This is a genomic window from Exiguobacterium sp. s138, assembly GCF_018618775.1.
Taxonomy (GTDB): Bacteria; Bacillota; Bacilli; order Exiguobacteriales; family Exiguobacteriaceae; genus Exiguobacterium_A; species Exiguobacterium_A artemiae.
The window spans coordinates 114,646-229,988 of sequence record NZ_JACSMW010000002.1 but is presented as its reverse complement, the minus strand read 5'-3'; the positions used below and the strand labels follow the sequence as shown (position 1 = coordinate 229,988).

Below are 115,343 nucleotides of genomic sequence, written 5' to 3'. Positions count from 1 at the left end.
AAACTGCCAAACTCTTTTCGTATGTTTAGCATCTCAATGACGTATTCCAAGAAAATCCACTCCCATGTTTAGTTTAAAAGGGGAGGCCGCAGTACTAGCGACCCCCGCTTCCATTTTATTTCAGTGACGCTTCGTATTCTTTGTACTCGTCGTCAGTAGACGGAACTTTGATGTCACCAGCGATGATTTGTTTTTTGTAGTCTTCCACTTTCGTCAAGACGTCTTTCGCAATATTGTCTTGTGATGGCGCGATATCAACTCCGCCGTCTTTAAGACCGAACTCAACAACTTTACCAGCCGGGAAGTTACCGTCTTTTGTATCTTTTGCTACTTGTTCAACTGCTGTATCAACACGTTTGACCATCGAAGTCAATGTAACGTTTTCCGGCATACCTTCTTCTACTTGGTCACGGTCAACACCGATTACCCAAACATCTTCGCCGTTTTTCTTACGGTTTTTCGCTTCCGTGAAGACACCTTGTCCTGTTCCACCGGCAGCGTGATAGATGACGTCAACTTTTTTACCGTACATACCTGAAGCAATTGCTTGTCCTTTTTCAGCAGCGTTGAAATCTTCTGCGTATTGAACTTGGATATCCGCTTTTGGATTGACGGCTTTAACGCCGGCTTTAAATCCACTTTCGAACTTTTTGATCAAGTCTGAGTTAACACCACCGACGAAACCAACTTTGTCTGATTTCGTTGTCAAACCGGCAACAACACCAACGAGGAATGATCCTTCGTTTTCTTTGAAGACGATTGACGCAACGTTTGGTTTGTCAACGACCATATCAACAAGTGCAAAGTTGTTGTCTTTGAATTGATCAGCAACTTTACCGATATCTTCTGCCATCAAGAATCCGATACCTAGAATCAAGTCATATTTCGCACGCGCCAATTGCTGAAGGTTCGGTTGGTAATCCGATTGTTTTGCCGACTGAAGATACTTGTAGCCAGTACCTTCTTTTAAGTCGTTGTCTTTACCGAATTTTTGAATTCCTTCCCACGCTGATTGGTTGAACGATTTATCGTCAACACCGCCTGTATCTGTAACCATACCTACTTTGAAGCCTTCTTTTTTGTCTCCGCCGCTTGAATCTTTCGAATCATCGTTACCACCACATGCTGCGAGTACCGAACTCATTGCTAAACCTGTTGCTGCTAATGCGAGAAGTGACTTCTTTTTCATCTGAAATAATCCCCTTTCGAATATGGTCATACAAAGTTCCTGACTACGTCAAGCACCTGAGGCTGGTGATGAGGAGCGTTACGTAGGTAGGCGGAAAGCGCTTTCAGTAAAACCCCTAAAACGAGTGGTTAAACACGCTTACGGATGACATGGAAATCAAACTTGTCCGCACGGAAATAGTTCGCTGAATAAAGAACGGATCGGTCAAGCTCATCATAATGCGTCTGGCGCAGTACGAGTAACGGTTGGTCCGTATGTAATTGTTCAGCGATCTTTGGATCAATCCGCGGCTCGATATGCGTAACCGCATGAGTGACACGGCGTCCTAATTCTTTTTCTAGTGCGTCAAACAGTGACGTCGAGGACGTAAACTGTTCTTCGTTTTTAATATAATGGCTCGGAATCTTATCGACACAATAGACGACAGGAACATCTCCCGCAAGTCGGATTCGTTCGATTCGATAAACCAGTTCATCCGGTCCTAACTGAAAACGTTCTCGATCACGTTCAGTTGGTTGCACCATTTCTGATGACAATACTTCTGAGGTCGGAATCATACCTGCACGTGCAATCATCTCTGTAACACTGTAAAGCTCCTCAATCCCTGAAGTAAACGGTGGTCTTGCATTGATAAACGTACCGACACCGTGTTTACGGATGACGATGTTCTCATCTTCAAGAATTCGTAAAGCCTCTCGAAGAGTCGCTCGACTAACGCCAAGTTGCTTTGAAAGTTCAAACTCTGAAGGTAGCTTTTCGCCTTCCTTGTAAACGCCGTCATCGATGTCAGACTTGATTTTTTCAATCACACGTAAATAAAGCAAACGATGATCTAATTTAATCGACATGACGCATCTCCATCCTCTATCTAGTTGTAACCAGTGCTCAGACTTCTGACGTATGAGAACTCCAGCCAAGATAAGTATATGATGCCGGACTCAATCCTGCAATCATTTTGTAACAGGTTAGAAGTCTGACTTCTGGCGCTTTTGTAACCCTTTTCATAACGTAAATAAGTTTGGAAGAAAATAGGGCATTCTACCTAAGAACACCCTCTTTTCTCTTACCGCTTATTGTTCAGGGACAACTGTTTCCCCTTTAATGACAGCTTTTTTCGCTTGTTCAACTTTTTTCAACGTCTCTTTTGACAACTTGTCTGACTCCATTAAATCGACACCTTGTTCTTTTAAACCGTAACGGATTGTTTTTCCACCCGTTAATTTTCCGTCTTTGGCTGCATTCGCTGTATCTTCCACTGCACGGTCCACGCGTTTGATAACCGATGTCAACGTTACGTCTTCCGGCATACCTTCTTCTTTTTGGTCCCGGTCGACTCCGATGACTGAAACGTCTTCCCCGTTTTTCTTACGGTTTTTCGCTTCCGTGAAGACACCGTTCCCTGTTCCGCCGGCTGCCGGGAAGATAATGTCTGCGCCTTTTCCATACATTCCGGCTGCGATCGCCTGTCCTTTTTCCGGAGCTGCAAAGTCTTCTGCGTATTGTACATCGACTTTGATTTTCGGATTCACAGATTTTGCACCTGCCTCAAATCCGGCACGGAACCGTTCAATGACATCCATCTTCATGCCGCCGACAAAACCGATATGATCCGTTTTCGTCTGCATTGCGGCGACGATTCCCGCAAGATACGCGCCTTCATTCTCTTTGAATGTAATCGATGTGACGTTTTTACCCGGAACGACATTATCCACGATGGCAAACTGTGTGTCTTTGAATTGTTTTGATACCGTTTCGATGTCTTCGTTAAAGGTATTCCCGATTCCGAACACTAAGTCTTCCCCGCTTCGTGCAAGTCGAGACAAGTTCGGTTGGTAGTCTTGTTGGGATTTCGATTGAAGATAAGAGTAGCCTTCATTTTTCTTGAGCTGATTTTCTTTTCCATATGCCTGAAGACCTTCCCATGCTGATTGGTTAAACGACTTGTCGTCGATTCCGCCTTTATCGGCAACCATTGCTACAGAAAATTCATCCTTTTTACTCGAATCTTTGTCTGCTGAACCTCCACATGCTGCTAATCCGACTGTCGCAACAGTCATCATTGATACGAATGCATACTGTTTTTTCATCATCGCCAACTCCTCTTCCTATTATGTGAGCGCTTTCATTATCTATTTGTGAAAAAGTCGCTCACGTACCTTTTATCGGGTACGCCAACTCATATGACTGAGTATGACAAATATTTCGCGCAAAATCAACAGACGTCTGACAACTATTTTCATGAAAACGGTTTAAGTTTTCTTTTTTTGGTTTTCACCGTCAAAAAGAGGATAAAGCACCCGGCTTTATCCTCTTTCCGATTATTAGTGACCCATGACGCGACGTGGTTTTGAGCCTTCCGACGGACCGATTAAACCATTCTCTTCTAGTGCATCAATCAGACGGGCGGCCCGGTTGTAACCAATCCGGTATTTCCGTTGGATCATCGAAGTTGACGCTGTTTCTTGCGTCAAAATGAACTGGACGACTTCATCATATAGCGGATCGTCGACTTCCGTCTCCCCTTCCGGAAGATCCTTTGGAATCATCGCTTCAACATATTGGGCTTTTTGCTGGGAGATGACATGGTTGACGATTGTTTCGACTTCTTCATCCGACAAGAACGCCCCTTGGACACGGACCGGTTTATTCATGCCGTTTCCAAGCAACAGCATATCTCCTCGTCCAAGTAGTTTGTCTGCCCCGCTCGTATCAAGAATCGTCCGGGAATCCGTCCCGCTCGAGACACTGAAGGCAATCCTCGATGGGATGTTTGCCTTGATGACACCGGTAATGATGTCAACGCTCGGTCGTTGCGTCGCGATGACCATATGAATTCCGGCTGCCCGTGCCATCTGGGCAAGACGCATGATGGCATCTTCGACTTCGTTTGAGGCAACCATCATCAAATCGGCTAACTCATCGACGATGACGACGATGTACGGCAGACGTTGATGGACTTTTTCTTCCGCGTTCATCTTATCAATCAAGGCATTGTATCCTTCGATATTCCGCGCCCCGTTCTGACTGAAGATTTCATAACGCCGTTCCATCTCCGATACGACCTGTTTTAACGCTTGAGCCGCTTTCTTCGGATCGGTCACGACCGGTGCCAGCAGATGGGGAATACCGTTGTAGACATTCAATTCAACCATCTTCGGATCGATCATCATCAACCGGACTTCATCCGGGCGGGCCCGCATCAAAATTGAGACAATCATCCCGTTGATGCAGACGGATTTTCCCGATCCGGTTGAGCCGGCGACTAAGACGTGCGGCATCTTATTCAGTTTCGCCGTGACCGTCTCACCGGAAATACTTCGACCAAGTGCCACGAGCAAGCGGTCCGGATCGGCCTGGACACTCTCTGCACCTAAGACCTCCCGTAGGGAAACCATAGCGACCTCCCGGTTCGGAACTTCGATTCCGACGGCAGCCTTACCGGGAATCGGTGCTTCGATCCGGATATCTTTTGCGGCGAGCGCAAGCGCCAAATCATCGGCTAGTCCGGTAATTCGACTCAGTTTGATGCCTTGATCCGGTTCAATCTCATATTTCGTCACACTGGGACCGAGATGAATTTTCAAGACTTTTGCTCCGATTCCGAAAGATTTTAACGTCGCAATCAATTTTGTCGCATTGTCTTTTAATCGTTTATTTTCTCCTGATAAATCTTTTGTGACAGGTTCTGCCAGTAAATCAAGCGACGGCAACTGATAGCCGTCCGGCGTCTCCGTCATCGTCAATGGTCCTTGTGTCTCTTTTGCCTGTGGTTCGACATGATCTGCAAAGCCGATAATCGGGACGTCCTGAAGATTGACAGGAGCTTCTTCCGCCACAATTTCTTCAATGGCCTGTCTTTTCAGTGTCTTCTTATCATTGACCGGTTGCACCACCGCTTCTGACCGGTCTGGTTTCTTTTTCTCAGGACGTTCTTTGACGACAGTCTGCCGTTCACGTTGCTGGAATTCTTGAATCCGTTCTCTGATTCCTAAAGCCAGTTCACTGAAAAACGTCGGTTGCAGCAAATGAATCCCTGCCACAATCAGAAATAAACCGATCATGAATGCGCCAAAACTCGAAATATAATAGGACGAACCTTGATACAACCACGCATTCATGGCTCCGCGCGGTTGACCAAGCAGCAAGTCAATCCAGATTAATCCGCCGAGAATCAAAAACGACCAGGCCCATTTGTTTAACCGTGGTTGATTCGACAAAATCAGCAACAGCAGTCCGCCAATCAATCCGTACAGGAGTGAACCAAACTGTCCGACCTGATCTTTCGCAAACTCGGCCAGTACTTCTCCGACACGTCCAAACTGTCCAAGTGCCAATACATACGAAAGCAGCGATAAGACCGCAATGATGGCTGCATATGTACGGTATTGAATCGGCTGACGTTGCTTTTTCGCTGGTGGCCGTTTTTTAGCCGGTGTACGTTTTCGCGGCGGGGTTTTCCGGACCGGTCCTTTTTTTGTCGTTGCCATCTTTTTCTGACCTCCTGATAAAAAAACGACTCAGCTGACCATCCATCGGCCTCCCTGAGTCGCTCCTTTTTGTTAGATTTCCATGATGATCGGTAAAATCATCGGACGACGTTTCGTTTGTTCATAAAGATACGAACTTAACTTGTCACGAATCAATGACTTCATTTCCGTCCAGTCAAGCTCACCTGTTAATTTACCTTGCAGTTGCTTGGCAACAATCCGGTTCGCTTCGTTGATCATATCTTCTGATTCACGCATGTAGACGAATCCACGTGAAATGATTTCTGGTCCGGAGACGATCGTTTTGTTTTTACGGCTGATCGTGATGACACAAAGGACGACACCGTCTTGCGACAGAAGACGACGATCGCGTAACACGATGTTTCCGACATCACCGACACCGATTCCGTCAATCAAGACGTTTCCGGCATTCACTTTACGTGACATCCGGGCTTTACGTTTCTCGAACTCGACGACATCCCCATTTTCAATGATGAAGATGTTATTTGCATTGACACCAACTGTTTGTGCTAAACGGCTGTGTGCCTTCTGCATCCGGAATTCCCCGTGGATCGGGACGAAGAATTTTGGTTTGATCAAGTTCAGCATCAACTTCAAATCTTCGGCATGTCCGTGACCGGATACATGCACTTTCCGCTGGTTATAGATGACGTTTGCACCGGCGCGGAACAACAAATCAATCGTTTTCGAAACGGATTTTTCGTTTCCGGGAATCGGAGACGCCGCGACGACGACTGTATCATTTAAACGGATGTTGACCTGCTTGTGTGCATTCCGTGCCATGCGTGTGAGTGCTGCCATCGGTTCGCCTTGCGAGCCCGTTGTTAAAATCACGACTTGATTGTCATCGAGTCGATTGATATCCGACAGTTCGACCAACGTCTTTTGTTTGAAACGCAAGTAGTTCAGGCGTTGTGCCACTTCGACGATATTGACCATACTGCGACCGACAACGGCCACTTTACGGTTGTTCGCTTCTGCCGCTGCAAAGACTTGTTGCAGACGATGGACGTTTGATGCGAATGACGCAACGATCACGCGACCCGGTGCCTCGTAGATGACGTCGTTGAGTTCCGACCCGACCGTTGATTCCGATCCGGACATTCCGGGACGTTCAGCGTTAGTTGAGTCTGATAAGAGACAAAGGACTCCCCGCTGACCAATTGCGGCAATTTTTCCGAAATCAGCTTGTTTTCCATCAACCGGTGTGTAATCAAATTTAAAATCTCCCGTGTGTACGATTGCCCCTTGCGATGTTTGGATACATACCCCGACTGCATCCGGAATCGAGTGATTGACACGGAAAAATGTAATGAAATGACCTGCTACGGTTAATTTCGTCTTGGCATCAATTGGACGAAGATCTGCCTTTTTCAATAAACCGGCTTCTTTTAATTTAATTTCAATTAAACCCAGTGTTAAGCGTGTTCCATACACCGGCACTTTTAAGTCCCGTAAGACATAACTGAGGGCACCAATATGGTCCTCGTGTCCATGCGTGATGAAAATCCCTTGGATCCGCTCTTTGTTTTCTTTTAAATAACTAATGTCTGGAATGACTTTATCAATTCCAAGCATCTCATCTCCTGGGAACATTAATCCGGCATCGATTACGAAGATGTCCTCGTCGAGTTCGACGACGTACATGTTCTTACCGATTTCACCGGCGCCACCAAGAGCAAAGACGCTTACCTTTTCCGTCTTTTTCTTTGACACGATATGACCTCCTATTTGTATTCACTTTTCGTGAGCCGTCCACTTATCACTATCACTATTCTAGCCGAACTTTGCCATTCTGCCAACAACAGGGATGGTGAAAACGAAAAAAAACATCGCGCGGACCTTCTTTCGGTCCACACGATGTTCGTTTTACGGATTCAACAGCTTCTCGATTTCTTCTGTTCGGTTCGCTTTTTCCTGCCTGCCCGGTTTTTCACCTGCTTGAAGTTCATTCAAGGAATAGCCGAATGTCATCTCGAAGTGCGGATAGTCAACAAAACGTTTCCAATCCCCTCCCCATTCAAAGCCAAGCGCCTTTCCGACAGCAACGACCTCACGCCAGTCACTTTTACCGGATTGATTTCCGTCATACTCTAAATCGTAAGAAATGTCCCCGTCTATCATTTGAACGAAGTCAATCGCTAAACCATAGTTATGCATCGATTCCCCGCCCCGGGCGTTCGTCACGACTTCTCCGGCTTGCGAGCGTCCTTGTTCATACAATGCGTCCTGCTGTTTTTTCGTCCGGTATCCTTGGGTGATCCGGATGTCGATGTTGTAGCAGGAATGACTGAGACGAATCAAATCCTTGGCACCTGCACGGACTGCCGGATGAAGTTGCTTTAACTGATCCGAACTGTCGTTGATGAGACGGTTCTCACCAGCGCGGTCGCGGGGACAACTCTCCAGTCCCAGCTCCGGCTGATCGATTAAAATGCTTGGCATGCGATTAGTCGACGCTGCCAGAAAGGAGCCGATGGCAAACATGACCAGCAGGAACAAAATCCAAATGAAGATTGTTCCCCGCTTCATTAGCGGCGTAACTTCTTCCGGATTTTTTGAAGAATCGGTAATCCTGTTTCAAGCAACAGATACAACGGCTTGTTCAGGACATAGTCAAACTCTCCGATTTTTTCAATCATTTCACTGCCCCAACCGGACTTAAAGGCATACAATCCGGCATAGTGGTCATCCGGATCCGTTGACCCGCTGACACCACCAAAGTCGTATGAGAGGGCGCCGTGCGCTTTTGCATGACGCATCATGGTCCACTGCATTAAATGGTTCGGCATGAACTCACGGTATTCGTTTGACGACGCACCATACAGGTAATACGACCGTCGACCGGCTAACGTCAACAAACCGCCCGACAGAATCACTCCGTTCGGGTGTTTTGCCGCAATCGCCATCAATTCAGTTTTCGACTTCTCTGCTTTTTCAATCTGAGCAGTCGTTTGTTCCAGTCGATTATTCAAACTGTTGATTTTTTTCTCGACCGTTTCTTTTTCAAGTTGACGATGAATCTTCACCAATTCCTTCTCTGCTTGTAATAAGGCCGCTTCCGTATTTTCAAGCGCCCGGACGACATCCAATTTCGTCAAAAACAATGCCGCGTCTCCGGTTGGACGAAGATGGTCGTATAGATTTTCAAAGTAATCAAGACCGCGGATGGAGAACCCGTCGCGTTCACCCGTTTCGACCATCAGGTTGGCGAATATTTTCAACTCTTCCCGTGATGCTTCGTAACACACGATTCCTTTTCGTTCGGCCAAACGGACATTGTAACGGAACTTCGAATGGAAGCGGTCAAAGATTTCTTTTTCCGACCCTTCAAGACTTGTCTCCATCGTAAAACGCGGTTGCGCATAATCAAATCCGCCTCCGAATCCGTTGTGCTTAAACCCTAACGCCTTCATTTCTTGAAGTAAATTCGGATATTCCGTCCGATCAACGTTTGGATCGAGTTTAATTGTGATTGCTTTTCGCTTTTTCGCGACTTGGATCGCTGCATCCCGTAATGCGGCAACAGCTGCCTGATCTGTATAATCGACGACAAATCCGCGCGGAGCATAACATAACGTAAACGGTAATTTCGGAACTTTTTTAAACAATAACAGTGCGACCCCGACCAGTTGACCACTCGCTGTCCCGACCGCAATCCGTTCATGTGTCCAGCCGGTCGCTGCCTTGACGGATCCCCAAGCCGGTAACTGCAAGAGGTCTCCTTTAGGATGGGTTTTTACAAACTGTTCAAACTGAGCCTGTTCAATTTCAAGTTGTTGATAAGTCACTTCTTTTCCTCCAATTGGCGTATCATCTCTTTGACGAGTGCTTCTTCGTCGAGGGGTGTTTTCTCATCCCCAATGATTTGATATTTTTCATGCCCTTTTCCTGCCAGGATGACGATGTTATCCGGACGGGCGAGGCTCGCTGCATAGCGGACCGCTTCTTCCCGGTCTCCGATTTCAACGAATTGATCGTGAAGCATTCCGGAGGCGATACCGGATGTAATCGACTCATACGATTCAAAACGGGGATCGTCCGTCGTGATGACGACAGTTCCCGCATACGTCGATGCAAGTTGACCCATCATCGGCCGTTTCGTCACATCGCGATTACCGCCTGTTCCAATCAAGAAGATAATGTTTTCTTTCGGAACATCGACCAGTGCTTTCAGACATTGTTCAATGCCGTCCGGCGTATGGGCATAATCCACATAAATGTTGTACCCGTCAATCGGCAATCGTTGCATCCGGCCTTTTGCCGGCTGTATCTGAGTGATCGCATTCGAAATCTCAGTTAAACTGTAGCCGATTGACAGCAGGATACCCGTTGCAAGCAGTAAATTATAGACATTGAATCGACCGATGAACTGAACGGTCAATTCGACTGCCTGCTCTTGATAGACCATCGTAAAGGTCGTTTCCTGAAGGGTTTGTGTAATATTTTTAGCCTGTAAGTCGGCCGGCTGCTCAATGCCATATGTCAGTACGCGGGCACCCGTCATCATCTCAAATAAATGGCTGATCTCATCATCTGCATTCAAGACTGCTACTTTCTTATCCGACAGCCGTTGTCCGAGTTGCGCAAAGAGCAGACCTTTTGCTCGTGCATAGTTCTCGAACGTCTTATGGAAATCCAGGTGGTCGTGCGTCAAATTCGTAAACCCAGCAACATCAAAATCCGTTCCGGTCACACGACCGAGCTCTAATCCATGCGAAGAAACTTCCATGATGACGTCTTCGACGCCCTCTTGATGCATCTGATGGAAAAAGGCCTGTAATTCCGAACTTTGAGGTGTCGTGTTGCGACTCGGGACGACCCGGTCCCCAATTTTGACTTCAACGGTACCAATGATTCCCGTTTTCCGCCCCAGCTGAGCCAAGACGTCACGTACGATGGTCGTCGTCGTTGTTTTTCCGTTCGTTCCAGTGATTCCGATCATCCGCATCTTTTCAGAAGGATAATCATAAAACTTCCCGGCAAGTTCTGCCATCGCTCGGGTTGTACTCCGGACAAGAATGACAGGAATCGTCACATCGAGCAACCGTTCTGACACGATGGCGACAGCCCCCTGTGCTTCGGCCTGTTTGGCATAATCGTGTCCATCCACTGTATAACCTTTAATGGCGACAAATAACGTTCCCGGCTTCACATCACGTGAATCGGTTGTTAAGGAGGTCACGACTGCCTCTACCATACGTTCCGTTTTTTGAGTCTGAATGACTTCGATTAGTTCAGCTAAATTCAAGGGTATTCCTTCTTTCTCAACAACTTGTTTTTCAATTACATGCTATTTCAGTGTAGGGTAAGCCTCACTCGGTTTCAAGGTCTGCCTCATCGATTTCCGGCAAGATGTATGCTTTCGCCGGCGGTTCACTAAAGATATACGCAATCATTTCCTGAACGTCAGCAGGCGTAATCTGCTCCACTTCCGTAAGAACATCTTCTAATGTCGGATGCATGCCAAGATGGAGTTCATTCCGGGCATTACGGTTCATGTGACTCGATATACTCTCATTTCCTAAAATCAATGATCCTTTTAACTGCTCGATGCCGTCTTCCAGCTCTTTCGTTGTCAGACCATGTTCGAGCAACTGTTTGATTTCCGCCGAAAGAACCGTCTCGACTTCTTCCAACGTTTCTTTTGATGTCCCGACATAAATCGTAAACGTTCCATGATCATCAAACGTCGTATAGTACGAAAAAACGGAATAGGCCAATCCGCGGTCTTCACGAATCGATTGGAACAGACGGCTCGACATCGTCGCCCCAAATGCATTATTGAGTAAGGCAAGCGTCGGTAAACGGTCGTCAGCAGACGGAATCGCCCGGAAATTATAACAGACATGCACTTGTTCCGTGTCTTTTTCTTTCCGTAACGCGTCACTTTTTAAGACAGGTTCAGTAATTTGTCGGATCTTGCCACTTGACTGCAACGAACCGAATCGATTTTTAATTTGTGTAATCAGTTCATCTGTCACATGTCCTGCAACGGAAATAACGATTTGTTCCGGTGCATAGGCTTCTTGCAGGTATTCGACAATCATTTGCCGGCTGAGTTGTTTGACGCTCTCCTCTGTACCGAGAATCGGGCGTGCCATCACGTCTTCTCCGTAAGCCGCAACGGCTAACAGTTCATGTACAAGGTCGTCCGGTGTATCTTCATACATTTTAATTTCTTCAATCACGACACGTTTTTCTTTTTCGAGTTCCTCTTCATTAAAGGTTGACTCCAAAAACATGTCTGCCAAAACATCAAACGCCGTAATGGCATGTTCGTCCAATGTCTTCACATAATAGCAGGTCTGATCTTTACTCGTGAATGCATTAATATTACCACCCAAGCGGTCAAAATAAACGGCAATTTCTTTTGCCGATTGTTTTTTTGTTCCTTTAAACATCATATGTTCAATCAAATGGCTGATTCCATGCTCTTCTTTTGTTTCCGTCCGTGAACCAGCTTTAATGAAAATTCCGGTTGCCACACTTCGGGCGTTCTCAATCCGTTCACTGACAATTCGAACGCCGTTCTCTAATACGAGTCTTTCGACCATCGTTCATTCCTCCTTGAAATATGAAACAAGGTGGCCCGCGGTGCACGTATTCGCACCGTTGAGCCACCTTTGTTTTCATTAGTTACGACGTGGTGGACGTTGTCCGTCACGTGGTGGGCGAGATCCAGTATCCCGACGCGGCGGGCGGCTGTCACGCTCTGTTTTTTTCTTTTCATCATATGCGGCACGATCTTCTGGACTCATACCTTCCACGAGAAGGACTTTATGCGACGCATTGACACGTCCTTTATCATCGACTTCCGTGACACGTACTTTCAATTTATCGCCTAATTTGACGACATCTTCGGTTTGACCAACACGTTCAAGCGCCAGTTCCGAGATATGCACGAGGGCATCTTTCCCTTTGAACAATTCGACGAAAGCTCCGAATTTTTCGACGCGGCGAACCGTACCGTCAAATTCTTCTCCGATGACGACTTCACGAACGATATCTTCAATCAACTGACGCGCACGGTTGATACCGTCTTGATCCGTTGACGCGATAAAGACTGTGCCGTCTTGATCGATATCGATTTTGACACCTGTCTCATCGATGATACCGTTGATGACTTTACCGCCGGGCCCAATCACATCACGGATTTTATCAGGATTGATTTTCAATGTGACGATTTTTGGTGCATATTTAGACAACTCGACACGTGGTTCAGCAATGACTGAATTCATGTGTTCCAGGATGTGTAAACGACCAAGACGTGCTTGTTCAAGCGCCTCTTCTAAAATCTGACGCGTGATTCCGCCAATCTTCATATCCATTTGCAAAGCCGTCACACCATCTTTTGTTCCAGCAACTTTAAAGTCCATATCGCCGAGGTGATCTTCCATTCCTTGGATATCTGTCAAGATTGAGTAATTTTCGCCTTCTTTGATCAAGCCCATTGCAATTCCGGCAACCGGTGCTTTCAACGGCACACCCGCATCCATCATCGCAAGAATTGATCCACAAATTGACGCCTGTGAAGACGAACCGTTTGATTCGAGGACTTCCGAAACGAGACGAATCGTGTACGGGAAATCTGTTTCTGACGGAAGAACCGGTAACAAGGCACGTTCACCGAGTGCTCCGTGACCAATTTCACGACGACCTGGTGCGCGCATCGGACGAGCTTCCCCGACAGAGAACGGCGGGAAGTTATAATGGTGCATAAAACGTTTCTCTGCTTTAAGTCCAAGACCGTCAATGATTTGTGCATCTCCAGCAACACCAAGCGTTGCGACGGACAAGACTTGTGTTTGACCGCGTGTGAACAGACCTGAACCGTGTGCCCGTGGCAACAGTCCGATTTCCGAATCAAGCGGACGGATTTCAGCAAGACCACGACCATCTGGACGGACTTTATCTTCTGTGATCAAGCGGCGGACTTCTGTCTTAACGAATTTATTTAAGACACCGGATACTTCAGCTAATTGAGCTTCCGTAATTGAGTCATCCGCTGCGTACTGATCGATATATTTCGAAATGACTTCATTGATAGCAAGATCACGTGCTTGTTTTTCTTCGACTTGAACGGCTGTCGTGACTTCTGCAAGCGCCTCTGCTTTCAAGCGGTTGACGAGTGTTTCGTCAAACGAAGCAACCGTGTAAGCGAACTTTTCTTGTCCGACTGCTGCGACGATTTCTTCTTGGAACGCAATCAATTCCTTAATGACGTCATGTCCGAGGAGAATCGCTTCAAGCATTGCTTGTTCCGAAACTTCTTTTGCTCCGGCTTCTACCATGTTGACCGCATGTTTCGTTCCGGCAACTTGAAGGTCGATATCACTTTCAGATGCTTGACTCATCGTCGGATTGATGATGAACTCACCGTTCACACGACCAATCGTCACGCCGGCAATCGGACCGTCAAATGGAATGTCTGAAATCGACAAAGCAATCGATGCCCCAATCATTGCTGCCACTTCCGGTGAATTATCTTCGTCAGAAGACAAAACTGTCGTTGCGACTTGGATATCATGACGGAAACCGTCTGGGAACAACGGACGGATCGGACGGTCAATCAAACGTGATGTCAAAATCGCATTTTCACCCGGACGTCCTTCACGTTTTAGGAAACCACCTGGAATCTTACCTGCTGCATATAGTTTTTCTTCATAGTTCACAGTTAATGGGAAGAAATCTAAGTCTTTTGGTTGTTTGGATGCGACGACCGTCGCAAGGACTGCTGTCTCACCGTAACGGATCAATGCTGCTCCGTTTGCTTGTTTGGCCAGTTGACCGATTTCAATTGTTAATGGACGTCCACCGAGTTCGGTCGAAAACGTCTGCTTTGTTTGTGACATGCACAAATCCCCTCTCACTTCTATCCGTTTTTTCATTCAAATCTAATTATGGATGTTCTTGCGCCAAATGTCCATGAATCGGCAAAAAAAAGAAGCAGGAGACGATGCTCCTGCTTCCTTGTTGGTCTGTTCGGATTAGCGACGAAGACCAAGACGCTCGATCAATGAACGGTAACGTGAAACATCCTTGTTACGAAGGTATGTGAGCAAGTTACGGCGACGACCAACCATTTTCAAGAGACCACGACGTGAGTGGTGATCCTTTTTGTGTGTACGTAAGTGATCGTTTAAAGTTGTGATCTGTTCAGTTAAAACAGCAACTTGTACTTCCGGCGAACCAGTATCGCCTTGTTTCGTAGCATAAGCTTCGATAATTTCGTTTTTACGTTCTTTAGTGAGTGCCATTGTCACTCCACCTCCATCTTTTGAATGACCGTATTGCCGAGCATCGGATGGTGAGACCTGATGCCAAGCCAACCGGCTGTACGTATTCGTACTGACTCATCATAACGAACCCGTCATCGTCTGTCAAACCGTTAATGCTTGCATCGCATGAATTTTATCTTGGGCAAGCTGTGTTTTTAAGCTTTCAATCCCGTCAAACGCACGTTCATCGCGTAAGTATGCCATCCACTCGAGTTTCAGTTCTTGTCCATATAAATCCTCGTCAAAGGCAAGCAAGTGGGTTTCGATGCTGACTTCTCCCGTCTCATAAAACGTCGGTCTCCGTCCGATATTCGTCATCGCCGGAAACTTGCGCCCGTCTTCAAGATGGACGAACGTCGCATAGACCCCAAGTTTCGGAATGACATAGGCAAATTCCGGACGGATGTTGGCCGTCGGAAAACCAATCTGCCGACCTCGGGCGTCACCGTGAATGACAATCCCTTTCGTTTGATACGGTTCCCCTAATAACAGAGCTGCTTCCGCGACCGCTCCATCCGCAAGCAAACGACGAATCCGTGTCGAACTGACCTTTTCATCGTCTGCCTGATGTTCGGAAACCGTCGTATGATCAAATCGTCCACGGCTGTGGAAATCAAGCGTCGCCATCTTGCCTGCCCCGAACCGTCCATACGAATAATCAAATCCGGCCACAATGTGGCGTGCTCCGGCAGCAATTAAATAATGATCGACGAAATCTTGCGGAGACAGTTCGGAAAAAGCGACTGTAAATTCGATGACATATACCCGGTCAATGCCGAGTTGTGCCATTTTTTCGAGTTTCCGGTCAAGTGGCGTAATGTAGAGAATCTGTTCCGTCCCGTTGCCAAGAACTTGTTTCGGATGAGGATCAAACGTCATCACTGCTACTGGCAGATTGAGCTCACGGCTTTTTTCAATTGCGGTTTGTAAAACACGTTGGTGTCCAAGATGAACACCGTCAAAAAATCCGAGTGCGATGACCGCCGGATCTTCTGTTGGTTGTTCTGGGTATGTTAAGTGAATGATGTCCATTCCTGATCGCTCCGATCCTAATCGATTTGTAACATGACTTCAACGCGTCCCATATTGATCTCGGAATCAAGCCGGTAGATCGCTAAAGGAATGCCCTCTTCATTATAGACAGTAAATCGTTCAAATTCGACCGGAATGCCTGGTAATTTTGCCCCATTCAATACACGAGCCGCCGTCTCGGCATTTACAGTCAACCGCGGCCACTTTTGAATGACTTGTTCAATCGGTAAGACGTACTGCATCCGCTCTTCGACAGTCTCACAGGCTTCAAGCGTAGCTAGCGTCACTGCTTCTGTTTCAGACATCATTCCTGAACTCGTCCGGCGCAACTCACTCATATGAGCCGCATAACCCAACCGTTCACCGATTTCAACGGCAAGCGTCCGAATATAGGTTCCTTTTCCGCAAGTAATCTCGATTTGAAACCGGCAGAGTCCGTCTGCAAAGGTCAGCCCGGATGTCCGTTCCAACGTATCAATTTGAACTGTTCGGGTCGGACGTTCCACTTCGATGCCTTTACGGGCATATTCATACAATTTTTTCCCGTTCACTTTGACCGCCGAATAATATGGTGGAGTCTGTTCAATCTGTCCGGTCAATTGCTGTAGAATTTCATCTACTTGTTGCTCCGTAATTGACGCGGGCGTGACCGGTGTTTCGCGGACGGTTTCACCGTGGGCGTCTTCGGTCGTCGTCGCATATCCGATTGTCACTTCTGCCACATATCTCTTTCCTTCGTCTGTAATGAAACGTGCAAGTTTTGTAGCACGTCCGAGACAGATCGGTAAGACACCTGTCACTTCCGGGTCAAGTGTTCCGGTATGCCCGACTTTTTTTGTCTGAAAGAGCCGGCGCAGTCGAAAGACACAGTCGTGACTGGTCATGCCTGCCGGTTTGTCCAGCGGTAATACTCCTATGGGTTCCATCTTTTTCCCTCCTAAAAAAGGGCAACCACACCTGTGGTTGCCCTCGTCTTGTTAATCCTTGTTCAAGTTCCGGAGCAACTCATCAATCCGTGATCCATACTCGACAGATGTATCGATCTCAAACAGCAATTCAGGTGTCTTGCGTAAACGGATGCGTGATCCGATTTCTTTGCGCATGAACCCTTTTGACTTTTCAAGACCAACGCGCGCTTCTTCGCGCACTGTTTCATCACCGAGCACCGAATAAAAGATCGTTGCTTGTTGTAAGTCGCCTGTGACTTCAACACCAGTTACCGTAACCGCCTTGACACGCGGATCGTTCACATCTTTGATCAACATTTGCGTAATTTCTTTACGCACCTGTTCTGCTACACGATTGGAACGTACGCTCATTCTATATCCCTCCAGTTCGGATTCTGATCCGTTCTGTTACTTACGTTTTACTTCTTCCATGATGAACGCTTCGATGACATCGTCGACTTTGATGTCGTCGTACCGTTCAATCTTAATTCCACACTCGTAACCGGCTGCGACTTCTTTAACGTCGTCTTTGAAGCGGCGCAACGTATCGAGTTTTCCTTCGTAAATAACGATGCTGTCACGGACGACACGAACACCTGCAGCACGTGTTAACTTACCTTCTGTGACATAACCACCTGCGATCGTTCCGACTTTCGAGACTTTGATGACGTCACGAACTTCAGCTTGACCGATAATTTTCTCAACGAATTCAGGATCAAGAAGACCTTTCATCGCTTGTTCGATTTCTTCGATGGCATTGTAGATGATTTTGTGAAGGCGAATCTCAACCTTCTCTTGGTCTGCCATCGATTTAGCGTTACCATCCGGACGGACGTTAAAGCCGATGATGATCGCGTTGGCTGCTGAAGCCAAGATGACGTCACCTTCTGTAATCGCACCAACACCTGAGTGGACGATGTTGATTTTCGCGCCTTCGACATCGATTTTCTTGAGTGAACCGGCAAGTGCTTCGACAGAACCTTGAACGTCACCTTTGATGATGATGTTAAGATCTTTGACTTCGCCTTCTTTGATCCGGTCGAAGAGATCTTCTAAGCTGACTTTCGCTGAATCGCGGCGTTGTGCCTCGATTTCGCGTTGGTAACGTGCTTCCCCGATTTGACGGGCTTTTTTCTCATCTTCAAACGCAAAGAATTGATCGCCGGCTTTTGGCACGTCGTTTAATCCTGTGATTTCGATTGGTGTCGATGGACCGACTTCTTTGACACGACGACCGATATCGTTGACCATGGCCCGGATACGACCGAACGTATGACCGACAACGATTGGATCGCCGACACGAAGTGTTCCGTGTTGGACAAGCAATGTCGCGACTGGTCCGCGTCCTTTGTCGAGTTTCGCTTCGATGACTGTTCCGCGTCCGTGCATATCCGGTGTTGATTTGTATTCTTGGACTTCCGAAACAAGCAGAATCATTTCGAGTAACTCGTCGATTCCGTCTCCCTTAAGTGCTGAAACCGGTACGAAGATCGTGTCGCCGCCCCAGTCCTCGGCAACGAGTTCGAATTCCGTCAATTCTTGTTTGACACGGTCCGGGTTAGCGCCTTCTTTATCCATCTTGTTGACTGCAACGATGATTGGAACACCGGCTGCCTTCGCATGGCTGATGGCTTCTTCCGTTTGCGGCATGACACCGTCATCCGCTGCGACGACGATGATTGCGATGTCTGTGACATCTGCTCCACGTGCCCGCATCGTTGTAAACGCGGCGTGACCTGGTGTATCGAGGAATGTGATTTTTTTCCCTTCGATTTCAACTTGGTAAGCCCCGATGTGCTGTGTGATTCCGCCGGCTTCGCCTGCTGTGACTTTCGTGTTTCGGATCGAGTCCAGCAATGTCGTTTTACCGTGGTCGACGTGTCCCATGATCGTAACGACCGGTGGACGTTCTGACAATTCGTAGTTATCGAGATTCAATTCGTATGCATCGAAGTCTGTTTCATCGACTTGAACCGTTTTCTCGACTTCAAATCCGAAGTCAGAAGCAAGCAATTCAACTGTCTCATCATCGAGATCTTGGTTAATGGTCGCCATAACGCCCATTCCCATCAATTTCATGATGAGTTCGTTTGGTTTTTTATCCATTTTTTCAGCCAATTCGCCGACTGTTAAGTTGTCTGCATATTGAACGACGTTCGCCATTGCTTCTTCTTGCGCCCGACGTGCTGCTTTTCGTTGGCTTGATTTTGAATTTGGATCTGCTACTTCCAATTTACGTGGTTCTACTTTCTTCTGGGGACGACGTTTTCCACCGCGGTTATTACGGTTTCCGAATTCTGGACGTCCGCCTTTTGAATTGCGTGATTGGTTCCCTGCTGGTTTGTTAGTTGTTCCTGGTCTGTTCGGTTTATTGTCTGATTTCACTTGTTTTGGAGCCTCCGTTTTTTGGACCCGATGTTTCTCGGGATTAAATACTTTGTCGAGTTGCTGTACTGTCTGTTCATCTAAAACCGCCATGTGATTCTTGACCGGTTTTTCCAGTTTTTCGAGCTGGGCGATGACCTGCTTACTCGTTACATTCTGTTCTTTCGCGAATTCGTATACACGTTTACCCAAAAGATCCACCTCCAGTTAATCGTTCGAGAGGAGTTCTGTTAGCTTTTTCGCAAATCCGGCTTCGTTGACTGATACGACTACACGCGCATCTTTCCCAAGTGCATGTCCAAGAATGTTTCGATCTCCGACTTCGATGTACGGAACACGATAACTTGTACATTTATCCGTCACTTTCTTACGCGTGGCAGCCCCCGCATCTGCTGCTAAGAGGACGAGTTTGGCTTGTCCTCCCCGTACTTCTTTCAGTACGAGTTCTTCTCCAGTCGTCACTTTCCGCGCTCGGTTCGCGAGACCAAGGAGCGATTCCCATTTACTCATGTGTACCTCCCGCGATCGCAAGCAATTGATCATATAACTCATCTGTTGTCTTGACTTTCAGATGATGATCGAGTGTGCGCTTCTTTTTGGCTGTCGCAATGACAGTTGCATCTTTCGTCAAATAGGCGCCTCGCCCATTCATTTTACCATTAAGATCGACGACAACCTCACTGTCAGGTGTCCGGACGACCCGAATTAACTCTTTTTTAGGACGCATTTCTTGTGTGATGACACATTTGCGTAATGGTACCTTTTTTTGCACGAATTATTCCTCGCCTTCGACTTGGACCGTTTCCACGTCAACTGCTTCTGCTGTCGCAGGTTCGACTTTCATGAAGACATCCTTCAATTCCATCGATTCTGCTTCTGATTCGCTCTTGATGTCGATTTTCCATCCTGTCAACTTGGCAGCCAGACGGGCATTTTGACCGCGTTTTCCGATTGCGAGTGACAATTGGAAGTCAGGGACGACGACGATTGTTGCTTTAGCCGGTTCGTTGACGTATACAGCAACAACTTGTGCCGGGCTTAAAGCATTGGCAACGTATTCTTTCGGATCATCTGAATAACGGACGATATCAATCTTTTCACCGTTCAATTCGTTGACGATGCGTTGAACACGTGCGCCTTTTTGACCTACACATGCGCCGACAGGATCGATTTCGTCAGAAGCAACGGCAATTTTCGAACGGTCGCCGGCTTCACGTGCCACCGACTTCACTTCGACTTCGCCGCTCGCGATTTCCGGTACTTCGATTTCAAACAGTCGTTTTAATAAGCCCGGGTGCGTCCGCGATACGAGAATCGATGCGCCTGATCCTTTGACCATCGGATCGACTTTCGTCACGTATACTTTGATGTATTCCCGAATTCCAAAACGTTCATTCGGCATCTGTTCGTGTGTCGTCAAGACCGCTTCAATACCTTCGAGGTTAACGTATAGATTACGCGCATCTTGACGTTCGACCATCCCCGTCATGATTTCATCTTCCCGGTCGGCGAAATGATTGTAAATGCGTTCCCGTTCTGCTTCGCGCATCTTTTGTGTGACGATTTGTTTGGCCGTTTGTGCTGCAACACGTCCAAAATCACCTGGTGTCACTTCAACTTTGTGGAAATCACCGAGTTCATACGTCGGATCGATTTCGTGTGCTTCCTCGAGTGAAAGCTGTTCTTCCGGCTGCGTCAAGCGTTCAACGACCTCTTTCAAGGCGAAGACACGGATATCTCCTGTCTGTTGATCAAACTCGACTTTTACTGCCTCCGACTCTTTTCCAAAGTTGCGACGGTAAGCGGAAATCAATGCCTGTTCGAGCGCATCGATGATGATATTCTTATCAATCTCTTTTTCTTTAGCGATTTGTTCGATTGCTTCAAGTAACTGTGGTCCCATCGTTCTCTTCCTTTCCTTAGAACACTACCGCAAGCCGCGCCATCGCGATCTTGTTCACCGGTATTTCAATTTTCAATTTACGTGTCTTCACACGGACTTCGAGTTCCAGCATTTCTTCAGAATAAGTCAGTAATGTGCCTTCGAATTCTGTTGCGTCTTTAACCGGGTCATGGGTTTTGATATAGACATGTTTCCCGATTGCCTTCTCGAAATCCTCAGTTTTTTTGAGTGGTCGTTCGGCACCTGGACTCGCAACATCTAAATAGTAGGGTTCGTCGATCGGATCATCCTGGTTCAATGCTTCCGACAACTTTTCATTGATGTTGACACAGTCTTCCAGGTCAACGCCACCGTCTTTATCGATGGAGACACGTAGGAACCAATCCGCCCCCTCTTTGACGAATTCGACGTCGACAAGCTCCATCCCCTCACGTTCTACGATCGGTTTTGCGAGTTGTTCGACCTTCTCAGTTACGTTCGTCATCTTCATCCTCCTTCAAAAAACCAACAAGAAAGGAGCAGGTCCCCCTACTCCTTCCAAGTCGTAGTATAAAAAACATTTCCTTACTCAATATAGCATAATGCACCGTCTTAAGCAAGCATTCACAAGGCTTTAGAGGTCAAATAACGAGAGCTGGTTCTCATCCGGAAGACCTTCGAGGCACCCGAGATTATCGAGTGTTTCGATGATCGATTTGGATAACTTCGCCCGTTTTTGAAGATCCTCTTTCGATAAGAACTCGCCACCTTTTCGGGCTTCGACAATCTGTTTCGCTGCATTCGTCCCGAGTCCGGTGACGGCATCAAATGGCGGTAGCAACGCGTCTCCGTCAATCAGAAATTCGGATGCGCTCGATTTATACAAATCAACTTTGCTGAAGGTGAAACCACGTTCGATCATTTCAAGCGCAATTTCAAGGACGGTGTAGAGTCCTTTGTCTTTCGCTGTCGCTTCAAATCCTTTGTCCTTGATGTCCTGCAACACTTTCCGGACCGCGGCCGACCCTTTATTCATCGCACCGATATCAAAATCACCGGCCCGGACCGTGAAGTAAGAAGCATAGTAGTACATCGGATGATGGACTTTATAATAGGCAATCCGGACAGCCATCAATACATAGGCTGCGGCGTGGGCTTTCGGGAACATGTACTTGATTTTTTTACACGAATCGATGTACCAGAGCGGGACATGGTTCTCAATCATCGCTTCTTCCATCTCAATCGACAGACCCTTCCCTTTACGGACCGACTCCATGATTTTAAAGGCCAGCGACGGTTCAAGACCGGCGTAAATCAAGTAGACCATGATATCATCCCGGCACCCGATGACGTCTTTTAGTTCACATGTTCCGTTATAAATCAGTTCACTGGCATTACCGAGCCAGACATCCGTTCCGTGGGACAGACCGGAAATCTGGACGAGCTCTGAAAACGTCGTCGGTTTTGTTTCTTCGAGCATCTGCCGGACGAATTTAGTTCCGAACTCGGGAATTCCGAGTGTTCCGGTTTTCGAATCGATCTGTTCCGGCGTCACGCCGATTGATTCTGTCGAACTGAAGATCTTCATGACTTCGGCATCGTCGACCGGAATCGTTTTCGGATCACGTCCCGATAAATCCTGTAGCATCCGGATCATCGTCGGATCATCATGTCCGAGAATATCGAGTTTCAACAGGTTATCGTGAATCGAATGGAAGTCAAAGTGAGTTGTCTTCCACTCGGATCCCATATCATCCGCCGGGAACTGGATCGGACTGATATCATAAATGTCCATATAGTCCGGAACAACGATGATTCCCCCTGGGTGCTGTCCGGTCGTCCGTTTGACACCGGTCACTCCGCTGACGAGCCGGTCGACTTCGGCATTCCGGTAATTGAGGTCATTTTCCGACTGATAACCTTTGACATACCCATATGCCGTTTTCTCAGCAATTGTACCAATCGTTCCTGCACGGTAAACATAATCATCCCCGAACAAAACTTTTGTATAGGCGTGGGCTTTCGGCTGGTATTCTCCGCTGAAGTTCAAATCGATATCCGGGACTTTATCCCCTTTGAATCCGAGGAAGGTCTCAAACGGAATGTCATGCCCGTCTTTAATTAACGGCACATCACACGTCTTACACGTTTTATCCGGTAAGTCGAATCCGGAACCAACCGATCCGTCATCAAAGAATTCCGATTCCTTACAATTCGGACAGACATAATGCGGCGGCAACGGGTTGACTTCCGTAATCTCCGTCATCGTCGCGACAAGACTTGACCCGACTGACCCCCGCGAACCGACAAGGTATCCGTCATCAAGTGATTTCTTGACAAGTTTGTGCGAAATCAGATAGATGACGGCAAATCCATGTCCGATAATCGACTTGAGTTCTTTTTCCAATCGGGCCTCGACGATTTCCGGCAACACATCACCGTAAATCTGATGCGCCATATCATACGACAGTGAGCGGACTTCTTCATCGGCCCCTTCGATTTTCGGAGTGAACAGATCTTTTGGGATGATATCGATATTTTCAAACCAGTCGGCGACTTGCTGACTGTTTGTAATGACGAGTCGTTCCGATACATCCGGTCCTAAAAACTTAAAGTCGCTCATCATTTCCTGCGTCGTTCGGAAATGAGCCGGCGGCAGTTGTTTTCGCATATTAAGCATATTGGCGCCACCTTGGGTCCGAATCAAGACTTCCCGGTATGTTGCGTCATGTCTGTCGAGATAATGGACGTTTCCTGTCGCAACCGGCAAGATATCATTTTCTTCCGCCACGCGGATAACTTTTTTAATCAGTTCCCGTAGCTCCAGTTCATTTTGAACGATTTCCCGTTCAATCAAATGACCGTACATCGCCGGCGGCTGAATTTCGATAAAATCATAAAAACGCATGACCTTCGCTAAATCTTCGTCCGACTTGTTAAGGGCAGCATCAAACACTTCCCCGTTATCACAAGCGGAACCGATAATTAATCCGTCCCGGTGTGCAACCAGTTGCGAACGCGGCGTCCGGACGACCCGGTGAACGTGCTTCGTATGCGCAAGCGAAATCAATTGATACAGATTTTTGAGCCCGGTCCGGTTTTTCGCATAGACCGTCGCATGATACGGACGAGCCCGCGAGATGTCTTTCCCCATTTCCCGGTTCAGCGAAAGGTGCGTTTTCATATTAAACATCTCATCTGCCATCTGTAGCAGTTTGAGCATCAAGTAGCCGGTTGCTTCCGCATCGTAAATCGCCCGGTGATGCTGGGTCAATTCGATGTCAAAGCGTTTCGCGAGCGTATTCAGCCGGTGATTCTTGAGACTCGGCATCAAGACACGTGCCAGTTCCAGCGTATCGATGACCGGTAACGTGGATTCTTCATGGTTACCGGACCGCAGTGTCGCATTCAAGAAGCCGATATCAAAGGACGCATTATGGGCAACGAGAATCGAGTCGCCGGCCCAGTCCATGAATTCCTTGACGACTTGTTCCGGATCCGGTTTTCCGCGGACCATTTCATCGGTAATTCCCGTTAAGTCAATCGTCGTCGCCGACAATAAATGTTTCGGATCAGCAAAAGCTTCAAACTTGTCAATGACGTCACCATCATAAATCTTGACGGCAGCGAGCTCGATGATTTTGTTATACATGGCAGACAATCCGGTCGTCTCAACGTCAAAGACGACGAATGTTGCTTTTTCTAATTCTTGATCCACCGGATGATAAGCGACTTGTACCCCGTCGTTGACGACGTTCGCTTCAATTCCGTATAAAATCTTGATATCATTTTTCTTTCCGGCATAATACGCGTCCGGAAAACTCTGAGCACCGGCATGATCCGTGATGGCAACTGCCGGATGTCCCCAGGCAGCCGCCCGTTCGACGTACTTCGTCACGTTCATGACGGCATCCATCTGACTCATTTGGGAATGAGCATGCAACTCGACCCGTTTTTCACCGGCCCAAGGATCAGCCGGCAATTCCATTTTGACTTCGGACAATTGGGCAATCATCATACATAAGTCACGTAAGAACGTATCAAACTCGACACGACCCGCCACTTGAATCCACATGCCTTTTTTGATCGCCGACAAGATTTTGACATCCGTCTCGTCCCGGGCAAACATTTTGACGACAAGTGAATCCGTATAGTCGGTCAGTTTAAAGGTAAAAATTGTTTTCCCGCTGCGGAGTTCACGGCTTTCCGCCGCAAAAACAAGTCCGCGGATGGCAATCCGGCGCTCTTCATCTTGAATCGTCTTGATCGGTACGACTTCGTCCTGAATCGGTTTTCCAATCCGGATATCAATCGGACCTTCATCATCGTCACGGGATTGTTCCCGTTTGAATTGCAGTTCAAGCATCCGTTTTGCTTCATCAATATCTTCCTGCTTCACCTGGTTCCGCAACTCTTCCTGCTCGGTCTGGTCCATCTGGACGACCGGTTCACACACGAATTTCGGGAAACCATATGCCCCGTATAACAATTGCATTTCACTGCACAGATCGTTTTTCAAAAATCCGGCTTCCGGTTCACTGCGGACTGGAATAAACAATTTATTGTCCCGGTATTCTGGTAGAACCCGACTCAGGTGACTCCGCATCGCTGACGAAGCATCGGCCAGGTCTTCGACGATATACGGCCAATAATCAATAAACAGTTTGGCATCGGGACGTTGCTCGGATTCAAGCAGCAGTTTGACCTCTGCAAACTGTTGATAACGGCTCTTCAACCGACTGTTAAACATTTGATAGACGTTCTGAGGTAAAATTTGTGTCAACCGAATATGGAAAGTCCACGTTGCAGTTGCTTTTTGGACCCGTAATTTTTCAAGGGAAGCATCTGTAAAAAACTCTTCGACGATGCCGGTCGGTAATTCTAAATCGCTCATCAAGAGCGCCATGCGTTGTTGTGTATCCACTCGCATTTGTGCTGTCGTTGTTGCTTCACACCATGACAGCCACTCCTCCTCCTCTTGCAGATTGCCCAAGGGGCGAATGGGTGTGAGACAAGAAAACAGTCACTTTACGAAAAGTGACCGTTCCCATTACTTATTGTAAACCTTCATAAAGCGAACGAACAGCTTCAAGAAGATCTGCTTGTTGAATTTCCTCTGCTTCACCACCGCGTCGTGCTTTCAGTTCCACGATACCGTCCGGTGCTTTTTTACCAACATTGATTCGGACAGGCAGTCCGATCAAGTCTGCGTCGGCAAATTTGACACCGGCGCGTTCTTTACGATCATCAAAGAGGACCGAGAATCCGGCAGCCGTCAGTTCACGGTAAACCGTTTCTGCCACTTCCAACTGTTCTGCATTTTTACCGTTAACGGCAATCAAATGAACATCAAATGGTGCGATCGCTTTCGGCCAGATGATTCCCCGCTCGTCGTAATGTTGTTCGACGACGGCAGACATCGTTCGCGAAACGCCGATTCCGTAGCAACCCATGATCAACGGTTGGGCTTTTCCGCCTTCATCGAGGAAGGTCGCATTCATGCCTTCTGAATAACGAGTTCCGAGTTTAAAGACTTGTCCGACTTCGATTCCGCGGGCGAACTTCACGTGCCCTTGTCCGTCTGGCGACACGTCCCCTTCTTCGACGAATCGTAAATCCGTATACTCCGCTTCAAAATCACGGCTTGGATCGACATGCACGTAATGTGTTTCCGACTTGTTTGCGCCGCAAACCGAATTCGTCAATGCCCGAACTGCATAATCCGCTACAATCTTCATGTCGGCTCCAATCGGTCCGAGCGTGCCCGGCGTCGAATGGAGGGCCTGTTCGATTTCTTCATCCGTCGCCATCATGATATCGAGTGCTCCGAGATAGTTTTTCAGCTTAATGTCGTTGACTTCATGATCACCGCGAACAAGTGCCATCACGAGACCCTGTTCTGTCTTGAAGACAACGGTCTTAATGGACTCCTGTTCCGGTAATCCAAGCACTGCACTGACTGCTTCAATTGTTTTGGCGTCTTCTGTGTGGACTTCTGCGAGCGCTTCCGGTGTTTTATCCTGTTTCGTATACTGATCGACTGATTCTGCCATTTCCAAGTTCGCGGCATAATCCGACTGATCGGAGTAGACAATCGTATCTTCTCCGATTGCAGCTAACGCATGGAACTCATGTGTGCCACTTCCACCGATTGCACCGGAATCTGCAACGACCGGACGGAATTCAAGCCCGACACGCGTGAAGATTTTTGTATAGGCGTCAAACATGTTTTGATACTCTTCTTCCAAACTCTCTTGCGTTGAATGGAATGAATACGCATCTTTCATGATGAACTCACGGCCACGGAGTAATCCGAACCGTGGACGGCGCTCATCCCGGTACTTCATTTGAATCTGGAACAAGTTGACCGGTAATTTTTTATAGGAGTTCAGCTCATCACGGACGATGGACGTAATCAACTCTTCATGTGTCGCACCCAGCGCAAACCGTCGATCGTGACGGTCAGTCAAACGCATCAGTTCAGGACCGTAAATATCCCAGCGTCCGGTTTCTTCCCATAGTTCTGCCGGTTGAATGGCTGGCATCAACAATTCCTGCGCACCAGCGCCCTCCATTTCTTGACGAATGATCGTCTCGATTTTTGACAGAACACGTTTTGCCAGTGGAAGGTAAGAATAGATTCCAGCTGCATTTTGGCGCATGAACCCTGCCCGTAACAAAAGCTGATGACTGATGGCTTCTGCATCGGATGGTACTTCACGTAAAGTTGGCATAAATAATTTGGATTGTTTCATGTGAGTCGTGAACCCCTTTGACTAATAATTTAAAAGAACTTCTGGATATCGTTCCATGTGACGACTAACATCAAAAGCATCAACAGTGCAAATCCGACAAAATGGACGAGTCCTTCTTTTTGTGGATCGACAGGTTTCCCGCGCAACGCTTCTAAAAATAGGAATAATAATCGACCGCCGTCTAAAGCAGGTAGTGGTAACAAGTTGAATACTGCTAAGTTGACTGAAAGTAATGCAGTCCACGTCAGCAACATAGAAAATCCGCTGTCTGCGACTTGATCCGTCATTTTGACAATCCCGACCGGACCGGATAATTGATCGACGCCGACGACACCTGTTACGAGATCTCCGACCGCTCCGACGATTAAGGTCGACATCCGCCATGTTTCAGAAACCCCTGTCTGTAAAGCAGTTCCGAATGATTTTTCTGTTTCATTCGTCACACCGATGATTCCGACTTTTTGATCACCTTGCTGTTGGACTTTCGGTGTGATGGACGTCGTTTGTTCCTGACCGTCTCGTTCATAGACGACCGTCGTCTTTTTTCCGGCCTGATCTTGGAAACCTGCCCGTAAATCCGTCCATTTATCCGTTTCTGTCCCATTGACGGAAACGATCCGGTCTCCTTCGACAAGACCTGCCTTGTCGGCCGGAGAACCTTTTTGAACCGTTCCGATGACACTGTCCCCAGTCGGTGAACCGTTATACAATGCCAAGCCGAACAGAATGACAAACGCGAGGACGAAGTTCATTGCCGGACCCGCAGCAATGGCTAAGACACGCTTGAACACGGATTTTGATCCAAACGTCCGATCGTAAGGCGCAATCTGTGTTTTCGTTTGTCCCTCGACAAGAAAAGCAGTCTTCGAGACAGGATAACGTGTCGACACTTCATCTTGTAACGCAATGACTTCTAACTTGTGCAGCAAGTCAATTTTTTCAACGGTGACGACTTGATCTGCTTCCGGACGCGAAGCATCCAGATACATCGTTTCGACGACACCGTCACGAAGTCCCAATCCGATTGTCTGACCGGGCTTGACTTCGACGAATTCCGGTTCTTCACCAGCCATTTTGACATATCCGCCGATTGGTAACAGGCGGACCGTATACAGTGTCTCATTTTTGAAAAAAGAAAAAATTTTCGGACCAAATCCGATGGCAAATTCACGGCAGAGAATTCCTGCCCGTTTGGCCATAACGAGATGACCCCATTCATGTACGGCAACAAGTACACCGAACATCAATACGATTGATATAAAGGTCGTCATTGTTATCCCATCCTTAGTTAGCGAGTGAGAGAGAAGCAACAAACGCACGGGCCCAACGATCCGACTCCAAAATCTGGTCCAAAGACGGATCTTCGATGTTTTCATGTGCTTGAAGAGCCGCCTCGACGCTCGCTTCAATTTCTAAAAAGCTGATTTCCCCTTTTAAAAAACGGTCGACAGCTTGTTCGTTCGCAGCATTGAGCACGGAAGGCATCGATCCGCCGGCACGTCCTGCCTCAAACGCAAGACGAAGCAGTGGATACCGTTCAAATGAAGCTTCCGCAAAATTCAGGCGTCCGATTTGTTTTAAGTTTAACCGTTCTCCCCCTTTGATTTCAAGGCGGGACGGATATGTAAGGGCATATTGAATCGGTTCACGCATGTCCGGCATTCCGAGTTGAGCCATCACTGCACCGTCATTGAATTCGACCATCGAGTGGATGATGGATTCTCGGTGGAGGACCACATCAATTTCGTCATACGTCACATCAAATAACCAGTGCGCTTCGATGACTTCAAACCCTTTGTTCATCATCGTCGCCGAGTCAATCGTGATTTTTGCACCCATCGACCAGTTCGGATGATTCAGCGCTTGTTCCACCGTCACGTTTGCCAACTGTTCCCGTGCTTGGTCACGGAAACTGCCGCCCGATGCAGTTAAAATGATTTGTCGAACATCCTGACGCCGTTCACCATTCAAGCACTGGAAGATGGCAGCATGTTCACTGTCGACCGGAAGAATCGCGACACCTTTTTCGCGTGCTTTTTTCATGACGAGGTGTCCGGCAGTCACCAATGTCTCTTTGTTTGCCAATCCAATTGATTTTCCCGCTTCGATTGCGGCCAATGTCGGTCGAAGACCTACTGCACCGACGACGGCTGTAATGACGATATCCGCTTGTTCAGCTGTCGCAACAGCAATCAATCCGTCCTCCCCGACAAGTACTGTCGGCGAATAGTCAAGTACTGCTTCCAATTGCTCTTTTACAGTCTCGTCTAAGACCGCTACCAGCTCCGGACGTAAACGATTCAGCCAGGGTAAAGCAACCTCGATGTTTTTCCCGAACGCAAAGCTGACCAGTTGGAAACGGTCCGGATTTGCTGCGATGACATCTAACGTCTGGGTGCCGATCGATCCGGTTCCCCCAATGATACTAACCTGTTTCATCATTTTTCCTCCTTATCCGAATATACCGAGTACGATCAGAACGGTAAACACAATGATCATACTGTCGAACCGGTCAAGAATCCCACCGTGTCCGGGTAATAATGCTCCGGAATCTTTTACGCCGTAATGACGTTTGTACGCGGACTGAACTAAATCCCCAAGTTGGCCGACTACGGCAACGATCAGTGCCAATAATACAACTGTTCCCATGCCAACTGTTGGATGAATCAGCTCAAAGACTACTCCGAGCAGAATGGCAAGAACAACACCGCCAAGTGCCCCTTCAACCGTCTTATTGGGGCTGATTGCCGGCCACAGTTTTGTTTTCCCGAGACTTTTTCCGACGAAGTAAGCACCCGAATCCGTAAACCAGATCAGCAGAATAATCAGTAAAGAAAAGATTAATCCGTTCTCAAGCAGACGAATGTACGTAAACGATGCAAATCCTACACCGACATACACAGCAGTCAGCAACAGGAAGGCGACATCGTCAAAAGTGAACACGTTCTTTGAGAATACTGTCCAAAATAACCCGATCAAGACAATCAACATTCCCCAAGCAATCGGTGTCAGTCCCAGTGACAGCAACTGGTCGCTTGCCTGTTCGTACAAACTGATGAACGGAAGTAATGTACCTGCTCCAAACAACAGGACCGGAATCGACTTGAACGACAATTGCCGCATTTTAACCAGTTCGGTATACCCGATGAGTGTCAAGATTGCCATAAAAGCAAGGAATGGGAGTCCTCCTAGATAAAGCAAACCTAAAAAGATGGCACCTGCCCAGATTCCTGTAATAATTCGTGTTTTCATAAGAAATGTCCTCGTTTAGTCAGACTCCGCCAAAACGACGGGTCCGTTGATTATAGTCTTCAATTGCCGCTAAGAACTGGTCACGCCGGAACTCGGGCCATAAGACATCGGTAAAGTAAAATTCGGCATAGGCAGCTTGCCATAATAAAAAGTTTGAAAGTCGTTGTTCCCCACTCGTCCGGATGACGAGATCAACATCCGTCATCGAACCTGTCATCAATTCCTGTTCAATGATTTCATTTGTAATCATGTCGGGTTGCAACAAACCGGCCTGGACTTTTTCAGCAATTTTCTGCATGACTTGGACGATTTCATCCCGTCCTCCGTAATTGAGGGCGAAAATCAGCCGAAGTCCTGTATTGTTTGCTGTATCTGTTTTCGCTTGTTGAACGGCTTCCCGCGTATAAATCGGCAGACGTGATACTTCTCCCGCCACTTCGACTTTGACATTACGTTCATTTAAGTCCTTTAAATCGGATTCTAAAAACTGGGCCGGCAGTTTCATCAGGAAACTGACTTCTTCTTCAGGACGCGTCCAATTTTCGGTCGAAAAAGCATATAACGTCAAACTTTTCACACCTAATTCATTTGCCGTCCGAACAACTTCCCGGACAGATTTCATCCCTTCACGATGCCCCATGATCCGGGGAAGGCCTCGTTTTTTTGCCCAACGTCCGTTTCCATCCATAATAATCGCAATGTGTTCAGGAACTTGTTGTTCAATTACTTCTTTAGTCTGATTTAACCATTGAAACATTTACTTCTTCCTCCCCTCGTTTAGTTTAAGAAGAAAGGGACTCTTCGTGTGACAAAGAGTCCCCAACCTGACGATATAGCGTGTCATACTTCCATAATTTCTTGTTCTTTATCCGCGGCAGTTTGATCAAGTACTTTAACGAATTTATCCGTCAAAGTTTGAACATCTTCCGTGTAACCGCGCAGATCGTCTTCCGTCAATACGCCATCTTTTTCTTGCTTTTTCAATTGTTCGTTCGTATCACGACGGATGTTCCGAAGTGCAACTTTTCCTTCTTCCGTGTACTTCTTGACAAGTTTCACGAGTTCTTTCCGACGATCTTCTGTCAGTGGCGGAATCGCCAAACGAATGACTGTTCCGTCTGAAGAAGGAGCCAGTCCGAGGTCTGCACGTTGAATCGCTTTTTCGATTTCTGTCACCATCGATTTATCCCATGGTGTAATCAAAATCAAACGCGCTTCCGGCGTATTGACGTTTGCGACTTGATTGAGCGGTGTCGGTGAACCGTAGTAGTCCACTTGAACCGGATCAAGGATTGAGACGTTTGCACGTCCTGCACGTAATGTTGCAAGTTCTTTTTTTAATGACAGATGTGCTTTCTCCATCCGCTCTTCTGCTTGTTTCATGATTGCTTGTGACATGTTATTTCCCCCTTACAAGTGTCCCGATTTCATCACCGGTGACGACCCGTTTAATGTTTCCTTCTTCCATCAACGAGAAGACGATGAGCGGGATATCATTATCCATACAAAGTGATGTTGCCGTTGAATCCATAACTTGAAGGCCGTCTTTAAGAACATCGAGGTAAGACAATGTCTCAAATTTCTTCGCGTCCGGATCGACGTTTGGATCAGCTGAATAGACACCGTCGACGTTGTTTTTCGCCATCAGGATGACTTCCGCCTCGATTTCAGCTGCCCGAAGCGCTGCTGTCGTATCTGTTGAGAAATAAGGATTTCCTGTTCCGGCTGCAAAGATAACAACCCGTCCTTTTTCAAGATGACGCATTGCCCGGCGGCGGATGTATGGTTCAGCGACTTGTCGCATCTCAATCGACGTCTGAACACGTGTTTCGACACCAACGGACTCCAGGCTATCTTGTAAAGCGAGCGAGTTCATGACGGTCGCAAGCATTCCCATATAATCGGCATTTGCCCGGTCCATCCCAAGCTCCGCTCCCGTCTTACCGCGCCAAATGTTTCCTGCACCTACGACGACTGCGACTTCTACGTTCAATTCGACTAGTTCTTTAATTTGATTCGAAATCGAATTGACAATCCCAGGATGAATTCCGAACCCTTGATCTCCTGCGAGCGCTTCTCCGCTCAATTTTAACACAATCCGGTTATATTTCGGTTGCATGACTATGTCCCCCTTGCTAAATTCCGTAAAAAAGGAACACGACCCACTTCCACACGAAAGTGGATTGAAGCATACGTGTTCCTTCTCTTGTCATCAGGAAATCCTGATTCTTATTTTTTAAGTTGGTTCATTACTTCTTCAGCGAAGTTTTCTTCACGTTTCTCCATACCTTCTCCAACTTCGAAGCGTACGAATGAAACGATTTTTCCGCCTTTAGATTCTACATATTTACCGACTTTGAAGTCTGGATCTTTGACGAATGTTTGGTCAACGAGGCAGATTTCTTCGTAGAATTTGTTCATACGACCAGCAATCATTTTCTCAACGATGTTAGCAGGTTTGCCTTCGTTGAGTGCTTGCTCTGTAAGAACTTTTTCTTCACGTGCTTTTTCTTCTTCTGTGACAGAAGAACGGTCGACGTAAAGTGGACGCGCTGCAGCAATGTGCATTGCGATATCTTTTGCAACAGTTTCGTCTGTTGTGCCTTCGACGACGACGACAGAACCGATACGACCACCCATGTGGAGGTAAGAACCGAATGCTGCGTTGTCTTCTTTAGCGAAGAGCGCTACACGACGGAGTGAGATTTTCTCTCCGATTGTTGATGCTTCTTCTGAGATGTATGTGTCGATTGTTTTTCCTGCTTCGTATTCAGAAGCAAGTGCTGCTTCAGCCGTTTCAGAACCATTGCGGAGTACTGCGTCTGCAATGTTTTGAACGAGTGATTGGAAACGTTCGTTTTTCGCAACGAAGTCAGTTTCCGAGTTGATTTCAACAAGTGCTGCTTTGTTGCCGTTAACTGCAACAGCTGTCAAACCTTCTGCTGCAATCCGGTCGCCTTTAGCTGCTGCTTTAGCGATTCCTTTTTCACGCAAGAAGTCGATTGCTGCGTTCATGTCCCCATCTGCTTCGACGAGTGCTTTTTTGCAGTCAAGCATCCCTGCACCAGTTTTTTCACGAAGTTCTTTTACCATAGCTGCTGTAATAGCCATTCGATATTCCTCCTTATAACGTCCTTATTTTCAAAAAAAAGGTGATAAAAGGTCAATTCCCTTTATCACCTGGCATCACGAATTACTCAGCGTCTGCTACTACTTCTTCAGTAGTTTCAGGTGCTACGTTATCTTCGCCTTGTTTAACTTCGAGGATTGCGTCAGCCATTTTACCAGTAAGCAATTTGACTGCACGGATCGCATCGTCGTTTGCTGGGATGACGTAGTCGATTTCGTCCGGATCACAGTTTGTGTCAACGATCGCAACGATTGGGATGTTGAGTTTGTGTGCTTCTGCAATCGCGATACGCTCTTTGCGTGGGTCAACGATGAAGAGTGCATCTGGAACGCCTGGCATATCTTTGATACCGCCGAGGAATTTCTCAAGACGAGTCATTTCTTTTTTAAGAATGATGACCTCTTTTTTAGGAAGAACTTCGAATGTACCGTTCTCTTCCATTTTTTCGAGTTGTTTTAAACGGTTGATACGTTTTTTGATTGTAGAGAAGTTCGTGAGTGTTCCACCTAACCAACGTTCGTTGATGAAGTATTGACCAGCACGGATCGCTTCTTCTTTCACAGTGTCTTGAGCTTGTTTTTTCGTACCAACGAAAAGAACGTTTCCGCCTTCAGACGCTACTTCACGGATGAAGTTGTAAGCTTCGTCTACTTTTTTAACCGTTTTTTGTAGGTCAATGATGTAGATTCCGTTACGTTCTGTGAAGATGTATTTTGCCATTTTCGGGTTCCAACGGCGTGTTTGGTGACCAAAGTGTACACCAGCTTCTAACAATTGTTTCATCGAGATTACTGCCATGATGAATTCCTCCTTTTGGGTTTTGGATGTCCTCCGCGATGATCGTTGTTCCAGCTAACCTATTAAAGGCACCGCAGCCGGCGATACATGCGTGCGTAATTAACACCGTAGACTAATATAGCATAAAGTTTAACGCCGGGCAACCTTCGTTTTCTGAGAAAGTTTAGCAATCAAGGCCACTTCTCCGGCTCCCCGGTTCAGTGAACGGGCCAATTGATCTAAATCAGCACCTTTTTCGAGTTGATCTTTAACATCCAATAGAGGCGGTTCTTCTACCCGGTCGTCCGGTTTGTCCTCATTTCCAGGTACGTTTACCGGTGCAGACGGATAATCGGATCGCTCTGATTCTTCAGCTACAATGATCTCGCCTTTCCATTCTTGTCCGACCGGAGTCGACGGGCGGGATATTACCTCCCCTTCCGTCAGCTCATTCACCTGTTGCATGAATTGTAACAGAATTTCTTCCGTTTCCTGCTTCTGTCGTTCAAGGTGTGTGACGCGGTCCTTCAAAAGGGCTTGTTGCTTAAACAATAACAAAAGACCGTAACAAATGAGTGCTGCTAGCAAAATATAAAAAAGTGTCATGGTATGTCCTTTCACATCGCGACGCGGTCAGAAAGATAAGCACTCCCTAACGCTTGTTTCAGTTTTCGGAGCGCTTTCGAGTGAATCTGCGAAATTCGTGAAGTAGATAAACCAAGGACTTCCCCGATTTCCGTCAATGTCAGTTCTTCAAAGTAAAAGAGGGATACGACGTATTGTTCCTTCTCGGATAATTGCTCCACTTCTTCCGCCAATTTCGAAATCAGTTCCCGCATCAAAAGCGTATCCTCAGGTGTTGCTGCATCCGGATCCAGATAGGAAACGGCCATCGCTTTTCCTTCGTCTTGAAGTGTCACGGCTTCATCGATCGATAGAATATTCGCAAAATAGCTCTCAGCCAGTGCCGTCTTGACTTCTTCCGGATTCATATCAACAATCGATGAAACCTCATCAATCGTCGGGGTCCGTTGAAGACTTTGTTCTAAAATCTCGACAGCGGCTTCGACCCGCTTTGATTTTTCGCGTAACGACCGGGGTAACCAGTCAATTTTCCGTAAGCCATCCAAAATGGCGCCGCGAATACGGAATGCTGCATACGTATCAAATTTATTGTTGTGATTTTGATCGAATTTTTGAAGGGCATCATACAATCCCATCATCCCAAGACTTTTTAATTCATCACGATCGACACTCTTCGGAAGTGTCGCGCTGAGACGCTGAACGTGGTAGTGCACAAGAGGTTCATAATTTAGCAGTAACTGGTCAGCTACCGCTACATCACGCGTCGATAGCCATTGATTCCAAAGTTGTTGTAATTCCTCACGCATGACCATTCCTCCTCTAAATTTCCAGCGTTCCGACGTTGACTGTCCGGATGACTAACCGACCAGTCTGAGAATGGAACTCGATCGTTCGACCATTTGTTCCACCAACGTCTTCCGCAACGAGTGGGACGTTCGCTTTTCGTAAAGCCAATTTTACCGCCGCAATATTTCGTTCACCGATTCGCATCGATTCGTGTTCATATTTAAATTGAAACATTTGTGCACCACCGGCAATTTTTGCCCGGAGACGAATTGCTCCACTATGACGAAGACGACGTGCCAACTCGACGACTGCCGTATCGGCGAACTTTCCGATTTCCAGTGCGATATTCCGACTGATTGACGAGTCCGGTAACATCACGTGTGCCATACTCGACAGCCCACGCTCTTGGTCGTAGATGATGACACCGACACAAGAACCTAAACCAGCCGTCCGAAGAATGATCGGTTTTTGGCTGACTGCATATTCTGCAATTCCAATCCGAACGACTTCATCCATCAATATCCACACCCAATCGTTGAAAGACCGAATCAAAGGCACCTTCTTCAGGTAGTAACAATAAATGACCATTCAAATCATTACCTGAACTGGATAAACGTGTATCGATGTATACTGCCATGTTACCAAATTTTGTTGACTCAAGTAAGGCAACTTCCAAAATTGCTCCCACCATATCAAAAGCAGAGGCCGGGACCGTGACATGGACGGATAAATCCAGCCAATCGGAAATCGAGCGGGCATAAGCGCCGATCAAAATATTCCCGATCTCTTCCCATGCTGAAACACCAAGTGCATGGTGTTCCGAAAAAAATTGAAATGGCTGTTGCAATAACTGAGAAACGAGTTTCTCAGCATCCTTGAGTGGCATTAAAAATAATAAGGATGCTTTAATATCCCCAGAAAATCGAAGGAGTGCTCCTGCTGTGTAAGTTTCAGCACCTCCGACCCGCTCAATGATGGTCGAGAACCCTTCCAAGTCCGCTGAAGGGACTTCGATTTCAACCGGTTGCCCCAGCAACGTGGATAAAGCGGTTGCCGCATGTGCCGCCCCGATATTACCAATTTCTCGAAAGACATCCTGTTCCATTCGATTAAGCATGGATAATCTCTTCAAATAAACGGTTTGGCTCGAGTAAAGAGAACAGTTGATCTTCCCCTTTAGCGATGGCCGTTAAATAGTTGGTCTCGTCTTGTTTTGAATCTGCCAGCGGTTCAATCCGGACATCTGCTGCTTCAACGACTTCATTTGCACAATCCACGATGAATCCTGCATCTCCATGTTCCAGTGTTGCGATGATGATCCGTGTTTCTTCTGTTTCCTCGACGGACTCAAATCCTAAACGTGTCCGCAAATCAATCACGGGTGTAACGACTCCGCGTAAGTTGATGACACCTTTGACATAAGATGCGGCATTTGGGATACGTGTGATCGGAATGACACGTTCGATTGAACGAACCGATTGCACATCAATTCCATATGCATTTTCTTCTAATTGAAAGACGACCCATTTTTGTTCCATTCTTCATTCCCTCACTTTCGTAACAGTGCATTGCTGTCAATGATTAACGCAACTTGTCCGTCACCCAGAATCGTCGCACCTGAAATCGCACGAATCCCCTCAAGATAACTGCCTAGCGGTTTCATGACGATTTCCTGTTGTCCTATCAGTTCTGAGACTATCAACCCTGCTAATTTCTCGCCGCTTCGGACGACGACGACAGAATAGGCGTCTGCTTCCGCATGCGGTAATCCGTATACTTGATTTAATGAAATCAATGGAACAAGCTGGCCACGGAAATCGAATACCTTTTCCCGGTGGGCTTGTAAAATGGCGTCCTGCTTCAGCGATGTCGTTTCAAGGATGGCTGTCAACGGGATCGCATATGTTTCTTCTCCCAATTTGACGAGCATCGCAGAAATAATCGATAACGTCAGCGGTAAACTGATTCTGAAAATCGTTCCTTCTCCGCGTTTCGTCTCGACGAAGACTTCTCCACCGAGCGATTCAATTTTCGATTTAACGACGTCCAGCCCGACACCACGGCCTGATAAGTCGGTGACGGTTTCTGCCGTCGAGAATCCAGGCGCAAACAATAACATCGATGCTTCTTCCGGTGTCAACAACGCTGCCTCTTCTTCCGTCAACAATCCTTTTTCAAGGGCAATTTTCGTCACCCGTTCCTGATTAATGCCTGCGCCGTCATCTTCAATCTCGATGAACACACGGTTTCCGGAATGGTAAGCCCGGAGTGACAGATTTCCTTCGACTGCTTTTCCTGCTAAAATCCGGTCAGCTTTGCTTTCAATTCCATGATCGACTGCATTTCGGATCAAGTGGACGAGCGGATCCCCAATTTCATCAATGACCGTCCGGTCGAGTTCTGTTTCCGCTCCTGTAATGTGGAGCTTGATGTTTTTACCGACATCTTTCGATACCGAACGTACCATCCGCGGGAAACGATTGAAGACTTGTTCAATCGGCATCATCCGTAACGTTAGGACAAGTGACTGCAGTTCATTTGTTCCGCGTTTAATCCGTTCAACCGTCTCCGTCAAATCAGAAGAACCGGCTTCTGCCGCAATCCGCTCGAGGCGTCCACGGTCAATGATGAATTCTTCAAACAGATTCATCAATCGATCAATCCGCTCGAGGTTGACACGAATCGTTTTTGCCGCAACCGGTGTTTGTGTCTCGTTCGAAGTATCCGTCGCCGGATTGACGACCGGCGTTTCAACCGGCTCGAGCAACGTCGCCGCTGCTGCTGGTTCGACCGGCACTTCGAATGGCTGTATCAACACTTGAGCGACTTCCGAAACGGCTTTGACTTCACTTTGAATGTCTTCAGCAGATTTCATCGTCACGAACAAGACATCAAAACGGGTCTCGAATTGTTCTTGTTCCAGTTCATCCGAAGTCGGATTCGACAAGATGACATCCCCAAGGTTTTGCAACCGGTCAAATACCATATACACCCGGGCCGCCTTTAAAATGACATCCGCCGATAACTCCACCGTAATGACATAGGCTTGATAACCGGAAGCCATCGATTGACGGACAACCGACTCAGAATAGACATCACACTCAAAGTTTTTCATGACTGTTGCTGCGGGTTTGTCCGTATCCTGACTTGGTTCCGAATCTGTATTGATAAACTGTTTCAAACGAACGACGGTTGTTGCCACATCCAGCTTTCCGGTACCACCCTGACTGATGTCCTCGACCATCGTTTCCAGCTGTTCAGCTGCGACAAATAATACATCAATCAATTCGGGTGTGGCAGGTTGTGTCTTCGAACGGACTAAATCAAGTGCACTTTCCATTTCATGTGTTAAATCGGCAATGGCATCATACCCCATCGTTCCGGCCATCCCTTTTAACGTATGAGCGGATCGGAAAATTTGATCGATGACGGCTTCATCGTCGAGTCGTTGTTCAAAAATCAGCAAACTCGAATTAATGGCTTGTAAATGTTCAATCGATTCATCAAGAAACAATCCTAAATATTCATTTAAATCCATGGAACGTATCCTCCTTTATGGTTAGCGGACACGGTTATGCCGTTTTTTCAAACGATTCAGTAACCGGTCTAAAAATTTCTGTTCCTGGACCTGAAGCCCCGTCAGCGATGTCGTAATATGATCAAGTCGCCAACTGACATCACTCGTCCGATCAAATACATAAAATGGTCGTTGGGCTTTGACTGCCTTCATGACAGTCGGATCATCCGGCAAAAAACCGACGAAGCGCAACGATTTTTCCAAAAAATTCTGACTGACCTGTTGTAGACGGTCAAATGTTTCAAGCGCTTCTTGGCCGTTCGTTGCCCGATTGACGATGACTGCGACAGGAAGTTCATGTGCGTGGTGATGCGCAAGTTTGACGAAAGCGTATCCGTCCATGATTGACGTCGGTTCAGGCGTCACGACCAGCCATGCTTCATCCGCACTGCTGATGAAATCAAAAGTCTGATGTGTTGCTCCGGCACCCAGATCGAGTAAGACGAAATCATATTCATAGAAAAACCGAAACTCGCTCATCATGAATTCAACATCGTGATCCGTCAGATCCATTAATTCTGTGAATCCGCTCCCGCCATGAATGAAATGCAGTTCCGGCGTCGCTTCGACGACGGCTTGGGTCAAGGGTGACCGTTCCTTGACACAATCCATCAATGAAACTCTAGACGATTTTCCGAGCAGCACACCGACATTCGCCATGCCGATGTCCAAATCAATGATTAATACTTTTTTGGCTTGCAACGATAGCGCGACACCCAGATTCACCGCGACATTCGTTTTTCCGACCCCGCCTTTACCACTGACGATTGCAATGGTTTTGGTCTGCCGTACGGAAACTTTTGATCTTAACGCTCGTGCCTGATCTTCTGGCATCATCTTAACCCTCTTTCTACAATCATTCGGGAAACTTCTGCACTTGTCGGCCAGATGATGTCTTCAGGTACTTCTTGTCCTGTCGTCAGACAAAACACAGGCAACTGTGTCTTTTTCGTCAGTCCGTAAATCGACCACAAATCTGTTGTCTCATCGGCTTTGGTAAAAATGAATCCGGACAACGGGACTTGATCGAACCGTTGTTGAATCTGTTCTAAATCGCGGTACTTCGACGTTAAGCTGAGTACAAGAAATACATCCGTCTCTGAAAAATCATGCCGCTTTTTTAACTGTTCGACATAACCCGCGTCAAGAAAATTTCTTCCCGCCGTGTCGACCAGGATGACGTCACAGTCGGATAAGTCGACTTTTGCTTGTTCGAATTCTTGTAAATCATAGGCGACGCGTAACGGAATATCGATGATGTCGGCATAAGTCCGCAATTGTTCGATGGCTGAAATCCGATATGTATCCGTCGTAATCAATCCAACGGTTTGTTGTTTCGTAAGACGGTAATAAGCAGCCAGTTTGGCAAGGGTCGTCGTTTTTCCGACTCCCGTCGGTCCGGTCACCATAATGAAACGGGAAGTTGCCGTCGTGACTTGAATAGGAGCAGTCACAGTCGCGATGAAGGCTTGTTCGACCTGTCTCACATCATTGGTCTTGTAGTAAGTGGACACCAATAAATCATAGAGTGCCTCCGCTTCACGCTGCAGGGCAGGTTCAGCGAGCAAAACTTCGTATGAGCTCAGCGCTTCCGGCAACCGCCGTGAAGCGAACGAGACAATCTTCGGACTAAGCGGCTCGATCATTGACGGATGACTTTGAACGACTGATTTAGCTGGTTGCAGCTCAGCCGTAACCTGTTTTACAGGCTGTATTATTTTTTCGACCGGATGTTCTTCGACCGAGGCGACGAGCTCCACTTTTTTTTGTGCAAATAAGCCGAACAAACCGCCCACTTTGATCTGTCGTGTGTTCAAAATGATGGCATCATTTCCTAAGTCTTGTTTAACCAGTTCCATCGCTTCGCTGACAGAATTTGCGATAATTCGTTTTACCATCATGTGTTAAATCACCCCAATACTCTTGACTTCAATTGTCGGAATCAATTCGTTATAAGACAGAACAGGTACATCCGGGAAATAACGTTCTGTTAATTGACGAACAAACATCCGAATACTTGGTGATGCCAAAACGATTGGCTGAGCTCCGTACCGTTCGAATTCTGCCGTCAATTCATTTAATGACTCAATGAAATGTGTTGCCTTATCAGGATCAAGCGCCAAATAATTGCCGAACTCCGTTTTTTGAATCGCTGACTGAATCTCCATCTCCAGTTCACTCGATACCGTCACAACGTGTAATACGTCTCCTTGTAAGACTTGTTCCGTAATTTGTCGGGCTAATGCTTGACGGACATATTCAGCTAACAAATCACTATCTTTCGTCACAGCCGCATAATCAGCGAGTGTCTCAAAAATAAGCGGTAAGTTTCGAATCGAGATTTTTTCTTTTAACAACTGCACGAACACTTTTTGCAGCTCGCCGATCGACAACAATTGCGGTGTCACTTCGTCGACTAAAATCGGATGCGATTCCTTTAAATGATCGACCAGTTGTTTTGTCTCTTCTCGGCCGAGTAAATCGGCCGCATGTTTTTTCAGAAGTTCCGTCAAATGTGTGGCGACAACAGATGGCGGGTCGACGACTGTATATCCGGACATCTCAGCCCGGCTTCTCGTCCGTTCATCAATCCATAAGGCCGGCATCCCGAACGCGGGTTCAACCGTCTCGATCCCTTGGATTTCCGGATCATCGACACCCGGACTCATTGCCAGATAATGATCGAGCAGCAGTTCGCCGGTTGCCATCTCACTTCCGCGGATTTTAATCCGGTAGTGATTCGGCGGGAGTTGCAGATGGTCACGAATCCGGACTGTCGGTAAGACGAATCCAAGTTCAAGTGCCAACTGTCTCCGGATCATGACGACCCGGTCAAGTAAATCCCCACCTTGCGCTTCATCGGCGAGCGGGATCAAACCATAGCCAAATTCAAACTCGATCGTATCGACGTTCAAGAGGGAAATGACGGATTCGCTCGATCGCAGGTTTTCAGTTGGTGCCTCTTCGACAGCGACTTCTTCTTGAGCTGCTTTTGACGTTCGTGTCAATCGCCAAGCGAAGAAAGCCGCTGCTGCCGCGACAGGAATCGTCACGTAATCGGGAATCGCTGTAAAAAGACCTAACAGGAAGATGGCACCAGCTCCAATCATGACGAGGAGCGGTGTCCGTGAGAGCTGACCGATGATGTCTTCCCCTAAGTTACCGTCAGAAGTCGAGCGGGTAACGATGATTCCGGTTGCGACAGAAATCAATAAGGCCGGAATTTGACTGACAAGACCGTCACCGACCGTCAACAAGGTGTATAAGCTGATTGATTCGGTCATCGGTAACCCTTGTTGGACGACACCGATGATCATTCCGAAAATCAAGTTGATGATGACGATGATGATTCCGGCAATCGCGTCTCCCTTGACGAATTTCGAAGCTCCATCCATCGCGCCGTAAAAATCGGCTTCCGACTGGATTTTTTGGCGGCGTGTCCGGGCTTGTAATTCGTCGATCATACCGGAGTTCAAATCGGCATCAATCGCCATCTGTTTTCCGGGCATCGCATCGAGCGTAAACCGGGCCGATACTTCCGATACCCGCTCCGATCCTTTCGTGATGACCAAAAACTGAATCAATACAAGAATCAGGAAGACGACGAATCCAACCAGAGCGTTTCCGCCGACAACGAAACTACCAAATGCTTCAATGACTTCTCCACCGTTCCCGTTCGAGAGAATCGATCGGGTCGTCGAGACGTTTAGTGCCAATCGGAACAGAGTCACGATCAGCAAGAGGGTCGGGAACACAGAAAATTCCAATGCTTCCTTCGCGTTCATCGCGACAAGTAAGACCATTAAGGCAATCAAAATGTTGATGATGATAAGAAAATCGAGTAAAAATCCTGGCAGTGGAATGACGAGCATGAAGACAATCATAATGACGCCTAGCAGGACAGATAAATCTCGTGTTGAAATGGTCATGATGCTTCATCCTTTCATTTCGCTTGTTTCATTTGATAGACAAAGGCGAGTGTTTCAGCGAGTGCCTGATAAAATGATTCATCCACTGCCATTCCTATTTCTGATTTTGCGAATAATGCTCGTGCGAGCGGTCTATTTTCAATAATCGGGATCTCAGCTGCTGTCGCCTTCTCCCGAATTCGGAATGCGACAGCATCCACTCCCTTGGCGACGACAATAGGTGCGGCATGTTTGCCGTCATCATACTGAATCGCTACGGCGTAATGGGTCGGGTTCGTAATGACTACATCGGCGTTCGGTATTTCCTGCATCATCCGCCGCATCGCCATTTCCCGTTGTTGCTGTTTGATTTTCCCTTTGATTTGCGGATCCCCTTCTGTATTCTTATGCTCATCCTTTAAGTCTTGTTTACTCATCCGAATCGACTTTTCAAAATCGAATTTTTGATAAGCAAAGTCAAGGACAGCAAGGACGATCAACGCGATACTGACTGAAATCCCCAACAGGAACGTCAGATGACCGATAATCGCCAAGGCGTCACCAATCGGTTCTGACGTCAAACGTGAAATTTCTACTTTGTTATTCCATAAGACTGTTCCACTCGTCACACCGATGACAAGTAATTTAAATACCGATTTTAAGAATTCAATTAATGCTTTCATGCTGACGATTCGTTTGACGCCTTGCAGCGGATTGATCCGGTCGAGTTTCGGTTGAATCGATTCTGTACTGAGCAATGCTCCAATCTGCACAAAATTCCCTAAAATGCCGATGACGACTGCTGTCAAAAAGAAGGGTGCAACCAAAATACTCATTTGGACCAGCATTTCAATCATGACTTCCTGGACGCGTCCTTCTTCGACAGCGACTAAGACCGTTTGGGCACTCAGTCCATCTTCTAATACCATGACGAACCGTTTCCCTAGAAACGGACCAAAGAAAAATAAAATCAGGAACATTCCGAACAACATCAAACTGCTTGTTAAATCAGCCGACTTTGCGACCTGACCTTTTTTTCGAGAATCATCACGTTTTCGAGGGGATGCCTTTTCCGTCTTTTCGCCCGCAAAATACTGGAGGTCAAGCGTTAATGTATATTTTCCCATCTCAACCTCCTAGTAATTGAATCGCATCGGACAATACGTCTTGTAATAAGGGAACAAATCGAGAAATCCCGGTAATGGTTGCTCCGGCGAGTAAAAACAAAATCGCATAACCCATCAATAACTTGACAGAAAATCCAATCGCAAAAATATTGAACTGGGGTGCGGTTTTCGCTAAAAACCCAAGCGCCAAATCAACTAAAAACAGGGCGACCACAAGTGGCATCGCCATTTGAAGAGCCGTGAGCATCGCGAGCCCGACGACACGAACGACTAAGCTCATGCCAGCTTCTCCGGAAACGTTAATCGCACTACCGGGCGGAAAGATTTTAAAACTCGTATAGATGCCATCTAGTAAAATCAAATGCATATCTGATGCCAGCAACACGAGCAGTGTCAACATGTAAAAAAATCGGCCGACGATCGGCGATTGACCACCAAACATCGGATCATATGCCGATGCCATCGCCAGCCCCATCTGTAAATCAATGATTGATCCGGCCATTTGTGGCGCATACAGTAAAAAACTGGCGAGCAAACCGAGGGAGAGCCCAATGACGACTTCTGTTCCCATTCGAAAAAAGAAATCGATGTCATCGACTTGAACCGTCGTCTTGACCGCATAACTGGCAAAATAGGCAAGTCCGGCAGCGATTGCCAACTTATGCTGAGCGGGTAACTGCTTCGATGAAAACAAAGGAGCAGCCACTAAAAATCCAACGAGTCGACCAAATACAAGTAAAAAAACACTGACAAAGGACAGTAACGTCATTTCCGCGAAACCTCGGCAATCTGTTTGAAGATTTCAATCGTAAACGTTTTGAGTTCTTCCATGATCCATGGACCGAAAAAGACGAGTGCTAAAAAAACGGCAACAATCTTCGGAACAAACGATAAGGTCTGCTCTTGAATTTGAGTCGTCGCCTGCAAGATGCTAACGAGAAGTCCAACGACGAGTGAGACGAGCAAGAGCGGAGCTGACACCTTTAACAAGGTCCATACGGCCGAACTGGCTAATTGAATAATCATTTCCTGCGTCATGTCGTCCCTCCCTATCGCATGCTGACGAGTAGTGATTCGACAATTAAATGCCAACCATCTACTAAAATGAACAATAATAATTTAAACGGTAAGGCAATCATGACCGGTGGTAACATCATCATCCCCATCGACATCAAGACACTCGAAACGACCATATCGATGACGAGGAACGGAATGAAAATCATAAATCCGATTTGAAACGCCGTCTTTAACTCACTGATGGCATAGGCCGGCACTAACGCGACGAGCGGAATATCTTCCACCTTCTCCGGCTTCTCGTAATTGCCATATTTCAAAAAGAGTTCTAAGTCATTGCTCCGTGTGTACTGAGACATAAAACGTTTCATCGTTCCTCCGGCTTGATCAAAGGCTTCCTCTTGACTGATTTTGTCGTCCATGTACGGTTGTAAGGCCGTCGTGTTCAATTCCGTTAAAATAGGCGCCATAACGAACAATGTGATGAATAACGCCAGTCCGACAAGCAGTTGGTTCGGCGGTGTTTGTTGTGTTCCTAAAGCAGAACGCACAAAGGATAAGACGACGATGACGCGTGTGAAACATGTCATCAAAATCAGTAACGACGGTGCTAATGATAAAAGCGTAAGTAAGACCAGTAATTTGATGGAAGTTGCCGTCCCGGACGGCGTATCCAAGGAGATCAAGTTTTCAATCGTCGTCATGACCGTCCTCGTTTCTTCTGGAACTGATCGAGCTGTTGCTTAAATGATTCCAGAAACGGAGATGCGGCTGACGTATGTGGTGGGCTCTCGGATGTATCCGTTGCTAACCATTCGTCATCTTCTTCAATCGTATCAAGCAATTCAACGTTTTGACCGACACCGACAACATAAATCTTACCGTGAACCCTCACGAGCTGAACGGATCGATCTTTGCCAAGCGGGACACCACCGAGATGCGACAGTCGGCTCGATTGACGGACTCCCTTTGTCCGTTCATTGATGAAACGGACAGCAAGCAGGAATCCACCAATCAAAACTGCGAGTGTCACGACGATTTTTACGACCGTGACGACTGTCGATGACCCGTCGACCTGTTGTGTTGTAGGTTCATTTTTCTTAGATGGGTTGAGCTTCTCTTCCACTGTTTCGGCACCGACCTGATGCGTCAGCAGGAACAGGAGAAGACAGGTCAAACAGGTCAGTCTTCTCATGATGAAATGGTTTTCGAAACGGCTTCGAGTACACGGTCTGCCTGGAACGGTTTGACGATGAAGTCTTTTGCTCCGGCTTGAATCGCATCGATGACCATCGATTGTTGTCCCATCGCCGAACACATGATGACTTTGGCAGCCGGGTTGAAGGCTTTGATTTCTTTTAATGCTGAAATCCCGTCCATTTCCGGCATCGTGATATCAAGTGTGACGAGATCCGGCGTTAACTCTTTATATTTCGAAACGGCTTCACGTCCGTTTTCAGCCTCACCGACGACGTCATAGCCGTTTTTCGATAAAATTTCCTTAATCATCATTCGCATGAAAGCTGCATCATCTACAATCAAAACTTTTGCACTCATCCTATTTCCTCCTTAGAACATCCGCAGACGTTCTTTTGTATTGACGATCTCTGTAATCCGGACACCGAAGTTTTCTTCGATGACGACGACTTCTCCCGTTGCAATCAATGTATTATTGACGAACACGTCAACGGGTTCTCCTGCTAATTTATCCAGTTCAATGATGGAACCTTGTGTTAATTCCAAAATGTCCCGGACTGACCGGCGCGTCCGTCCCAGTTCGACTGTGACATTCAACGGTACATCGTAGAGCATGCCGATGTTGCCGGGCGGACCTTCTTGTTGCACTTCAGAAAACTGACCGAACTGAACAGGACTGACGCCAACCGGCTCCTTTTTGTGTTCGGGTGGTGCTTCATACCGGGGTTCCGGCTGCGGCTGAGACGCAGCCGGCTGTTCCCGGACCGGTTCTGGTGCAGGGACTTGAACTGCGGGTGCCGGTTCACTCGTTGTCGTACTGGCATTGAATAATTTCTGAATCAATTGTTTGGAAAATTCAAGTGGTGCCAATTGGACGATTTTTGAGTCGATCAGCGTTCCGATTTTCAAATCAAATTCGATGATGACCATGCTTTCCCATAACGAGAAGCTGTCCACAATTGTTTTTTCTTGCGAGAAATCAAAAATTTCGACCGCTGGAGGCGAGATATCGATGCGCATTGAGAACACGGTCGACATCGAGGTCGCAGCCGCTCCCATCATCTGGTTCATCGCTTCCTGAACGGCAGACAGCGCAATCGGTTCCATCTCAAGGCTCTCATCAACGACACCATCGCCGCCCATCATTAAATTCGCAATGACGGAAGCATCCCGTTGTGTCAAAATCAAAACGTTTTCTCCTTTGAATCCTTCTGTATATCCAACGCGAAGAGCGACGTGGGGAATCGGATAACGACTCCGCAATTCTTCCATCGTAATCATCCGCACGTGTGGTGTCGTGATTTCGACTTTTTGATTCAACAATGCAGAAAGGGCTGTCGCGGAATTTCCTAACGAGATGTTCCCGACTTCTCCAAGCGCATCAATTTCCATCTCATCCAATTGATGTAAATCATCCGTTGAACTGGTATCGGTTGGTTCTTCAGCCGATGGGGTTCCACGTAATAATGCATCGATTTCATCTTGCGAAAGCATATCGCTCATGTTATTCCTCCTCAATTCGTTGTAAGACTTGTAAAGCGAGATGCTTCCCGTTCAGACCAGGCCGCGCTTTGAACATTTTCCGATCATCGACGAACAATTCAACCGGATCGGATGTACGTGTCTGGAGGGACAGGCAATCGCCTACCTCGAGGTGTAACAATTCTCCAAACGAAAGTTCCGTCTGGCCGAGCACTGCTTTCAAATCGACGATTGATCCCATCAACTGTGTTTGCATATGTTCTGACTCTTGGTTATCGGCTGACTTTCGTTTCTCTTGTTGCATCCAAAAGTGACTCGATAGTTTCGGAATGATTGGTTCGAGTGTCACGAACGGCAGACAGACATTAAGCGTTCCGCTTACTTCTCCGACGGTCACGTAAATCGAGACGAGAATGACCGTTTCATTCGGTGAGACGAGTTGAAGAAATTGTGGATTGATTTCCAAATCATCATACTCGGCTTCGATTTCGGCAATCGATTCCCACGCTGCCCCGTATTGAACAAAAGCGCGTTTGAATAACTGCGTCAAGATCCGGGTTTCGATTTCCGTCAAGTTCTCAATCTTATTCATACCTTCCCCCGGTCCGCCGAGCAATCGATCGAGCATCGCATACGCGATGTTCGGATTCACTTCGAAGATGACCCGTCCGTCTAACGGATGAAGATTCACTAAATTAATTAAGGTCATGTTCGGAATGGAATGAATGAATTCGTCATAAGGAAGCTGTTCGACCGTATTGACCGTAAACTGGACGTATGTTCTAAGCTGTGCTGAGAAATGGGTCGTCAAGACTCGGGCAAATTGTTCATGAATCCGCGTTAAGTTCCGCATCTGGTCTTTTGAGAATCGCAACGCCCGTTTAAAGTCATATACTTTCACACGACGTTCTTCTTCTTGACTGCGTATTTCCTCAACTTCCATATCTCCGCTTGAAATGGCTGATAGCAGGGCGTCAATTTCATGTTGTGATAATACTTCGCTCATGCGGCCACCTCACTGGATGATTTTTTTCGTCGTGTAGACACGTTGAACATCGCCTTCTTGCAGGAGCTTTTTAAATTGCCCCCGTAATTTTTCTTCGAGTTTCGCCATGTCCTGTTTAGAATCTAAATCTTGTTTTTTCATCGAAGCTAAATCCCCTAAGATGATATTGTTGATTTGAAACTTGCGTAATTCCAGTTCTTCCCGTGTTGCTGCATCATCCGTGACGATTGTAAACTGAACATTTAAGAATCGTTCGTCTGCAATGTTCGTCGTCAAATCATCTGTTTGAAAACTTCGCTCTTCAAGTTCCGCTCCTGTCGGTTGTTCGACTTTCGCTTCGGTCGGATCACTCGTTAACAAATATTTTGAAAGCATGTAGCCCGCACCTACCATCATAATCGCGACGACAACCATGATGAGTGGTAATTTCAACTTACTCTTCTTCTTTTCTTCTGCCATCTTCGAGCCTCCTAGCACTGTTCAAGCCCGTTAAACCGACTTGTCGGTAAAAATCGATTGTGGCTGCTTTTACCTCTTCCAATGTTTCTTTGACGACATAAGTCTGTCCCCCGACCAACTGGATCGTCGTATCGGGTGTCGACCGGACCGCTTCGATTAAGATTGCATTTAAGACAAGCGGTGTTTCACGTAATGTCGTTAAAGTAATCATCGTTTCAAGTTAACGAGTTCTTCTAAAATCTGATCTGATGTTGTGATGATCCGGGTGTTTGCCTGGAATCCGCGTTGGGCGATGATCATTTCCGTAAACTCTTCCGATAAGTCGACGTTCGACATTTCAAGTGTTCCGGATGTTAATTGACCAAGACCGTTTGTGCTTGGCGTTCCAGTCGCTGCGATACCCGAGTTTTGAGAAGCGGCAAACAAGTTCACTCCTGATTTTTCAAGACCACCCGGGTTAGCGAAATTGGCCATTGATACGTAACCAACTCGTTGCAAGTTACCCGTTCCATCAACGAATGTGACTAGTCCGTCTTTTCCGATTGCAAGGTTCTGTGCTCCCGTCGGAATTTGTAACTTCATGTAGCCATTATTTACTTTGTTTGTGATTTGACCTTGAGCATCGTATTGGTTGGCAGGTAGATTTGCTTGATCGGCAGGTGGCTGTCCAGGGTTGGCAGGCGGTGGATCAGACAATCCTACGAGATAATTTCCATCTCCCGTTACGATGTTCCCTTGAAGATCTGTATAAAAGTTACCGGAACGAGAATAACGCACACCGTCTGCCGTTAAGACTTGATAGAATCCTTCACCAGAAATCCCGACATCAAGCGTTCGACCTGTATTTTGTAACGCTCCTTGATTATAAACGTTATCGACCGTTGACATCGAGGCCCCGAGTCCTACCTGTTTCGGGTTTGTCCCACCGACACCTCCACCATTACCTGATGCGGAACCAACTGATTGGTTGACAAGATCCTTAAACGTGACACGACCTTTTTTATAACCAAATGTATTGACGTTGGCGATGTTATTCCCGACGACGTCTAACTTTGTTTGGAAGTTCTTTAACCCACTGATTCCTGAATACATTGAACGTAACATTATTTTTCCTCCTTTGTTTTAATTTCAGTCAATTCGTAGACACTGACACTTTTTCCGTTTGATAACTCGGCAATGACATCGACCCCGTCACGCTTTACACTGAGGACGTTTGCCGTCACTTTACCGGTCGATGTCACATCTGCTCCCGTTGCATCTTTCGTGACAGTCTCACCTTCATAGCTGACACTTTTTCCAATTAAATTACTGTAGTTCATCAGAGCCGCCGCATGCTGATTGAGCATCATCGTATCCATCCCTTTGCCAATCGCTTGCATCTGTTCAAGAGAAGAAAACTGAGCCATCTGCGAAATGAACTCCTTGTCTTCCATCGGTGCCGTTGGATCTTGATTGGACAATTGGGCAATCAGGATTTTCATGAACATGTCTTTGTCCATCGAGTTACTGGATGGTACTTTCGTTTTCTCCGGTAACTGATAGGACGACGCATCATTTTTGATGGAATCAGTCATCTTCATCCTCCTCTAGTTCTTCTTCGTACGGTGCAGGTTCTTCTTGCTGGCGTTCCCGTCGTTCTTGCGGCAAACCTTGTTCAAAGTCTTTGACACTCGATGCCAACATCCCGGTTTCGACTTTGACGAGTGGTGCTTGCGGCTGCAACGATGTATGTAGCTTTCCGAGTTGCTGATCCAGCATTTGTTTTGCTTGTTCTGTCGCCGCGAAAAGCTTTACTGTCAATAAACCGTCTTTTTTATCCAACTGGATGACGACTTCACCCAACTGTTCTGGATATAAGCGGATCGACATGCGTGTCGAACCGTCCGCACCTTTTAAAAATGGTGCTTGTTTCATCGCCGCTTCAATCCGGGACGTGAGTTGTTCATCGACATTTGGTTGCATGACGGATGGCCGAACCCCTACCCCTAATGCACCGTTCATACGTTCAAATTTCAATCCGGTCAACGGTGATGGTTGTTCTTTCCCTTCCGGATCGGCAGCTACCTGAATGGATTCAATCACCTTTTTAGTCATGACATTGGTTTTCAGTGTTGGTGTCGTTTGTTCAGATGAGACAAGGCGATTTGAAAGCAAAGGCATCACTGCCTCTTTTTTAGTACCCGGAGCATTCATTAACGTCGGATTAGTTTGCGGTACAGCTGAAACCGCCGTTACAACTGGCATTACCGGAAACGGTCCAACAGTCCCTGAAACATCAGTCGCCTGAATGACCGGAGCATTTAGTCCTGCCGGTAAGTCATTTCCTTTCACATGTTCCTTAGCGACGACGGTCAACATCACCGTTGCAAGTACTTGTTGGAGGGAAGCTGGGAATTGTTCGAATAACTCCATCGCTTTTCCCGGCTGTCCGTCTTGTATCGTCTTAATGAACTGAATCAGCTCCGTCGCTTTTTTAGGATCATGTATTATATCTTCTACTTCAGGTTGCTCCAGAAGTTGTAACACTTTTTCCGGCTGTGCGGTCAATTGTTCCAACAGCGGTTTGACTTCGAGATTCGTCTCCCCTTCAGTCGGTATTGCCTGTTGATCCAGTGAAGGGTTCTGTACGCCCTCAGCTAGAGGTTGCACTAAGTATTGAAGTAACGAAGCAAAATTTCCAACGCCATTCGCCGGGAGCTCTTTCCCGTTCCACTTCGTAACCGGTTTAGCTATTTGTGCTTGCTGTACATCCGTCAAGTTCATCTTATTTTCTCACCCCTTATTGGACTGCCAACAATTGTGTCAACGCTGCAGCTTTTTTAGGATCCATCTTTGCCATGATGGCTGCCTGTTGTTCAGCATCAATTTCTTTAATGATTGAAACGACTTCCGTCGGACTCAATTCGTTGAAAATATTGGCTGCATCCTTCGGCGTCATCTCCGCATAGACATCTGTCACATCAGCAGTCTTTTTCGAAGCAGACTTATCTGTCCCTGTCGTTGCAGGTGTAGCCGGCGTGTTTTTCAACCGATCCCGTTCCGCAATCAACCGGACGACTTCCTGTTCTTTTGCTTGGATGAGTTCTGCTTGATCAGTTGTCTTCGCCCGTAGTTTTTTGATTTCAGCATTGGCTAATTTCAAGCGTTGTTCGATCTCTGAATTTTTCGAAGACGTTACTTTTGAATCCGTCACTTCTTCCGATGCGAAAGGTAATGAAAAAATCGGACGCCCATTAGCGTAATTTAATACGAGATAGGCTGTAAATAATAACAATAACAACGGGATGATTAATAAGGGCAAAATCCATTGTTTTGATGACTTGTTCTCACTCATGTCGTTCGCCTTCTTCCAAACTGCAATAATGCTAATTCATCCATTTGGTTCTGTTCCACCAAAGCGAGTGTCCGCCGATTTTCTTCTAATTGATTTGATTGCAGTCGTGTAAATTTCTTTTCTTCAATCAAAGCCTCTTTTAAATCGATTTGAGCCCGCTCATACTGATTTTTCGCCTGGGTAACATATAATTGCTGGCGTTCAATCTGTTGTTTGACGACATCGCGTGCACGTTCACGGTATTGAGAAGCAAGCAGCTCAACCGTTCCTGTTTCATTTTGTGCTTTTAAAAAAGCTTCATAACGAACGAGAAGATGGTACAATTTCTCGACCTCAATTTCATATTGTTTCTTTTTTTCAGCAGTATGTTTTGAAACACGATCCTTTTCCGCTTCCGCTAAAGGAATGATGCGTTCATATATGGTTTTCATTCGTGCACCTCCTTTAACGGATTGTCGAAATCAGACGGCTCATTCCATCTTCAAAATGGCTTTTTTCTTCCACACGTTGTTTTAAAAATCCGATTAATTCAGGATATTTTTCAACAGCCCGATCAATGTCGGGGTTTGTACCGCTTTTATACGCGCCGATATTGATCAAATCTTCGGCATCGAGGTATGTCGACAGTAACTGTCTGAACGTAATCGCACTATCTTTATGTTCGGTCGAAGTAATTTGATTCATGACCCGGCTGATGGAGCGTAAGATATGGATTGCCGGATATTGCCCTTTGTTTGCGAGATTTCGGTCGAGGACAAAATGACCATCTAGAATCCCGCGGACCGCATCCGCAATCGGTTCGTTCATGTCATCACCGTCAACCAGGACGGTATAAAATGCCGTAATGGAACCTTCTGTCGTTTTACCGCTTCGTTCCAACAGTTGTGGAAGCAAGGCGAACACACTCGGTGTATATCCCTTTGAAGCAGGTGGTTCGCCGGTCGCCAGACCAATTTCACGCTGAGCCATGGCAAAACGTGTGACGGAGTCCATCATCAATACGACATTTTTTCCTTGATCCCGAAAATATTCAGCGATTGCCGTTGCCGTATACGCTCCTTTGAGTCGAACGAGTGGCGGCTGGTCACTCGTCGCTACGACGATGATCGAACGGCTCATGCCTTCCTCACCTAACTCCGCCTCAATGAATTCCTTCACTTCACGGCCCCGTTCACCGATTAAGGCGATGACATTGATATCAGCCGTTGATCGTTTGGCAATCATACCGAGTAATGTCGATTTACCGACACCCGACCCTGCGAATAGTCCGACTCGTTGCCCTTGTCCGACGGTCAATAAGCCGTCGATGGCACGAATCCCTGTTGATAACACTTGATCGATCCGCGGACGATCGAGTGGACTTGGTGGTTTACGGACAATTGAAGTCGTCCGTAAATGCGCCAGTGATTTCCCGTCTAATGATCGTCCGAGACCATCCAGGACTTTCCCGATCAAATCATCTCCGACAGGAACATGAAGCGGTTTTCCTGTTGCGATGACGATCGATCCCGGTGCAATGGCCGTCGTTTCACCATATGGCATCAATAGTACATGTCCTTCTCGAAATCCAACGACTTCTGCCTCAATCTCGTCTCCACGATGAATCCGGATCAAGCACCGCTCGCCGATGGCAACAGCTGTCGGACCACGTGATTCAATCATCAAACCAATGACTTGAACGACTTTACCAGAATGCTCGACAAGTTCTTCCCGACGAATATCTCGAATCGCTGCTTGTAACTGTTTGAGTTTATACATCGTGTAACACCTCGGTGAGTTGCTCCATTAATCGTTGATAACCGATTGACAATCCACCCGTGATGGCACCATTCTCTGAATCAATCCGGAAATCTCGTGCATCAAGCTCGGGATCAATCCGTAAACGGATCGTTGCCGTCCCTCCTAAAATGGTCTGTAACCGTTCATCCAGTAAGACAACCCGTTCAAAGTCTTCAGCTGATGTATAGACAATTAATTTTTCACGATCTCTAAATTGAAGAATCAACTGTTGAATCGTCTGATAAAGTGCTTCTTCATCCTTATCGTGAAGCTGCTCCATAAACTGATGCGTCAATTGAAGGGCCAGTGCACACAATTCATCTTCCATCAGGAGGACTCGTTCTGAAAACATCTGTTCGAGCCTGTTCGCAAGCTGGTTCGTTTCCTCAATCCGTTGTTCGTATTGTGTTCGTCCAGCTTGTTGACCCGACTGAAAACCTTCTTCGTAACCCTGTTGTCTCGCTTCTTCCAGCACGCGGAGCCGCTCTTGCTCCAAAGCTGCCCGCCGTATTTGTTCTTGTTGTTCGATCAACAGTTGCTGTTGCTTTAGTTGGACTTGTCCTTCCCGCATCATCTCGTCATAAGAAACAAGCGGTTCGGTTTCAGTCACCTGCTCGGATTCCGTCTGATGGAAAATCGTTCGTTGCGTCCGGTCGAAAACAACTTGACGCTTAATGACGTTAGACAACGATATCATCTCCTCCACCACGGGCTACCACGATCTCACCCATATCTTCTAGGCGACGGATGATGCCGACAATCCGGCTTTGTGCTTCTTCGACATCCCGTAATCGGACAGGTCCCATGAATTCCATATCCTCTTTGAACGATTCGACCATTCGTTGGGACATGTTGCGGTATACCATTTCCTTCACGTCGTCTGAAGACACCTTGAGCGAAAGCAACAAGTCTTCATTCGAAACTTCCCGGATAATCCGTTGAATAGCTCGGGCATCGAGTGTAACGATGTCTTCAAAGACAAACATCCGTTTCTTGATTTCTTCCGCCAATTCCGGATCCTGAATTTCAAGCGTATCGAGAATCGTTCGTTCCGTCGTCCGGTCAACACCGTTCAAGACTTGAACAACCGCCTCGATTCCACCAGACTGGGCATAATCCTGCATGCCCGCTTGCGATAGATTCCGTTCAAGAATTTGTTCGACTTCACTGATGATTTCCGGATTCATCCGGTCCATCGTTGCAATCCGTCGGGCGACATCTGACTGGGCTTCTGCCGGAAGTTCTGATAAAATTTGTCCCGATTTGACCGGATCCAGATGTGCCAAGACCAAGGCAATCGTTTGCGGATGTTCATTTTGAATGAAGTTCAGCAATTGTTTCGGATCCGCTTTGCGGGCAAACTCAAACGGTCTCACTTGAAGCGTCGACGTCAAACGATAAATGAGTTCCATCGCCTTCTCTTCACCTAATGCTTTTTCCAACACGGATTTGGCGAATCCGATACCACCTTGCGTGATATAATTTTGTGCTGTCGCTAATTCATGGAATTCTACTAACACTTCGAGCTTCTCATCCGGATCAATCCGTTTTATGCTCGAAATCTGTAATGTCAGCCACTCCATTTCTTCTTCCGACAAATGTTTATATACGCTGGCCGCGACTTCCGGACCAAGCGAAATCATTAAAATTGCGGCTTTTTCCCGACTACTCATCTCTAATTTCTTCATCTCATCAATCCTCCGCTAACCAGGTGCGTAACAACTTCGCAAATTCATCCGGATTGGATGCGGCAAGCTTCTCAAGCTGTTTCCGTTTGACCGCTCCTTCACTTGTGTCCTCTGTCGACAGTTCAGGAATCTCTGTCTCGATTGGTGTCCACTCTTCCAGTTCTTCAATCTCAGCTGTTTTTCTTCTACGCAACATTAGGAAGATGGCTCCTACTACAACCAGTGCTGCGGCACCTAATGCAAACCAGACCCACATTGGTGTTGTTTCCGTTGTTACTGTCTGTTTCGGCGTCTCGGCAAACGGTCTTGACATGACGACGACTTTATTCGCAAGCTCTGCATCGGTTAAGGTCGTCTTCGCATCTGTCTTCGTCAGTGAAGTACGAATGATCGAATACATCATCGTCTGTAAATCTGTTTGAAGTTGCGGATCAATTTGATTTTGTCCTTTAGGTGGCTCAACGATGACTTGAATTCCCAAATCCCGAATTTCATACGGTGCACCGGTAATCTGTTTTGTAATTCGATTGACTTCGTAATTGATGATGTCATGTGTCTTCTCACTTGTGTCCCCTGCCGTACCCGTACCTTGCGGGAAGTTAATGGTCTCATTCTCACCCGTTCCTGCAGTTCCTTCATTGGCCGCTCCCGTATACGCTTCAGCGACTTTCTCTGCCGATGTCACGATTCCCTCGATTTTATCAGGATCAACCGGTTCGACTAATTTTTGTTCCTCTTGCCGTTGCGTAACGTCGACATCTGCCGTAACAGAAACCAATGCTTTTTGCGGACCGAGAACGACTGACAGCATCTGCTGAATTTGTTGGCGTAAATCTTTTTCCGTCGTTTTCTTCAATTGCATCGGATCCGTTCCGCCTGCAGTCTGTGCTCCTTTACCCGGCTCATAATACGTAAAGTACTGATCCATGATGGTAATGTTTTCTTCTTTTAAATTCGGGATACTTTTCGCAATCAGATGATACAGACCTTGAACCGTCTGCTGGTTCAAGTCGCTGCCGGCGCTTGATGTCAAGACGACCGAGACAGTTGATGTCTCTTCTTTATCTGATAAGAAAACACTTTTTTCAGGTAAGGTAATCATGACCTTCGCAGCATCAATCCCGTTGACTTGCGTAATCAGATTTTCTAATTCCGTCTGCATCGTGTCCCGCTCGAGAATGTTCATTTCCTTATCTGTTGTTCCAAATCCGGCGTTTTCGCTGAAGAAGGAATAATCGATTTGACCTGATTTAGGTATTCCGGCTGTCGCCAACTCCACTTTTAAGTTTTCGGCACTTTCTTCCGGTACAAGAATCGTTACACCGTCTGTCCCACTGACGACTTCGGACTGTACACCATCTTCATTTAATTTCTCAGTCACTTGCCCAGCCTCTTGCGGTGACAACTTTGAGTACAGTGGTGTCATCGTTGGTTTACTTAGCCAAATCGCTGCAACAATGATCGCAGCGATTAAAAATAAGATGATTCCGATGATTGTTGCCTTTTTGACGAGCGACCATTCCTGCCATGTCGTTTTTAATGCGCCAAAGCGCGTTTTTAGTCCTTCATTCATCAAACATCTCCCACGCTTTCCTCAACAATCACAGTTGCATACGCATCATTTCTTGGTATGCTTCGATGCCTTTATTCCGGACTTCGATAGCGAGTTGCATAGAAAGCGATGCTTCTTCTGTTTTGATCATGATGTTATGTAAGTCTGTCGTTTTTCCAGTCGCAAGATCGACTCGTGCTTGCGAAGAGGCTTGTTGCGCCTCGTTCAGACCGTTCATGGCCTGACTCAATACTTCACTGAAATCACTTGGTGTCGTTTTGGCAACAGATTGAGACGGTAAGACCATCTGCATGCTTTGAATCGGTTGAATCGCCATCGTGTCATCTCCTTCATTACTTGCCGATTTCCATCGCTTTGACTAACATTGCTTTTGTTGCATTCAATGCCGTGACGTTGGCTTCGTAAGAACGCGTCGCCCCCATCATATCGACCATTTCCTTCAGGAGATCGACGTTCGGCATTTTCACATATCCCAGTTCATCCGCATCCGGATGATTCGGATTGTATTCCAATTTAAATGGTTCTTGGTCTTTTCGAATCTCGCTGACTGTCACCCCGTTGCCTGTTTCTTTCAAGACGGCTAACTTGCGGGCATACGGTTGCCATTCTCCGTTAACAAGCTCACCGCGTGTCGTCTGAGCATTGGCGATATTGGCAGATACGGTATCGAGTCGCAGACGCTGTGCCGTCAATCCCGTTGCTGATGTATGAAAACCTGAAAACATACTCATGAATTAACGTCCTCCCCGGATGACGGATTGAATTCCGGAAAATTTCCGGTTCAATTGTTCAACCAATGCCTCGTACTCAATTTGATTGCGTGATAATTCAGACATTTCGAGGTCAATATCGACCCCATTCCCATCATTACGCATAGCAGACGATTGTTCGACGATGCTTCCTGAAGTACCGATTGTTGCGTGTCGTTTTAAACTCATTTTCATCTCTGAGTCCAAAACATCGCCAAACACTACACGTTTTGCTTTATATCCAGGTGTATCGACGTTCGCAATGTTTGCTGAAATTACTTTCTGCGCTGCCACCGTCCGATCGACAGCCTGTGTCATTGTTGCATAATCTGAACCAAGCCAGTTCATCATTCAACCTCCACCTCTATTTATCTCGTAAAACTTAGTATTATACCGTAAGCGGTTAGTAACATATCTGAAATAATTGAAACAAATAGGTCAATGTTTGAAAAGAAGTTTTTTGAAAAATAGGGTAATGAGATGTTAATATTTCGCTTTTTAAACCCTTTTCTTATAAAAATGATAAATAATACCTATAAAAAAAAGAAGACCTAGTACTTTACTAGGTCTTCTTTTAAATTCTATTTTTTCCTTTTTTTAGTTCGATTTAATGCGTTCTAACTCATAGAGGAAATTGTCATTTAAAATCTTGATATATGTCCCTTTCATACCAAGTGAACGGGACTCGATGACGCCGGCGCTTTCAAGTTTCCGCAGAGCATTCACGATAACTGAACGCGTGATGCCGACACGATCGGCAATTTTAGAGGCTACGAGCAACCCTTCGTTTCCGTCCAACTCTTCGAAGATGTGTTCGATCGCTTCAAGTTCCGAATAGGATAAAGAATTGATTGCCATTTGAACGACGGCTTTCTTCCGCGCTTTATCTTCCGCTTCATGGGCTTTCTCGCGTAAGATTTCCATTCCGACGACCGTTGCTCCGTATTCAGCAAGGACTAAGTCTTCTTCATTAAAGTCTTCGAGCATCCGGCCAAGGACAAGTGTTCCAAGGCGCTCCCCGCCACCGATAATTGGAACGATCGTCGTTTTTGAGGTTTCGAACATATCGCGGTTATCGATCGGGAACGCTGTGTGCTCACTGTCAATCGCGATGTTCGCAGTCGTTTCCGTGACGTTAAACAATTTTTTGGTGTAATCTTCCGGGAACTGGCGCTCTTCGAGGAATCCACGAATCCGTGCATTCTCGATTTGTTGTTTAATTGCAATCCCTAACAACTTTCCACGACGGCTGACGATAAAGGTATTTGATTCCATGACTTCGCTTAACCGATCTGCCATGACCTTAAAGTCGACATGTGTGCTTGCTTCTTGTTGTAACATCGTGTTGAGCTTTCGTGTTTTTGCCAGTAAATTCATGATTTTCTTCCTCCACTTATAAGATGAACTGACTTAAGTCACGATCATCTGCTACTTTTCCGACGCGGTCCATGACATATTGAGGTGTGATGGTGACGTCTGTCTCCGGCATCTCTGCCGCTTCAAACGATAATTCTTCTAATACACGTTCCATGATGGTATATAAACGGCGAGCACCGATATTATCTGTTTCATCATTTACTTGTGCCGCAATCCGTGCAATTTGACGAATCGCGTCTTCCGTAAATGTGACATGGACTTGCTCTGCCCCAAGCAACGCTTTATATTGCTTGAGTAATGCTTGGTTTGGTTCTGTCAAAATTTTGACGAAGTCATCTTCCGTCAGACTGTCGAGTTCGACCCGAATCGGGAAACGTCCTTGTAACTCCGGAATCAGATCGGATGGTTTTGCCATATGGAAAGCCCCGGCTGCAATGAATAACATATGATCGGTCTTCACAGGACCGTACTTCGTTACGACAGTCGAACCTTCGACGATTGGAAGGATATCACGCTGGACACCTTCGCGCGATACACCGGCGCTGTCTTGTCCCTTCGTGGCAATCTTATCGATTTCATCAACGAAGATGATACCCATCTGTTCTGCACGACGAACGGCTTCATCATGGACTTCATTTAAATCGAGTAAACGTTCTGCTTCTTCTGCTGTCAAAATCGGACGTGCCTCTTTAACGCTCAGCTGACGTTTTTTTGTTTTTTTCGGCATGACTTGTCCGAGCATATCCTGCAGATTCGCAAGACCTTCCATACCTTGTTGTCCGGAGAACAAATCCATTTGACGTTCTTCAATGTCAACATCAATCATGCGGTCTTCTAGTTGACCTTGGAACAGCTGTTGTCGAATGACAGAGCGATCGGCGGTGTCATTCGCAGTTTCTTGTTCAGGCGGTTTTTGGGTGCCACCGAATAACATCTCGAATGGATTTCCTCCACCGAGACCTGTCGACGCTTTTTTACCGACAAGTGCATCCACAATCCGTTCATTCGCGACCGCTTCAGCCCGTTCTTTTAAAGCTTCCTTTTTCTCATCCTTGACGAGGCGGAGTGAAGCTTCGACTAGATCACGGACCATTGATTCAACGTCCCGACCGACATAACCGACTTCTGTAAACTTCGTCGCTTCAATTTTAACGAATGGTGCGCGGACCAGTTTAGCAAGTCGACGGGCAATTTCTGTTTTCCCGACACCAGTCGGTCCGATCATCAGGATATTCTTTGGTGTCACTTCATCACGCAGGCTCGGATCGAGCAGTTGCCGGCGGTAACGATTTCGAAGTGCAATCGCGACGGCTCGTTTTGCATCCGCCTGACCAATGACATGTTCATTTAGTTTTTCCACGATTTGTCTCGGTGTAAATTCATGCATCTGCACTTCCCCCAATCGTTTCTAAAATGATTTGATCATTTGTGAATACACATAACTCTCCTGCTGTTTCAAGAGCTGCACGGGCGATTTGCTCAGCCGTCATATGTCCGGCATGCCGAGCAAGTGCACGACCCGCCGCGAGAGCATAGTTGCCGCCTGAGCCGATGGCTAAAATACCGTCATCCGGTTCGATTACTTCTCCGTTACCGGAAACAAGCAGTAAATGTGTTCCGTCCATGACAAGCAACAAGGCTTCAAGTTGGCGTAACATTTTATCGCCGCGCCATTCCTTTGCTAATTCCACGGCTGCCCGTTGCAGGTTCCCGTTGTACATCTCAAGTTTTGCTTCAAACTTTTCGAATAGCGTAAACGCATCAGCTACACTTCCGGCAAATCCTGCAATCACTTTTCCACCATAGAGACGCCGGACTTTTTTTGCACTTTTCTTCATGATGACCTGATTACCGAAAGTCACTTGTCCATCTCCGCTCATGGAAGATTGACCGTTATGTTGAATCGCAAAAATCGTCGTTGCATGAAACATCCTATTTCCTCCCTTAGGCACGCGGATGCGCTTGCTGATAAACATGTCGTAGCCGCTCCGTCGTGACGTGTGTATATTGCCCTGTCGTCGATAATGAAGCATGCCCAAGCAATTCTTGCACCGCTCGTAAATCTGCTCCACGTTCCAGTAAGTCGGTCGCGAAACTATGTCGTAAAGCATGTGGTGTCACATGTTTCGATAAAAAGGGGTCTGCCTTTTTTAAGATTTTCCGAATCCCGTCCGTTGTCAGACGACGGCCTGAACGGGAAAGAAAAACGGCTTGTTCTTCGTCCTCGGTCGGTTGTCGTTCCGCCAAATAGTCGGTCAAGGCTTTTCTCGCAAATGACCCAATCGGTGTAATCCGTTCTTTTCGTCCTTTTCCGTATACATGAACATATTCCAAGTCCGAATCTAAATCTTTTACGTTCAATCCGGCTAATTCACTGACACGCATCCCTGTTGCATACAGCAACTCAATCAATGCCACATTCCGTACACCTAATGCATCCGACGTTCGGAAAACTTCTAAAAATCGTTCGTATTCTGATGGGACTAAAAACGTCGGCAGCGTTTGGACACGCTTTGGTGCCTTTAATCCTTCAAATGGATTGACATCATTCGTATCCCGTGTCACAAAACGCCCGAACTGTTTCAAACAAGATACTTTTTGAGCAATCGTTGATTTAGATGCTTTTTGATCATAAAGAGCAAACAAATAACGCCGTGCAGTTGCCAATTCAATCGATCCCAGCTGATGATCGAGGCAAAAAGCGGCGTATTGTCGAAGTGTTTGATCATAAGAACGGCCCGTATTTGGAGATAATTGACGTTCGATGTGTACATACCGTAAAAACGATTTCCGCAGTACGTCAAACTCTAAGTCTACTCCCATGGATGAGCCCCCTTCTAACCATTTCATACTCGAATCGCCCTTAGCATAGCACACCGTAAGTAGTCTGACAATAGACCAAAAATCGGAAAAATGACAAAATTATCACGCTTTTATGACAAATTAAGAAATGGGAGAAAAGAACGCTGGATTGCGTCTTCTCCCCCATCTCACTTACATATCGGTAAAGTCTTTAATCGCTTCTAATGCCCGCTCGGCAAGGAGCCCGTATTTTTCAGGTTTCTTCATGCGACCTGTCTGTCCAACAAGTCCCGGTACCAATCCGAAGTTTGCGTTCATCGGCTGGAAGTTCTTTCCTTCTGTCGTCGTGATGTAATGTGCCATTGCACCCATCATCGTCTCTTTCGGGAACGCGACCGGTTCCGCTTCATTGACGAGACGTGCTGCATTGATCCCTGCCGTCAAGCCGGATGCTGCCGATTCAACGTACCCTTCGACACCCGTCATCTGACCAGCAAAGAACAAATCATGACGTGTCCGTGTTTGATACGTCGGTTGCAACAGGTTCGGTGAATTAACGAACGTGTTCCGGTGCATGACACCATAACGGACGATTTCGGCATTTTCAAGACCCGGAATCAAACGGATGATTCGTTTTTGCTCGCCCCACTTCAAATGCGTTTGGAAGCCGACCAGGTTAAACAGTGTCCCGGCTGAGTTATCCTGACGCAATTGAACGACGGCATACGGACGTTTACCGGTTTTCGGATCTTCGAGACCAACCGGTTTCATCGGTCCGAACAATAGTGTCTTCGGTCCGCGTGACGCCAGTACTTCAAACGGCATACATCCTTCGAAGTAAATTTCCTTCTCGAATTCCTTTAACGGAACGACTTCCGCTTTGATCAACTCGTTATGGAAATGCGTAAACTCCTCTTCTGTCATCGGACAGTTCAAGTAAGCGGCTTCTCCTTTATCGTAACGTGACTTTAAATAGACCTTATCGCGGTCAATCGTATCGCCGTCAAGAATCGGTGCGGCAGCATCAAAGAAGTACAGATAATCTTCTCCGGTAAACTGCTTTAGTGATTCCGACAAAGCGGCACTTGTGAGAGGACCTGTTGCGACAATGGTCGGACCCTCCGGAATCGCTTCAAGTTCTTCATGATGAACCGTGACGTTCGGATGATTTTTTAATGTTTCCGTCACATATCCGGCAAAGTCATGCCGGTCGACAGCGAGTGCTCCGCCTGCCGGCACACTTGCCAAGTCAGCCGCTTTCATGATGAGTGAGTCGAGTTGTCGCATTTCTTCTTTTAATACGCCGACTGCATTCGTCAGTTGATTCGCCCGCAGTGAGTTCGAGCAGACGAGCTCGGCAAACTGATCCGTATGGTGAGCAGGTGTCTGCTTCACCGGTCGCATTTCATATAAATCTACTTGTACACCGCGTTTCGCAAGTTGCCATGCTGCTTCAGAACCTGCGAGTCCGGCGCCGATTACGGTTACCCGTTTCATCGGTCATTCCTCCTCTTGCTCCTGATCGATGCGTGTTTCATGATGTCCGCAAGACGTACATTCTACTTTCACACCGTTCTTGATTTTCTTTTGTACCATCATACTGCTACACACCGGACATGGTTCCTCGACTGGTTTATCCCATGAGACGAATTCACATTCCGGATAATTGGAACAACCGTAGAACAAACGGCCTTTTTTACTCCGGCGTTCGACGATCTCACCTGTTCCGCAAGTCGGACATTTGACACCGATTTCAACTTGAATCGGTTTGGTGTTCCGACATTCCGGGAAGTTCGAGCACGCCATGAATTTGCCGTAACGGCCCATCTTGATGACCATCGCGTGACCGCAGACTTCACAATCTTCTCCGGCCGGTTCATCTTTGATTTCGATTTTTTCGATTTCGGCTTCGGCACGCGTCAGTCGTTTTTCGAACGATTTATAAATCGGATCGACGACTTCGGTCCACTGCATGTCACCTTTTTCAATCGCGTCAAGTAAGGCTTCCATATCCGCCGTAAATTGAACGGTGATAAATTCTTGGAAATAATCACTGATCATGTCGATGACCAGCTCTCCGAGTTCAGTCGGCAGGAATTTTTTCTCTTCCAGCGTCACATAGCCGCGTTTTTGAATCGTATCCAGTGTCGGGGCATAGGTCGACGGACGACCGATTCCGAGTTCTTCCATCGCCCGGACGAGGCGTGCCTCTGTATACCGCGGTGGTGGTTGCGTAAAATGCTGTTTCGGTTCAATCATTTCCTGTTCCAAGACTTCCCCGTCTTCAAGCGGCGGTAATAATCCGTCCTTGACGTCCGTTACCGTCTCATCATCTGTGTCTTCAATATAGACTTTCATGAATCCAGCAAATTTAACCGTTGAACCGTTTGCGCGGAACATGACATCGTTTGAAACCAAATCCACTTTTACGGTATCGAGAACAGCCGGAGCCATCTGACTGGCAACAAACCGTTCCCAAATCAATTTGTATAACCGGAACTGATCCCGGGACAAATACGATTTGACAAGCTGCGGATCACGCATCGTCGACGTCGGACGAACGGCTTCGTGGGCATCTTGCGAATTTGCCGCTTTTTTCTCTTTCCGTTTCTCAACAGCGATATATTCTTTTCCGTACGCATTTTCAATGAAGCCGTGCGCTTCGAGATTCGCCGTTTCAGAAGTTCGTGTCGAGTCTGTTCGCATGTAGGTGATCAAACCGACTGTCCCTTCTTTTCCGAGCTCGATTCCTTCATATAACTGCTGGGCAATCATCATCGTCTTTTTCGCACGGAAGTTCAGCTTACGGGCTGCTTCCTGTTGGAGCGAACTCGTCGTAAACGGCAAGGCCGGATTACGCCGGCGTTCTTTTTTCGTCACGGAATCGACCGTAAAGGACTTGGATAGTTTAGCCAATACTTCATTGACTTCTTCTTCCGAGTGCAGTTCACGTTTCTTTCCGTCAATTCCGTAAAAATTCGCTTCCAGCTTTTCGCCGTTTGCATCAAGCTCCAGTTTGATCGTCCAATATTCTTCCGGTAAAAAGGCGTTGATTTCCTGTTCGCGGTCGATGATCATCTTCACGGCAACCGATTGAACACGTCCTGCTGACAAACCTTTTTTAATTTTCTTCCAAAGTAACGGACTCATGCTGTAACCGACAAGACGGTCCAAGATACGCCGTGCCTGTTGTGCATCGACAAGATCGTAGTTGATCTTGCGGGGTCTCTTGAACGAATCTTTGATGGCGTCTTTTGTGATTTCATTAAAGACAACCCGGCATTCTGTCGATTCATCGACACCGAGGGCTTTCGCTAAGTGCCAAGCGATCGCTTCCCCTTCACGGTCCGGGTCGGCTGCGAGATAAATTTTTTGTGCTTTTTTAGCGGCCGTTTTCAATTCCTTTAAAACCGGCCCTTTACCACGAATCGTAATATACTTTGGTTCATAGTCATGTTCTACGTCAACACCCATTTGACTTTTCGGTAAGTCGATGACATGTCCCATCGAAGCTTTCACGGTATAGTTTGAACCGAGATAACGTTTGATGGTTTTTGCCTTTGCAGGTGATTCGACAATTACTAAATATTTTGCCATTACAATCGCTCCCTATTAGAGGCGTACTCGTATTTTAATCTCACTTATCATAGTAGTCTCGATTCCCATTTGTCAACGTTCATCAAGATACTTTTTGAAACTTCTTCCGGATTTAAGAGTGGAATCGCGCCTTCTGCAATCAATTGATTTGTTCCTTGAAAGTGTTTTTCCGTCGGACATCCCGGAATGCAGTACACGTCTTTTCCTTGTTCAAGCGCATGTCCGGCTGTATTCATCGTCCCACTTTTCCGTGTCGCTTCGACGATGATCAATCCTGATGCCAAACCTGAGATGATCCGGTTTCTTTCTAAAAACTGATGTTTTTTGACGGGTCTAGGAGCAGGATATTCCGATAAAAGCAGTCCGTCTTGTTGAATCCGTTGAAACAACGGCGCATGCCTTGCAGGATATAAAAAGTCAAACCCGCTCGCTAGTACGGCAATCGTCGCCTGATGATGTTTGAGGGAAAGACGGTGTACGAGAGAATCAATACCAAGTGCGCCACCCGACACGGTAACGAACGGCGATTCAAAAAATGGACGTAAGAAAGATAGACGTTTTGAGTGAGAAGGAGAAGGTTGACGGCTTCCGATGATACTGATCATCGGCTGTCTCAATAAGGAAGGATCACCACTGAAGAAAAGTCCATAGACGGGTTGAGGAATCTGAAGTAACTGCATTGGGAAATACAGATCTCCCGGAACAAGAAGGTTCGTTGGGACTTGATCCAATTGTAGGGCTTGCTGATAGCGGTTTTTGATGGATCTCGACACAGGCAAATCCTCTACCGGTAAAAGACCGTACTGCTCGATCAAGACAACGATTGAATACGGAACCCGGCAAGTCGCAAAACGTGCATACAGTTCTCTCTCCATTCATTACGCTCCTTTTATATAGAAGAAAGCCGTCCTGATTAGATCAGGACAGCTGACATCTTGTTTAGTTCACAGTTGAACCTGTGACACATTCATCGTAAATACCGGCTTCTTTAATGACACGAATTAACGTCTCACCAATGATTGCTGGTGTTTCTGCCACTTCGATCCCGTTGGCACGAAGTGTTTTGATTTTTTCTGCAGCAGTTCCTTTACCACCTGAAATGATGGCACCGGCATGACCCATCCGTTTGCCTTCAGGCGCTGTCTGTCCACCGATGAATCCGATGACCGGCTTCGTCATGTTGGCTTTGACCCACTCTGCCGCTTCTTCTTCTGCCGTTCCACCGATTTCACCAAGCATGATGACGGCTTTTGTTTCCGGATCTTCATTGAACGCTTTGAGCGTATCGATGAAGTCTGTTCCGTTGACCGGATCGCCACCGATTCCGACTGCAGTAGATTGACCAATTCCTGCTGTCGTCAATTGATGAACCGCTTCGTACGTCAACGTTCCAGAACGAGAAACGATACCGACGTGACCTGGTGTATGAATGTATCCAGGCATGATTCCGAGTTTCGCAACGCCCGGTGTAATCACACCCGGACAGTTTGGTCCAATCAGACGAACGGGTTTTCCGTCCAGGTAACGTTTTACTTTGACCATATCAAGAACCGGAATTCCTTCCGTGATACAGATGATCAAGGCGATGTTCGCATCTGCCGCTTCCATGATGGCATCCGCTGCAAATGCAGGCGGTACATAGATGATCGAAGCATTGGCACCTGTTTTTTCGACTGCTTGAGCGACTGTATCGAAGACCGGTACACCTAATACTTCTGTGCCGCCCTTACCTGGTGTCACACCACCGACGAGGTTCGTTCCGTAATCAATCATCTGTTCACCGTGGAACATTCCTTGATTCCCTGTAATTCCTTGAATGATGACTTTTGTTGATTCATTTACCCAAATACTCATCCTTAGCTCCCCCTTACTTCACGAGCGCAGCAATTTTTTCTGCGCCGTCTGCCATTGATGTAGCTGCTGTAATCGCTAGACCTGAATCTTTGAGAATTTGTTTTCCGGCATCGACGTTTGTTCCTTCGAGACGGACGACGAGTGGCAATTCTAAGCCCACTTCTTTTGTTGCTGCAACGATACCTTCTGCAATGACGTCACATTTCATGATTCCACCAAAAATGTTAACGAAAATTCCTTTGACGTTCTCATCCGACAAAATCAATTTAAAGGCTTCTGTTACTTTCTCTTTCGTCGCACCGCCGCCAACATCAAGGAAGTTTGCCGGATCGCCGCTGAAGTGCTTGATGATATCCATCGTCGCCATGGCAAGTCCTGCACCGTTGACGAGACATCCGATGTTTCCGTCAAGTGCAATATAGTTTAAGTCATTTTTAGAAGCTTCCACTTCGCGTGGATCTTCTTCCGTTTCGTCACGAAGTGCAACGACATCGGCATGACGGTATAACGCGTTTGAATCAAAGTTCAGTTTTGCATCAAGTGCCAAAACATCACCGTCTTTTGTTGTGACGAGTGGATTGATCTCAGCGATTGAACAATCTTTATCGACGAAGAATGTATACAATTTCGTCACCATGCCGACGAACTTGTTGACAAGCTTAACCGGAACACCCATTGCAAACGCCAGTTTACGCGCTTGGAAAGCTTGTAAGCCGACTGCCGGATCCACTACTTCTTTGATAATTTTTTCCGGAGTTGCTTCTGCGACTTCCTCGATATCCATTCCGCCTTCACTTGAACCCATGATGACGACACGTCCCGTTACACGGTCAAGGACAATCCCGAGATAGTATTCTTTGTCAATCGCACAACCTTCTTCAACAAGAAGACGTTGAATGACTTTACCTTCTGGACCTGTTTGATGCGTGACGAGTGTTTTGCCGAGTAACTCTGTCGCGAATTCTTTCACTTCTTCTTGCGATTTAGCCAATTTAACACCACCGGCTTTACCGCGACCCCCTGCGTGAATCTGTGCTTTTACGACTTTGATCGGACCTGACAATTGTTCTGCTGCATCGACTGCCTCTTCGACTGTAAATGCTGCAATTCCGTTCGGAACAGGTACACCGTACGAACGAAGTAACTCTTTTGCCTGATATTCATGTACATTCATGAAAAAATCCCCCTTAACCCCTTTAGTTTCGGCTCTTTCATTGTAGTTAAAATTGGAAGCGCTGTCTATCGTTATCGACCGAAAGCATTTATTTCTTCAAAATTTCCGTTTGATCGAGCTGATATAAAAAGGCAAACAACTCGGCAATGACTCCGTATAATTCGTTTGGAATTTGTTCCGAGACTTGAACGGCATCGAGCAATGTAATCAGCGTCGCGTCTTCACGGATTGGAATGTTGTGCTGTAACGCCTCTTCAAGAATTCGTTCCGCGACCCGTTCCGATCCTTTCGCGACGACCTTAGGCGCCTGCATCTGTTCCTCATACGATAAGGCGATGGCTTTTTTCATATCTGATAGTCCACCCTTCCGTTTCGATCCGTCGGTTGAAATGAAATCCGTTCTTTTTCCGATTCGATCTGTTCAAAACGAATCAAATCATACCCTTGCTCGTGCAGACGCTGCTCGATAGTCGGCTGATAATGGGACATGAACGTTGCTATCCGCTCATCCGGATGAAAAACGGAAATCGCAATCTTTCGATCCGTAATTAATAAATCCAATGCGATTTCACCGGTTTTCGGCAGTTTTAAGTAAAAAGCGATGCGGGCGTGATCGGGATTAAATTCTTTTTGATCAAACGGCGCTTCCATTGTGACATCGACTTCCTCAAAAGGACCGAATTGCGGTAATTGAAACAAAAAAATACCGCGCCCGGTTTCATTCGTTGCTTGAATGACTTGTTGGGCGAGCACTTGATCACTGGTCTTCCGGTCCAATTGTCCTTCCGCCATGCCGTCCGCATGCCGAGCGAGTTGGACCAATTCGATGATTGCTTGTTTAAATGCCGTTCCGGATCCTTCCATCACTTTTTTCCCCAGCTGTTGCAACACATCCCGCGTCGTTTGCGGGATCGAGTCATTCGAAAAGTGGGTTAACCGGTTAAAGGCCGGTAAGACTGTCGCCTTATTTGGTGCGGACTCTTCTGCTACGATTTTTAGAACCGGTTGTCCATCTGTGCTCGTGACGGTAAAACGGTAGGTCGCACCTTCTTTCAGCTCGGCTGTCGTTCCTGCCGTCAAGACACGTTGACCAACCTGCAGTTCCATCAGACCGTCCGGAAGCAGCTTCAATACTTTGCCGATGACGTTGGCCCCTTCACGCAACGGTTGGTTGGTCGCATCAATGATTTTAAAAGGCAGTAAGGCCCGATGTTCAATTTGCACGATGGTTTACCCCCTAAAGTCGGTCGAGGACCGGTTTAAATGTCTTCCGGTGAATCGGTGTCACCCCGACACGATCGAGTGCCTGTAAGTGTTGTGCTGTCCCGTACCCGGCATGTTGATCAAAACCGTACTCCGGATAGAGAACGGCGTATTGTTCCATCATCGTATCCCGTGTTTCTTTAGCGATGACACTCGCCGCTGCAATCGAGACGCTCCGCGCATCTCCTTTGATCAGAGACTCTTGCGGAAAATCGACATCGAGTGTCATTGCATCCACTAACAAGGCATCCGGTGTCAACTGAGCAACAGCCTGTTGCATCGCTTGCTTCGAGGCCTGATAGATGTTGATCCGGTCGATCTCTTCCGGCTCGATGATACCGATTGCGACTTCTGCGACCTCCTGAATATGTTGATAAGCGGCGCTTCGTTGCTTTTTGGACATCTGTTTTGAATCCGTCAATCCGGGATGATAAAAGCCGGCCGGCAGGATGACGGCTGCTGCGACGACGGGACCGGCGAGCGGCCCACGGCCGACTTCATCCACTCCAGCGATTCGCTGATGCCCTTGTGCACGGTACCGGTCTTCGAACAGGGACCGCTCCTGGAACTGGACACGTTGCTGCTCTTCATGCAACAATCGACGTTCTGCTTGTTTCAGGGCCGTAACAACACCTTTTCGTTCATCTTCGGCGAATTCCCTTTTAATTTGTTCCAATTCTTCACGCGAAGCGTGTGCCAATCGGGTTTTGATTTCCGTTATGTTCATGACGTAGCTCCTTTTTGAAAAAAGCTTGGATTTCTCATGATGAGAAACCCAAGCCTGTCTTATTCTGTGACGGTTGCCCACTCTTCGACGGTCTCGAGCGTGACACGACCAATTTTCTCCGTCCGTAGCTCATGAAGCAACATTTCACTTGTCCGTTCAAAGTCGACATAACCGCCTGTTACGAAACCGCGGTTTTTACCGATCGCTTCGAGCACTTCGACGGCTTCACCTGACACATCCTGTAACCGATAACGGGCTTTCAGTTGCTCCGGATAACGGGACTTGAGCTCTCGGATTGCAAACAAGGCGATATCATCGATATTCAGGATATCATCTTTAATGGCACCCGTCGCCGCTAAACGGTAACCGACAAGCTGGTCATCGAACTTCGGCCAAAGAATTCCCGGTGTATCGAGTAGTTCCATTTCACCTGTTTTCATTTTGATCCATTGTTGACGTTTCGTTACACCTGGACGGTCGCCTGTGATTGCGATGTTCCGTCCGGCCAACCGATTGATCAAGGTTGATTTTCCGACGTTCGGAATCCCGATGATCAACGCGCGAATCGCACTCGGGTTCCGTCCCTTATCCCGCATCCGGTCATGTTTGTCTTTCATCAAGCGTAAGGCACCTTCATGAATCTGACCCAACCCTTTACTGTGCTTCGCATCCACGGCGATGACGTCGACACCGTCTTTACGGAGTGCCTGCATCCATTTTTCCGTCAGCCGGGCATCCGCCATATCTGATTTATTCAGGACGATCAGTCGTGGTTTGCCTGCTGTGATTTGTTCGACCATCGGATTACGGCTCGACATCGGTAAACGTGCGTCGACTAATTCGATGACGACATCAATCAATTTTAATTTTTCCGTCACTTCACGGCGTGCTTTCGCCATGTGTCCCGGGAACCATTGTATTGTCATTTCTTCCACCTCAAGTTTTCATAGTGCTTGGACTGCTAATAATGAACGATATATACGTCGTGTCCCGTGTTACCGATCCACTGTCTGTTCGAGAGAAACGATCCATTCTCTAGTATACGCAACTTTTCGACAGAAAAGAACCCTGTCCCCGTCCGAACAAAAAAACGAAGTCCACATTTTGTGAACTTCGTTTCTTGAAAGAGGATCTCCTTCATCAATCAACGGACCGGACATCATTAAACGGATAGAAGACGAAATTCGTCGTACCGACGATTTGATCCTCATCCACAAAACCGATATCCCGGCTGTCTTTCGAGTTTTGACGGTTATCCCCCATCACAAATACTTTTCCTTTTGGAACCGTTTTTTGTGCTGTTTTTTCTTCCAATGTAAAGTCTTCTGTTAAAGGAACACCGTTCATCTGTGCCTTAAATTCATTCAGATAAGGTTCCTCGACTTTTTTATCGTTGACGTATAACGTATCATCTTTGTAGTACATCGTATCACCTGGAACAGCAATCACACGTTTGATGTAGTCCCGTGTTTCTGTCGCATGGAAGACCACGATGTCCCCCCGTTCCGGTTCATTGAAATAATAAGGAACCTTATTGACAATCATTCGGTCCGAATTGTGTAAGGTCGGCATCATCGATTCGCCGTCCACAATAACCGGGACGAATAAAAACGTTCGGATGATGAACGCAATTACGAGCGCCACGACCAGCGCCTTAATCCAACTAAATAACTCCTTCACGCGTTCCACTCCTTCAACTCAATCTCTTGCCTAAACCTAGTATACGCATAAACGATAAAAAAAAGAAGCTTGTCCGGAGACAAGCCACTTTTTCACATGATTAACGACGAATTTCTTTAATACGAGCCGCTTTACCACGAAGGTTACGGAGGTAGTAAAGTTTCGCACGACGGACTTTACCGTAACGAACGACTTCGATTTGCGCAACACGTGGTGAGTGAAGCGGGAATGCACGCTCAACGCCAACTCCGTAAGAAATCTTACGAACTGTAAACGTTTCGCTGATGCCGCCACCGTGACGTTTGATGACTACGCCTTCGAAAAGCTGGATCCGCTCACGCGTTCCCTCGACGACTTTAACGTGGACGCGGACTGTATCACCAGGACGGAATGCAGGGACGTCTGACTTGATTTGTTCTTGTGTAATTTCACGGAACAATTGTTGTGTGTTCATGAATGATTTCTCCTTTTTTCACCAATGTTCGTATCTTCATTTGCCTCTGGCATCCAACAGCGGAACATCGTTAATAGGTGGCTTTTGCCACATGTTTTAACTTATCACAGTTTCAGTCGTTTGACAATCCTGAAATTGATTGCAGGTAACGGCGGTCGGTCTCGGACAGGTCGGCCGTTTCGAGTAAATCCGGTCGCCGCTCAAGCGTCCGTCTCAATGCCTGTTCACGGCGCCACGTTTCAATCCGGGCATGATTACCCGACAATAAAACTTCCGGGACCGTCAAACCGCGAAAATCAGCCGGCCGTGTGTAATGCGGGTATTCGAGCAGACCGGTCGAAAACGAGTCGTCTTCATGGCTCGCGGCCTTTCCGAGAACATCCGGCAACAGGCGGACCGTCGCATCGATCATCGTCATGGCTGCAAGTTCGCCGCCGGTCAGAACAAAATCGCCAAGTGAGACTTCATCTGTCACCAGTTCATCATGAACCCGTTGGTCGAACCCTTCATAATGACCGCATAAAAAGACAAGATCCGTTTCTTTGGACCATTCTTCCGCAAGACGTTGATCAAACCGACGCCCTGTTGGTGTCAACGCAATGATACGCCGTTTTGCTTCAGGCAAGTCGGCGATTGCGTCAAAAATCGGTTGGGGCATCAATAACATGCCTGCCCCACCGCCGTAGGGGGAATCATCGACACGACCATGACGATTCGTCGAGTAGTCCCGGAAATTGACATAGTTGAGTTCAATCCGTTTCTCCTCTTGCGCACGGGCGACAATCGAGTGATTCAGTGCCGTGAACATTTCCGGAAATAGCGTCAGGACCGTGATGTTCATCCTTCTATCAAACCCGGTAACGGTGTGATTTGAATCCGTTTGGCTTCGACGTCAATTGAAGCGACGACTTGTTCGATATAGGGAATCAGCACATCTTTTTTGCCGGGACGTTTGATCGTCCAGACGTCGTTTGCGCCCGTCTCGAGAATCTCGGATACGACACCAATTTCATCCTCACCGTCAAAGACGGTACAGCCGATGATTTCATGGTAATAAAATTCATGTTCTCCGAGCTCTTGTAAGGCTTCCGGATGCACATACAGTTTCAAGCCTTTATATTTCTCGACATCATTGATGTGTTGCATGCCTTTGAACGTCACCATGATGAATTGTTTATGTTTGCGGTAACTGCTGATCGTAAACGGCGTGTAGATTCCGTTCGACTCAAGAAATACCTCATTACCGACTTTAAAACGCTGTTCCGGAAAATCCGTGCTTGCGAGGAGTTTCAATTCGCCTTTCAAACCGTGCGTGTTGGCGATTTTTGCGACTTCCAACCATTCCATCTGTTTCACTTCCTTATCCACAAGTCTTATTTCTTGTTATTATTTTGCCATACAAAAAGGAGGTAAGCTTTCGCTCACCTCCAATAGTCTTACTTCGCGAGTTTCGCGTTGTGGAATTTCTCCATGATACCAGCTTTTGAGAAGAGGTTACGAACTGTGTCCGAAGGTTTAGCACCTTCAGCGAGCCATTTAAGAGCAAGCTCTTCGTTAAGTTTTACTTCTGCTTCTGGTTTAGCAACCGGGTTGTAGTATCCGATTTGCTCGATGAAACGACCATCACGTGGTGCACGTGAGTCTGCTACTACCACACGGTAGAAAGGTGATTTGTTTGCGCCCATGCGCTTAAGACGAATTTTAACTGCCATTCGTAAGTCCCTCCAAATAATAAATAATTTTTTTTCGTTTAGTCAAATTGACAACTTCACTAGTATACAACGTTCCAGCAAAAGTGAAAAGACTTTTAGAAGAATGGGAGGCCAAAGCCGCCTTTCTTTTTCCCTTTGCCCATTTGGCCGGAGAATTGTTTCATCATCTTCCGCATGTCTTCAAATTGCTTAATCAATCGGTTTACTTCTTGAATGCTGCGACCACTGCCGCGCGCAATCCGTTTCCGACGACTGGCATTGAGAATTTCCGGTTCAGTCCGCTCTCGTTTTGTCATCGATTGAATAATCGCTTCGACATAGACGAGTTGCTTCTCATCGATTTGGGCATTTTTCAGACCCTTCATCTTTCCTTTACCGGCACCCGGAATCATTCCTAACAACTCATCCAAAGGACCCATCTGTTTCACTTGCTGTAACTGCTCGATGAAATCGTCAAACGTGAACGATGCATCGCGCATTTTGCCTTCGAGCTCTTTGGCGCGTGTTGCGTCCATTTGAGACTCCGCTTTTTCAATCAGCGTCAGCATATCTCCCATGCCGAGAATCCGTGACGCCATCCGCTCTGGATAGAATGGCTCGATTGCGTCCAGCTTCTCTCCAAGACCGACGAATTTAATCGGTGCTCCGGTGACTGCCTTGATGGAGAGTGCTGCTCCGCCTCGAGTATCCCCGTCGAGCTTCGTCAAGACGACACCTGTCACACCCAGCTTTTCATTAAAGCTTTGCGCGACATTGACAGCGTCCTGACCCGTCATTGAATCGACGACAAGGAAAATTTCATTTGGTTTGGCGATTTCTTTCACATCAACCAGTTCCTGCATCAGGTCCTCGTCGATATGTAAGCGTCCCGCCGTATCGATCAACACGATATCGTGGTGATGCTCTTTTGCATAGTCGAGAGCGTTCGTAACAATCTCTTGTGGACTGACCTGATCTCCCATTGAGAAAACCGGCAGTTCGAGTTGTTTCCCTAACGTCTCGAGCTGTTTGATCGCAGCCGGTCGGTAAATATCCGCTGCGACGAGCAGTGGACTGCGATTTTGTTTCTTCCGTAAATGATTCGCGAGTTTTCCGACCGTCGTCGTCTTACCTGCCCCTTGTAAACCGGTCATCATGATGACGGTTGGCGGACGGTTCGATAACGTCAACGGAGAAACTTCTGACCCCATCAGTTTCGTCAATTCGTCATGGACGATTTTGACGACTTGCTGACCTGGTGTGAGAGACGTCATGACATCTTGCCCGACTGCACGTTCTTTCACATCATTTACGAATTGTTTGACGACTTTGAAGTTGACGTCAGCTTCTAATAACGCAAGGCGGACCTCACGCATCATTTCTTTTACGTCCGCTTCAGAAATCTTACCTTTACCCCGCATTTTAGCGAGGCTGGCTTGAAGCCGTTCCGATAATCCTTCGAATGCCATGAAATTGCCCCCTACTCTAATTGCTCAAGTGCCGCAATGGTCACGTGAGCTTCGCTCGGAAGGTCAAGTTGCTTTAACTGATCAAGGAGTAACTTTCTCTGTTCATACTTTGCAAACAGACCCAGTCGTTCTTCATATTGTTCAAGCATCGCTTCCGTACGTTTTATGTTGTCGTAGACTGCTTGTCGGCTGACTTCAAACTCATCGGCGATCTCACCTAACGAAAAGTCATCCAGATAATAGAGTGACATATAATTCCGTTGTTTCGGCGTCAAAAGCTCCTGATAAAAGTCAATCAGATAATTCATCCGGTTCGTCTTATCAAGTGTCATTCGAGCACCCCCACGGTTGTTAAGTGAAATTCCTTTACAGATAGTATAGTACAGCCCTCACAGTGTGTTGTCAAGTTTTTTTCTTTACAAGGAAATCGAGGTCAGTCCTCTTCTCGGACTTCTTCGACTGTTTCTTTTTCTTCAAAGACATCCCCGAATAATCCATAGACGAATTGTTCGGCATCGAACGGTTGTAAGTCATCGATTTTTTCACCGAGACCGACGAATTTCACCGGCAGATCCAGCTCATTCTTAATCGCAAGAACGATTCCGCCTTTCGCCGTTCCGTCAAGCTTCGTCAGAACGATTCCGCTGACATCGGTCGCCTGTTTAAAGGCTTTGGCTTGAACCATTGCATTTTGACCCGTCGTCGCGTCAAGCGCAAGCAATACTTCATGCGGTGCTCCCGGAATTTCCCGTTCGATGACACGTTTTACTTTTTCAAGTTCATTCATTAAATTGACTTTGTTTTGCAGACGGCCGGCCGTATCGCAAATCAGGACATCGACACGGCGTGCTTTTGCGGCCTGGACAGCATCATAGATGACTGCCGCCGGATCCGATCCTTCTCCCTGACGGATGACCGGAACACCGGAACGTTCACCCCAGACTTGAAGTTGGTCGATTGCACCGGCCCGGAATGTATCGCCGGCTGCGAGCATTACCGTTTTGCCTTCGTTTTTCAGACGATTCGCCAGTTTACCGATTGTCGTCGTTTTCCCGACGCCGTTGACACCGACAAATAAGATCACATTGAGTTCATGACTGAGATCAAGTTCGGACTCTTCTTCTTCCACCAGCATGTTGGCGACAACTTCGACAAGTACGTCACGCACTTCTTTTGTATCCTTGACGTTTTTACGTTTGACTTCAATTTTTAACTTTTCGACAAGATCCATCGTCGTCGTGACACCGACATCGGCCTGAATCAATACTTCTTCCAACTCTTCGAAAAAATCTTCGTCGACTTCCCGGAAGCGGTAGACGAGATCATTGACGGCATTCGCCAGTCCGTCCCGTGTTTTCGTCAAACCTTCCGTAAACTTCGATGTCACTTCTTGTGTCGAAGTCGTCAACCGGTCTTTTAACTTTTTAAAGAAACTCATTTTTTTATCCCCTTTGGTTCTACTTCTTCGCTTAATGTCCGTCTCGCTTCTTCCAGTTTAACGGATAATACTTCGGAAATACCGTTTTGTTGCATCGTCACACCATACAGGACATCAGCTGACTCCATCGTTCCCTTACGGTGGGTGATGATGATGAACTGGGTCTCACGTGCCAGTTGATGAACGAACTCTCCGAATCGGGCGACGTTCGCCTCATCGAGGGCTGCTTCGACCTCATCAAGAACACAGAACGGAACCGGTCGTGTTTTTAAGATAGCAAACAATAAAGCAATCGCTGTCAGTGCTCGTTCTCCGCCCGACAACAAGGACAGGTTCTGTAACTTTTTACCGGGCGGTTTAGCCACGATATCAATACCGCTTGTCAACAGATCTGTAGGGTCGACGAGAATCAAGTCGGCTTCTCCGCCGCCAAACAGTTCGCGGAACGTTTCCCGGAAATGTTCCCGGACCGCTGTGTACGTCTGTTTGAACAGCCGGATGACTTCCCGGTCCATTTCTTCGATGACCGCATATAAATCGGTCTTCGCACTGACCAGATCGTCGCGTTGCGTGGACAGGAACGTAAAACGTTGATCGACTTCGGCAAACTCTTCAATCGCACCAAGATTGACAATCCCGATTTCCTCGAGTTGTCGTTTCAGAAGATGCAATTCTTCCTTTGCCTCCTCGAAAGAGATCGTCAGCGGTTGAATCAACTCGGCAACCAGCCCCATTTCTTCAAGTGTCTCATGACGGGTCTCAAGGCGTGTACTGAGCCGTCCCTGAGTAAGCCGGGCTTGATCGAGACGCTGTGTCGTTGCTTGCCGGGCTTCTGCCAGTTTCGCTTCCTGAATCCGTAACAGACGTAAGTTTTCTGCCGCCTGCTGAATTTCTGCCGTCACATGCGTCAATTCGCGTTCGACTGAAGTTTGTTCCTGTTGCATCTGCGTTTTCTCAGTGTGCAGGGCATCAATCTTCGCTTCGTCGAATCCTTCCAGGACATGCTTCAGATCACGGCGTTTATGACTTCGTTCTAATTTTGCATGACTCAATGTCTCACGGAGGCGTGTTACCTCACGGTCGATTTGGTCATGTGTCATGCTGACAGTCCGTTCCTCAAGCAAGGCTTCCGCTTGCTGTTGCTTTAATTCTTCGACCGCAACTGCTCCGCGTGACTGTGCTTCCTTCAGTTGATCGATTGCTTGCCGCAATTCCGCTTGCCGGTTCGTTAACCGTTCCATGTCCCGCTCTGATGCCGCGATGATGGACTTCGCCTCTGCCGCTTGTTCAGCGAGACGGGTCAATTGACCGTCGTGGACCGATAATTCAGAAGATGTGACGGCTAGACTGCGCTTCGCATCCGTGTAGGCTTCGCGAACACTTTCCAACTGTGCTTGAACCAATTGAATATCACGGGTATTTGTTTCCAGCGAGCCGACGAGTTGTTGCATGGCTGTTTTCATTTCATCACGCCGACGCTCTTGTTCACGAATGACAGCTTGACCTTGTTTCAATCCCGCCTGCAACTCTTCCAGTTCACGGGATTGGCTGAAGAGCGGTGTTCCTTTTTTACGACTGCCTCCCGTCATCGATCCGCCGACGTTAACGACGTCACCCTCGAGCGTCACGATCCGGTAACGGTGTCCGGTGGAACGGGCGATGGCATTGGCTTGTTCAAGTGATTCGACAACGAGTGTCGTCCCAAGCAGATTATCTTTTAATTTCGTAAAGTCTTCCCGCGTCGTGACCAGTTGACTTGCGACACCGAGATATCCTGGCATCCCTGACACGCTTTGTTGAACGGAAGCACTCAGTTCCCGGCGCTGAATCGACGAGAGCGGCATAAATGTCGCACGCCCCGCATTCAGCCGGCGCAACTCTTGGATCAGTTTCCGTCCCGTCACATCGGTATCGACGACGACGTTTTGCATCGCGCCGCCCAGTGCGGTCTCAATCGCCGCCTCGAAGCGGGCGGGAACGGTGATCAGTTCCGCGACGGCACCGTGGATACCGGCAATCCGGTCCCGCTGTTTTAAGACGGTTTTGACGGCTCCGAAATAACCACTGTAGTCGGCTTTGACGGATTCCAGAAATTCAATCCGGTCTTCGGTCTTATCGCGGCGTCGGTGAAGGTCGATGATCGATTGTTCCATTTGGCGCAACGTCTCCTGTTGCTGGCGATGCTGGTCTTGCTGTGTCTTTTCTTCCTGACGCAATGTTTCCAAGCGATTCCGTAATTCTTCTACCTGTTCTGCAAGACGAATGGTTTCGGCTTCATACGTCGAACGATCCGTTTGTTTTGAGCCGACGTTTTCCGAAAAACTCCGTTGCTGCTCTTCGGCATGTAACAGATCTTGTTGCGCCCGATGGTATGCATTGGTCGTCGCTGCCAACCGGCTCGCTACTTCAAACGCTTCCGAACGCAATTGTTCGGCTTCTTTTTCAAAGTCCCGGTCGGAGTAAGATAAGGCGGCATCGGCTTGTTCTCGTTTTGCGACGGTTTGAAGGTACAATTGTTGTGTCTCTTGCTGTTGCTTCAGCACCGTCTGTTCTTCTTGTTCGATTTGTGCTACCCGTTGTTCTGCAACCGTTACTTCCTGTTCGAGACGCGCCTTCATTTCCGCTCCGTGCTTTTCCCGTTCTTTCGCGAGGTTTAAAGCCCCTTCGATTTCAACGAGTTTCGTCGATACGAGCCGCAGGCGGTCCTGCATTTCTGTTTCTAAGCGCCGCTTCTCTTCTAACGATGTTTCTTGTGTTTCCCTTGTCGCTACTGTTTCTTGCAGCCGCTCCTGCTCCGCAAGCAGTTGGGCTTGGCAGGATTCGATTTCCGTCGACACGTCAGTAAGTTGCGTCATATACTGCTCGATTTCGGTCGCGATGATTCCCCGTTCCAAGAAGTCATACCGTTCACGGGCTACTAAAAATTCTTTTGCCAGTGACGCTTGTTCCCGTAACGGCTCAATTCGTCCACCCAATTCGTACAGAATATCATCGACACGGGAAAGATTCGTTTCTGTATCCGTTAGCTTTCTTTCGGCTTGTTTTTTACGGTTCCGGTATTTCAAAACACCGGCTGCCTCTTCGATGACAGAGCGCCGTTCTTCCGGTTTCCCGGAAATGACTTGTTCGACCCGTCCTTGACCGATGATGGCAAACGCATCGCGGGACAACCCGGTATCCATGAATAAATCAAGCACGTCTTTTAAACGACACGGTTTTTTATTTAAGAAGTAATCACTGTCTCCGTTTCGCGTGACACGCCGCGTTACATTGATTTCTTGATACGGCAAAGCGACCGTCCCCGATTCATTGTCGAGCACAAGTGTGACTTCCGCAAATTGTTTCCGATGTTCCGAGATACTTCCGGCAAAGATGACATCTTCCATCTTCGCACCACGTAATGATTTAGCCGACTGCTCACCGAGCACCCAACGCACTGCATCCGATATATTGGACTTCCCGCTGCCATTTGGTCCGACGACAGCCGTGACTCCCGGAAGGAAGTCGAGCTCCGTCCGACTAGCAAATGACTTGAAGCCATTGATTTCAATTCGTTTTAAGTACATCTTGACCACCCATATGTTTAAATTTCTTTTTGATTTTCTTTTAGTTTACCATAGCCGAAAGGTCTACAAAATGGTAGCTTTTATGGTAATGTTAGGCTTAAAGAGATGAAGAGGAGATTTTAAGACATGACAATTGAACAAATGATCGTAGAGATCCTGGATAAATTGAACATCATTAACAAAGGCGTCATCAAGGCGGAACAATTCGACGGAACAAAAAATGACGATTTAAAAGAGATTTATGATTTCGTCATGATGCGTGAGTCGTTGACATTGGCAGAAGTCGATGCCATCGTCGATGAACTGAAATCACTGAAAACTGTTTAAGATTCCTCACAAAAAGGCACTCCATTTTGAAATGGGTGCCTTTTTTCATGTCAAAAGCTGTTTTTCAGTTCAAGCAAGGCTTGTTTGGCAGCTTGCTGTTCTGCTTCTTTTTTCGAGCGGCCGGTCCCGATGCCTTCCAGCTTATCCGCGATGTGCACGCGCGAGATGAACTCCCGACTGTGTGCCGGTCCGCGTTCTTCGATAATCTCATACTCGATCTGCCCCAGCCCGACCCGTTGGATCGCTTCCTGGAGCTGACTTTTAAAATCAGTTTGTTCTTCAAAAAATCCAGACGCCACTTTCGGAAAAACCGCTTCGGCGAGGAATCGTTCTGCAGCTTCAATCCCTTGATCGAGGTATAAGGCACCGATGAAGGCTTCAAATACATCCGCGAGTAGTGCCGGACGATTTCTTCCCCCTGTCAGTTCCTCTCCTTTACCAAGTAGAATCATTTCAGAAAACTCGTAATGATTCGCGAACTGGACCAGTGACGGCTCACAGACAATGGCCGCACGCAGCTTTGTTAATTCCCCCTCGGAACGTTCCGGGTAGTGTTGAAAGAGATAACGGGAGACTGTCAATTCAAGTACCGCGTCACCCAGAAATTCAAGACGTTCATTATCCCCGTCTGATTCACGCTGCTCATTCACAAACGAAGAATGTGTAAATGCTTGTTTTAATAGTTCTACATTCGCAAAATGAATATCCAGCCGTTCCTGGAGCTGTCCGAACTTCTGTTCAATTTGCGCCAAAGCCCGTGAGTCTTTGCGTCGCTTTACATAGGGTCCTTTTCGGACACGACGTCCTTTTTGATTTGTCATAATGCCTCCTAAACAGCTAAATCCCACCGCAAATACGCGGTGGGTTCAGCTTCATATATTAGACTTGTGTTTCGATGTAGCTAACGACATCGCCGACTGTTTTTAAGTTTTCTGCTTGGTCATCTTCGATTGTGATTTCGAATTTATCTTCGAGATCCATTACGAGTTCCATGACTTCAAGTGAATCTGCTCCGAGATCGTCTTTAAACGATTTGTCGAGTGTGATTTCACTCTGTTCTTTACCTAATTTCTCTGCAATTGCTTCTTGCACGTCTACTAAAATTTGTTCTTTTGTCATTTTAAAATCCCTCCATGAGTTGAGTATATAAGATGATTGCCAATTTGGCAAAGTACTACCACAGTTCACTTACATTGTCATGCCGCCATCGACTGCCAAAGTTTGACCAGTGATGTAACGGGCATTGTCTGATGCGATGAAACTGACGAGCGATGCAATATCGTCCGTCTGACCAAATCGTTTTAACGGAATTTGATCGAGCGTCTGATTACGTTGCGCTTCTGTCAATTCATCCGTCATATCGGTTTCAATGAAACCGGGACAAATCGCATTTGCCGTAACGCCTTTACTTGCCAGTTCACGTGCGACCGACTTCGTAAATCCGATCAGTCCCGCTTTCGCCGCTACATAGTTGGCTTGACCGGGATTACCGGTAATGCCGACGACGGAAGCGATATTGATGATACGACCGCTCGTTTTTAACAACGGCCGCGTCGCCGCTTGTGTCACAAGAAAGGCACCTTTTAAATTGGTGTTTAGAACCGCATCGAAATCTGCTTCTTTCATTCGCATTAACAGACCGTCACGCGTGATTCCGGCATTGTTGACGACACAATCCAACTGACCGTAAGTATCCAGTGCCGTTTTCAGCAATGCCTTGACTTGCTCGGCATCAGCCACGTCTGCCTGGACGGCGATGGCCTCACCGCCCGCATCGACGATAGCCGAAACAACTTCTTCTGCTTTTGCTGTATTCCCGGCGTAGTTCACGACGATCCGGAATCCGTCTGCCGCCAACCGTTTGGCGATAGCGGCTCCGATTCCACGTGAGGCGCCGGTGACGAGTGCTACCTTATTCAACGAATCGCCTCCGCTTCCAATTGTTCAAGTGTCGTGATGCTGACAATCTTGACGTCTTTTTTAATCCGCTTGACGAGACCGCTGAGCGGTGACGAAGGACCGAATTCAATGAATGTATCCGCACCTTCTGCAATCAATTTTTCCACACAGGCTTCAAAACGAACCGGTGAATACAATTGTTGGACAAGTAAACGGATCAACTCATCCGGCTGATCGTGGAAATCACTGTCGACATTCGAGATGAATTTCGTTTTTGCCGCCTGGAATGGTGAAGAAACTAAGATATCTTCGAACCGTGAGGCAAACGGTGTCATTAACGACGAGTGGAATGCTCCTGATACATCAAGCGGCAGGACACGTTTCGCGCCCAACTCTTTTAATTTCGCAGTCGCCGTCTCGACAGCTGCAACTTGTCCTGAAATCACGAATTGTCCGGGACAGTTGTAATTGGCGATTTGAACGATTTCTCCCGTTGCCGCAATGGACTCGACAGCATGATGGGCTGCTTCGACGTCGTTTAAACCGATGACAGCTGCCATCGTCCCGCCCGTCACTTGATTCATCAGATTTCCTCGTTCGCGTACGAGATAAACTGCTTCACTTGCCGTTAAGACAGATGCGGCAACGAGTGCACTGTACTCTCCGACGCTATGTCCGAGTACGAAGTCCGGCCGATGACCAAGCGCCGCATAACGATTCGCAAGCAACGTACTGTGTGCAACGATGGCAGGTTGTGCGATTTCCGTCGGTTTCAAATCTTCTTTTGTCCCTGTCGTCAACAGATCCGTTAAATCAAGACCAATCCGTGTCCCGAGGTCCATCAATGCTTGACGTGACTCTTCATGATGGAGAAGTGTTTGTCCCATTCCTGGCATTTGTGATCCTTGACCTGGGAACATCCAAACCGTTTTACCCATCCGTCTCACCCCTTTAGATTTCTTTCGTTTTTTTTGCCTCGATGATTTTTGTAACTACCTGCTGTTCGACCATCTGCTCTGCTTGTACCAACGCCCTGCTGAACGCGTAGGCATTACTCGAACCGTGGGCTTTGATGACCGGAGCGGCAATCCCGAATAATCCGGCTCCGCCGTATTCTTCATAAGCAAGCAGTTGTTTCATTTTTTTCAGCTTCGGTTTTAAAATCAAAGCCGCGATTTTTGAACTGAATGAACTCATGAATTGTTCTTTCATGACGCCCATGATCATACTGGCGGCGCCTTCTGTGCTCTTTAACAGCGTGTTTCCGGCGAAGCCTTCCGTCACGATGACATCCACTTCCCCGCTCATCGCTTCTCGCGCTTCGACATTCCCGACAAAATGGATGGGCGCGGTCTCAAGCAGAGGATAGGTCTCTTTCGTCAGGGCATTCCCTTTACCGGCTTCTGATCCGATATTCAGCAAGGCCACTTTCGGTTGTTTGATTCCTCTGACTTGTTCTGCGTAGACCGACCCCATGATCGCATAATCTAAAAGATGTTCGGCTTTTGCGTCTGGATTGGCACCGACATCCAAGATGACGACCCCTTTTCCATTTCGTGTCGGGAACGTCGGCGCTAATGCCGGACGGTCAATCCCTTCAATCCGACCAATCACGAACAATCCGGCTGTCATGAGTGCACCCGTGTTGCCTGCTGAAATCAAAGCATCTGCTTCATTTGATTTCACCAGGTTTGCAGCCACCACGAGTGAGCTGTCTTTCTTGCGACGGATTGCTCGGACCGGTTCGTCTTCTCCGGTAATGACGGATGCGGCGTGAACGATTTTCACACGCGGATCCTTAATGTCATACGAACGTAATTTCAATTCGTCGCCGACCAGACGGATTTCAATTTGTTCCGTCGGACGCTCTGCTAAAAATTGAACGACTCCTTCTACGATGGCGCGTGGAGCATGATCTCCTCCCATTGCGTCTACTGCTAAAATCATTTTGACTCCTCCTTACTACTTCGATACACCGTAAATTCACCGATGAACACACACTCATCGCCGACAAAACTCTCGACGTTGATGTCCGATCGGCCATCCTGCCGGTGCGAACTGACGAATGCTTTTGCCACGACACGTTCACCGACGTGAACGGACCGTGTAAACTGGACGTTGGCTTTTGTCGTCAAAGCCAGTTCATCATCAATCAAGGCGATGGCTAATGAATTGGCTTGGGCAAACAAAATATGTCCGCGGGCAATGGCATTTCGGCTGAACGCGTGTTCCGGTAGGATTTCTAAAATCGAAATTGCCGATGTATCTAGTTTCAGGTCAATCATATCACCAATGACTTCATTTTCAGTCAATGTACGCACATCATCTAGCCGTTCCGTCGCGACGTGTTTAATCCGTTCACGTAATTCCGGAATCTTCATTTCCATCCGGTCCAGTCGAATGGTCTGGATACTGACATTGAAATGAGTGGCTAATGCTTCATCCGTAATGAACGGATTTTGTTCAATTGTATGCTGTAGTTCAGTTTGTCGCTCTTTTTTAGGTACCCGCATGTACGTTCCTCCCACAAGAAGGATAACTACCATTATTACCTGGTACTAATAGTAGTATATATCCCTTGTTGTTCACTTTCAAGTATTATTCGATTCTTTCTCCGTCCAGTAGTCCCTGCTGTTCGATATATCGGCGTAAAACCGCGTACTCCGGATGTTGCCAAAAGGCATCGGAACGGAGCAGACGAACCGCGTCGTTTCGCGCCGTCTCCATCACCTGGATGTCGAGTGCCGGATCGGTCAACACAAACCGGGGCAAGCCGCTTTGCTCGGTCCCAAAAAAGTTTCCGGCTCCGCGTAACTCAAGGTCCTTTTCTGCCAACTTAAATCCGTCGTTCGTTTCCGTCATCGTTTTAATCCGTTCTTTTCCGGTATCGGAAGACGGATCGGCGATCAAGATACAAAAAGACTGGGTTGCGCCCCGACCGACCCGACCGCGCAACTGGTGTAATTGTGCCAGTCCAAAGCGTTCCGCGTCGTAAATGACGATGATCGATGCGTTTGGAACGTTGACGCCGACTTCGACGACGGTCGTCGAGACGAGAACTTGGACTTGATTTTCCTTAAAGGCCTGCATGACGTCGTCTTTTTCGGACGAACTGAGCCGACCGTGCATCAATCCGACACGTTGTGCGGAAAACCGTTCCGTCAAAAGCACGTGCAGTTCAATGGCATTTTGAACATCAAGCGATTCAGATTCCTCAATCAGTGGCGTGATGACATACGCTTGATGACCGAGCAGTAACTCTTTTTCGACAAATCCGAAAACCCGTTCCATTTGTTCCGGTTTTGCCCAATAAGTTTCAATTTCTTTTCTTCCTGCCGGCATCTCGTCAATGATTGAGACATCCATATCGCCAAACACAGAAATCGCTAGCGTCCGTGGAATCGGTGTCGCTGTCATGTAAAGAACATCTGCCTGTTCTGCTTTCGCCCGCAGGCGTTTTCGTTGTTCGACTCCAAACCGGTGTTGTTCATCCGTGATGACGAGATGAAGGTCCTTGAAGACGACCGTATCTTGAATCAAGGCATGGGTCCCGACCAATACATCGATTTTCCCTTGCCGTAACGCTTCCAGCAGAAGGAGCCGGCTTTTTCCTTTGACGGAACTCGTCAATAATCCGACTTTAATGCCGAGCGGCTCGAGGAGCGGTGCAAGCGAAGAGGCATGCTGTTCCGCTAAAATTTCCGTCGGCACCATCAAGGCCCCTTGTTTATTCGCACGGACCGCTGCAAAGAGGGCAATCGCCGCCACGACCGTTTTTCCGCTTCCAACGTCTCCTTGGAGAAGCCGGTTCATCCGTTCCGGTCGATGCATATCAGCCAAAATTTCGTCCGTCACCCGCTTTTGTGCTCCGGTGAGCGGAAACGGTAACGTGGCAATGAATTGATCGATTTCTTGCTGGAACAACGGTAAAGCAAGACCTTGTCCCTTTCGTTTCCCGAGGCGTAACGTCTGTAACTTCAGTTGGAAGTACAAACATTCTTCATACACATAACTTCTTCGGGCAGTCGTCAAATCTTGCCGGGTTGTCGGGAAGTGCAACCGACGCAACATCGTCATCCGGTCCAGTATTCGATATGTCTTACGAATGTTTTCTGGAATACGTTCCTCGAGCGCTTCGCATTCGGCAAAAGCCAGTTCGACGACCCGCCGGAACGTCTTCATCCGCATGTCCCCTTTGAGCGAATAGACCGGTGTCAATTCTCCTTCAATCGCTCCGAATTGTAATTCTGTCGCTGATATCGTCATCCGGTGTAAATCCCATTTGCCGCTGACCGTCACTTCTTCCCCGAGTTTCAACTGATCTTTATAAAAGGCACGGTTGAACATCGTCACGGTGACGCTGTAACGGTCTTCGACAAGCAAGCGGAACGTGAGTCGGTTTTTTCCTTTTCCGTAATACCGGACAAGCGCTTCCGATTGAACCTGTCCTGTGAATTTCACCTTGTCTTCATGGATTGCCTCTGTCAGACTGCCGGTCACAAAATCGTCATAACGAAACGGGACGTGCTCAAGCACGTCCGCAATCGTCAGCATATCCATTTCTTCGAGTTTACGGGCTAAATCGCGCCCGACTCCTTTTAAGGCGGTTACTTTATTTGATGGATTCATTCGAGAGTTCCCCAAAGATTTTTGATTCGAGCCAACGCCCCGTCGGTGTGTTGGCGAGTCCGCCTTTCGCGGTTTCCCGTAAGGCGGACGGCATCATTTGACCGATTTCATACATCGCTCCGATGACTTCGTCACACGGAATCCGTGACGTGATACCGGCTAACGCCATATCGGCTGCAACAAGCGCGTTCGCTCCGCCCATGGCATTTCGTTTCACACATGGTACTTCAACAAGTCCGGCAACCGGATCGCAGACCAGTCCGAGCATGTTCTTAAGGGCAATCGCAAACGCGTGGGCCGATTGATCAGGTGTTCCACCTGCCATTTCAACGATTGCCGCCGCTGCCATGGCCGTTGCCGAACCGACTTCCGCCTGACATCCGCCTGCCGCGCCGGAAATGGACGCATTGTTCGCTACAACAAAACCGAACGCACCGGATGTAAACAAGAAACGCAGCATCTGTTCGCGACTCGGATTCAAACGTTCCCGAACTGCGAATAACGTTCCCGGAACGACGCCTGCACTACCCGCTGTCGGTGTGGCACAGATTTTTCCCATGGCCGCATTGACTTCATTTGTGCCAATCGCCTTGCTGACGGCGTCTAACAACAGATCGCCGGATAATCCTCGCCCGCTTGCCCGGTATCGCTGTAACAACACAGCATCGCCACCGGTCAGACCAGTAACCGATTCGACACCATCTCCTGTCAGTGACCGTTCGACTGCTGCTTCCATGACTTCAAGATTCCGTTCCATCATCCCGAGGACTTCATCACGTTCGAGGTGCCGGACCGTCATTTCCTGTTCAATCATGATTTCTGAAATCGGTACATTTTTTTCAGTCGCCAGTGCGACGAGTTCTTTTACGGATTTAAACATCTCTTCACTCTCCCATCATGACAGAACGCTCGACTTGTGGTAAACGGTTGATTTCTTCGAGTACAGCAGTCGGCATGCGGTCGTCGATTTCGATCGCCATTAATGCCTGCTTGCCTTTTTCGTGCCGCGATACTTCCATGTGACCGATGTTGATTTCATAATCGGCCAAAATACTTGTGACGGCTGCGATCGCCCCAAAGCGGTCATGGTGCAGGACGATCAGGGCCGGTCCACCGCCTGACAGCTTCAATGGCACTCCGTTCAACTCAGTAATCTCAATCGTTCCCCCGCCGATTGAAATGCCTACGAGTTCAAACTCCGCCTGTCCATCCGTCAAATGAACACGTGCCGTATTCGGATGATCCGTCAATGCCTCACTCGTTTCAAAATGAATCCGGATTCCTTTTTGTTCCGCAATTTTAATTGATTCCGGAATCCGGTCGTCAAACGTATCATAGCCGAGGACACCGCCGATAATGGCGACGTCCGTTCCGTGTCCCCGGTACGTGTCTGCAAATGACCCATAAAACGTAATCGTAATATCCGTCGGCTGTTCGCCAAACAATTTCCCCGCCATCAATCCAATCCGTGCTGCCCCCGCCGTATGCGAACTGGATGGTCCGACCATGATTGGACCGATGATATCAAATACACTCCGATACTTCATCTTCTTTTCCCCTCTCTTTCAACTAAACAAAAATCCCACCTCTATTATCGCAGATGGTGGGATATGTGAAAAGGTACGTTCACGTTTTATATTATTCGACGCTTAAAATGTAAGAATAGAGCGGTTGTTTTCCGTCATGAACTTCCACTTCTGCGTCTGGATTAACCGATTCGATATAAGCGACGAGTTCGTCGACTTCATCTTGCGAAACCCCTTCACCGAACAAGACCGTGATGATTTCATCGTCTTCCGTGACCAGTGTATCAACTAGCTTTTTGACGGCGCCAAGGCTTGAATGATCCGTTGCAACGATTTGTTTCTCGGCAATCGCCATATGATCATCTTTCTTGATTTCAACTCCGTCGATGCTCGTATCACGGACGGCATACGTCACTTGACCGGATTTGACGGCTGCGATTGCATCCATCATGTGCCGCTCGTTCTCTTCGACCGTCGCTTCCGGATTGTAGACGATCGTTGCCGCCAATCCTTGAGGAACGGTCTTCGATTTCACGACCGTCACACCACAAGAAGCAACTGATGCCGCTTGTTCTGCTGCCATGATGATATTCGAGTTGTTCGGATACACGTAGACGTGTTCCGCATGGGCATCTTCAATTGCTTTGACGATGTCTTCCGTTGACGGGTTCATCGTTTGTCCGCCTTCGATGACGATACTGACGCCAAGTGATTTAAAGAGTTCGCTGATTCCTTCACCCATTGCTACCGTTACAAGCGCTGACTGGGCTTTTGCTTTTGTCGCAACCGGAGCCGCCACTTGATTGACGCCTTCTTCTTCGAGGATCGTCGAGTGCTGTTGACGCATGTTTTCAATCTTGACGGCAACAAGTTCACCAAAACGTTGACCTTTCGTGATGACTTCACCCGGTGTTTCCACGTGAACATGAACCTTTAGTAACTCTTCGTCTGCAACGACGAGTAATGAATCACCGAATTCCGCGAGTTCGTTCCGGAATGCTTCTTCACTGAACGGCGTATCTGCTAATTTATCGTCCTGGAAACGAACCATGATTTCCGTGCAGTAACCGTAATGAATTTCTTCCGTTGACATGAAGCTTTGAGCCGATTTGTGATGCTCTGCTTCGACGAGTGCTTCCATGACAGGCGCATGCGGTTTCTCAAGCTCTTTCCCTTCGAGGGTCGCAAGGAATCCTTCATAGATACAAACCAGTCCTTGACCACCGGAATCGACGACGCCGACTTCTTTAAGTACAGGTAACAAGTCCGGTGTCCCTTCGAGTGACACTTTTGAAGCTTCAACGACACCGCGCATCAGTTCGAGTAAATCCGTTGTTGTCTCGGACTGGGCGATCGCTGCGACAGCTGTCTCGCGTGCTACCGTCAAAATCGTTCCTTCAACCGGTTTCATGACTGCTTTATAAGCTGTATCGACCCCTTTTTGTAAGGCATCTGCGAATTCCTTTGTATCAATCGCATCTTTTCCTTCGATTGATTTTGAGAAACCACGGAACAATTGGCTTAAGATAACGCCTGAGTTTCCGCGCGCTCCCATTAAAAGACCTCGTGCAAAGACCGTGGCAACTTCTGAGACCGAGTCTGTTGTTGTTTTGGCTGCTTCTTTTGAACCCGACGTCATCGTCAAATTCATGTTTGTTCCCGTGTCACCATCTGGGACCGGGAAAACGTTCAGCGAATCGACAAAATCCGCATTTTGATAGAGATTCGCTGCGCCATTCTGAATCATCTTGACCAGTTGCGCTCCTGTTAAACGATCTACACTCACTAAAGTTTCCTCCTCTATTCCCGCCTTAGACATTCGTCAAGCGGACTCCTTGGACAAAAATATTTACAGATGTCACTTCTAAACCAAGTGCCTGGCTGAGTGAATATTTCACACGGCTCTGGACGTTGTTTGCGACTTCTGAGATTTTCGTACCGTAACTAACAATGATATGCATATCGATGTGAACTTGTTCCGATACCTGACGTACGATGACACCGCGTGCAAAGTTTTCGCGTTTCAGCAGTTCAGCCAGCCCGTCTTTGATTTGTGACTGGGACGCCATACCAACGACACCAAAACATTCCATCGCCGCTCCGCCTGCAAGTTGCGCAACGACATCGTTGTCTACATCAATTTTTCCATAGGTCGTTTTCATCTCGATCGCCACCTGAGTAGCCCCCTTTGTTAATTGTGTTCTTCCCATAATTCTACTATAAGGACCTACTATTGAAAAGTCGCCGTACTGACTATACAATGAATATGTGAAAAATAGTAGCGGTCAAATGAACTTTTACCATCATCCTCATTCATTATTTTAAATTTTGAGGTTGTCTGTCAAGTTTTTTTCTTGTCAGCTACTTTTTTTATGTTGCAACCGTCTTAACAGCATGCTAAGATAGCAAAGTGTCTATTAGGACGAACGCAAAACAACATAAAAGGAGGCGGAACACATGGCACGTAAATGCTACGTTACTGGGAAATCGCCGAAGTCGGGAAACAACCGTTCACACGCATTGAACAAAACGAAACGCACTTGGGGAATCAACGTACAAAAAGTACGTATTCTCGTTGACGGTAAACCTAAAAAGGTTTGGGTTTCAGCTCGAGCGCTCAAATCAGGTAAAGTCGAACGCGTATAAGGCGCAGTAACCGGATGGGAATCTTCCCTTCCGGTTCTTTTTTTGTCCTTTTTTTATTTTTCTTATAAACTAATTGTCTGAATAATTGAAAACGCTTACAATAAGTGAGCAGTTATTTTTTTCAAGGGGGAAGGGTCAGACATGCAGTTAAAAAGAGAAATGACAAGCCGGCATCTCTTCATGATTTCACTCGGAGGGATTATCGGTACGGGACTGTTTCTCGGTTCCGGATTAACGATTTCGCAAGCAGGACCACTCGGGGCGGTCCTCAGTTACATCGTGGGTGGGACCATTATGTATCTGACAATGTTATGTTTAGGAGAGATGGCTGTCCATATGCCGGTTTCCGGATCATTTCAAACGTATACGACACGTTTCATCGGACCGGGTATCGGATTTGCCGTCGGCTGGATTTACTGGCTCGGATGGGCCGTGACGGTGGCACTTGAAATTACGGCAGCCGGAAGTCTGATGGATCGGTGGTTTCCGAACACCCCTATCGTCATCTGGTGTGCCATCTTCACCGTCATTTTATTCGGACTTAACGCCGTATCTGCCAAAGCCTTTGGGGAGGCTGAATTCTGGTTCTCGAGCCTGAAAGTCCTGGCCATTCTATTTTTCATTGCGCTCGGGGGAGCAGCTTGGTTTGGCTGGATCGACATGACTGCAGAACGCCCGGAAAGTTTATTCGCCAACTTTACTTCAAACGGATTGTTCCCGAACGGTGCGCTCGGAGTCTTGACGACGATGATCGCCGTCAACTTCGCGTTCCAGGGGACGGAATTGATCGGGGTTGCAGCCGGAGAGTCGAACGATCCCGAAAAATCGATTCCGAAAGCGATCCGCAATACGGTTTGGCGGACGTTCATCTTTTTTGTTCTTTCGATTACAATCGTCGGCGCCTTAATTCCTTATGAAACAGCTGGCGGTATCAGCAGTCCGTTCATCATGGTCTTTGATGCGATTGGGATTCCATACGCGGCCGATTTGATGAACATCGTCGTTCTGACTGCCTTACTGTCGGTCGGGAACTCAGGATTATACGCTGCTACCCGGATGTTATGGTCGATGTCTCAAGAAGGTATGATCTCGAAAAAACTTGCCATCGTCAACTCTCGTGGTGTACCGATGCGGGCGTTATGCTTTACGATGCTGTTTGCGATGTTATCGCTTCTGACCGCCTTTTTCGCGGAAGATACCGTCTTCATCTGGTTGTTGTCACTAGCAGGACTCGGGGCACAAGTCGGTTGGATTTCAATTTCCGCTTCACAAATTGCGTTTCGCCGTCAATTCATCAAAGACGGGCATTCAGTCAGTGAATTGAAATTCAAGACACCGTTCTTCCCGGTCTTGCCGATCATCTCGTTCTCGTTAAACATGCTCGTATTGATCAGCTTGGCGTTTCAGGCAGATCAACGGATTGCACTGTATATCGGTGTTCCGTTCTTCCTCTTGACATGGGGTTGTTACCATCTGTTTGTTAAAGGAAAACATATTGCAGCTCAAACCGAGCGTCAGGCAGCCAGTTCCACATTAGAATCTTGAACTGCCTCCACCTACAGAGTCATAAAAAAACGCGTGCTCGTTAGGTAAGCCTAACGAGCACGCGTTTTTACTGATCTGACAAACTCCGTAATGCGATGACTTCACCGGTATGCACCGTCACGTTCGCCACTCCGTGCTGTGTCCATTCATTGCTGACGGTCAATGATCCGCCGACCGGCACGTCATGATTCGTCAACGGATACTTGACCCCGCGGAGGGTCAGACGTGTCGGAACGAGCGGGATGAAAGAGAGATAGTGAAATCCATCTGCCTCGATCTCATACGTCCCCGGCTGTAAGAAACGAACCTCTTCCCGCTTCGTCATCAAGCGAACTGCCGGAAATTGTTTTAGCAAATAGACGTTTTGAAGCGTCATATCAAGTCGTCCTCCGGTCGCACCGAATATGAACACTTCTGTTGCTTCATACTGTTGACTGACATGGCGTAAAGCCAGTTCCAAGTCGGTCTCATCCTTTTCAGCCGGGTGGATGATCGCTCCTTCCGGTTTGTATCCGAGCGAATCAAAGTCACCAATCGCCAAGTCAAAAGCGAGACCTTGCTGTGCCAATTCGGTGACACCTCCGTCAACGGCGATGACAACCGTCTTCTCATCCAGAAACGGTTTCAGGGACGGGATGTCTTCTGTCGGACCGGCCGCTACAATCACGACCCGCATCAGACACCTCGTGCCGAGTAACGAAGAAGTCGGGGCGCTGTCGTAAACAGAAGTCCTGCGACAATACCACATAATAGGTACGATGGAACCATATACGTCGCGTTATAGATCAACGAGTACGGAACGACCGGACCTTCCGCATATTCAGCGAAGAAGACGATTCCGCTGATGACGTGACAGACATAACGTAAACCTGCACCAAGCAATGTCGCGCCTAGTACAATTGCCATCAAACGGCCATTCTTCCCGGTTGCTGCTGCTTTTTTGACTTGCCGTGCGAATAGTCCGCTCAGTCCGACGACTCCAAACGCAATCGTATAATCGAGTAACGGCTGAACGACTGTCAGAATTTGCGGAGCGAACATCAGTTGAATCGTTCCGACGAGCGCTCCCGTCACGACCCCACCGATGACACCATGACGAAAGGCCATGACGAAGATTGGCAGCATCGCCAAACTGACCGAACCCCCTTGCGGCATTTTAAACGGGATTAATAAATCGAACACCACACCAAGACTTGCAAAGATTGCAATTTCCATTAACATTTGTAGCCGTTTCATCCTTTTTTCCTCCTAAAAATAAAATCGCAGGACGGCAAAAAGGCAGTACGACGAACGCCGTACTGCCTGCGTGCGCCACATCCCTACGTCCGTCTGAACGGAACAGGTTCGAAGGGTTAAAGTCCAATCACTTCTCTCAGCCGCTTGACGCGACACCCCTTGCGGTCTTCATTCAATTTTGATTCTGCTCTTATTATACGTGAGCGGCATTCCGAATACTAGTGATTGCTTCTGAATAATCCGGTGCATTGTAGATGGCGGAACCTGCAACAAGTACGTTTGCCCCATTCTCAATACATAATTTCGCTGTTTCCGCATTGACTCCGCCATCGATTTCAATCTCAAACGATAGATCGTGTTCCGCTTTCATTGCAGCCAGTTGATTTAATTTCTTCATGACACCCGGAATGAACGCTTGTCCGCCGAATCCCGGATTGACTGTCATCAATAAGACCATGTCCACATCCTCGAGCACGTGTTCGATCGTCGACAGCGGCGTATGCGGATTGAGCACGACACCCGCTTTCGCACCGGCTGCTTTGATCTGTTGCAGGACACGGTGGACGTGATTCGTCGCCTCGACGTGGAACGTCACGATATCAGCCCCTGCTGCAACGAAGGCTTCGACAAAGTTTTCCGGACGATCAATCATGAGATGGACGTCGAGAACCATATCTGTTTTTTGACGTAAACTGCTTAAGACAGGAAGTCCGAATGAGATGTTCGGAACAAATTGACCGTCCATGACATCGAAATGGATATAATCGGCACCTGCTGCTTCTACGGCTTTGACATCCCGCTCTAAATTTGCAAAATCTGCTGATAAGATTGATGGTGCGATTTTAATCATGTTAATACCTCCGTGTCCGATTCTTGATTTCCTCTACAAACATACCATAATTCGTATACCGGGAAGCCATGATTTCCTGGGCCTCGACGGCTTGTTTAACGGCACAACCAGGCTCATTCAAATGCAGACAGCCACGGTACTTACATTCGTCCTGTAAAGCAACAAATTCAGGGAAACACCACCGTAACTCCTCGAGTTCCATTTCATGCGGAAAATCAAGATTCGAGAATCCCGGGGTATCTGCAATCAGTCCTTCGCCAAGCGGGATCAATGTCACATGACGTGTCGTATGGCGTCCACGACCAAGCGCCTTCGAAATATGACTCGTTTCCAGTGCCAACGAAGGTTCCAAGGCATTCAACAACGAACTTTTCCCTACACCGGATTGTCCGGCCAGGACACTCGTTTTATCTTTTAACAACGGACGGACGGATTCGACTCCGGCCAATGTCTCACTTGACGTTTCGATGACGTGATATCCAATGGTCCGGTAAGCGGCAATTGCTTCCAATACCCCTTGTTCGGCTTCACCTTGTAACAAGTCCATCTTCGTCAAGATGATGATCGGTTGAATTTCCTTTGCTTCAATCAACACTAAAAACCGGTCCAGCAGATGGGCAGAAAAATCAGGTTCTGCTGCCGATACGACCAACAATGCTTGATCGATATTGGCAACCGGCGGGCGGACCAGGAAATTTTGACGGTCCTTTACTTCCAGGATATATCCGGTCTCACTTTCGATGTGTAACACGACCTCATCGCCGACGACAGGGCTGATGCCCCGTTTTCTGAAATTACCGCGTGCCCGTGAACGGATTTCACCTTGAGGCGTCATGACATCATAAAATCCACCCTGTAAACGGATAATCGTTCCATCCCGATTGTCTTCAATTCGATTTTCTGCCATCCTATGCCCTCCTTTGTCAGGATTAACGTCCTGCTCGTTATTCTTGTGATTTTGCCTGATTGTACGTAATCGTCTTCGCCCGGTACACTTCGTCATCTTTATAAATCGTAATCTTGCCTTCTTCTCCCGGATCAATCGTCAAAGGAACATCAAATGTTTCATCCTGATCAATCGATTCTTCGATGACGGTTCGTTTTCCTTTGGCATCTTCCGTCTCAATCCGGACGAGTTGACGTGGCGCAGGCTCCCCGTCTTCACTGACGCCATCATAGACTACTTTCTCGGGCAACGTCGCCGTGATGGTCTTTTCTTCCTCTCCGCGAGAAATAAAGACTGTGACCGAATCGTTCGGTTCGACTTGCGCACCGGCTTGCGGATATTGACGAATGACCTGATCGAGCGCGACCTCACTTGAGAACTCCTGTTCAAACGTTCCGTCCAGTCCCATCTCATCTAAATAAGCTTTTGCTTCAGCACTCGATAAGTCAGTCAAATCTTTCAGAACGAATACGGGTGATCCGTTTGAGACCGTAATGGTAATCATCTGTTCTTTCGCGATGACTTCCGTTCCAGCTGAAATGGATTGACGGATGACATTCCCACGTTTGATGTCTTCCGAGTCTTCCCGTTCGACATCCACTTTTTCAAAACCGCTGTCCTTTAAGATGGCGATTGCTTTTTTCTCTGTCTCATCTGAGACGTCCGGCACCTCGACCGGATCGCTTCCTGTCGAAACGATCAAATCCACCGTCGATCCTTTTTTAACCGTCGCCTGTTCACGCGGTGACTGACTGATGACGAACCCTTCTTCCACCGTATCACTTGAGCGTTCGGTCGATTCCACGACGAATCCCATTTTTTCAAGCTTCGTTTCCGCCTCGTCGGCATCCTTGCCTGTTACATCTGGTACGACGACCGTCGGGTCAGGCCACATGGCAAAAGTCGTTGCGGCTCCGCCCATTATGAATAACAACAATAAGATGATCCACCACGCACGTTTCTTTTTCTTTTCTGGTTTCGGCATCACGGTAGCGACCTTCGGAACCGGTGCTGTGTGTTCAATGTCGGCTGTTGGCAGGGACACAGGGCTGAGCACCATCGTCTTTTCCATCAAATCGTCCCCGCGAATTCCTTCATTGGCCCGTTCAGCTGACATCGCGGTCACCATGTCTTCTTTAAAGGCAGCAACCGTTTGTTGCCGATCATGCGGCGCTTTTGAAAGAGCTTGCATGATGCAATTTTCTAAGGCTTGCGGCACAGCCGGATTTAACGAGGTCGGACGACGGGCGGTATCTTGCAGATGTTTCAGGGCGACAGCAACCGGTGAATCGCCTTCAAACGGAACTTGCCCCGTCACGAGTTCGTACAAAAGGGCTCCCAGCGAATAAATATCTGATTTTTCATCCGCAAATTTTCCTTTTGCCTGTTCCGGCGAAAAGTAATGCACGGATCCCAGGACTGACATCGTGTGGGTCAGGGTCGCATTCGACATGGCGACCGCAATGCCGAAATCGGTCACCTTGACGGTTCCATCCTCACGAATCAACATATTTTGGGGTTTGATATCCCGGTGGATGATCCGGTGGGCATGGGCATGATCAATTGCATCACAAATTTGGCTGATGATGTCAATCGCTTTTGCGACCGGCAATGCCCGCCCTTCACAATACGTTTTCAGCGTCATGCCATCAATATATTCCATTACGATATAATAAATCGCTTCTTCTTCTCCTACGTCATAAACCGCGACGATGTTGGGATGATTTAAACTCGTCGCAGCATGTGCCTCTCGTTCAAATCGACGGATGAATTGTTCATCATGCGAAAACTCTGTACGTAAAATTTTGATTGCGACAGTTCGATTCAAGATTTCATCATATGCCTGATAAACGTTTGCCATCCCGCCATTTCCAACTAACCGTTCTATGCGGTAGCGGTCGTTCAATCGATCTCCGTAACGCATATTCAGATCCTCTCTCTTTCTTTAAAACGGATTGCAGCAATCGTAATGTTGTCTGCGCCTCCACGGTCATTCGCCTCGGACACGAGACGTTCGACAATCGTATCGAGCGGTGCATCTTCTTGAAGCAACTGCTCGATGACTTCATGAGGCACCTCATCCGACAAGCCGTCGCTGCACACTAACACGATATCATAGTCCGGTGCATCCCGGACTTGAATGTCGACATCCACGGACTCGTTCGAACCGACGGATCGTGTAATGACATTACGACGGGGATGATTTTCAAGCTCTGCTTCCGATAATTCCCCTAATTGTTTGAGCATGTTGACATAGGAATGGTCATCCGTCAGCTGTTTTAATTGTCCTGCTTCCAGGGCATAGACGCGGCTGTCCCCTACGTGTCCAATGACAAGTAAATCATCCGACCAGCAGACACAAGCCATCGTCGTGCCGACAATCGACAAATTTTCGACTTGAGAAAAACGTTGAATCTGCGCATTGGCTTCTTTCACTAATCGTTCAATCCAGGAAGATAACTCCATCGGGCGGTTTGGCATATCTGCGTATGCTTCGGCAAAAATCTGCTTGACGATGGCACTCGCCGTTTCACCGGCTGCATGTCCCCCCATACCGTCAGCGACGACAGCTAATCCTTGTGTCGCATCGCCTACCAATAAGACCGTGTCCTCATTTTTTGAACGGACCTTTCCAGTCGTCGTCAAATAAGCTAACTCCATACCCGTCCTCCTCATCGTTTTTTATTATCCTGTTGGTTCATTCACTTTTTTGAATGCAGCGATATAAAAACCATCTGTACCAAGTGATGTCGGGAGTAATTTCAATTCAGCCCGTTCACCAATCAGCGATTGAACGGCTTCCGGCATCCGTGTTTTGAATGTCTCGTCAAAAACAAATCCTTGGCTGAGAATATAGTCCGTTTGCTGCTCATTTTCGAGCGGATCCATCGTACAGGTCGAATAGACGAATGTTCCATCCGGTTTGACGAGCGGAAGAATCGCTTCAATAATTTGCCGCTGAATAACCGGCAATTGCGTTAAATCTTCGGGACGTTTCGTCCACTTGATATCGGGTTTCCGGCGAATGACACCGAGTCCGGAACATGGGGCATCGACCAATATCCGGTCAAATGATGCCGCCTCAAAACGTGTGCCCGCCTGACGGGCATCCAGTGCCTCCGCCTGCACATTGTGCAGACCAAGACGAGTTGCCTGCTTTTCTAATAATTTCACTTTATGTGGATGAAGATCCAGTGCGACTAACGATCCCGTCGCCAAACCTTCCGCGATATGCATCGCTTTTCCGCCCGGTGCCGCGCAACTGTCCAAGACATGATCCGTCGGTTGTGCACCTAAAGCGGCAGCGACCAACATCGAACTTTCATCTTGGAGCGACAAGTAACCGCGTTCCAACAGATCCGTCTGTTGCACACTGCCACTGATGATTTCTAGACCGTCTGGCGCCGCATGGGCCGGTTTCGCACTGACGCCCTGGGCTTCCAGCAATTCAATCGCTTCTCGTCTGTCTGTCCGGGTCCGGTTGACACGGACGGTGACGGGAGCCGGTTCATTGTTCAGTCGGCACATCTGCCATGTTTCTTCTTCTCCGAATAATTCAATCCACCGTTCGACGAGCCATGCCGGATGGCTTGTTTCGATACTGATTCGGTCGACCACTGAAGGAATCGCTGAGAAATCAGGTTTTCCTTGTCGAAGGACGTTCCGCAGCACACCGTTGACGACTTTCGCAATATGCGGTTTACCGCGTGTCTTGGCAATCTCGACTGCCTCGTTGATGACGGCATGATCCGGAATCCGGTCGAGATAAAACAGTTGATAGACGCTCATTCGTAATAACGGACGCATGAATGGATCGAGCTTCTTTTGTTTCGTTAAGAACGGTTCTAAAATATAGTCGAGTGTCAATTCACGGCTGAGCGTTCCGTAAACCAGTTCTGTATATAAGCCGACATCTGCTTTTGAAATGGCACGTTTTTCAAGCATCTGGTGGACGGAAATCGTGGAGAAAGCCCCACCTTGACCAATTTTTAATAAGGTTGTTACTGCTGCATCTCTGACGTTCATGCTTGTTCGCCTACTTTCTGTCCAATCGTCAATGTCTGTCCGACACCACGCATAAATGTGGCACCGTCCATCCGTTTTTTTCCGGCCGGTTGTACATCTACTAATTTCAAGGCGACATCCGATCCGGTTGCGATGACCGGTCCGTCGGCTTCAAGGGCAATGATTTCACCCGCCGGTCCGTGACCCGGGACTTTTTCAGCAAAGTAGACTTTCAGACGGTCTGAACCAAGCATCGTATACGCACTCGGGAAGGGATTCATTCCGCGGATTTGATTGTATAACGCTTCTCCGGGACGTGAAAAATCAAGTCGTTCCCGTTCCCGGCTGATATTCGGAGAAAACGTGACGTCTTCTTCCCGTTGCGCTTCCGGTGTCAATGTTCCCGCAATCAACTGCGGTAATGTTTCGATTAGCAGGCGGGCACCGGCAGCACTGAGTTTGCCAAACATCGTTCCGACTGTATCACGTTCTTCGATCGGCACGATGATTTTTGATAACATGTCGCCTGCATCCAACCGGTCCACCATATACATGATTGTGACTCCCGTTTCCGCTTCACCATCGATGATGGCTTGATGAATCGGAGCGCCGCCGCGATACTTCGGCAGCAAGGACGCATGAACATTGATCGCACCATATCGCGGTGCTTCGAGCACGGCCGTCGGAACGATTTGTCCGTAAGCAGCGGTAATGATCAGGTCCGGTTTCAAGTCGAGTAAGTCTTGATAATCTTCCCGGATTTTAGCGGGTTGTAAGACAGGAATGTCGTGAGCCAATGCAACTTCCTTCACCGGTGTTGGTTTGATTTCACGTTTGCGTCCGACGGGTTTATCCGGCTGAGAGACGACACCGACGACATCATAGCCGGCATCAATCACTTCCCGGAGTGTATTTGCAGCAAAGTCAGGTGTTCCCATGAAAACGACACGAGGCGTTGCTTCCGTCTCCACTAATTTATCCGTAAACAATACACCGTCCAGATGATCCATTTCGTGTTGAATCGCCCGTGCAAAAAAACCGTTCGCCTTAATTTTGACACTCCGTCCTAGACGGTCTTGTGATTTGACGACGATTTGCTCGAACCGTTCGACCGGTCCGAAAATTCCCGGCATACTCAAACATCCTTCGTCATCGATTTCTGAACCGGATGCTTCGATGATTTCCGGGTTAATCAGCTCAATTGGTCCGGTTTCATCATCCGTATGGACAACAGCGACACGAATCGGCTGATTGATTTGTGGCGCAGCAAGTCCGACACCGTCATATTCATACATCGTATCGAACATCCGATCAATCATTTTCCCTAATTTCTTATCAAACTTCGTTACGCGTTGGCATTTTTGACGCAATACTTCATTTGGTACTTCTACAACTTTGTACATAATTTGCCACCTCACATGAATACAAATGGATTTAAATCCACTGTTACTTGGACTTTTTGTTTGATGCGTAACGCAAGCATCGCACGGAGTGCCTCCCGCACTTCTTCTTGACCTTTATGTTTTAAAATCACCTGTTGGCGATACATGTTTTTCAACCGTGCGAGCGGCGCTTCGAGCGGACCGTTGACAACCAAGTCGTCTGATTCCAAATGCCGGAGTTGTCCGGCAATCGCTTCTGCTTCCGCTTGGGCTTCGAGCGGATGAGCCGCTGAAATCGTGATCAATCCTAAAAACCAGAAGGGCGGATGACCGCCTAACTTGCGCAACTGCATCTCCCGCTTATAAAACGCTTCATAGTCGTGCCGTTTTGCCGTCTGGATGACATAATGATCCGGGTTATACGTCTGAATGATCGATTGCCCGGCAAGTGCTCCCCGACCGGCCCGCCCTGAAACCTGTGTGATCAACTGAAACGTTCGTTCACTCGCCCGAAAATCGGGAATTCCGAGTGTGGCATCCGCCGCAATGACACCGACCAGTGTCACATTCGGGAAATCAAGTCCTTTGGCAATCATTTGTGTTCCGAGCAGGATGTTTCCTTCGCCGCGCTCAAACGCATTTAGCAATTTTTCATGCGCCCCTTTGCGTGACGTCGTGTCTTGATCCATCCGAATGATTTTCGCTTCCGGAATTAAATGTGCCAGTTCTTCTTCGATTTTTTGCGTTCCGGTACCGAACTGCCGAATTTTTTTCGATTCACACGACGGACACGTTTTCGGCATTGCTGCTTCAAATCCACAATAATGACACTTCAGACAATCTTGGTGTTGATGATACGTCAGATTGACAGCGCAATGAGGACATTGAAGCGTTTCTCCACAATCCCGGCATAGCACGAATGTCGTGTATCCCCGTCGATTGAGGAGCAAGACCGTCTGTTCGCCCCGCTCGATGCGCTGTTTGATTCCTTCGACGAGCGCGAGGCTGAACGGCGTTCGATTGCCGCGTTCTAGTTCTTTTCGCATATCGATGATCTCGACCGGTGGAAGTTCGCCTCCGAATCGTTCTGTTAGAGGGAGGTAACGATAGACCCCTTTCTGAGAGCGTGCATACGTCTCTAGAATCGGCGTCGCACTTCCAAGGACGACGGGACATTTATGGTATGCCGCTCGCCATGTTGCCACGTCCCGGGTATGATACCGCGGATTTTCTTCTTGTTTATAGGTCGTCTCATGTTCTTCGTCTAAAATGATCACACCGATGTTCGTCAATGGTGCAAAAATCGCAGATCGTGCTCCGACGACGACGTCCACTTCTCCATGCGAAATTTTGCGCCATTCATCGTATTTTTCACCTAACGACAACCCGCTGTGCAACACGGCGACACGGTCTCCGAACCGTCGTTTAAAACGTTTGACCATCATCGGTGTCAAACTGATCTCCGGTACGAGCAGAATGGCTTGGCGTCCCCGTTCAAGCATGGTATGAATCGATTCGAGATAGACTTCCGTTTTCCCGCTCCCGGTCACCCCATGGAGTAAAAACGTATGTGTTTCATCCGGTGCCGTAATCGCATCGACGGCATCCTGCTGGTGCGTCGTCAACGTCGACGGAACAAAGATATCCTGGACAAGATGTTCATACGGATTTCGGTTCACATCAATCGTCTCAACCATAATGACACCTTTTTTCTCCAAACTGTTGAGAATGCTGACAGTCAAATCCAGTTCATGCATCACTTCACTCCATAACACTTCCGGTCGTTCCGTCAGATAATCACGGAACAGAATCTGTTTGGTCGCTTGTTTCGATAATTCAATCGTCGCATCGAGCAGACAGATTCGCTTGTCGGTTTTAGACGTCTTCTTTTCTTTGACGATCGGTTGCAGTCGGATATCCCCATTTTGGGCAGCCACTAATATCTGTTGTTGGACCTCACTCGGAAACTGGCTGATTTTCTTCTGGTTCCAGTGAACCAGCCGCGGGTCTTCCGCCAAAATCAGTTTATCATAACTGACTTTCAAAGCAGCAGGTAACATCGCGAGGAGTGCCGTCGCCTGATAGCAAAGGGTTGTCTCTGATAAATAACTCGACAATCGAAGTAATTCTTCCGTATACGTCGGAGTCTCATCGAGAACACGTACGATCGGTTTAATTCGTGCGAGATCGGTCCCATCCTTCACGGCTACGACGATTCCGAGCAACGCCCGCGGACCAAACGGCACTTCGACACGCATACCGGGAACGACGAGATCACACCATAAATCCGGTACTTCATAGTCAAAGGGCCGGTCGACCGTCGCCGCAGCGACATCGACGATGACTTCAGCAATCATCGTAAGGCCTCCGCGAACTGTTCGATTAATGCGGTTGCTAATCGGGTCTTCGCTTGTTGATCGTAATGGACGGCTTCATTACTTTTACCGTAGACCGTGACTTGATTTTCATCACTTGAAAAACCGATGTCCGCACGGGAGACATCATTTGCGACGATGAAATCCGCCTGTTTTCGAATCAGTTTTTGTTGCGCATGTGTTTCCAGGTTTTCCGTCTCTGCTGCAAAACCAACTAAAATCTGATTTGTCTTCCGCTCACCCAATGTTCGTAAGATATCAGTCGTCTCTTCCAGTTCAATCCGTAACGGTCCGTCGATTTTCTTTTGTTTGCGATCATATTGGACAGTCGGGCGATAATCTGCGACCGCCGCTGCCATGATGACCAGGTCTTGTTTGTCATAGACGGCTAACATCGCTTCGAGCATTTCCTGACCGGATTCGACAGCAATCGTCGTCATACCGGTCGGCACTGTCCCACGGACCGGACCGTGAACAAGTGTGACGGTTGCTCCAGCATCCCGGGCCGCTTCCGCAAGCGCGATACCCATCTTTCCAGATGAATCGTTCGTCAAATAACGAACCGGATCAATCCGTTCCACCGTCGGACCGGCACTGACCAGGACATGGCGGTTTTCCAGTTTCTTGGTTTCGAAAAGACCGGATAATGTCTCGACCAACTCTTCCGGTTCAGGCAACCGCCCTTTTCCGATCCAGCCACATGCCAAGTTACCGACTCCGGGTGCGATCAAGTGGACTCCGTCTGCCATCAGCCGTTCCATATTTCGCACTGTCGCCGGATGTTCGAGCATATTGACGTTCATCGCCGGAGCAACAACGACCGGACACGTCGCCGCTAAAATCGTCGTCGTAATGAAATCATCGGCGATTCCGTGCGCCAGTTTCGCAATCAGATTGGCCGTCGCAGGAGCCACGACGATCAAATCAGCTTCATCTGCTAAATCGATGTGGGCAATCTTGGATGCATCATGCTCGATGAAGACATCATCATAGACCGGTTTTCGCGTCAAGGCGGCAAACGTCGTTTTCCCGACGAATTGTTGGGCATTCTTCGTCATCGCGACTTGAACGTTCGCTCCGGCCTGAACGAGTTTCGATGCCAAGGCCGCTGCTTTATATGAAGCGATTCCGCCTCCGACACATAATAGGATGTTACGATTCGTTAGCATGATGAATTCCTCCTTATTGAAAAAAACAGCCACAATGAGGAGTGGCTGCTTCAAAATTAGTCTTGCGGTTGGTTCGTAACCACGACTTCACCAGAAAAGAGTTCTTCGAGCGCTTTTCCGACTGGTTTGTATGATTTCGGGTTTGCTACTTTCACGCGTTTCCCGTCTTGGATTTGACGTGCACGTTTTGCTGCGACCGTCACGATTGTGTATTTCGAAGGGACCGTCTTTTGAAGCTTGTCTACTGATGGATATAACATGTTATTTGACCTCCATGGCTTTTTTATACAAGGACGCAACGCGTTCCCGGCTACAATGTTCTGCAGTGACGATTGCTTGAATTCTGTCACATGCTTTGTGGATCTCGTCATTCGTGACGACGTAATCATAAGCATCCATCATTTCAATCTCTTCTTTCGCGACAAGAAGACGTTGTTTGATGACCTCTTCTGATTCTGTTCCACGCCCGACAAGACGGTTGCGAAGTTCCTGTAAACTTGGCGGAGCCAAAAACAGAAAAACAGCTTCCGGAAAATGTTCCTTCACCTGCATCGCACCCTGTACTTCAATTTCCAAGATGACATCTTTTCCTTCATCTAAGATTTTGTTGACCCATTCGACGGGTGTACCATAATAGTTACCGACGAATTCCGCATGCTCGAGCAATTGGTTGTTCGCAATCATACTTTCGAATTCTTCACGTGTCTTGAAGAAATAATGGACACCGTCCACTTCTCCCTCACGCGGTTTACGTGTCGTACATGACACAGAATAGTGCAAATTATTGTCTTCATCTTCGCGCAAGGCACGGCAAACCGTTCCTTTACCAACACCACTCGGACCAGACAATACGAGTAATAAGCCACGCTCTTTAAAAATCACTTCAGAACCCCTCCATCTAACAAACTTCACATTGTTTCATATTAGCAGTAGAGACAGGAAGTTCGCAAGTGGTCTTTTTCAGCTCGACTGCTTAATCATACCATAACCGGGCACTTTCTGTTACCTTTAGAAAGTGGAAACGAAATCAGGAAAGAAGGTAATATCATGGCTTTTGACGGACTAATGACAACACGTGTCGTCCAGGAACTCCAACCGCTCGTTGGGGCACGGATTAATAAAATACACCAACCGTATGCACTCGATTTAATTTTCAGTGTCCGGGCAGAACGAAAAAACGTGATGTTGCTCGCATCGGCCAATGCGATGTACGCGCGGCTTCATCTGACATCGGAGTCGACGAGCAATCCAAGCGAACCGCCGATGTTTTGTATGATGCTCCGAAAGCATCTCGAAGGCGGCTTCATCGAATCAATCGAGCAGCTCGGACGTGACCGGGTCATTTTAATGCGTGTCCGCTCACGAAATGAACTCGGGGATGAAGAAGCGAAAAAACTGTACATCGAACTGATGGGCCGCCATTCCAACATCCTCCTGACAGATGGACAGGATAAAATCTTGGATGCGATCAAACATCTTCCGCTCAGCCAGAATACATTCCGGACCATCATGCCGGGTCTGCAGTATCACTTGCCGCCGGAACAAGATAAAGTCGATCCTCTGACCGGTGACATCGAACAGACGTTACACCGGATTGATTGGAACGCCGGAAAGATCGACCGTCAGTTATTAGGTTTGTTCAGTGGTTTTTCACCGCAAATCACTGCTGAAATCGTGTCGCGGGCCGGTCTTTCGAACCGGACATCGCTTGCAGAGGCCATTCACTCCGTTCTGGATGAACTGACGGGTCCTTATTATTTCCAGCGTCTCGCAAACGGGAAGGAACGTTTCTCCCCTGTCGCGTTGCACTACGGGGAAATCGTTGAAGAAAAGACCTTTGCGACAAGCGGAGACGTCCTCGATGCGTTTTTCCACCAGAAATCAAATCGGGATCGCGTCAAACAACAGGCGGCTGACTTGGAGCGTTTCATCAAAAGCGAATATGATAAAAATATTCTGAAACGTACGAAACTCGAACGTGACCTGGCTGCTACCGAAAAGATGGACGAATTGAAACACAAAGGCGAATTATTAACGACCTACCTGTATCAGCTCGAACGCGGTATGAAAGAGGCGACGGTCGTCGATTATTATGACGAAGACGGGAAGGAAATTACGATTGCCCTTGATCCCCGCTTTTCACCGAACGAAAATGCCCAGCGGTACTACAAACGTTACAACAAACTGAAGACTGCTAAAATCGAAGTCGCGAAGCAGCTCGAGAAAAACCAGCTCGAAATCAATTATTTTGAGTCGCTACTGGCACAACTCGATGTCGCTTCTCCGGAGGATATTCGAGAGATGCGGGAAGAGCTCGTCGAAGAAGGATACGTCCGGGAACGCAGCAAAAAGAAAAAGAAACCTCTTATCCCTAAACTTGAGGCCTACCAATCTTCGACCGGGATTCCATTTTTTGTCGGCAAAAACAACAAACAAAATGATTATGCGACGTTTAAATTCGGACGCCGGTCCGAGACATGGTTGCATACAAAAGATATCCCCGGTTCACATGTCATCATCCGCAGTGACCAGCCGGATGAGACCACATTAAAAGAAGCCGCGGTGGTCGCCGCCTATTATTCCAAGGCCCGGGAATCGAGCCAGGTGCCGGTCGATTTCACAGAACTCCGTTACGTCAAAAAACCGAGTGGTGCCAAACCGGGATTCGTCATCTATACGGATCAAACGACACTTTACGTCACTCCAGATGCCGATCTTGTCCAGTCATTGCGGACACCTTAAAAAAAACGTCGTCTTCGCTCTTTTTCAATTGAAAAAGATTCACGAGGACGACGTTTTTTTATTTCATTTTTTCCAGCTGTTCTCGGTAATCGAGCAAATGACCGTTGATGATATCGTCCACTTCACTGACTTCCTGGTCAAAGCTGAACATCGGCTGATCCCGGTCGTGTGAAAAAATCACATCATAATGATGGCTGAGCAGAAAATCGATTTCTTGTCCGAGTATCTTCTCCTGTTCGTCCGACATCGGCAAGTCGCGATGACTGGCGATACTTTCAAGCAGTAACAGAAGTTTGTCCTCCAGATCAACCAGCTGCTTCAATTGAATGAATGCTTTACTCTGACCGCTGGCGACAAGCGGATATTTCTGATCCTCCTGCAGCATGATAATCATTTCCTCATGCTTTAAAACCTGTTTGCGGACTGTCAGTAATTTTGCATCGTCTTTGACCAGACTGCGCCAGTCCTCCATCAATTGTTTGGTCGTCTTTTTGACGAACAACAGTAAACGGTCTTCATAGTGAGGAGGAAACACGATGTAGTTGACGGCGACTGCGGATAAGACACCGACGACCGTCAATAAGGAACGCGTCAATGCATAATGGACATAGTCAGCGGTTGGACTTTCAAACATCAGCACGATGGCAAAAGCGGCAAACGTCGACATGTCGGTCCGCCCAATCATCGAGTTGAAGACAAGCGACACGATGACGGCCAACCCGATCGTCAATGGATTCGCTCCGAGGGTCGCGACGACCGCGAGTCCACAGACTAAACCGAGAATCGTTCCTAAAATCCGGTTGAAGACGATTTTAAACGACCGGTGAATCGTCGGTTGCATGGCGACGATTGCGGCAACCGCTCCCATACCGGAATAAATTCCGAAGACATACCAAGAAAAACTGAGGGCAATCGCTACAGCGATTCCGGTCTTGATTGTCCGGAGACCAATCCGAAATTGGAATTTCACTCGAGCGTCACCTGCCCGACTTCACTCTCGACAGTCACTTCCGGTTTTTCTTGTTTCGACAACTCAAATAAAGCGGTATCGTCGTCTTTTCGTTTCATATACCGGTCTGAAGCTTTGATGTCACCTTCCGTCGTTACGGCAATCGTTCCGGCCGCTTTTGTTGGTTTCAATCGAACTGGGCCGTCAATCGTCGAGACGGATAAATCCAGTTTGGCACCGTATTCGGATAAGTTAACCGATTCTGCAGTTACTTCCGCATGGACGGCATTCATATTCGTTGCTTTGACGTTACCTTGAGCTGTCAGGACGATATCGTCGGCATCCATTTTGTTTATATCCATCATCTCAGCCGACATCCGGATTGATTTCGCATACACACCCATTCCTTTAATGGACCGAGCGTCAACATCGATTCGATTCATGTAGTTCGGTAATCCGACTTGAATCGAAAAATCACCCGGCTTCTCACTCGGACGGTTCCCGAGTCGTGCGGCAAATCCGTCTCGCCCTGTCACTGTCAATGTATTTCCTGACGTCCCGATCTTTAATCGTTTTTGACTTGACGCACTATCAACCAATTTCAATTGAACGTTTCCGTCCGTACTCCGGACAAAGTTGATTGTACCGTTCGGTGCGTCGATCTGAAGCGTTTTATACCGGTTTGTTGTTTTAAACGCTTCTCCCCTTGATAAGGAATCCGTCGTCAAAAATAAGGTCACCGTATATAAAATCATCAGACTTAAGATAACCGAACCGTAGACGATGAGCGGGCGGCGAATCGGTTTACGGGCACCGATCCGGTCGAATGAAGCCGTCATTTTCCGCCGTTTGTCTTTTAGTCGCGTAAACGATGATTGTTTCCGCTTTCGTTCTGTTCTGCTTGTGTTCTCCTCCATTGGTCTACCTCCATCCAATTCTCTCCCATTATTCCGAATTTATGATTCGTCTGTCAACATTCCTTCTTTATCATACGAAATTGTTCACATAATACCATCGGGCGGAAGATGGAGCATGACAAAAAACGAATCATTCTTTCCAAGCTTCCGGAAGAATGATTCGTTTTTAACAGTGCAAACCGGTCTGACTGGTTTGCACTGTTAATTACAGTTCGATTGACTCATCGATTTTCAAGGCTTGACCGGTTTGGCCCTGCGCTTCCAAATTCGCACAGAAAGCCGCGGCATCCTGCTTGATGAGATCAAACGTGTCGTAATGGACCGGCACAACCGTTTTCGCCTGCAACATGTCTGCTGCCACCAAGGCATCATCCGGACCCATCGTATAGTTATCACCGATCGGCAGGAACGCAAGATCGATGTCGTAATGTGCACCGTAGAGCGCCATATCACCAAACAGTGCCGTATCTCCCGCATGATAGATGACTTTATCTTCAATCGTCAATAAGAAGCCGGCTGGCATTCCCATGTACGTGATCGTCTGTTTTTCTTCATCGATGATGCTTGAAGAATGGAACGCCTGCGTCATTTTGACTTTTCCGAACGGAAACTCAAACTGTCCGCCGAGATTCATCGGATGAACATTCAATCCTTTAAAGCTCAGGTACGTCGCCAGTTCATGTGTCGCGACAATCGTCGCGCCTGTCGCTTTGGCGATGTCTTCGGCATCCAGCATATGATCGGCATGCGCATGCGTTAACAGGATAAAGTCTGCTTTGACGTCTTCCTGTTTTGTCATCGCCTGATCGTTGCCGCTGAAAAACGGATCAATGACGATGTGGTGCCCGTTCGTTTCGATCGTGACAGTAGACTGCCCGTGATAAGTCAGTTTCATCTAAAAGGACCTCCTGAGATTAGTGGTATCAACAAAGAATTTAGTTCCCTTCTCCCCAGGCGCATAAACCTTTTATCGCAGGTTGCAGCGTACAAGCGGCATCTGTCAACCGGTACTCGACATGTAAGACAGCTTCGTCGAATTCAATCCGTTCGACCATTCCGAGCCGTTCAAGTTCTTTCAATTGATCGGTCAACACTTTCCGTGAAATACCGGGAATTGCGCGTTGCAGCTCTAAAAAACGTTTCGGACCATCTTCTAACGTGCAATATAACTGTGGACGCCATTTTCCGCCGATGATGGCGAGCGCCCGATTGACTGGGAACTGTTCTGTCGTCATTGCTTTTGTCTCTCCTTCAGGTAGTTACTTCAAAGTGCGTACTATGCAGTCGAGTGTATCGTAAGTTATCGTAATCGTAAACCAAAAAGCAAAGGAGTTGGATGTTATGACGTACCCACGTAATTTCTCACACATCGGACTGTCTGTTCCGAATCTAGAACAAGCTATCTCATTTTACTCGGAGGTGATGGGCTGGTATATCATCATGGAACCGTCGGACGTCGTCGAGGATGACTCACCGATCGGGGTCATGTGTACGGATGTCTTTGGAGCCGGCTGGGGAAAATTCCGGATTGCTCATATGGCGACCGGCGACCGGGTCGGAATCGAGTTATTTGAATTCCCGAACAATGAACAACCAGACAACAATTTCGAATTCTGGAAGACCGGCATTTTTCATTACGCCATTCAGGATCCGGATATCGAGGGCATGGTCGAAAAAATTGTTGCCCATGGTGGTAAACAACGGATGCCGATCCGCGAATATTATCCGGGTGAAAAACCTTACCGGATGGTCTATTGCGAAGACCCGTTCGGTAACCTGGTCGAACTGTATTCCCACTCATATGAACTGACGTATTCGGAAGGAGCGTATTAATGATGAAAGCATGGTTAAACCGCACAGGTGAAGCAATTAATCAATGGACGTTCGAGGAGATCGAAACGCCGACGCCCGGTGCAGGTCAGGCGTTGATCCGCGTCAAGTCAGTTGCCTTGAACCCCGTCGATTACAAAGCAATCAAAAATCCGGCCTGGACGTATCCGCATGTGCCGGGTGTCGATTTAACCGGTATCGTCGAACAAACAGGACCGAATGTCACGGGTATCAAAGTCGGAGAACGTATCGCCGTTCATACGAATCTTCAAAAAAACGGGGCATTTGCGGAATATGCCGTCGTCGATGCCCGTGCGTTGGCGAAAATTCCGGATGCTGTCAGCTTTTCGGAGGCAGCTGCCATTCTCTGCGCCGGTATGACAGCCTATGAAGCCATCATTCAAAAGATGAACACGACAGGTAAAGAGACCATCCTGATTCATGCCGGAGCCGGTGGTGTCGGCGGAATCGGGATTCAGCTCGCGAAACGACTCGGACTTGCCGTCGCGACGACGGCCTCGACAGAGAATCATGACTGGGTCAAGAAGCTTGGTGCTGATCTTGCCATCGACTATAAAACAGAAAATGTGACGGAAGTCATCCGCGACTGGACGAACGGTCGTGGTGCGGATCTGATTTTCAATACAGTAGGTCGAGATGAAGCGACCGCTGATCTCGGACGACTCGCTTTTTCCGGACAACTGGCTTTCATCGCCGGCGGTCCCGATCAATCGGTCGTTAAACCGTTTACGCTCTCACCATCCATCCATGAAGTCGCACTCGCTGCTGCTTATGCAAGCGAAGACGACCGGGCCATCCGGAATCTCGGTCATATGGCAGATGAGCTTTTGAAACTGGTTGCTGCAAAAGAACTGGACCCGCTCGTTACGGAAGAGATTCCGGCGGCAGATCTCGTCAAAGGCTTACAGCGGCTGTCTGAACGACATGTCCGCGGAAAGCTCATCGCAACATTCTAAAATCTGTATACAAAAAGCAGAGATATTTTCCTTCATTCAAGGAGAGTATCTCTGCTTTTTGTTTGTATGTCGTCAGCCGGTCATTGGTATTTCGGACGTTTCGTGATTTGCATGGAACGTCCGGCGAGTTCAAATCCGACTGCCTGATAGATTTTGTTTGATGTTTTATTGGACCAGTCCGTGTAGAGCGATACCATCGGATACTGTTGTAACAGATGTTCGGACAGACAGGCCACGAGATAAGACGCAATCCCTTGTTTTCGCCATTTTGGTGGGGTGAAGACATAGGAAATCGTCACACCGGAAGCAGTTGGCCGACTCGATGAAGCCATTGCCAATAACTGTTCCCCGTCAAACAAACCAAATAATGTTTCGGCTTCAATGTGTTTACGTATCGTTTGCTCATTCTTCAAACGACTGCGTTCCGTCGCCGGCAGGGCACCGGTCTCCTGTATGAACGACCAACCGAACGCAACAGCCTGTGGTGCAAACCGTTCCTCGATCAATCGGAATTCGTAGTCAAGCGTCACAGGAGGAATGACCGTCGTCAATGTATAAATCCCTTGATCCATCTTAACTTGAAACGGACTGTGCGAAGCAAGCAACGGCTCGATGATCGCCTGCTCTCCGACATATCCGGGACAGTTTAAAATCCGCGATAATTTTCGGATTCCTTCGTATGTAAAGACATCACCTGATAAGATGGCCTGTTCTTCAATCGTTTGCAGCACAACGATCGTCCGGTCCCCTTCTTCCGCAATCGCCATTAAAATCGGCACATCTCCCCGTTCGAGTATCCCGAGCGGTAACTGATGGACATCGGGTCGTCGCTCAAGCAACGGAATCGCCACCTGTTTGAAACTCTCATAATCACGATAATGGGTCAACATCTGAAAACA

At 47.5% G+C, this 115,343-nt stretch carries 117 protein-coding genes and 1 riboswitch (1 of these 118 running past the window's edge); of the genes, 6 read left to right on the top strand and 111 right to left on the bottom strand.

What is annotated here, in order from left to right; genetic code table 11:
• The 83 genes from KNP91_RS04955 to smc form a co-directional block, all read right to left on the bottom strand.
• Positions 1-50: the 5' end (the start) of an ABC transporter ATP-binding protein gene (locus tag KNP91_RS04955; protein WP_012370692.1), read on the bottom strand. Its footprint begins 1,480 nt before the window's first position; only the first 50 of its 1,530 coding nucleotides appear in the window; it begins with the start codon at positions 48-50; its stop codon lies beyond the left edge, outside the window.
• Between the two features lie 65 nt (positions 51-115).
• Positions 116-1,189 (bottom strand): BMP family lipoprotein, encoded by a 1,074-nt coding sequence (locus KNP91_RS04950; RefSeq protein WP_012370693.1) that lies wholly within the window; start codon positions 1,187-1,189, stop codon positions 116-118.
• 128 nt (positions 1,190-1,317) lie between these two features.
• Positions 1,318-2,037 carry a GntR family transcriptional regulator gene (locus KNP91_RS04945; protein WP_012370694.1) on the bottom strand — a complete coding sequence of 240 codons (720 nt, stop codon included), beginning with the start codon at positions 2,035-2,037 and terminating at the stop codon, positions 1,318-1,320.
• A gap of 222 nt (positions 2,038-2,259) precedes the next feature.
• Positions 2,260-3,279, bottom strand: coding sequence for a BMP family lipoprotein (locus KNP91_RS04940; RefSeq protein WP_214848905.1), 1,020 nt, complete (start codon positions 3,277-3,279; stop codon positions 2,260-2,262).
• 231 nt (positions 3,280-3,510) lie between these two features.
• Complete coding sequence (locus KNP91_RS04935) at positions 3,511-5,676, bottom strand: DNA translocase FtsK (RefSeq protein ID WP_214764186.1); 2,166 nt, start codon at positions 5,674-5,676, stop codon at positions 3,511-3,513.
• Positions 5,677-5,748: 72 nt separating this feature from the next.
• A complete protein-coding gene (locus KNP91_RS04930) occupies positions 5,749-7,413 on the bottom strand; it encodes a ribonuclease J (protein ID WP_026828051.1) in 1,665 nt (554 codons plus the stop codon).
• Between the two features lie 153 nt (positions 7,414-7,566).
• Positions 7,567-8,229 (bottom strand): M15 family metallopeptidase, encoded by a 663-nt coding sequence (locus KNP91_RS04925; protein WP_214848904.1) that lies wholly within the window; start codon positions 8,227-8,229, stop codon positions 7,567-7,569.
• Positions 8,229-9,488: a lipid II:glycine glycyltransferase FemX gene (locus KNP91_RS04920; protein WP_012370699.1), complete on the bottom strand. Its 1,260-nt coding sequence runs from the start codon at positions 9,486-9,488 to the stop codon at positions 8,229-8,231. The genes KNP91_RS04925 and KNP91_RS04920 overlap by 1 nt, the downstream gene beginning before the upstream one ends.
• The gene (locus KNP91_RS04915; RefSeq protein ID WP_012370700.1) at positions 9,485-10,948 is read right to left on the bottom strand and encodes a UDP-N-acetylmuramoyl-L-alanyl-D-glutamate--2,6-diaminopimelate ligase; all 1,464 of its coding nucleotides are present in this window, start codon (positions 10,946-10,948) and stop codon (positions 9,485-9,487) included. The genes KNP91_RS04920 and KNP91_RS04915 overlap by 4 nt, the downstream gene beginning before the upstream one ends.
• A gap of 64 nt (positions 10,949-11,012) precedes the next feature.
• A complete protein-coding gene (locus KNP91_RS04910; RefSeq protein WP_214764159.1) occupies positions 11,013-12,254 on the bottom strand; it encodes a M16 family metallopeptidase in 1,242 nt (413 codons plus the stop codon).
• Between the two features lie 78 nt (positions 12,255-12,332).
• Complete coding sequence (gene pnp, locus KNP91_RS04905) at positions 12,333-14,552, bottom strand: polyribonucleotide nucleotidyltransferase (protein ID WP_214764152.1); 2,220 nt, start codon at positions 14,550-14,552, stop codon at positions 12,333-12,335.
• Positions 14,553-14,687: 135 nt separating this feature from the next.
• Positions 14,688-14,957, bottom strand: coding sequence for a 30S ribosomal protein S15 (rpsO, locus tag KNP91_RS04900; RefSeq protein WP_012370703.1), 270 nt, complete (start codon positions 14,955-14,957; stop codon positions 14,688-14,690).
• Between the two features lie 123 nt (positions 14,958-15,080).
• Positions 15,081-16,010, bottom strand: a complete 930-nt coding sequence (locus KNP91_RS04895; RefSeq protein WP_012370704.1) for a bifunctional riboflavin kinase/FAD synthetase — start codon at positions 16,008-16,010, stop codon at positions 15,081-15,083.
• Between the two features lie 17 nt (positions 16,011-16,027).
• Entirely contained in the window at positions 16,028-16,936 is a 909-nt protein-coding gene (truB, locus tag KNP91_RS04890; RefSeq protein ID WP_214848902.1) for a tRNA pseudouridine(55) synthase TruB, read from the bottom strand.
• A 51-nt stretch (positions 16,937-16,987) separates the two neighbouring features.
• Positions 16,988-17,329 carry a 30S ribosome-binding factor RbfA gene (rbfA, locus tag KNP91_RS04885; protein ID WP_012370706.1) on the bottom strand — a complete coding sequence of 114 codons (342 nt, stop codon included), beginning with the start codon at positions 17,327-17,329 and terminating at the stop codon, positions 16,988-16,990.
• 36 nt (positions 17,330-17,365) lie between these two features.
• The gene (infB, locus tag KNP91_RS04880; protein ID WP_012370707.1) at positions 17,366-19,534 is read right to left on the bottom strand and encodes a translation initiation factor IF-2; all 2,169 of its coding nucleotides are present in this window, start codon (positions 19,532-19,534) and stop codon (positions 17,366-17,368) included.
• A gap of 15 nt (positions 19,535-19,549) precedes the next feature.
• A complete protein-coding gene (locus KNP91_RS04875; RefSeq protein ID WP_012370708.1) occupies positions 19,550-19,852 on the bottom strand; it encodes a YlxQ family RNA-binding protein in 303 nt (100 codons plus the stop codon).
• Positions 19,845-20,114 (bottom strand): RNase P modulator RnpM, encoded by a 270-nt coding sequence (gene rnpM / locus KNP91_RS04870; RefSeq protein WP_214764127.1) that lies wholly within the window; start codon positions 20,112-20,114, stop codon positions 19,845-19,847. Before rnpM ends, KNP91_RS04875 begins: the two co-directional genes overlap by 8 nt.
• 3 nt (positions 20,115-20,117) lie before the next feature.
• Complete coding sequence (nusA, locus tag KNP91_RS04865; protein WP_214764120.1) at positions 20,118-21,245, bottom strand: transcription termination factor NusA; 1,128 nt, start codon at positions 21,243-21,245, stop codon at positions 20,118-20,120.
• Positions 21,246-21,261: 16 nt separating this feature from the next.
• Positions 21,262-21,729 carry a ribosome maturation factor RimP gene (gene rimP, locus KNP91_RS04860; RefSeq protein WP_012370711.1) on the bottom strand — a complete coding sequence of 156 codons (468 nt, stop codon included), beginning with the start codon at positions 21,727-21,729 and terminating at the stop codon, positions 21,262-21,264.
• Between the two features lie 129 nt (positions 21,730-21,858).
• Entirely contained in the window at positions 21,859-26,154 is a 4,296-nt protein-coding gene (locus KNP91_RS04855) for a PolC-type DNA polymerase III (RefSeq protein WP_214764112.1), read from the bottom strand.
• Between the two features lie 124 nt (positions 26,155-26,278).
• Positions 26,279-27,979: a proline--tRNA ligase gene (locus KNP91_RS04850; protein ID WP_214848901.1), complete on the bottom strand. Its 1,701-nt coding sequence runs from the start codon at positions 27,977-27,979 to the stop codon at positions 26,279-26,281.
• Positions 27,980-28,008: 29 nt separating this feature from the next.
• A complete protein-coding gene (gene rseP, locus KNP91_RS04845; RefSeq protein WP_214764098.1) occupies positions 28,009-29,250 on the bottom strand; it encodes an RIP metalloprotease RseP in 1,242 nt (413 codons plus the stop codon).
• A gap of 13 nt (positions 29,251-29,263) precedes the next feature.
• A complete protein-coding gene (locus tag KNP91_RS04840; RefSeq protein WP_214848899.1) occupies positions 29,264-30,418 on the bottom strand; it encodes a 1-deoxy-D-xylulose-5-phosphate reductoisomerase in 1,155 nt (384 codons plus the stop codon).
• A 12-nt stretch (positions 30,419-30,430) separates the two neighbouring features.
• Positions 30,431-31,231, bottom strand: coding sequence for a phosphatidate cytidylyltransferase (locus tag KNP91_RS04835; protein WP_214764082.1), 801 nt, complete (start codon positions 31,229-31,231; stop codon positions 30,431-30,433).
• Between the two features lie 19 nt (positions 31,232-31,250).
• Entirely contained in the window at positions 31,251-31,988 is a 738-nt protein-coding gene (locus KNP91_RS04830) for an undecaprenyl pyrophosphate synthase (RefSeq protein WP_012370717.1), read from the bottom strand.
• An 83-nt stretch (positions 31,989-32,071) separates the two neighbouring features.
• The gene (frr, locus tag KNP91_RS04825; protein WP_012370718.1) at positions 32,072-32,629 is read right to left on the bottom strand and encodes a ribosome recycling factor; all 558 of its coding nucleotides are present in this window, start codon (positions 32,627-32,629) and stop codon (positions 32,072-32,074) included.
• A gap of 1 nt (position 32,630) precedes the next feature.
• The gene (gene pyrH / locus KNP91_RS04820; protein ID WP_012370719.1) at positions 32,631-33,350 is read right to left on the bottom strand and encodes a UMP kinase; all 720 of its coding nucleotides are present in this window, start codon (positions 33,348-33,350) and stop codon (positions 32,631-32,633) included.
• A gap of 110 nt (positions 33,351-33,460) precedes the next feature.
• Positions 33,461-34,342, bottom strand: a complete 882-nt coding sequence (gene tsf, locus KNP91_RS04815) for a translation elongation factor Ts (protein ID WP_114595518.1) — start codon at positions 34,340-34,342, stop codon at positions 33,461-33,463.
• Between the two features lie 82 nt (positions 34,343-34,424).
• A complete protein-coding gene (rpsB, locus tag KNP91_RS04810; RefSeq protein ID WP_012370721.1) occupies positions 34,425-35,159 on the bottom strand; it encodes a 30S ribosomal protein S2 in 735 nt (244 codons plus the stop codon).
• 129 nt (positions 35,160-35,288) lie between these two features.
• Positions 35,289-35,744: a hypothetical protein gene (locus KNP91_RS04805; RefSeq protein WP_147269811.1), complete on the bottom strand. Its 456-nt coding sequence runs from the start codon at positions 35,742-35,744 to the stop codon at positions 35,289-35,291.
• 11 nt (positions 35,745-35,755) lie between these two features.
• The gene (locus KNP91_RS04800; protein WP_114595516.1) at positions 35,756-36,529 is read right to left on the bottom strand and encodes a FliA/WhiG family RNA polymerase sigma factor; all 774 of its coding nucleotides are present in this window, start codon (positions 36,527-36,529) and stop codon (positions 35,756-35,758) included.
• Positions 36,530-36,542: 13 nt separating this feature from the next.
• Positions 36,543-37,025, bottom strand: coding sequence for a chemotaxis protein CheD (locus KNP91_RS04795; RefSeq protein ID WP_114595515.1), 483 nt, complete (start codon positions 37,023-37,025; stop codon positions 36,543-36,545).
• A complete protein-coding gene (locus tag KNP91_RS04790) occupies positions 37,018-37,626 on the bottom strand; it encodes a chemotaxis protein CheC (protein WP_214848896.1) in 609 nt (202 codons plus the stop codon). The genes KNP91_RS04795 and KNP91_RS04790 overlap by 8 nt, the downstream gene beginning before the upstream one ends.
• Entirely contained in the window at positions 37,619-38,047 is a 429-nt protein-coding gene (locus tag KNP91_RS04785; RefSeq protein WP_114595513.1) for a chemotaxis protein CheW, read from the bottom strand. The genes KNP91_RS04790 and KNP91_RS04785 overlap by 8 nt, the downstream gene beginning before the upstream one ends.
• An 11-nt stretch (positions 38,048-38,058) precedes the next feature.
• Positions 38,059-40,047, bottom strand: coding sequence for a chemotaxis protein CheA (locus KNP91_RS04780; RefSeq protein ID WP_214764067.1), 1,989 nt, complete (start codon positions 40,045-40,047; stop codon positions 38,059-38,061).
• Positions 40,048-40,068: 21 nt separating this feature from the next.
• Complete coding sequence (locus KNP91_RS04775) at positions 40,069-40,923, bottom strand: MinD/ParA family protein (protein WP_114595511.1); 855 nt, start codon at positions 40,921-40,923, stop codon at positions 40,069-40,071.
• The gene (locus tag KNP91_RS04770) at positions 40,920-41,987 is read right to left on the bottom strand and encodes a flagellar biosynthesis protein FlhF (RefSeq protein ID WP_214764057.1); all 1,068 of its coding nucleotides are present in this window, start codon (positions 41,985-41,987) and stop codon (positions 40,920-40,922) included. Before KNP91_RS04770 ends, KNP91_RS04775 begins: the two co-directional genes overlap by 4 nt.
• A gap of 3 nt (positions 41,988-41,990) precedes the next feature.
• Positions 41,991-44,015, bottom strand: coding sequence for a flagellar biosynthesis protein FlhA (flhA, locus tag KNP91_RS04765; protein WP_214848894.1), 2,025 nt, complete (start codon positions 44,013-44,015; stop codon positions 41,991-41,993).
• A gap of 14 nt (positions 44,016-44,029) precedes the next feature.
• Positions 44,030-45,121, bottom strand: a complete 1,092-nt coding sequence (gene flhB, locus KNP91_RS04760; protein ID WP_114595508.1) for a flagellar biosynthesis protein FlhB — start codon at positions 45,119-45,121, stop codon at positions 44,030-44,032.
• 1 nt (position 45,122) lies between these two features.
• Entirely contained in the window at positions 45,123-45,890 is a 768-nt protein-coding gene (gene fliR, locus KNP91_RS04755; protein WP_214764042.1) for a flagellar biosynthetic protein FliR, read from the bottom strand.
• On the bottom strand, positions 45,887-46,159 hold the full coding sequence (gene fliQ / locus KNP91_RS04750; protein WP_012370733.1) for a flagellar biosynthesis protein FliQ: 273 nt from the start codon (positions 46,157-46,159) through the stop codon (positions 45,887-45,889). Before fliQ ends, fliR begins: the two co-directional genes overlap by 4 nt.
• 11 nt (positions 46,160-46,170) lie before the next feature.
• Positions 46,171-46,839 (bottom strand): flagellar type III secretion system pore protein FliP, encoded by a 669-nt coding sequence (fliP, locus tag KNP91_RS04745; protein ID WP_114595506.1) that lies wholly within the window; start codon positions 46,837-46,839, stop codon positions 46,171-46,173.
• Positions 46,836-47,312 (bottom strand): flagellar biosynthetic protein FliO, encoded by a 477-nt coding sequence (locus KNP91_RS04740; RefSeq protein ID WP_251135899.1) that lies wholly within the window; start codon positions 47,310-47,312, stop codon positions 46,836-46,838. Before KNP91_RS04740 ends, fliP begins: the two co-directional genes overlap by 4 nt.
• 14 nt (positions 47,313-47,326) lie before the next feature.
• Positions 47,327-47,692, bottom strand: a complete 366-nt coding sequence (locus KNP91_RS04735; RefSeq protein WP_012370736.1) for a response regulator — start codon at positions 47,690-47,692, stop codon at positions 47,327-47,329.
• 12 nt (positions 47,693-47,704) lie between these two features.
• Entirely contained in the window at positions 47,705-48,835 is a 1,131-nt protein-coding gene (fliY, locus tag KNP91_RS04730; protein ID WP_114595504.1) for a flagellar motor switch phosphatase FliY, read from the bottom strand.
• 1 nt (position 48,836) lies between these two features.
• The gene (fliM, locus tag KNP91_RS04725) at positions 48,837-49,820 is read right to left on the bottom strand and encodes a flagellar motor switch protein FliM (protein WP_012370738.1); all 984 of its coding nucleotides are present in this window, start codon (positions 49,818-49,820) and stop codon (positions 48,837-48,839) included.
• 9 nt (positions 49,821-49,829) lie between these two features.
• Positions 49,830-50,279 (bottom strand): flagellar basal body-associated FliL family protein, encoded by a 450-nt coding sequence (locus tag KNP91_RS04720; RefSeq protein WP_026828016.1) that lies wholly within the window; start codon positions 50,277-50,279, stop codon positions 49,830-49,832.
• Positions 50,254-50,490, bottom strand: a complete 237-nt coding sequence (locus KNP91_RS04715) for a flagellar FlbD family protein (RefSeq protein ID WP_026828015.1) — start codon at positions 50,488-50,490, stop codon at positions 50,254-50,256. The genes KNP91_RS04720 and KNP91_RS04715 overlap by 26 nt, the downstream gene beginning before the upstream one ends.
• The gene (flgG, locus tag KNP91_RS04710; RefSeq protein WP_014970679.1) at positions 50,487-51,383 is read right to left on the bottom strand and encodes a flagellar basal body rod protein FlgG; all 897 of its coding nucleotides are present in this window, start codon (positions 51,381-51,383) and stop codon (positions 50,487-50,489) included. The genes KNP91_RS04715 and flgG overlap by 4 nt, the downstream gene beginning before the upstream one ends.
• Complete coding sequence (locus KNP91_RS04705) at positions 51,383-51,853, bottom strand: flagellar hook capping FlgD N-terminal domain-containing protein (RefSeq protein ID WP_114595503.1); 471 nt, start codon at positions 51,851-51,853, stop codon at positions 51,383-51,385. Before KNP91_RS04705 ends, flgG begins: the two co-directional genes overlap by 1 nt.
• Entirely contained in the window at positions 51,846-53,042 is a 1,197-nt protein-coding gene (locus tag KNP91_RS04700; protein ID WP_214764026.1) for a flagellar hook-length control protein FliK, read from the bottom strand. The genes KNP91_RS04705 and KNP91_RS04700 overlap by 8 nt, the downstream gene beginning before the upstream one ends.
• A 16-nt stretch (positions 53,043-53,058) precedes the next feature.
• Complete coding sequence (locus KNP91_RS04695) at positions 53,059-53,613, bottom strand: MotE family protein (protein WP_114595501.1); 555 nt, start codon at positions 53,611-53,613, stop codon at positions 53,059-53,061.
• A complete protein-coding gene (locus KNP91_RS04690; RefSeq protein ID WP_114595500.1) occupies positions 53,610-54,044 on the bottom strand; it encodes a flagellar export protein FliJ in 435 nt (144 codons plus the stop codon). The genes KNP91_RS04695 and KNP91_RS04690 overlap by 4 nt, the downstream gene beginning before the upstream one ends.
• A 13-nt stretch (positions 54,045-54,057) precedes the next feature.
• Positions 54,058-55,371 carry a flagellar protein export ATPase FliI gene (gene fliI, locus KNP91_RS04685; RefSeq protein ID WP_114595499.1) on the bottom strand — a complete coding sequence of 438 codons (1,314 nt, stop codon included), beginning with the start codon at positions 55,369-55,371 and terminating at the stop codon, positions 54,058-54,060.
• Complete coding sequence (locus KNP91_RS04680) at positions 55,364-56,089, bottom strand: FliH/SctL family protein (protein ID WP_114595498.1); 726 nt, start codon at positions 56,087-56,089, stop codon at positions 55,364-55,366. The genes fliI and KNP91_RS04680 overlap by 8 nt, the downstream gene beginning before the upstream one ends.
• On the bottom strand, positions 56,073-57,080 hold the full coding sequence (fliG, locus tag KNP91_RS04675) for a flagellar motor switch protein FliG (RefSeq protein ID WP_214848892.1): 1,008 nt from the start codon (positions 57,078-57,080) through the stop codon (positions 56,073-56,075). Before fliG ends, KNP91_RS04680 begins: the two co-directional genes overlap by 17 nt.
• A 4-nt stretch (positions 57,081-57,084) precedes the next feature.
• A complete protein-coding gene (fliF, locus tag KNP91_RS04670) occupies positions 57,085-58,653 on the bottom strand; it encodes a flagellar basal-body MS-ring/collar protein FliF (RefSeq protein ID WP_214848889.1) in 1,569 nt (522 codons plus the stop codon).
• 28 nt (positions 58,654-58,681) lie between these two features.
• Positions 58,682-58,969 (bottom strand): flagellar hook-basal body complex protein FliE, encoded by a 288-nt coding sequence (gene fliE, locus KNP91_RS04665; protein ID WP_026828005.1) that lies wholly within the window; start codon positions 58,967-58,969, stop codon positions 58,682-58,684.
• A gap of 16 nt (positions 58,970-58,985) precedes the next feature.
• On the bottom strand, positions 58,986-59,384 hold the full coding sequence (flgC, locus tag KNP91_RS04660) for a flagellar basal body rod protein FlgC (protein WP_026828004.1): 399 nt from the start codon (positions 59,382-59,384) through the stop codon (positions 58,986-58,988).
• 3 nt (positions 59,385-59,387) lie between these two features.
• Positions 59,388-59,753, bottom strand: a complete 366-nt coding sequence (flgB, locus tag KNP91_RS04655; RefSeq protein ID WP_233494516.1) for a flagellar basal body rod protein FlgB — start codon at positions 59,751-59,753, stop codon at positions 59,388-59,390.
• Between the two features lie 246 nt (positions 59,754-59,999).
• The gene (gene codY / locus KNP91_RS04650; protein WP_012370753.1) at positions 60,000-60,779 is read right to left on the bottom strand and encodes a GTP-sensing pleiotropic transcriptional regulator CodY; all 780 of its coding nucleotides are present in this window, start codon (positions 60,777-60,779) and stop codon (positions 60,000-60,002) included.
• Positions 60,780-60,795: 16 nt separating this feature from the next.
• Positions 60,796-62,166 (bottom strand): ATP-dependent protease ATPase subunit HslU, encoded by a 1,371-nt coding sequence (gene hslU, locus KNP91_RS04645; RefSeq protein ID WP_012370754.1) that lies wholly within the window; start codon positions 62,164-62,166, stop codon positions 60,796-60,798.
• Positions 62,159-62,710, bottom strand: a complete 552-nt coding sequence (hslV, locus tag KNP91_RS04640) for an ATP-dependent protease subunit HslV (RefSeq protein WP_214848888.1) — start codon at positions 62,708-62,710, stop codon at positions 62,159-62,161. Before hslV ends, hslU begins: the two co-directional genes overlap by 8 nt.
• Before the next feature lie 13 nt (positions 62,711-62,723).
• Positions 62,724-63,602, bottom strand: a complete 879-nt coding sequence (locus KNP91_RS04635) for a tyrosine-type recombinase/integrase (protein ID WP_012370756.1) — start codon at positions 63,600-63,602, stop codon at positions 62,724-62,726.
• A 171-nt stretch (positions 63,603-63,773) separates the two neighbouring features.
• Positions 63,774-65,078 carry an FADH(2)-oxidizing methylenetetrahydrofolate--tRNA-(uracil(54)-C(5))-methyltransferase TrmFO gene (trmFO, locus tag KNP91_RS04630; protein ID WP_214848887.1) on the bottom strand — a complete coding sequence of 435 codons (1,305 nt, stop codon included), beginning with the start codon at positions 65,076-65,078 and terminating at the stop codon, positions 63,774-63,776.
• A 3-nt stretch (positions 65,079-65,081) separates the two neighbouring features.
• Entirely contained in the window at positions 65,082-67,178 is a 2,097-nt protein-coding gene (gene topA / locus KNP91_RS04625; RefSeq protein WP_214848886.1) for a type I DNA topoisomerase, read from the bottom strand.
• Positions 67,179-67,225: 47 nt separating this feature from the next.
• Positions 67,226-68,053 carry a DNA-processing protein DprA gene (locus KNP91_RS04620; protein WP_214848885.1) on the bottom strand — a complete coding sequence of 276 codons (828 nt, stop codon included), beginning with the start codon at positions 68,051-68,053 and terminating at the stop codon, positions 67,226-67,228.
• A gap of 64 nt (positions 68,054-68,117) precedes the next feature.
• Positions 68,118-69,032 carry a succinate--CoA ligase subunit alpha gene (gene sucD / locus KNP91_RS04615; RefSeq protein ID WP_012370760.1) on the bottom strand — a complete coding sequence of 305 codons (915 nt, stop codon included), beginning with the start codon at positions 69,030-69,032 and terminating at the stop codon, positions 68,118-68,120.
• Between the two features lie 13 nt (positions 69,033-69,045).
• Positions 69,046-70,206, bottom strand: a complete 1,161-nt coding sequence (gene sucC, locus KNP91_RS04610; RefSeq protein ID WP_012370761.1) for an ADP-forming succinate--CoA ligase subunit beta — start codon at positions 70,204-70,206, stop codon at positions 69,046-69,048.
• 88 nt (positions 70,207-70,294) lie between these two features.
• Positions 70,295-70,555, bottom strand: coding sequence for an EscU/YscU/HrcU family type III secretion system export apparatus switch protein (locus tag KNP91_RS04605; RefSeq protein WP_214763980.1), 261 nt, complete (start codon positions 70,553-70,555; stop codon positions 70,295-70,297).
• Positions 70,552-71,430: a hypothetical protein gene (locus KNP91_RS04600; protein ID WP_214848881.1), complete on the bottom strand. Its 879-nt coding sequence runs from the start codon at positions 71,428-71,430 to the stop codon at positions 70,552-70,554. The genes KNP91_RS04605 and KNP91_RS04600 overlap by 4 nt, the downstream gene beginning before the upstream one ends.
• A 13-nt stretch (positions 71,431-71,443) precedes the next feature.
• Positions 71,444-72,196 (bottom strand): ribonuclease HII, encoded by a 753-nt coding sequence (locus KNP91_RS04595; protein ID WP_214848878.1) that lies wholly within the window; start codon positions 72,194-72,196, stop codon positions 71,444-71,446.
• A 59-nt stretch (positions 72,197-72,255) separates the two neighbouring features.
• Complete coding sequence (gene ylqF, locus KNP91_RS04590) at positions 72,256-73,122, bottom strand: ribosome biogenesis GTPase YlqF (protein ID WP_214848876.1); 867 nt, start codon at positions 73,120-73,122, stop codon at positions 72,256-72,258.
• Positions 73,123-73,336: 214 nt separating this feature from the next.
• On the bottom strand, positions 73,337-73,876 hold the full coding sequence (gene lepB / locus KNP91_RS04585) for a signal peptidase I (protein ID WP_012370766.1): 540 nt from the start codon (positions 73,874-73,876) through the stop codon (positions 73,337-73,339).
• Between the two features lie 100 nt (positions 73,877-73,976).
• Entirely contained in the window at positions 73,977-74,330 is a 354-nt protein-coding gene (gene rplS, locus KNP91_RS04580; protein ID WP_012370767.1) for a 50S ribosomal protein L19, read from the bottom strand.
• Between the two features lie 112 nt (positions 74,331-74,442).
• Positions 74,443-75,171 (bottom strand): tRNA (guanosine(37)-N1)-methyltransferase TrmD, encoded by a 729-nt coding sequence (gene trmD, locus KNP91_RS04575; RefSeq protein ID WP_012370768.1) that lies wholly within the window; start codon positions 75,169-75,171, stop codon positions 74,443-74,445.
• The gene (rimM, locus tag KNP91_RS04570) at positions 75,168-75,677 is read right to left on the bottom strand and encodes a ribosome maturation factor RimM (RefSeq protein ID WP_214763942.1); all 510 of its coding nucleotides are present in this window, start codon (positions 75,675-75,677) and stop codon (positions 75,168-75,170) included. The genes trmD and rimM overlap by 4 nt, the downstream gene beginning before the upstream one ends.
• Positions 75,678-75,766: 89 nt before the next feature.
• Complete coding sequence (gene rpsP, locus KNP91_RS04565; RefSeq protein WP_012370770.1) at positions 75,767-76,042, bottom strand: 30S ribosomal protein S16; 276 nt, start codon at positions 76,040-76,042, stop codon at positions 75,767-75,769.
• A 95-nt stretch (positions 76,043-76,137) separates the two neighbouring features.
• Positions 76,138-77,490 (bottom strand): signal recognition particle protein, encoded by a 1,353-nt coding sequence (gene ffh / locus KNP91_RS04560; RefSeq protein ID WP_012370771.1) that lies wholly within the window; start codon positions 77,488-77,490, stop codon positions 76,138-76,140.
• Positions 77,491-77,501: 11 nt separating this feature from the next.
• Positions 77,502-77,822 carry a putative DNA-binding protein gene (locus KNP91_RS04555; RefSeq protein WP_012370772.1) on the bottom strand — a complete coding sequence of 107 codons (321 nt, stop codon included), beginning with the start codon at positions 77,820-77,822 and terminating at the stop codon, positions 77,502-77,504.
• 101 nt (positions 77,823-77,923) lie between these two features.
• Complete coding sequence (gene ftsY, locus KNP91_RS04550) at positions 77,924-78,928, bottom strand: signal recognition particle-docking protein FtsY (protein WP_214763931.1); 1,005 nt, start codon at positions 78,926-78,928, stop codon at positions 77,924-77,926.
• Positions 78,925-82,494, bottom strand: a complete 3,570-nt coding sequence (gene smc / locus KNP91_RS04545; protein ID WP_214848874.1) for a chromosome segregation protein SMC — start codon at positions 82,492-82,494, stop codon at positions 78,925-78,927. Before smc ends, ftsY begins: the two co-directional genes overlap by 4 nt.
• 126 nt (positions 82,495-82,620) lie before the next feature.
• Here smc and KNP91_RS04540 point away from each other — a divergent pair, with 126 nt between their 5' ends.
• Positions 82,621-82,821, top strand: a complete 201-nt coding sequence (locus tag KNP91_RS04540) for a DUF1128 family protein (RefSeq protein WP_012370775.1) — start codon at positions 82,621-82,623, stop codon at positions 82,819-82,821.
• A 50-nt stretch (positions 82,822-82,871) separates the two neighbouring features.
• Here the strand turns inward: KNP91_RS04540 and rnc are convergent, their stop codons facing one another.
• The 11 genes from rnc to KNP91_RS04485 all read right to left on the bottom strand — a co-directional run bounded on the left by rnc (position 82,872) and on the right by KNP91_RS04485 (position 93,049).
• A complete protein-coding gene (gene rnc, locus KNP91_RS04535) occupies positions 82,872-83,642 on the bottom strand; it encodes a ribonuclease III (RefSeq protein ID WP_012370776.1) in 771 nt (256 codons plus the stop codon).
• Between the two features lie 58 nt (positions 83,643-83,700).
• Positions 83,701-83,940 (bottom strand): acyl carrier protein, encoded by a 240-nt coding sequence (gene acpP / locus KNP91_RS04530; protein WP_012370777.1) that lies wholly within the window; start codon positions 83,938-83,940, stop codon positions 83,701-83,703.
• Between the two features lie 69 nt (positions 83,941-84,009).
• A complete protein-coding gene (fabG, locus tag KNP91_RS04525) occupies positions 84,010-84,741 on the bottom strand; it encodes a 3-oxoacyl-[acyl-carrier-protein] reductase (protein ID WP_012370778.1) in 732 nt (243 codons plus the stop codon).
• A complete protein-coding gene (fabD, locus tag KNP91_RS04520; protein WP_012370779.1) occupies positions 84,738-85,658 on the bottom strand; it encodes an ACP S-malonyltransferase in 921 nt (306 codons plus the stop codon). Before fabD ends, fabG begins: the two co-directional genes overlap by 4 nt.
• 13 nt (positions 85,659-85,671) lie before the next feature.
• Complete coding sequence (gene plsX, locus KNP91_RS04515; RefSeq protein WP_012370780.1) at positions 85,672-86,667, bottom strand: phosphate acyltransferase PlsX; 996 nt, start codon at positions 86,665-86,667, stop codon at positions 85,672-85,674.
• Entirely contained in the window at positions 86,664-87,233 is a 570-nt protein-coding gene (gene fapR / locus KNP91_RS04510; RefSeq protein WP_012370781.1) for a transcription factor FapR, read from the bottom strand. Before fapR ends, plsX begins: the two co-directional genes overlap by 4 nt.
• Before the next feature lie 85 nt (positions 87,234-87,318).
• Positions 87,319-89,349 carry an ATP-dependent DNA helicase RecG gene (gene recG / locus KNP91_RS04505; protein ID WP_214848872.1) on the bottom strand — a complete coding sequence of 677 codons (2,031 nt, stop codon included), beginning with the start codon at positions 89,347-89,349 and terminating at the stop codon, positions 87,319-87,321.
• A complete protein-coding gene (gene sdaAA, locus KNP91_RS04500; protein ID WP_012370783.1) occupies positions 89,333-90,229 on the bottom strand; it encodes an L-serine ammonia-lyase, iron-sulfur-dependent, subunit alpha in 897 nt (298 codons plus the stop codon). Before sdaAA ends, recG begins: the two co-directional genes overlap by 17 nt.
• Positions 90,230-90,233: 4 nt before the next feature.
• Positions 90,234-90,896 (bottom strand): L-serine ammonia-lyase, iron-sulfur-dependent subunit beta, encoded by a 663-nt coding sequence (sdaAB, locus tag KNP91_RS04495; RefSeq protein WP_012370784.1) that lies wholly within the window; start codon positions 90,894-90,896, stop codon positions 90,234-90,236.
• A gap of 91 nt (positions 90,897-90,987) precedes the next feature.
• Entirely contained in the window at positions 90,988-92,661 is a 1,674-nt protein-coding gene (locus KNP91_RS04490; protein ID WP_376778095.1) for a DAK2 domain-containing protein, read from the bottom strand.
• Between the two features lie 25 nt (positions 92,662-92,686).
• Complete coding sequence (locus KNP91_RS04485; protein WP_026827974.1) at positions 92,687-93,049, bottom strand: Asp23/Gls24 family envelope stress response protein; 363 nt, start codon at positions 93,047-93,049, stop codon at positions 92,687-92,689.
• A gap of 283 nt (positions 93,050-93,332) precedes the next feature.
• Here KNP91_RS04485 and rpmB point away from each other — a divergent pair, with 283 nt between their 5' ends.
• Positions 93,333-93,521 carry a 50S ribosomal protein L28 gene (gene rpmB / locus KNP91_RS04480; RefSeq protein ID WP_012370787.1) on the top strand — a complete coding sequence of 63 codons (189 nt, stop codon included), beginning with the start codon at positions 93,333-93,335 and terminating at the stop codon, positions 93,519-93,521.
• A gap of 141 nt (positions 93,522-93,662) precedes the next feature.
• Entirely contained in the window at positions 93,663-95,066 is a 1,404-nt protein-coding gene (locus KNP91_RS04475; RefSeq protein WP_214848869.1) for an amino acid permease, read from the top strand.
• A gap of 67 nt (positions 95,067-95,133) precedes the next feature.
• Here the strand turns inward: KNP91_RS04475 and KNP91_RS04470 are convergent, their stop codons facing one another.
• The 12 genes from KNP91_RS04470 to gmk form a co-directional block, all read right to left on the bottom strand.
• The gene (locus tag KNP91_RS04470; RefSeq protein ID WP_214848866.1) at positions 95,134-95,742 is read right to left on the bottom strand and encodes a thiamine diphosphokinase; all 609 of its coding nucleotides are present in this window, start codon (positions 95,740-95,742) and stop codon (positions 95,134-95,136) included.
• The gene (thiT, locus tag KNP91_RS04465) at positions 95,742-96,302 is read right to left on the bottom strand and encodes an energy-coupled thiamine transporter ThiT (protein WP_214848864.1); all 561 of its coding nucleotides are present in this window, start codon (positions 96,300-96,302) and stop codon (positions 95,742-95,744) included. Before thiT ends, KNP91_RS04470 begins: the two co-directional genes overlap by 1 nt.
• Positions 96,303-96,365: 63 nt before the next feature.
• Positions 96,366-96,472, bottom strand: a riboswitch (TPP riboswitch).
• A gap of 23 nt (positions 96,473-96,495) precedes the next feature.
• Complete coding sequence (gene rpe, locus KNP91_RS04460; RefSeq protein ID WP_114595467.1) at positions 96,496-97,152, bottom strand: ribulose-phosphate 3-epimerase; 657 nt, start codon at positions 97,150-97,152, stop codon at positions 96,496-96,498.
• A 1-nt stretch (position 97,153) separates the two neighbouring features.
• The gene (rsgA, locus tag KNP91_RS04455; protein WP_214848861.1) at positions 97,154-98,059 is read right to left on the bottom strand and encodes a ribosome small subunit-dependent GTPase A; all 906 of its coding nucleotides are present in this window, start codon (positions 98,057-98,059) and stop codon (positions 97,154-97,156) included.
• 37 nt (positions 98,060-98,096) lie between these two features.
• Positions 98,097-100,022 (bottom strand): Stk1 family PASTA domain-containing Ser/Thr kinase, encoded by a 1,926-nt coding sequence (gene pknB / locus KNP91_RS04450; RefSeq protein ID WP_214848858.1) that lies wholly within the window; start codon positions 100,020-100,022, stop codon positions 98,097-98,099.
• A gap of 2 nt (positions 100,023-100,024) precedes the next feature.
• Complete coding sequence (locus KNP91_RS04445) at positions 100,025-100,759, bottom strand: Stp1/IreP family PP2C-type Ser/Thr phosphatase (protein WP_214763886.1); 735 nt, start codon at positions 100,757-100,759, stop codon at positions 100,025-100,027.
• A 24-nt stretch (positions 100,760-100,783) separates the two neighbouring features.
• Complete coding sequence (gene rsmB / locus KNP91_RS04440; protein WP_214848856.1) at positions 100,784-102,124, bottom strand: 16S rRNA (cytosine(967)-C(5))-methyltransferase RsmB; 1,341 nt, start codon at positions 102,122-102,124, stop codon at positions 100,784-100,786.
• Complete coding sequence (fmt, locus tag KNP91_RS04435) at positions 102,121-103,506, bottom strand: methionyl-tRNA formyltransferase (protein WP_214848853.1); 1,386 nt, start codon at positions 103,504-103,506, stop codon at positions 102,121-102,123. Before fmt ends, rsmB begins: the two co-directional genes overlap by 4 nt.
• Positions 103,507-103,517: 11 nt before the next feature.
• Positions 103,518-105,842: a primosomal protein N' gene (gene priA / locus KNP91_RS04430; RefSeq protein ID WP_214848850.1), complete on the bottom strand. Its 2,325-nt coding sequence runs from the start codon at positions 105,840-105,842 to the stop codon at positions 103,518-103,520.
• Positions 105,839-107,029, bottom strand: coding sequence for a bifunctional phosphopantothenoylcysteine decarboxylase/phosphopantothenate--cysteine ligase CoaBC (gene coaBC / locus KNP91_RS04425; RefSeq protein WP_214848847.1), 1,191 nt, complete (start codon positions 107,027-107,029; stop codon positions 105,839-105,841). The genes priA and coaBC overlap by 4 nt, the downstream gene beginning before the upstream one ends.
• Before the next feature lie 56 nt (positions 107,030-107,085).
• On the bottom strand, positions 107,086-107,289 hold the full coding sequence (rpoZ, locus tag KNP91_RS04420) for a DNA-directed RNA polymerase subunit omega (protein WP_012370799.1): 204 nt from the start codon (positions 107,287-107,289) through the stop codon (positions 107,086-107,088).
• A gap of 1 nt (position 107,290) precedes the next feature.
• Entirely contained in the window at positions 107,291-107,908 is a 618-nt protein-coding gene (gene gmk, locus KNP91_RS04415) for a guanylate kinase (RefSeq protein WP_234944616.1), read from the bottom strand.
• A 168-nt stretch (positions 107,909-108,076) separates the two neighbouring features.
• Here gmk and KNP91_RS04410 point away from each other — a divergent pair, with 168 nt between their 5' ends.
• A complete protein-coding gene (locus tag KNP91_RS04410) occupies positions 108,077-109,771 on the top strand; it encodes an Rqc2 family fibronectin-binding protein (RefSeq protein WP_214848844.1) in 1,695 nt (564 codons plus the stop codon).
• Between the two features lie 58 nt (positions 109,772-109,829).
• On the opposite strand, the gene KNP91_RS04405 is transcribed toward KNP91_RS04410, so the two are convergent.
• The 4 genes from KNP91_RS04405 to KNP91_RS04390 form a co-directional block, all read right to left on the bottom strand.
• Entirely contained in the window at positions 109,830-110,741 is a 912-nt protein-coding gene (locus tag KNP91_RS04405) for an FUSC family protein (protein ID WP_012370802.1), read from the bottom strand.
• Positions 110,738-111,637 (bottom strand): DUF4097 family beta strand repeat-containing protein, encoded by a 900-nt coding sequence (locus tag KNP91_RS04400; protein WP_214848841.1) that lies wholly within the window; start codon positions 111,635-111,637, stop codon positions 110,738-110,740. Before KNP91_RS04400 ends, KNP91_RS04405 begins: the two co-directional genes overlap by 4 nt.
• A gap of 205 nt (positions 111,638-111,842) precedes the next feature.
• Positions 111,843-112,532, bottom strand: a complete 690-nt coding sequence (locus tag KNP91_RS04395) for a metal-dependent hydrolase (protein WP_214763811.1) — start codon at positions 112,530-112,532, stop codon at positions 111,843-111,845.
• A gap of 40 nt (positions 112,533-112,572) precedes the next feature.
• Positions 112,573-112,872, bottom strand: a complete 300-nt coding sequence (locus KNP91_RS04390) for a winged helix-turn-helix transcriptional regulator (RefSeq protein WP_214763801.1) — start codon at positions 112,870-112,872, stop codon at positions 112,573-112,575.
• A gap of 106 nt (positions 112,873-112,978) precedes the next feature.
• Between KNP91_RS04390 and KNP91_RS04385 the strand changes: the two genes are divergently transcribed.
• Both KNP91_RS04385 and KNP91_RS04380 read left to right on the top strand, forming a co-directional pair.
• Entirely contained in the window at positions 112,979-113,470 is a 492-nt protein-coding gene (locus tag KNP91_RS04385; RefSeq protein ID WP_012370806.1) for a lactoylglutathione lyase family protein, read from the top strand.
• Between the two features lie 2 nt (positions 113,471-113,472).
• A complete protein-coding gene (locus KNP91_RS04380) occupies positions 113,473-114,444 on the top strand; it encodes a zinc-binding dehydrogenase (RefSeq protein ID WP_214848839.1) in 972 nt (323 codons plus the stop codon).
• An 80-nt stretch (positions 114,445-114,524) separates the two neighbouring features.
• Here the strand turns inward: KNP91_RS04380 and KNP91_RS04375 are convergent, their stop codons facing one another.
• A complete protein-coding gene (locus tag KNP91_RS04375) occupies positions 114,525-115,334 on the bottom strand; it encodes a GNAT family N-acetyltransferase (protein WP_214848837.1) in 810 nt (269 codons plus the stop codon).
• Positions 115,335-115,343 lie beyond the last annotated feature (9 nt).

What these genes read in the sequence shown, in the direction of transcription:
- fliR (WP_214764042.1), bottom strand. Translation starts at nt 45,890, where the DNA reads ATGACGTTACTGTCCTTTGTCAGTGTTTTTTTACTTGTATTTGGTCGA.
- fliP (WP_114595506.1), bottom strand. Translation starts at nt 46,839, where the DNA reads ATGACGACGATTGAAAACTTGATCTCCTTGGATACGCCGTCCGGGACG.
- flgB (WP_233494516.1), bottom strand. Translation starts at nt 59,753, where the DNA reads ATGATGAACTGGCTTGGTTCAGATTATGCAACAATGACACAGGCTGTC.
- thiT (WP_214848864.1), bottom strand. Translation starts at nt 96,302, where the DNA reads ATGAAACGGCTACAAATGTTAATGGAAATTGCAATCTTTGCAAGTCTT.
- hslU (WP_012370754.1), bottom strand. Translation starts at nt 62,166, where the DNA reads ATGCATGAATTTACACCGAGACAAATCGTGGAAAAACTAAATGAACAT.
- rpsB (WP_012370721.1), bottom strand. Translation starts at nt 35,159, where the DNA reads ATGGCAGTAATCTCGATGAAACAATTGTTAGAAGCTGGTGTACACTTT.
- KNP91_RS04780 (WP_214764067.1), bottom strand. Translation starts at nt 40,047, where the DNA reads ATGGATTTAAATGAATATTTAGGATTGTTTCTTGATGAATCGATTGAA.
- KNP91_RS04385 (WP_012370806.1), top strand. Translation starts at nt 112,979, where the DNA reads ATGACGTACCCACGTAATTTCTCACACATCGGACTGTCTGTTCCGAAT.
- acpP (WP_012370777.1), bottom strand. Translation starts at nt 83,940, where the DNA reads ATGACAAAAGAACAAATTTTAGTAGACGTGCAAGAAGCAATTGCAGAG.
- KNP91_RS04800 (WP_114595516.1), bottom strand. Translation starts at nt 36,529, where the DNA reads ATGCGTGAGGAATTACAACAACTTTGGAATCAATGGCTATCGACGCGT.
- rsgA (WP_214848861.1), bottom strand. Translation starts at nt 98,059, where the DNA reads ATGGCAGAAAATCGAATTGAAGACAATCGGGATGGAACGATTATCCGT.
- KNP91_RS04540 (WP_012370775.1), top strand. Translation starts at nt 82,621, where the DNA reads ATGACAATTGAACAAATGATCGTAGAGATCCTGGATAAATTGAACATC.
- KNP91_RS04635 (WP_012370756.1), bottom strand. Translation starts at nt 63,602, where the DNA reads ATGGGAGTAGACTTAGAGTTTGACGTACTGCGGAAATCGTTTTTACGG.
- flhB (WP_114595508.1), bottom strand. Translation starts at nt 45,121, where the DNA reads ATGGGAAAATATACATTAACGCTTGACCTCCAGTATTTTGCGGGCGAA.
- rnc (WP_012370776.1), bottom strand. Translation starts at nt 83,642, where the DNA reads ATGACAAATCAAAAAGGACGTCGTGTCCGAAAAGGACCCTATGTAAAG.
- KNP91_RS04850 (WP_214848901.1), bottom strand. Translation starts at nt 27,979, where the DNA reads ATGAAACAATCCAAATTATTTATGCCAACTTTACGTGAAGTACCATCC.
- pyrH (WP_012370719.1), bottom strand. Translation starts at nt 33,350, where the DNA reads ATGCAACCGAAATATAACCGGATTGTGTTAAAATTGAGCGGAGAAGCG.
- KNP91_RS04940 (WP_214848905.1), bottom strand. Translation starts at nt 3,279, where the DNA reads ATGATGAAAAAACAGTATGCATTCGTATCAATGATGACTGTTGCGACA.
- fliQ (WP_012370733.1), bottom strand. Translation starts at nt 46,159, where the DNA reads ATGACGCAGGAAATGATTATTCAATTAGCCAGTTCGGCCGTATGGACC.
- KNP91_RS04375 (WP_214848837.1), bottom strand. Translation starts at nt 115,334, where the DNA reads ATGTTGACCCATTATCGTGATTATGAGAGTTTCAAACAGGTGGCGATT.
- ffh (WP_012370771.1), bottom strand. Translation starts at nt 77,490, where the DNA reads ATGGCATTCGAAGGATTATCGGAACGGCTTCAAGCCAGCCTCGCTAAA.
- KNP91_RS04855 (WP_214764112.1), bottom strand. Translation starts at nt 26,154, where the DNA reads ATGCGAGTGGATACACAACAACGCATGGCGCTCTTGATGAGCGATTTA.
- KNP91_RS04785 (WP_114595513.1), bottom strand. Translation starts at nt 38,047, where the DNA reads ATGGAACAAAAATGGGTCGTCTTTCAATTAGAAGAAAATGCATATGGA.
- pknB (WP_214848858.1), bottom strand. Translation starts at nt 100,022, where the DNA reads ATGCGTTACGGAGATCGATTGAACGACCGCTACCGCATAGAACGGTTA.
- fliG (WP_214848892.1), bottom strand. Translation starts at nt 57,080, where the DNA reads ATGAAGAAATTAGAGATGAGTAGTCGGGAAAAAGCCGCAATTTTAATG.
- hslV (WP_214848888.1), bottom strand. Translation starts at nt 62,710, where the DNA reads ATGTTTCATGCAACGACGATTTTTGCGATTCAACATAACGGTCAATCT.
- KNP91_RS04690 (WP_114595500.1), bottom strand. Translation starts at nt 54,044, where the DNA reads ATGAAAACCATATATGAACGCATCATTCCTTTAGCGGAAGCGGAAAAG.
- ylqF (WP_214848876.1), bottom strand. Translation starts at nt 73,122, where the DNA reads ATGACAATACAATGGTTCCCGGGACACATGGCGAAAGCACGCCGTGAA.
- KNP91_RS04735 (WP_012370736.1), bottom strand. Translation starts at nt 47,692, where the DNA reads ATGAGTGCAAAAGTTTTGATTGTAGATGATGCAGCTTTCATGCGAATG.
- KNP91_RS04925 (WP_214848904.1), bottom strand. Translation starts at nt 8,229, where the DNA reads ATGAAGCGGGGAACAATCTTCATTTGGATTTTGTTCCTGCTGGTCATG.
- flhA (WP_214848894.1), bottom strand. Translation starts at nt 44,015, where the DNA reads ATGACCATTTCAACACGAGATTTATCTGTCCTGCTAGGCGTCATTATG.
- flgG (WP_014970679.1), bottom strand. Translation starts at nt 51,383, where the DNA reads ATGTTACGTTCAATGTATTCAGGAATCAGTGGGTTAAAGAACTTCCAA.
- trmFO (WP_214848887.1), bottom strand. Translation starts at nt 65,078, where the DNA reads ATGAAACGGGTAACCGTAATCGGCGCCGGACTCGCAGGTTCTGAAGCA.
- coaBC (WP_214848847.1), bottom strand. Translation starts at nt 107,029, where the DNA reads ATGCTAACGAATCGTAACATCCTATTATGTGTCGGAGGCGGAATCGCT.
- KNP91_RS04470 (WP_214848866.1), bottom strand. Translation starts at nt 95,742, where the DNA reads ATGCGGGTCGTGATTGTAGCGGCCGGTCCGACAGAAGACATCCCGTCC.
- rimP (WP_012370711.1), bottom strand. Translation starts at nt 21,729, where the DNA reads ATGACGAACGTAACTGAGAAGGTCGAACAACTCGCAAAACCGATCGTA.
- KNP91_RS04395 (WP_214763811.1), bottom strand. Translation starts at nt 112,532, where the DNA reads ATGAAACTGACTTATCACGGGCAGTCTACTGTCACGATCGAAACGAAC.
- KNP91_RS04715 (WP_026828015.1), bottom strand. Translation starts at nt 50,490, where the DNA reads ATGATTACTTTAACGACATTACGTGAAACACCGCTTGTCTTAAATGCA.
- fabD (WP_012370779.1), bottom strand. Translation starts at nt 85,658, where the DNA reads ATGGGTAAAACGGTTTGGATGTTCCCAGGTCAAGGATCACAAATGCCA.
- fliE (WP_026828005.1), bottom strand. Translation starts at nt 58,969, where the DNA reads ATGGCGATTCAACCGATTCAAAGCATGCAGATGGTCTTACCGTCTCAA.
- KNP91_RS04720 (WP_026828016.1), bottom strand. Translation starts at nt 50,279, where the DNA reads ATGGCAGAAGAAAAGAAGAAGAGTAAGTTGAAATTACCACTCATCATG.
- rpmB (WP_012370787.1), top strand. Translation starts at nt 93,333, where the DNA reads ATGGCACGTAAATGCTACGTTACTGGGAAATCGCCGAAGTCGGGAAAC.
- rplS (WP_012370767.1), bottom strand. Translation starts at nt 74,330, where the DNA reads ATGAACACACAACAATTGTTCCGTGAAATTACACAAGAACAAATCAAG.
- KNP91_RS04705 (WP_114595503.1), bottom strand. Translation starts at nt 51,853, where the DNA reads ATGACTGATTCCATCAAAAATGATGCGTCGTCCTATCAGTTACCGGAG.
- KNP91_RS04805 (WP_147269811.1), bottom strand. Translation starts at nt 35,744, where the DNA reads ATGACACTTTTTTATATTTTGCTAGCAGCACTCATTTGTTACGGTCTT.
- rseP (WP_214764098.1), bottom strand. Translation starts at nt 29,250, where the DNA reads ATGACGACCTTTATATCAATCGTATTGATGTTCGGTGTACTTGTTGCC.
- KNP91_RS04410 (WP_214848844.1), top strand. Translation starts at nt 108,077, where the DNA reads ATGGCTTTTGACGGACTAATGACAACACGTGTCGTCCAGGAACTCCAA.
- KNP91_RS04555 (WP_012370772.1), bottom strand. Translation starts at nt 77,822, where the DNA reads ATGACACTTGATAAGACGAACCGGATGAATTATCTGATTGACTTTTAT.
- sucD (WP_012370760.1), bottom strand. Translation starts at nt 69,032, where the DNA reads ATGAGTATTTGGGTAAATGAATCAACAAAAGTCATCATTCAAGGAATT.
- KNP91_RS04695 (WP_114595501.1), bottom strand. Translation starts at nt 53,613, where the DNA reads ATGAGTGAGAACAAGTCATCAAAACAATGGATTTTGCCCTTATTAATC.
- KNP91_RS04445 (WP_214763886.1), bottom strand. Translation starts at nt 100,759, where the DNA reads ATGGAGTTAGCTTATTTGACGACGACTGGAAAGGTCCGTTCAAAAAAT.
- KNP91_RS04830 (WP_012370717.1), bottom strand. Translation starts at nt 31,988, where the DNA reads ATGTTTCAATGGTTAAATCAGACTAAAGAAGTAATTGAACAACAAGTT.
- rsmB (WP_214848856.1), bottom strand. Translation starts at nt 102,124, where the DNA reads ATGAACGTCAGAGATGCAGCAGTAACAACCTTATTAAAAATTGGTCAA.
- rpsO (WP_012370703.1), bottom strand. Translation starts at nt 14,957, where the DNA reads ATGGCACTCACTAAAGAACGTAAAAACGAAATTATCGAAGCTTATGCT.
- KNP91_RS04895 (WP_012370704.1), bottom strand. Translation starts at nt 16,010, where the DNA reads ATGGACATCATTCACTTAACATACCCAGAACAACCAACAGAAGATCCG.
- KNP91_RS04795 (WP_114595515.1), bottom strand. Translation starts at nt 37,025, where the DNA reads ATGGATGAAGTCGTTCGGATTGGAATTGCAGAATATGCAGTCAGCCAA.
- sdaAB (WP_012370784.1), bottom strand. Translation starts at nt 90,896, where the DNA reads ATGAAGTATCGGAGTGTATTTGATATCATCGGTCCAATCATGGTCGGA.
- fliY (WP_114595504.1), bottom strand. Translation starts at nt 48,835, where the DNA reads ATGAGCGATATGCTTTCGCAAGATGAAATCGATGCATTATTACGTGGA.
- KNP91_RS04840 (WP_214848899.1), bottom strand. Translation starts at nt 30,418, where the DNA reads ATGAAACAGGTTAGTATCATTGGGGGAACCGGATCGATCGGCACCCAG.
- recG (WP_214848872.1), bottom strand. Translation starts at nt 89,349, where the DNA reads ATGAATCCATCAAATAAAGTAACCGCCTTAAAAGGAGTCGGGCGCGAT.
- fapR (WP_012370781.1), bottom strand. Translation starts at nt 87,233, where the DNA reads ATGCGGGTACCTAAAAAAGAGCGACAAACTGAACTACAGCATACAATT.
- KNP91_RS04835 (WP_214764082.1), bottom strand. Translation starts at nt 31,231, where the DNA reads ATGAAAACACGAATTATTACAGGAATCTGGGCAGGTGCCATCTTTTTA.
- fliM (WP_012370738.1), bottom strand. Translation starts at nt 49,820, where the DNA reads ATGAGCGAAGTATTATCACAACATGAAATTGACGCCCTGCTATCAGCC.
- flgC (WP_026828004.1), bottom strand. Translation starts at nt 59,384, where the DNA reads ATGAGTATGTTTTCAGGTTTTCATACATCAGCAACGGGATTGACGGCA.
- KNP91_RS04770 (WP_214764057.1), bottom strand. Translation starts at nt 41,987, where the DNA reads ATGATGGTAAAACGAATTATCGCAAATTCTGTCAGCGAAGCGATGGAA.
- KNP91_RS04475 (WP_214848869.1), top strand. Translation starts at nt 93,663, where the DNA reads ATGCAGTTAAAAAGAGAAATGACAAGCCGGCATCTCTTCATGATTTCA.
- fmt (WP_214848853.1), bottom strand. Translation starts at nt 103,506, where the DNA reads ATGTACAAAGTTGTAGAAGTACCAAATGAAGTATTGCGTCAAAAATGC.
- tsf (WP_114595518.1), bottom strand. Translation starts at nt 34,342, where the DNA reads ATGGCTATTACAGCAGCTATGGTAAAAGAACTTCGTGAAAAAACTGGT.
- KNP91_RS04775 (WP_114595511.1), bottom strand. Translation starts at nt 40,923, where the DNA reads ATGATGCCAGAAGATCAGGCACGAGCGTTAAGATCAAAAGTTTCCGTA.
- priA (WP_214848850.1), bottom strand. Translation starts at nt 105,842, where the DNA reads ATGATTGCTGAAGTCATCGTCGATGTCGCTGCGGCGACGGTCGACCGG.
- fliI (WP_114595499.1), bottom strand. Translation starts at nt 55,371, where the DNA reads ATGTATAAACTCAAACAGTTACAAGCAGCGATTCGAGATATTCGTCGG.
- KNP91_RS04605 (WP_214763980.1), bottom strand. Translation starts at nt 70,555, where the DNA reads ATGAAAAAAGCCATCGCCTTATCGTATGAGGAACAGATGCAGGCGCCT.
- rpsP (WP_012370770.1), bottom strand. Translation starts at nt 76,042, where the DNA reads ATGGCAGTTAAAATTCGTCTTAAGCGCATGGGCGCAAACAAATCACCT.
- KNP91_RS04700 (WP_214764026.1), bottom strand. Translation starts at nt 53,042, where the DNA reads ATGAACTTGACGGATGTACAGCAAGCACAAATAGCTAAACCGGTTACG.
- fliF (WP_214848889.1), bottom strand. Translation starts at nt 58,653, where the DNA reads ATGAATGAAGGACTAAAAACGCGCTTTGGCGCATTAAAAACGACATGG.
- plsX (WP_012370780.1), bottom strand. Translation starts at nt 86,667, where the DNA reads ATGATTTTAGCAGTAGACGCAATGGGAGGAGATCATGCTCCACGCGCC.
- smc (WP_214848874.1), bottom strand. Translation starts at nt 82,494, where the DNA reads ATGTACTTAAAACGAATTGAAATCAATGGCTTCAAGTCATTTGCTAGT.
- nusA (WP_214764120.1), bottom strand. Translation starts at nt 21,245, where the DNA reads ATGGGACCACAGTTACTTGAAGCAATCGAACAAATCGCTAAAGAAAAA.
- pnp (WP_214764152.1), bottom strand. Translation starts at nt 14,552, where the DNA reads ATGTCACAAACAAAGCAGACGTTTTCGACCGAACTCGGTGGACGTCCA.
- rpe (WP_114595467.1), bottom strand. Translation starts at nt 97,152, where the DNA reads ATGATTAAAATCGCACCATCAATCTTATCAGCAGATTTTGCAAATTTA.
- KNP91_RS04680 (WP_114595498.1), bottom strand. Translation starts at nt 56,089, where the DNA reads ATGATATCGTTGTCTAACGTCATTAAGCGTCAAGTTGTTTTCGACCGG.
- KNP91_RS04390 (WP_214763801.1), bottom strand. Translation starts at nt 112,872, where the DNA reads ATGACGACAGAACAGTTCCCAGTCAATCGGGCGCTCGCCATCATCGGC.
- KNP91_RS04620 (WP_214848885.1), bottom strand. Translation starts at nt 68,053, where the DNA reads ATGGAGAGAGAACTGTATGCACGTTTTGCGACTTGCCGGGTTCCGTAT.
- KNP91_RS04950 (WP_012370693.1), bottom strand. Translation starts at nt 1,189, where the DNA reads ATGAAAAAGAAGTCACTTCTCGCATTAGCAGCAACAGGTTTAGCAATG.
- ftsY (WP_214763931.1), bottom strand. Translation starts at nt 78,928, where the DNA reads ATGAGTTTCTTTAAAAAGTTAAAAGACCGGTTGACGACTTCGACACAA.
- KNP91_RS04945 (WP_012370694.1), bottom strand. Translation starts at nt 2,037, where the DNA reads ATGTCGATTAAATTAGATCATCGTTTGCTTTATTTACGTGTGATTGAA.
- KNP91_RS04875 (WP_012370708.1), bottom strand. Translation starts at nt 19,852, where the DNA reads ATGAGTAAATGGGAATCGCTCCTTGGTCTCGCGAACCGAGCGCGGAAA.
- sdaAA (WP_012370783.1), bottom strand. Translation starts at nt 90,229, where the DNA reads ATGTTTAAATCCGTAAAAGAACTCGTCGCACTGGCGACTGAAAAAAAT.
- truB (WP_214848902.1), bottom strand. Translation starts at nt 16,936, where the DNA reads ATGGAACCCATAGGAGTATTACCGCTGGACAAACCGGCAGGCATGACC.
- KNP91_RS04910 (WP_214764159.1), bottom strand. Translation starts at nt 12,254, where the DNA reads ATGGTCGAAAGACTCGTATTAGAGAACGGCGTTCGAATTGTCAGTGAA.
- frr (WP_012370718.1), bottom strand. Translation starts at nt 32,629, where the DNA reads ATGTCACAAGCAATCATGAAACAAGCAGAAGAGCGGATGGAGAAAGCA.
- trmD (WP_012370768.1), bottom strand. Translation starts at nt 75,171, where the DNA reads ATGAACATCACGGTCCTGACGCTATTTCCGGAAATGTTCACGGCACTG.
- rimM (WP_214763942.1), bottom strand. Translation starts at nt 75,677, where the DNA reads ATGGAATGGTTGGAAGTCGCAAAAATCGCCAACACGCACGGTTTGAAA.
- codY (WP_012370753.1), bottom strand. Translation starts at nt 60,779, where the DNA reads ATGAATTTACTGGCAAAAACACGAAAGCTCAACACGATGTTACAACAA.
- rpoZ (WP_012370799.1), bottom strand. Translation starts at nt 107,289, where the DNA reads ATGTTATATCCATCAGTAGACAAGCTTCAAAAGACGGTCCCTTCGAAA.
- KNP91_RS04595 (WP_214848878.1), bottom strand. Translation starts at nt 72,196, where the DNA reads ATGAACATAACGGAAATCAAAACCCGATTGGCACACGCTTCGCGTGAA.
- KNP91_RS04935 (WP_214764186.1), bottom strand. Translation starts at nt 5,676, where the DNA reads ATGGCAACGACAAAAAAAGGACCGGTCCGGAAAACCCCGCCGCGAAAA.
- KNP91_RS04380 (WP_214848839.1), top strand. Translation starts at nt 113,473, where the DNA reads ATGAAAGCATGGTTAAACCGCACAGGTGAAGCAATTAATCAATGGACG.
- KNP91_RS04400 (WP_214848841.1), bottom strand. Translation starts at nt 111,637, where the DNA reads ATGGAGGAGAACACAAGCAGAACAGAACGAAAGCGGAAACAATCATCG.
- topA (WP_214848886.1), bottom strand. Translation starts at nt 67,178, where the DNA reads ATGGCAAAATATTTAGTAATTGTCGAATCACCTGCAAAGGCAAAAACC.
- KNP91_RS04790 (WP_214848896.1), bottom strand. Translation starts at nt 37,626, where the DNA reads ATGCTTAATCGAATGGAACAGGATGTCTTTCGAGAAATTGGTAATATC.
- rbfA (WP_012370706.1), bottom strand. Translation starts at nt 17,329, where the DNA reads ATGAGCGTACGTTCCAATCGTGTAGCAGAACAGGTGCGTAAAGAAATT.
- sucC (WP_012370761.1), bottom strand. Translation starts at nt 70,206, where the DNA reads ATGAATGTACATGAATATCAGGCAAAAGAGTTACTTCGTTCGTACGGT.